This window comes from Lacimicrobium alkaliphilum (genome assembly GCF_002591895.1).
GTDB lineage: Bacteria > Pseudomonadota > Gammaproteobacteria > Enterobacterales > Alteromonadaceae > Lacimicrobium > Lacimicrobium alkaliphilum.
Window position 1 is genome coordinate 57,672 of record NZ_NISX01000010.1, and the last position, 112,585, is coordinate 170,256.

Below are 112,585 nucleotides of genomic sequence, written 5' to 3' on the forward strand. Positions count from 1 at the left end.
AATCGTCTAAATATATTGTTACCTGTCCCATATTTACCACCACCAAAAAGTATATGTGGGATTATATGTTTGCCAAGCTAATAAAACAACTCTCCTCAGCACAGAATATGTATCGAATTTAGGCTCAATGCTTTTTGTGAATTTTATACCTCTAAATGCTTATTCACCGGCAAATCGCGGATACGTTTGCCGCTGGCGCGGAATATGGCATTGGCCAGGCTGGCGGCTACCGGCGGTACGCCGGGCTCACCCACGCCGCCCGGAGGCGCATCGGATTCAACGATATACACGCTGATGGGTGGCGACTGATGCATGCGCAAAATCGGGTAATCATGGAAGTTGGACTGTTTTACTGCGCCCTCTTCTACGCTGATTTCTCCGAGCATGGCCAGTGACAGACCGAAGATCATCGAGCCTTCCATTTGCGATCGCACTCTATCGGGATTGACAATAGTGCCGGCGTCTATAGCGCAGTGCATTTCCAGTACCTTAAGTTTGCCCTCTTTGACCCTGACTTTGGTGGCCACGGCGGTATAGCTGACAAAACTGCGATGCACACTGATGCCCCAGGCTTCATTGGCGGCGGTTTGCTGTTCGACATTGGCCTTGTCTGCCACCAGATTCAGCACCTTTTTCAGCCGTGCGGTATCGATAGGGAACTTCTCTTTGGGATCGCCGTAATTACCGTACTTAAAGCCTTCGGGCTCGGGATCCACATGGCGGTCACTGCCCAGCAGCTCCAGCCACATCTGTCGGGGTTCACGGCCGAGTTTATCCGCCAGTTCATCCACAAAAGAGCCGATGGCAAAGCCGTGCTGAATGTTACTTACCGAACGCACCCAGCCGATACGAATATGGCCCTCTGCGGTCTGGGTTTCACAGGACAGGTTATCCAGCGCAAAAGGCAGATCGCCAAATCCCAGTGACAACTCACCATCAGAAGGCGCATCGGTTTTACCGTCGAAGGTCCAGCTGATGCTCGGAAACGCTGTACGTTGCAACCAGCTGGTAACTCTGCCGGTATCGTCCATTCCGGCCTCATAGTATTGAGCGCTGATGGCATGATAATAGCCATGCTGAATCTCATCTTCCCGGCTCCAGGTAACTTTTACCGGCTTGCCAGTCTGTTTTGCCAAAAGCGCCGCTTCCACTGAAAAGTCCGGCTTGGACTTACGTCCGAAGCCACCACCCAGCAGCGTGACATTGACTTTGACCTGATCCTTTTCCAGCTCCAGAATCTGCGCCACAGTACTCTGTGTACTCTGTGGTGTCTGGGTACAGGCCCAGATTTCCATCAGCCCGTCTTTAAATACCGCTGTAGCTGCGGGGGGCTCCATAGGCGCATGAATAAGGTAAGGCAGGCTATAAGAAGCCGAGTGGGTCTGCACGGCATTCATCATCCCGGTGTAGGCATCACCAATTGAGCGGATCACCTTGCCACGATTCTGCACCCGCTGTTTTAGCGTATCCAGATATTTCGCCGAGTCATGACTGGCGTGTTCGCTGTCTGTCCAGCTGATCTTGAGTTTTTTACGACCCTGCGTGGCTGCCCAGGTGTTACTTGCTAACACCGCAACGCCCGCCAGAGGTTTAAAGGCGGCGGGCAGGCTGAACTGTGGCATGGTGATTACATCCACCACGCCACTGACTTTTTTCGCCTGGGTATCATCTACCGAATCGATATTAGCACCCAATACTGGTGCCCGTTCGATACTGGCATACAACATATCCGGCATCTGAATATCAATACCAAATTCTGTATTGCCGCTAAGCATATCCTCAAGATCCACAATCGCCACATCTTTGCCGATATAGCTGAAGTCTGCCTTGGACTTATACACCAGTGCGTCTTTTTCCGGCGCGCTCAGGGTTGCGGCCTTTTCTGCCAGTTCGCCATAGCTTAGATGCCGATCAGAAGCCGTATGCCAAACCTGGTGATCTCTGGCCTGCACTTCATCCTGCGAGACCTTCCACTGCTGTGCAGCCGCCTGTTCGAGCATGGTTCTGGCCATGGCACCCATTTCCCGCATGGTCTGGTAGAAACGCCGTACAGAACGCGAACCATCAGTATTCTGGCTGCCGTAAGCTTCGTTCGCCAGGCCTTGTATCACATTGACTTTGTTCCAGTCTGCCATCAATTCATCGGCCACTACCTGTGGTAAACCGGTGCGTATACCCTGCCCCATTTCCGAGCGATGGCAGATAATATGTACCTGATCGTCGCTGCCGATGCTGACAAACAGATTCATTTCACTGAGCGACTCTGCCGTTTTTGATTCCGCCCAGGCTGGTGCCCAGCCTGGCATAACGGTACCTAATACCAGTGCGCCACTGCCGACACCAGCCAGTTTCAGAAACTCCCGGCGGGAGGCGTTCTTTATCGGATTCATGCTTTGCCCCCCATTTTGCCAGCTGCGGTTTTGATCGCCGCTTTGATCCTTGGGTAAGTACCACAGCGACACAGGTTTCCCTGCATAAACTCATCAATGGCGGCATCATCAGGCTCTGGGTTGCTATCTAATAAAGCCACCGCGCTCATGATCTGACCAGACTGGCAATAACCGCACTGGGGCACATTATGCTCACGCCAGGCTTGCTGAACAGGGTGCGACGTATCTTCAGACAAGCCCTCGATGGTACTGACCGATTTACCTGCTGCCGCCGAAACCGGTGTCGTACAGGAGCGAATTGCGTCGCCATCAAGATGCACCGTGCAGGCACCACACATGGCCATGCCGCAACCATATTTCGTTCCTGTCATGTGCAACACATCACGCAATACCCATAGCAGCGGCATATCGGCATCCGCTTCCACCTTCTGCACCTTGCCATTTAAGGTAAATTCAATCATTTCCTCTCCCCTGTCAGTTATCCTGATAAAATCTCTCTGGTCAGATCCTGTTGCCTGTCAATATCTTTTGCAGCCCTTGGCAGTTCGCACTTAACCACCCTGTCACCGCTGTTATACAACAGTGCCTTGGCACCTTTATCACCTGTCAGTTGCATCAGTGCATTAAAATCTGCTTTGCAAAAGATAGCAGGTACACCCAGAGTGTGCTGATAATATGCAGCCACTATGTTCTTTGGATACTGGTCCGAAAGCGCCATCAACCGGGCATAATCAGACTCTCTGATATCCACCTGATCGGCCAGACACACCAACACCCGCTCAATGTCAGGGGCAAGCTGACTGATTGCAAAATTAAGACTATACCCCATACCCTTTTGCCAGTGAGGAGCAATGATCCGCTTAATTTTCCCAAACTCACAGTGGCGTTGTACAACATCGGAGATTTGCTGCCAATGGGCGCCCAAAACCAGATAAACAGGATTCAAATCCGCAGGTAATTGCGCCAAAGCATGGCAAATCATTGGCTTATTACGGATTTCTGCCAATTGCTTAATCGCACCAAAGCGGCGACTTTGCCCTGCCGCTAACATGATCGCCGCGATACTCATCGCGGCTCTGCTGCACCAGGCTGCTCAGATTCAAGTTGCAATGAAATAGACCTTGCGTCCTTATTTTCCAGTACTGCGTGCATTTCGGAGATCATTGCCAATGCGATAGACTCAGGCAGTTCACCGCCCAGCCTTAGCCCAACCGGGCTGGCCAGAGGAACAGCCAAATCAGTAACTGACAGGCCTGCCTGTTTCAGCACTTTTTCAGTACGATGATCAGGGCCCAACAGACCGAGATAGCGGACCGGTGCATTGTGAAGCAATAACAGAGCTTCGGCATCCAGCGTCATATTATGATTCATCACTACTGCCCCGTCTAAAGTCTGCAACCAGGGCTGTTCAGCCAGGGTTGACAAAGGATCGCGCAGAATCTGCGCTCCTTCAAAAAACGCCTCGCGGGCATTGGCTGGCCGCGGATCCACCAACGTTATCCGCCACCCCAGTTGTCTGGCGATCGCAACCACCGGAATGGCATCCAACCCACCGCCAAAAACCGCAAGATGAGGGGCGGGGCGCATATGCTGCACCAGCACCCGATGCCCCTCCAGTTCCAGCTGAGCGACTTTGCAACCCGCGGGAAGCAATGCTGTGAGCTGCGCCATACTGAGCAGCTGGTTTTTGGGTGACGGTAATTCCAGGTATTGCAGATAGCCACAGGGCTGGTGTTGCTGTAAGGATATCAACAGCGTGTCCAGTTGCAGGTATTGATTCGCTTCGCTGACAGGCTGGAGCAGAATCTGCACCATCCCCCCGCACCCCAGACCCAGCTGCCATGCCAGATCCTCTTCTTCACGCATGTCATAACAGATAGTACGATTGCAGCCATCATCCCAGCAACGTCTTGCCTGGCGCATAATATCCGCTTCCAGGCAGCCGCCACTGAGTAGCCCCCGATATTGTCCCAGACTGTTAATCAACATCATCGCTCCGGCCTTGCGGTACGCGGAGCCTTCTGTGGCAATGATCGTGGCCAGCACCCACTGCAAATCGTCCTTACGTTGCTGCCAATGTGCCAGTAACTGATTGAGTTGGTTAGACATGTAAGGTTAACTGCGTCCCGAGTTCATCATAAGGTCACTACACCACCTGCACCGGCCTGTGGCTACCCGGAGCAGGACAGACTGTCATTAAACTGCGCTTATTGGCCACTTTCCACCAACGTTTTAAGATTCTCCAGACCGGTTTCAAAGTCTGGCCCGATCATTGAGTCCATCATCAACGCCATATAGTGCATAAACGGGTTTGGCCCTACATCGCCATAATCCTGCCATGTCACTTTGGTACCTCCATCCTGCTCAGTCAGGATGAATTCTCCCGTACTGCCCATCTCATACTCAGGAAAATACAAGCTGTATACCAGCCTTTTATTCGGCTCAGCGGCAATAATTTCCATCTGGCCACTGCCCTCAGCGTCACTTTGCCAGACAGAGCGCATACCTATACCACTGTCGGGCCCCTCATAACGTAACTGCATATCCGGATCGCGCTTAAACCATACCCCCCAATCCTGCCACTTACGCAGATCTTCGAGCCTGGCATATACCTGCTGCGGCGTCGCTTCTATCACGATATCCCGCTGTACTCTGAATTCAGAGGGCAGCACAAAACCGATACCCACCAAAATAAGCAACAGTAACAGCAACACCGTCAGGCTTTTTTTTAATATATTCACAGGATTATCCTTTTTATATCGCGCCCAATCGTCAACAGATATAACATACTATTAACATCTGACCGGGCCAAACTATTTTATGCTTATACCACTGCGCGCCGCCGGTTAATCGCCCAACTAACAGCACAATCTCTTCGTGGTTGGCCCATTGCGACTCAGCCCGGACAATGATTTCAGCAAGGCTTCCTGAATAACCTCGGGAGGAAAAGACGAAATACCAGATGCTGGTAACGAACTGAGCGAACTACGGGTCTTAACTGAAGATATTTATCCCATAGTTCGCATTTTTGTCGCATTCGTCTTGCACATTAATCACTTACAGGTTTAGCTAGCGTATCAGAGCGACAGCAACAACAGGAATAACAATGAAATATCGTCACCTGCTAGTACTTCTTATCCCGCTGCTATTTAATGCACCACTTTACGCCAAGCCCGGCGCCAGTGCACCAGACACCCCCAAAGGTGAGGCTCAGGGCCCGTGGAAACGCCTGATACTCCGGGGCGTCACACTGATAAATGGCGAAGGGGCACCGCCTCAGGGGCCATTGGATATCATCATTGAAAACAACCGTATTACCAATATCGTCAACGTCGGATACCCCGGAGTACCGATAAAAGAGGCGGGCAGACCTGAAATCAAGAGCACAGACAAAGTACTGGAACTTGAAGGCCATACTGTTATGCCCGGCTTTATTGACATGCACGGTCATATTGGTGGCTCGGCTGATGATATTCCTGCTGAGTATGTGTTTAAGCTGTGGCTGGCTCATGGCATTACTACGGTGCGGGAGCCCGGAAGTTTCAACGGGGCTGACTGGGTTATGGATCATGTGCGACGCAGCGCAAAGAATCAAATCACTGCCCCCCGGCTAGTCCCCTACTTTGGATTTGGTCTGGAGAGGGACGACCCTATCTATAGTGCTAAACAGGCGCGGGAATGGGTGCAATGGGCCAAACGCAACGGCGCTAAGGGACTTAAATTTTTTGGTGCAACGCCAAAAATCATGGAAGCCGCTCTTGATGAAGCCAGTCAGCAAGGACTCGGCAGTGCCATGCACCATGCACAACTTAATGTAATGAGCATGAATGTACTGGATTCAGCCCGCCTGGGCCTGACAACAATGGAGCATTGGTACGGTCTGCCTGAAGCGTTATTTGAAGACCGCCGTATTCAGCACTACCCAGCAGATTACAATTACAACAATGAACAGCACCGCTTTGCCGAAGCTGGGAAACTCTGGCAACAGGCTGCTGAACCCGGCAGTGAAAAATGGAATGCAGTACGCGATGAGTTGATTGAACTGGATTTCACCCTGAACCCTACAATGACGATTTACGAAGCCAGCCGTGATCTGATGCGCGAGCGGCGCGCTATCTGGCACGATGAATATACCCTGCCTACTTTATGGGATTTCTTCCAGCCAAACCGCTATGCCCATGGCAGTTACTGGTTCGACTGGACCACCAGCAATGAAATCGACTGGAAGGAAAACTTCAATCTGTGGATGCAGTTTATCAATGACTATAAAAATCATGGCGGGCGTGTCACTGCCGGTTCAGACTCCGGCTATATCTACAAAATCTATGGTTTTGGGTATGTTCGCGAGCTGGAAATGTTGCAGGAGGCAGGTTTTCATCCTCTGGAGGTGATACAGGCCGCCACGCTCAATGGCGCCGAAGCCCTGGGTCTGGAAGAGGATATAGGCTCTGTTCGCATTGGCAAACTTGCAGACCTGGTGATTATGGAGCATAACCCGCTGGCCAACCTGAAATTGTTATATGGTACCGGCCATTTTATGCTGGATGACAACAACCAGCCCACAAGAGTAGGCGGCGTTAAATACACTATCAAAGATGGCATTCTCTACGATGCCAGAGCGTTGCTCGAAGATGTCAGAGAAATGGTGGAAAAAGCCAAAGCAGAACAGCAGTAATACCTCAGGAAAATATTCGTTCTCACCGCGGAGACGCAGAGCGCGCAGAGATTAAAATCTCTGATATCCGCTACCTCCGCGCTCTTTGCGACTCAGCGGTGAAACGCTTTTAACCCTCTGTGTTCTCTGTGCCTCTGTGGTGAAATTCTCTTTTACCACCGATGGGATAAATTCGGTCAATGGCCTAGCGAAACCGCTCAACAATCTCAAACAGTCTGTTTGAGACTTCCAGTAACTCTTCACTTTCTTTTGCCCCCTCTCTGCTCATATTCAGGCTGTCGCCGGCAAGATCGGAGATATCCACTATCTGTTTATTCACCTGCTCTGACACTGTCGCCTGCTGCTCTACGGCAGACGCGATTTGCTGTGACATATCCGCAACCTTAGTCAATGCATCACCGATACCATTGAGTAATTCGGCAGTTTCCTCTACCTGAGCGACGCCCGTTTCGGCACTTTGTTGCCCGGTACCTGCTGTTTCAACGGCTTTTGTCGCGCTGGCGCCTAGTGACTGGATAATGCCGTGAATATCCCGGGTGGAATCGGTAGTGCGTTTGGCAAGTTGCCGGACTTCATCGGCAACCACCGCAAAGCCACGCCCCTGTTCTCCGGCACGGGCCGCTTCAATGGCGGCATTTAATGCTAACAGGTTAGTTTGCTCGGCAATCTGTTCGATGATCTGCGCTGCACTGGAGATATTCTTCGACTCCTGAGCCAGGGTATCCACGGCAGATGCAATATCTTCCACTGATTGTTTTAATCCACCGATAGAGGCAGCCGTACGTCTGGCAATAGCGCGCCCGGAGCTTGCTAATTCATCAGCCTTACCCGTTTCTTTTGAGGTATCCTGCACACGATGAGACACCTCATTAATCGTGGTTGTCATCTGGTTCATGGCCGTGGCAACCTGAGCTGCCTCCTGCTGTTGTTGCTCTAACTGACCAACAATACCAGAGGAAAAACTGACCGCATTTTTGGCTTTTTCCGACACCTGAATAGCGGCGTCTTCGATACGTGACAACACTGTGATTAAATGCGAACGCATACTGTGTATTGCCACCCTGAGCTTCCCTTCCTGCCCCACGTCATCGGTATAACTCATAATCGCCAGCGGATGATAAAAGGCACTGGGTATGATGGCCAGATACTGATTACATTTGTTGACCATGATAATGGCGGGCAATACAGCCAGAATAAGTGTAGACAGGCTCAGTATCACCATGGCTAATAGCGGGCTGAGCACATTCCATATAAGTACCGCCAGCAAAATAGCGGCCAATGCCAACAGCGGATATTTGACTTTTTGCAGTATCTCCCGCTTATCAACAGGCAGGCTGGTCTTGTCTTTTAATTTAGCGTATAGCTTATCTGCCCGCTGCACGTTGTCACGTGAGGGACAGGAGCGCACCGATTCATAACCCACCACTTTTCCCTGCTCGGTGATTGGCGTGACATAAGCATCAACCCAGTAATAGTCGCCATTTTTGCAACGATTTTTCACCAGCCCCATCCACGGCTTTCCGGCCTTGAGATGCTCCCACATCACCTTAAAAGCCAGAGGTGGCATATCCGGGTGACGAATAATGTTATGGGGCTGGCCAATCAGTTCTTCACGGGTAAACCCGCTGACCCGCTCAAACGCATCATTACAGTGCTGGATATTCCCCTGCGTATCAGTAGTGGAAATCAATCGTTCATTTTCACCAAACGTGCGCTCTTGTTGTGTAACAGGCTGATTATTTCGCATGGAGCATCCCTGTAAGCTGAAGGTTTAATTTTACTGCTATCGCGTTAATTATCTTTTTATTGAGCTAATAATAGACCAATATATAAAAATATAAGTAATCTCAATAGCTTAAACCTGTCAAAAACAGACTATAGAATGATATTTCTCTTCTGGGGGCTTTTCACATAAGCCTACTCAGGCTATGCTGTGGGCAGTTGCAGTAATAATACAAATGGTAAAGCGACAAGGACGCATTGATGGATCAAAACATGGTATCGACCCGACAGCAGCTGCTGAGCGCGCTGGCCCGACAGAGTGATGCTCTGGATGAGTATCTGAACATGCCTGAAGATGCGCAAATGGCCAGCAAGGTCATCGAGTGTAACCGCGAATTGCTGGCACTTTTGCATCAGATTATGGATAAAAAACCCGGTTCAGAGCCCCAGCGCTAAGCTGTTGACTCCTCAGTAGTGAGTCTGGTAGCTCGTTGCAGGCGGTTGTTTATGCCCCTCCATAGTGAAGTAACAGGCGGCTGTTCGATAATCAGAAGATCATTGTCTGAGTTTTCAAAATCATGCAGTCGTAAATACAGCTCTCTGGCATAAAAAGCCGGATCAACGGGCATCACTACCCAATCCACATGTTGCAAACCATAACGGTTAGGTGTCAGCGACCAGACCTGGATTTTACCCCCGGATTGTTGTTCGATTCTCGTTTTAAGTTCTTTTGGCGGACATAAGCTGGCTGGTTTTACCGGCGCATAATGGCGAAGATCGCTGCCTGACACCCTTGGTCCCTGACTTTCCCCATCTTGCCTGTAAGGGGCTACACCGGCCTTAACCAGTTCACCATCAAGCAGACCCGGGCGGAGAATTCGCGGCTCTTCAGTGCTTAAATCGACAATACTTGACTCAATTCCAACAGGGCATAGTCCGCCATCGACCACTGCCATAACATCATCCCCGAACTGGCCAAACACATGGGACGCGGCAGTGGGACTGATACGGCCATAACGGTTAGCCGAGGGCGCAGCCAGTGCACCACCAAATTCTTTTAATATAGCCAATGCAACCGGATGGCCCGGTATGCGCAGGGCAATGGTATCCTGCCCTCCTGTGATAATAGCCGGAGCCATGGGTGATTTTTTCAGGATCAGAGTCAAAGGACCCGGCCAGAATTGTTCTGCCAGTTGCCAGGCCAGAGCAGGTATATCTGTCGCCCATTCGCTCAGTTGACCCGGCTCCCCTACATGCACAATCAGTGGATGACTGAGTGGCCTGCGCTTGGCACTGAAGACTTTGCCAACAGCCTGTTCATTGCTGGCATCCGCTGCCAGGCCATAAACGGTTTCAGTTGGTATCGCCACCAGTTCACCTTCTCGTAAAAGGGCCACAGCCCTGGATATGTCCTGGCTGATTTCACCGTCCAGTTTTAACCTGTTCATAAACACCTCATGGATTACAAATGGAGCAATTAAAGGGATTGGAAAATTCATCACTGACAGGCTCAAAGTGTTGGGCCTGGCAGACTGCACAACGATAATACCTGCCCATAACCGTCCCGGTGGGCGTCTGGCACTGTTCACAAGGCAATCCAGCCAGTGATTTGAAAGGATGATATCCGGGGGCACGACACTGCGGGCAGAGTCGCAGCAGATGCCCTGCCAACTGTTCAGCGGCCTTTGCAATAGTCTGCATTCGGCAAGGGCAATACTGAGCTCTGAAATCCCATTCCGCGAACACCTGGTGAGTATCGAAGGTGTCATCCACCTTCAGCTCAATGCCCAGCGCCTGACGCAGGACAGGCGCTATTACCCGCTCTTTTTTATGCTTCGTCAGCAAACAAGCCGATGCCTGAAAATAGGGATGATGACGGTTCTTTGCACTGTTATGCATCAGCCCCCCTGTGACTTCCTGTTGTGCCCCCATATCCTCGGGCGTTACCCGCAAACGGCTCCGACCGGACAATAAAAATCGCCCGTTCTTTTAACCCTTGCAGATATGACATCCTGCCGGCCAGGCTCATTGGTTGTCTCCCTCAGCCGTAGGAAAAGGTATCCACTTGCCGTTCAGATAACGGCAAGTATCCTTAAGCCCGCTAAACAAATACAACCATTGATTATCCACAAGATGCTTAATCTGTGGGTGCCGGATAACAATATCGGCGATAGCCTGTTGCGGGGCGTCAATCACCACCGATAAACGCAATGGCTGGTGCACCCAACGCTGGCCATCATGGACTGACTGCATGGCTAAGCCGGTGCGCAGGTCGCCGCCGTTCCCTTCAAACACACCGATATTGCCGCCAACGACATTGTGCAGTACCTTATTGCCACTGCCATAATGGGGATTGTCAGTAACGGATGCATAGTACTGAAAGTTGATCCAATGGGTAACCAGCATCGGTGCAGTCATAATCTGTTCAAGTTGCTGAAACCCGTCATCCTTAGCCGAATCATAGTCGTGTAGAAAAGCACGCCCATTGAGGTCAACCCCTTTGGTTTTCCACCTTGGTGCAACGATAAAACTGGCATTGTTAGCCAGGCCCCATTCGGGACGAACCTGCGACCAGTCATAACTGCGGCGCAAAAATGCCTGGCGCAATAATTGCCCTGCCCCGGGCCTGTCTGATTCAGACATCAGCCCGCCAACCCTCTGCTGGCGGGCCAGCTCAGATGCCTGTTGCAACCATTGCTGAACCTGTTGCGTTTTTGTATCTTCAGCGGCGCTGAACAATTTCACCTCATCGGTGGTGGTATTGTGTAATGCGGCAACAAAGCGAGTGTTTAAGGGAATCTCAATCCCTCTATGCCGCAGTTCCTCACGCACTTCAATGTTATTCAGAATGGTGGCCAGGGCCTTGCTGTTTACCTCACCGGTTTGCCCGCCACAGGCACCGCAATCCAGGCCTGCCGCATGAGGATTGTTATGACTTTCACTGCCATGGCCGACAAGCAGGATTGTTTCTGCAAAACCATCGGTCAGCCCCATGCCGGTAAGAATTTTCGCCGCCAATCCGGTCTTTTCCACAACGTCCAGAACGTGCTCCGGGTCCTTACAAGACACCAGCTGTAATGGGGTATTGTTGCCATCCGATAACGCCGTTACCGGATGATTTGGCTGATGCCGGGGAGCAAAACTCTGGCGAAACAGCTTTAATCCATACGCGGGGCCGGAAGTCTCTACAAAGGTAAATGCGCTGGGGGCGGCGTGTTTAAAGCGCTGCCATGCCTGGCGAATCGATAATCGATGATAAACTGGCTCGTTGAGCCCGGACTCCACTAAACGGTAATCCGGAGACAGCAAACCGGGTAACTGTGGCCGGCGGTAGTAGCACCCCTGAGGTTGATATTCAGCCGCAAGGCCGAAAAAACCAGCAAAGCCTTTTGTCTGAATGTCGCTGCTGAGTGATTCGAGAGCCCGCCGGTACGGCTCTGAGCGAACATCAATACAGAACACGGCCTGTAATTTTGGTTGCGCAATATCACACTGCACTGGTGCATTTTTCAAAGCTGAGAAAAGACGTTGCTGGTACGCCAGTTCCAGTGCCTGTTGCCACAACCAGTCGTATTGCTGAATACTCAGATTGAACTGCTCGTAATCTGTGACCTGCTGCTGGCTGAGTTGCCATTGCCTGAGCAAGGTATTGGAATGATAATGGTGATAAAGCACACATTCCCATGCCGCGCGAATTGCCAGTAATTCTTGCAGAACCTCACTTTGCTGCCCCTGACGTTCAGATTCCTGTTGTTGATAGGCGCACCAGCTTGCCCAGCCATTGATACTTAAACTCAATGCATGCAAACAGGGATGCAGGGTATGTAGTTGCAGATCCAGCATGTCCGGAAGCTGTTGCCATAACTGCCGATAATCTTCAGGCAACCCGGCAAACTGGGTATGTATATCCGGCTCCCCCATCAACAACCCGATACCGCGATCATGGCGCACCGTATTCAACCAGCTGTTATATAATCCCGTGTCGGTGGTGACTTTCCATTTTGCCTGATGCTGATCAAAATAGGCCGCACAGAACTGGCTAATCTGATGGGTAATTTCATCAACCCAGGCGATATTGCGGGTTAAATCCCGCCCTGAATCAACCAGGTGAGACACCAGTCTGCACTCATGGGTATGACGCTCTGTGCTGATATGAGCCAATAGTTTTTCCGGCGACGCACCATGATATTCCTTAGCCACCTGCTGAAGGTGCGTATGTTTAATCTCACCGCGTTCATAACATTGTCGGTAAAAATGTCTGGGCATCAGTACCTGTGCACCACTGCGGCTGGCCAACTGTGCTGCAACTTCTGCGAGGCTTAAATGTGTCAGTTTCCACCACGGGTTAACCGCAATAAACTGATCCAGAGGCCAGACCGGCGTAACTGACTGGCAAACCTCCTCCACGACCTGATGTATCGGATTTTCTGATGAAGCCGAATCATACTGAGGCTGCATTAGTGCTCTCCTGTTTTAGCCAGTAATGAGGGTGAATCTGTGCGATTGCGGGTGAAATCATGCAATCTGACGGGCCAGATCCGCATGGTCTGCCGGGTAAACCATTCATCCAGATAAAGTCCGGCATAAAGTAGCGGATAGAGCCACTGAGATAAGCGGCCATAAGGGTAGACACGGATATTCACATACAACAGATAGAATAAACTGAATATCAGCATCACTGCCGCAGCCAGAGTGGACGAAACCACTGAAGGCGGCGTTATCGCCTCGGTAATATCAGCAAAAAACTGATGCCATAAGGCATAGAAAAGCGCCAGTGTCACAACGACCGGCACCACCATCAAACGGGCTAGGGCCAGTGGTTGTTTCAACCCTTCAATGAGGATCACACACAGCGCAATATTGATGATCCACAGCAGGCTGATGTAACCATAATTACCGGCATGCCAGGCATCGGTGAGCATCAGCAGGGCAGCAAAACCAGCAAACAGACTGACGGAAACCACGCTGGCCAGCGGCAGGTTGGGTTTGATTGGCGGCATTGCCATACGCGCGCGAATAAACTCATTCACCGTATTGCCGGCATTGAGAAAGCAGTAAGCCTTGTATAACGAATGCGCGAGAAGGTGCAGTAGTGCCAGGTCATAGGCACCCAGACCGCACTCAAGAAGCATAAACCCCATTTGTGCACAGGTAGACCAGGCCAGCATCACCTTGATACTGATACGGGTCATCATAATCAGACTGGCAATAATGGCAGTGCTGGTACCAACAATTACCAGTAGCGTATTGGCAAAGTCAGCCTGGGCCAGCAGAGGGCTGAAGCGAATAATCAGAAATCCACCGATATTGACAATACCGGCATGCAACAATGCCGACACCGGTGTAGGCGCCTCCATCACCTGCAACAACCATCCGTGAAAGGGCAATTGGGCACATTTAAGAATCGCCACGGTGGCAATCAGTATTGCGGCAACACTGGCGTAAGAGGAAGACAAATCATCCATTTTAAGCAGTGCAGAAATCGACAGGGTCTGAAATTCAGCAATCAACATCACAGTGGCCGCGAGCAGGCAAAGATCGGCGACCCGACTGAGAATAAATTTCTTGTGAGCCGCCAGTACCGCTTTGGGCCGTTCCGGATAGAACACCAGTAAGCGATGAAGAGTCAGGCTACAGGCAACCCAACTGATAAACAGGATGATCAGATTGTCGGTGATGACCAACATACTGACAGCCGCCAGTGTGGCCAGGAACCAGCGCTGGTAATAATGCTGTCGTTTTTCCCCGCTCAGATAGTTGCGTGAGAAACGCAGAATAATCAGCCCGATAAAGGTGACCATCACTAACATCAGTGCGCTAAGCACATCGAGTCTGACAGTCAGCAGGTTGTAGAATGAATCCGGTAGCCCCATCAACCCCAGAGCGCCGAATACAGACATCACAAACGCCATTGAAACTGTATTCAGGGTATAGCGCCAGCCCCCTTGCTTAGCTGGCAGAAACAACGCACCGAACAGCAGAACTATTGGCGTTGCTAAAAAAAGTAGTGCCGGAACAATCGCCACTCAATCCTCCTGATACTAAATGAATGTATTCGCAGGAAAGATTCTGGCGGGTGTTACAATTTAAGTAAAATATATATATATTTAGCTATCGTTCTTTATTTCTTAACTATAAAAATGCCCCGACTGAATTATCACCATTTGTTTTACTTCTGGCACGTTGCCAAAGGCCAGAGTCTGACCCAGGTAGCCAATGATCTGCATGTTTCACAGTCAGCGTTGTCGATGCAAATAAAACAACTCGAAGAACAAATGGGCCAGGCACTGTTTCGCCGGTCAGGACGCAAGTTGCATCTGACCGAGCCGGGCCGGATTGCACTGGAATATGCTGAAGAGATCTTTAACAAAGGTGAGGAACTGCGTGCTTTTATGCGCGATCACTCAGCCGGCCATATTCAACAACTCAGAGTCGGCGCCGTCGCCACTTTGTCACGTAATTTTCTTGAGGCTTTTATCCGACCGCTGTTGCCTCAGCAAAATATCAGACTCAGTCTGCGCTCGGCGAGCCTGGATGAGTTACTTGGTGAATTATCTGATCACAATCTCGATTTAGTGCTGTCTAATGTGCCAGTGATTGCCGATCGCAAAAACCCCTGGCGTAGTCAGCGTATTGCCCGTCAGGCGATCAGCGTAATCGGACACCCGGATAAACGGGCGCAATATTCGGATATCGCAGATCTGGTCCGACACAAGCTGTTGGTGCCAGGACCGCACAGTGAAATACGTATGGCGTTTGAACTCGTTTGTCAGCAATGGCAGATTCAACCTGAAATTATGGCGGAAGTAGACGATATGGCGATGCTCAGGCTGCTCGCGAGAGACACGGACTGCCTGGCGATTCTTCCCGGCGTAGTGGTTAAAGATGAAATTAACCAGGGGCAACTGATTGAGCTGGGCAAGCTGGCCGATGTAAATGAAAATTTCTATGCAGTGACGATTCGCCGACAGTTCCAGTTGCCCATAGTAACCGAATTGCTCAAACGCGGGCCGGAGGATATTCTGGCAAGTAACGCCCTGTGATAACACCTGACATGCCCGGCCAATGTCATTGCAGTAAAAAAGTTAAACCCAAAAGCTAATCAGACGCTATCAGAGCTGTGGCTGATCTGCCGCTGGCATTGCGCTATCGCGGTGTCACAGGACTATCTGGTCAAAGGCGATAAAACCCAGCGGCAATACAAAAAATACCCCAAGAATATAACCGGCAACATAGAGTTTATTGCGCTGTGCCATCAGCGCCAGAAACTCGGCCATATAAACAGGCAAAGAGCGTAAAAACGGCAGCCCAAAAATAACCAGAATAGCCAGAATATTGAAAAACAGATGAACCAGTGCAATTTGTAATGCCAATATCGCCGATGGGCCGCTGATGGCGGTTGCAGCCAGCAACGCGGTTACAGTGGTACCCACATTGGCCCCCAGGGTAAAGGCGTAGATCTGTCTCAGACTGAATACACCTGCACCGGCCAGTGGCACAATCAAAGCTGTAGTCGTGGATGACGACTGCACCAGTACGGTCATCACAGTTCCTGAGGCAATGCCGGTAATGGGTCCCTTGCCAATGGCCGCATGCATAATACGTTTGGCCCGCCCCACCAGTAAACTGCGTAACAATTTGCCGATGTTCGACACCACAAATAATATCAGTGCAATCCCCACCACAATCAGAGCGATACCGGCCAGACTGCCCGGTAGCCATGAGGTCAGTAGTTTAAGCAAATCTGATGCGGGCGACAGCAACGCACTGATAAGGTTAAATTCAGCGAGACTGAGACTGCCTGAAGAATAAATCAGTTCGGAAACAAAAACCGAAAAGCGCTCAAGCGGATGAAACAATAACTCCAGTGGCAGCAATAAAGCTACCGCCATCAGATTAAAACAATCATGCACCGTAGCCGCCGCAAAGGCTTTTCGAAACTCAGTCACCTGACGCACATGCCCCAGGCTAACCAGCGTACTGGTCAGCGAGGTACCGATATTGGCCCCCATCGCCATGGGAATGGCGATACTCATGGGTAAACCACCAGCAACCAGGCCAACAATAACCGACGTGGCAGTACTCGAGCTTTGCATCAATGCCGTGGCCACCAGCCCTACAACCAGAGCAATCACAGGGTTGGATGCAAAGGCGAACAACTCCCTGGCATTATCACCGGCCACCATTTTAAAACCATCACCGATGGCACCAACTGCCGCCAGCAACAGATAAACCAGTACCACCACTAACAACCAGGCATCCCAGCGACTACGGCCACTGGCTTGTTTGAGTGTCAATCCGGGTTGATAAACACCGGCTTGTGAATTGCCTGCCACAATCGCCCCTGTTATAGATAAAAGGCCATTGTTGGCTATGTCTGTGACGGAAATATGAACCGAATATGACAATTTTCTGTCCGCTCAACGGCGCAGGCTGGCAATACTGCGGGTATTCAGCGAATATCAGTTTGCTGCGCAGATGCTCCTGACCTGTTAGCTTTTTCCAGTTGCATAATTGTTTGGTTGTTTTGTAAAACTCTGACAAAGTGACAGGGCCGCAAAACTGAAAAACAAGGAAAATCCATGAAACCCATCTATCTCGCTCTGCCCCTGATACTCCTTCTCGGCTGCGACAGCAACGAAGTGGGCGATGTATCGCTTGGGCTGTTTACCACCAAAGACATCAAGCTGGATGCCTTTACCGATCCGGTAGTGACCGGGGTCACCTGCCATGTGTCGAGTATCGAGGCGAATCTGGATTTTTCTGACCCCTCCGACAGCGCCATTGCCTGCCGACAAACCGGGCCTATCAATGCACAAATGATCGCCACCATAGACAAAAGCGCCAGCGGCGACGTATTGTTCAGTAAATCGAAGAGTATCTTCTTTAAGTCGATGAAAATCAGACGCATCTTCGATGCCCAGCATCAGACCCTGATGTATGTGTCTTATTCCACCAAAGAAACCTCCGGCAGCTTTAAACACAGCCTGTCGACGGTGCCGCTGTGGGGCACCGAGGCTTACGGCAAAACTTCGGGCGACTGATATCAAAGCGGTATATCTATTCTGGTGCGGCGTTGTTTTTGGGACGCTTTACCGATGATCCCACTGGTATTTCATCCTGTTTACAGCCAGCTTGCGCTGCCGGTACGACACCGCTTTCCGATAGAAAAATATCAGGCCATTCGTGACAAGCTGGCTGAGTGTGCTGTACCTGATAACTGGTTTTATCAGCCTCAGCCGCTGGCTATTAATGATTTGAAAGAATACTTTTGCCCGGACTATCTGTCAGATCTGCTGGCCGGCACACTGGAGCCCAACGCCATGCGCCGGATTGGCTTTCCCTGGTCTGAACAACTGATTCGCCGCACGCTGACGGCGGTGGCGGGGACCTGTCTGACCGCCAGACAGGCACTGGAGCACGGTAAAGCACTGAACCTGACCGGCGGCTATCACCATGCCTTTGCAGATTTTGGCTCCGGCTTTTGTATGCTTAATGATCTCTATCTGGCCGCGCGAACGATGCTGGAAACAGCAGGGGTTGATAAGGTGCTGATCGTGGATTGTGATGTGCATCAGGGCGACGGCACCGCTAAACTGGCGGAACATAATCCGGATATTATTACCCTCTCACTGCATGGCGAGAAAAACTTTCCCCACCGCAAGCAGATATCAGATATGGATTTTCCCTTACCCAAAGGCACAGGCGATGATGACTATCTGGATACTCTGGACAGCGCCCTGAGCCTGGCATTGAGCCTGCACCGCCCGGATGCGGTGATCTACGACGCCGGAGTAGATGTGCATATCAATGATGATTTAGGCCACCTTAATATCAGCACAGCAGGCATATACCGGCGCGATAAACTGGTATTTGAGCGCTGTGAATTGGCCGGGCTGCCGGTAGCTGCAGTGATCGGTGGTGGTTATCAGCGGGATATTGCCGCCCTGACAGAAGTGCACCTGCAGCTTTTCCGGGCGGCAGGCGTCGTGAAACAGACGCTGCCAGCGCGGGATTAAGAAGACACCGGTTCAGCCTGCCTGCCATCGTTTTGCCACATGGCGATACCGGCAAAGCCGTAAAACACCGAGATGGCAAGCACCAGAAAGTGGTACCAGAGAAAAGGAAGATAACTGACCGTGGCCACGCCAAGGGTTGTGGCCATAAACACGCCACCATCTGTCCAGGGCACCATGGGAGTGGTAATAGTACCGCCCGCTTCGGTATTTCTGGATAATACCCGCCGGTCGATGCCCATCTGATCATAATTTTTACGGGTGATGGTGCTGGCGGTAATCAGCGACACATAAGCGGCGCCGCCGAGAAAATTGCCCAGAAAACCGGCAAATACCGTCGACACTCCCAGCTTGCCGGGCGAACTGGCCCAGCGCCGCAGACGTTCTGAGATCACCGTCAGTACCCCGGTCTGGTCCATCAGCCCCCCTAACCCCAGCGCGAACAGCACCAGTATGATCACTTCAAACATCGACGACATACCGCCGCGATTTAGCAGAATATTGAGAAAATCCAGATTCGATTCAATCTGGTTGCCGCTGTACAGGGTACGGATTGCCGCAACGATATCAACTCCCTGAAATAACGCAGCCCAGCATACGCCGAGCAAGGCACCGAAACAGATCACCGGCACCGCGGGCATATGCAGTACCAGCAGGCCGATAACAATGGCAGCCGGTAGCAGACTGAACCAGGCAATCACAAAGTGGCTGTCGAGCGCCGTCATCGCCTGCTGAGCCTGAGAAATATCGCCATCGGGCTGATAAAACAGCCCTGCCACCACAAACAGCACAAAGGTGATCAGAATGGCAGGGCCACTGACGGTAAACATGGATTTGATATGCTCCACCAGTTTGACTTCACACAGAGATGCGGTCATCACCGTGGTATCGGAAAGCGGTGACATCTTATCACCCACATAGGCGCCACAGATTGCGGCCCCGGCCACAATCGGCAGCGGCATGCCAAAGCCGGCGCCAATCCCCATCATGGCAATGCCCGCCGTGCCAATGGTACCGAAGGAGGTACCGGTAGCCAGAGAGGTAATGGCACAAATCACAAAAGCCGCAGGCAGAAACCATTCAGGGCTCATCGCCGCCAGGCCATAGTAAATGATGCCCGGCACGATGCCACCGGCCATCCAGCTGCCGATCAGCGCCCCCACCGCAATCAGTACCAACACCGCAACCATTCCCTTGTGAATGCCGGTGGTAATGGCCTTTTGCATGCTGGCGTAATCCTGGCCGAGCCATTTACCCAGACCAATCACCAGAAACCAGCTGACAAACAAAGCCAGATGAATAGGCAGCGCCATAGCCTGCACAAACAAAAAGATCACGCCGATGATGGCCACCGCCAGCAACAGCACCTGACGAAGACTGGGCAAAGCAGCCGGAGGATAGGTCATGCAGCTCTCCTGAATATTATTGTTATGGCCAGGATCTGGCAGTACTAACCTGCCTGGAGCAGATTAAAAAGCACACAACACCACGCTACCCTAAGCGACAACTATTCACAATAATATCAGGCAGATAGTCCCACACTGACAGCTCAGATGGGCTGTTAGCCGCCCATTTACTGTAGATACAAGGATTGCCCCTTTTTGCTGACCGGAACCAACAGCAAAAAATCACTAACAAGCTCAGAATGGCCTGAATCAGCAGTTAAACCCTGACAAGCATTCAGCAACGCCCGGCACTGCAACGACATGAAGCCGTAAAGGCAGGTTTATTGCGCTGTTTTAGGCTCCTATTTCAGCTGGTGATGTGATATTAATAGCCAGGTTATTGGGTAGAGCACCTTGCCCGAGGCAGGCAGAAATACCTGGTGCTTTATCACTAACCTGAAAAACCTGTTATACCCCCAACGGACCATTAAAACATAAAAACAGGAAGCTGAATGTTCGAACAGACCTTTAAGAATATCGACGACGTTCTCTGGAAAGAGGCCGGTTGTACCACCGAGCTGGATTACACCGAACAAACGTCGTGGATGCTGTTTCTCAAATACCTGGACGATCTGGAGCAGAACAAGGCCCTACAGGCTGAGCTTCAGGGTAAAAGCTATGAATTTATCATTGATGGCCGCCATCGCTGGGCCAGCTGGGCCGCGCCTAAAGACGAAAAAGGTAACTTTGATCACAATAACGCTCTAACCGGCGATGACCTGATTGATTACGTTAATCGTGAGCTGTTCCCTTATCTGCAGGGTTTTAAACAACGGGCCAGCGGCCCGGATACCATCGAATACAAAATCGGTGAGATCTTCGGTGAGATCAAAAACCGCTTCACCAGCGGCTACTCGCTGCGTGATGCGCTGGAATATATCGACGCCCTGCGCTTTCACTCACAAAAAGAAAAGCACGAGCTGTCGCATATTTACGAAGCCAAGATCAAGAACATGGGCAATGCCGGGCGCAACGGCGGTGAGTATTACACCCCGCGGCCGCTGATCCGCGCCATGATCCAGGTGATAAATCCCAGAATCGGCGAACGCATTTACGACGGTGCCTGTGGCTCGGCGGGCTTTCTCTGTGAAGCCTACGAATACCTGCGCCACGGCGGTTATAATCATGCAGCCAGTGGAGAAAATGGTAACAGCGGCAAAGGCGCAAATCTTACCACCAGTGAGCTCAACACCCTGCAAACCGCCACCTTTTACGGCAGAGAAAAGAAAAGCCTGGCTTATGTTATCGCCATTATGAATATGATCCTGCATGGCATCGAAGCGCCCAATATTATTCATATCAATACCCTTGCCAACCATAGCGATGATATTCAGGAAAAAGACCGCTACGATGTGATTCTGGCCAATCCTCCCTTTGGCGGCAAAGAGCGCAAAGAAGTGCAGCAGAACTTCCCGGTTAAAACCGGCGAAACCGCCTTTTTGTTTCTGCAGCACTTTATTAAAAACCTTAAAGCCGGGGGCCGTGCTGCGGTGGTGATTAAAAACACTTTTCTGTCCAATTCCGATAATGCCTCCAAAGCGCTTCGGCATGAACTGCTGCAAAGCTGCAACCTGCATACGATTCTGGACTGCCCCGGCGGCACCTTCCTCGGTGCGGGGGTAAAAACCGTGGTACTGTTTTTTGAAAAAGGCGCACCCACCCGTAATATCTGGTATTACCATCTCGACCCCGGCCGCAGCCTGGGCAAAACCAACCCCCTTAACGACAACGACCTGAAAGCGTTTGTACAGCTACAGCAAAGCTTTGCCGATTCCGATGCTTCCTGGAGTGTCAGTATCAATGATATTGACCCGGCCAGCTTTGATCTGTCGGTGAAAAACCCCAATAAGGCAGAACAAGAGCCGCTACGCGACCCGGAAGTGATTATCAACGAGATTGAAACCCTGGATGCGGAAAGCGTGGAAATTCTGGAAGGGATTCGGGGGATGTTATGAGAACAGTCTGGCAAACAAAAAAGCTAGCTGAAGTCTGCCAAATAAAGCCGCCTAAAAAAGAAGCTAAGGAATTACTCGAAGAATCTGACCTTGTATCGTTTGTGCCTATGAATGATCTTGGAGTCAGGCAAAAATGGCTGAACAATAAAGAGACGAAGGCTCTGAGGGAAGTGGTGGGTAGCTATACCTATTTTGGAGATAATGACGTTCTTCTTGCGAAAATAACTCCATGTTTTGAGAACGGAAAGCTTGGTATTGCTCAAGGGCTTAAAAACGGAATCGGTTTTGGGTCAAGTGAGTATATTGTTTTTCGTTCAAAAGGCGAAATAGATCCAGAATATCTATTTTACTTTCTGTCACAGGATTCATTTAGAGACGCTGGTGCAAAAGTAATGACTGGTGCTGTTGGTCATAAGCGTGTGCCGAAAGAGTTTATCGAAAACCATAAGATTCCTTTGCCAGAACCTGAAGAACAGAAACGCATCGTCGCCATTCTTGACGAAGCCTTTGCCGGTATCGATACCGCCATAGCCAATACCGAAAAAAACCTCACCAATGCCCGTGAGTTGTTTGAGTCGATTCAAGAAAGATTACTTACGAATGATGAGAGTTATGAGGTCATTTGTCTAGGTGAAGTTACCAAGGTGCTTACCGATTACCATGCAAATGGTGCATATTCAAAACTAAAGGAAAAAGTTGAGCTGAAAGATGCTGAGGATTTTGCATGGATGGTAAGAAGTACAGATTTTGAAAATAACTTCAAAAATGATATGCGTTACATTTCTAAAGATGCTTATGGTTTTTTAGAAAAAAGCAAGGTGTTTGGTGGCGAAATCATTATGAGCAAAATCGGTAATGCAGGAAAGGTATACCTTATGCCTGAGATAAGTAGGCCGTGCTCGTTAGCAATGAATTTGTTTTTGATTCGCCTAAACGAAACCAAGATAAGCAATGAGTTTGCCTTTAGGTACATGAAATCCAAAAACGGCGAGGCTCAGATTCTGTCTAAGCTTAAAGGAACAGCGACTCTCACTATTACGAAAGATAGTGTACGAAGCATAGAAATACCACTCTGGCCGAGAGAAAAACAAGATCATGTTGTGAGTAAATTGTATGAGATTGAGAAAGCTATAAGAGAACTTGAAAATGTACTTCTACAAAAGCTCAGTTCTTTCTATGAACTAAAACAATCACTTCTACAAAAAGCCTTCTCCGGCGAACTCACCGCAAAGGCTGACAAATCGATGGATAAGGCCGTGGCATGACGCAAGAGCACCAGAGCCCCATTGTTATTTACGAAGATGCTGATCAGTCCGTCGAGGTGCGGCTGGATACCCGGCAGGATACCGTGTGGCTGACGCAGGAACAGATGACCACCATATTCAATGTGCAGAAAGCAGCGATATCCAAACACCTGAAGAACATCTATCAGGATGGTGAGCTGGAGCGTGCGGTAACAGTTTCCATTCTGGAAACAGTTCGAACTGAGGGAAAACGACAGGTCACACGACAGATAGAACACTATAACCTCGATGCCATTATCTCCGTCGGCTACCGGGTCAATTCCCGCCGTGCTGTGCAGTTCCGAAAATGGGCCACCCGCATTCTGCGCGAGCATTTAACTCAGGGTTATACCCTCAACCGCCAGCGTTTTGAACAAAACGCCCGGGAACTGGAAGCGGCGCTGGAGCTGGTACGAAAAACGGCCCAGAGCCCGGAACTGCAGCTGGATAGTGGTCGCGGCCTGGTGGATATTGTTACCCGCTATGCGCACACCTTTTTGCTGTTGCAGCGTTACGATGAGGGTTTGCTGACCGAGCCAAGGGCTCAGGCCGGTGGTGTTTTACCTGGTGTCGATGAAGCCCGCACCGCCCTTGCAAACCTCAAGAAGGATTTAATCGCCCGGCCGAGGAATAACCCGTGAACCAAGCTGGCCTTAATGAAGCAGAGACGCGCGCCGAACTGATTGATCCCGCACTAAAAGCCGCTGGCTGGGGTGTGGTGGACGGCAGCCGGGTAAGGCGCGAGGTGATTACCCTGGGGCGTTTGCAGGGTGCGGGTAAACGGGGCAAACAGGATATTGCCGATTATGTGCTGTTTTACAAAGGCCAGAAACTGGGCGTTATCGAGGCAAAAAAGAAAAGCCTGGCGGATACCGAAGGTGTAGCCCAGGCCAAACGCTACGCCGAACGCCTGCAAACCCGCTTTACTTATTCCACCAATGGCGTTGGTATTTATCAGATTGATATGCACACCGGCAAGGAAGGCCATGTGGATCGCTACCCCACACCTGATGAGTTATGGGCGCTGACTTTCGTTAAGCAAAGCTCATGGCGTGAGCGTTTCGGTAAGGTGCCGTTTGAAGATAAAGGCGGTTTCTGGCAGCCCCGTTATTACCAGCACAATGCCATCAATAACGCCCTGGAAGCCATTGCCGGGGGCGAGCAGCGCATACTGCTGACACTGGCCACCGGCACAGGTAAAACTGCTATTGCCTTCCAACTGGCCTGGAAACTGTTCCACAGCCGCTGGAATTTAAGCCGCGAGCCTAACCGCCGGCCACGGATACTGTTTCTGGCCGATCGCAATATTCTGGCGGATCAGGCCTACAACAGTTTTTCCGCGTTTCCGGAAGACGCACTGGTACGCATTGACCCTGAAATCATTCGCAAGAAAGGCCAGGTACCGAAAAACGGCAGTATCTTTTTTACTATTTTTCAGACCTTTATGTCGGGCCAGGATGCTCAGGGCAACGCACAGCCCAGTTTTGGTGAATATCCGCCGGACTTTTTTGATTTGATTGTTATCGATGAATGTCACCGTGGCGGGGCCAATGACGAGAGTAACTGGCGCGGCATTCTGGAGTATTTCTCGCCTGCGGTGCAACTGGGTTTAACCGCCACACCGAAACGCAAACACAATGCCGATACCTATGCCTATTTTGGCGAGCCGGTGTATGTTTATTCGTTAAAAGAAGGGATTAACGACGGTTTTCTTACCCCGTTTCGGGTGCAGCAGATTGCCACCACCCTGGATGATTATGTATACACCTCAGATGACACCATCATTGAGGGTGAAATAGAAGAAGGCAGGCGCTATACCGAAGATGATTTTAACCGGGTAATTGAGATTAAAGAGCGTGAAGCCTACCGGGTTAAGCTGTTTATGAGCAAGATTGACCAGCGCCAGAAAACCCTGGTTTTCTGCGCCACTCAGGAACATGCCCTGGCAGTGCGCGATTTGATTAACCAGAACAAAACCAGCAGCGAGCCGAATTACTGTGTGCGCGTGACCGCCAATGACGGTGCCGAGGGCGAGCGGTTTCTGCGTCTGTTTCAGGATAATGAAAAAACCATCCCTACTATTCTTACCACCTCGCAGAAGCTCTCCACCGGGGTGGATGCCCGCAATATCCGTAATATTGTACTGATGCGCCCGGTGAACTCGATGATTGAGTTCAAACAGATTGTCGGCCGCGGCACCCGCCTGTTTGATGGTAAGGACTATTTCACCATCTACGACTTTGTAAAGGCCTATGAGCACTTTAATGACCCGGAATGGGACGGTGAGCCGCTGGAGCCGGAAGCCTGCAAACGCTGCGGCAATATTCCCTGTACCTGTGAAGTGACGCCGCCCGGGCCTTGCAAGGTTTGCGGTCAGACGCCCTGTGAGTGTGAACGACCCGATCCCGAACCCTGCCCTGACTGCGGTGAATACCCTTGTGAATGTGAGAAGCGCATTAAAACCGTTATCAGACTGGCCGATGGTAAAGCCCGCACGATCCAGCATATGAGCGCCACCAGTTTCTGGGGGCCGGATGGCAAACCCCTGTCAGCCGCACAATTTATCGAACGTCTGTTTGGCCAGTTGCCTGAGTTATTTAAAAATGAGGATGAGCTGCGCAAACTATGGGGCCAGCCAGACACCCGTAAAAAGCTGCTGGAAGGGCTGGAAGAGCGTGGTTTTGGGAGCGAGCAGCTGCGGGAGATCGGCAATATGATCAATGCCGAAAAAAGCGATCTCTATGATGTGCTGGCCTATATTGCCTTTAATCACTCGCCTTTGAGCCGCGCTGAGCGTGTCGAATCGCACCGCTCAGCCATCTTCAGCCATTACAACGATTACCGGCAACAGGAGTTTCTTCAGTTTGTACTCGGCCATTATGTAGAGCGCGGTGTTGAAGAACTCGATCTGGAAAAACTGCCAAAGTTGATTGAGCTGAAATACCACAGCCTTCACGATGCCGTGCGCGAACTCGGAGAAGTGAAAAATATCCGCGACGTGTTTGTAGGATTTCAGCAGGATTTATACTGAAGGCTGATTGGGTATAGGTAAAGACCTGGGTACTGGTCTAATGGCACCGAACAATCTAACCAGAGACAATAACCCGCAAAGATTGAGGGGGCCAGTGCCGATGAATTGGAAAGATAAGAGCGAGACTGAATGAAAACAGGACGTAATGATCCCTGCCCTTGTGGCAGTGGCAAAAAATATAAACGCTGCTGTATGGATGTCATCTCAAAGCAGCATGCTGAAGTGTTTGATGACATCGCACAAACAGTGGGAATGACCCCTGACCTGACCCTGGATGAGTTGAACCAGGTTGCTCAGCATAAAATGGCCGAACGCAATAATCGCCCTGTTGAGGATTTTTGTGGCCTGACACCCACGCAAATGGAAAACTGGCTCTATGCGCCGTTTAGCGAACTGGACGGAGTGAACATCAGTGTGCCCGGTGACTTATCAACCAGCCCGGTGATGAGTTATTTAGCTGTGATCATTGAGCAAGCCATTTTGCAGGGCGGCTGGATAAAAGCGACAACTAAAGGCAATCTGCCGGCGAAACTGGTGAAAAAAGCAGGCGAACTGTTACCCGGGTTTGCCGTTGCTCAGTTTGAAACTGAGCCCAGCATTAGCGAGTTTACCGGTAGTAATGAAGACAAATTTAACGCACTGCATTATGCCCGGGTGTTAGCTGAGCTGGCGGGGATCATCTATCTGAAGAGTGGGCGCTTTTATGTGAAAAAAGTCGCTCAGAAGCAGTATCAACTGTACGGGCTCGGCGCATTTTTTCTGCCCATGTTAGAATCAGCCGTTAAGCAGTATAACTGGGGCTATCTGGATAGCTGGCCAGATGATGTTGATCTTCGGCCATTCTGGCTGTTTATGCTCTGGCGCCTGCAAACACATGGCTCTGTGGATAAGCTCACTGACGAAGTGTGCAGAGCCTTCCCCACTTTGCTGAAGCAGGTACCAGAGGATGACTATTTTTCGCCGCAAGAGCGGCTGGATGCGTTGATAAGCTCACGTTTTGTGGTTCGGTTTTTACAGTTCTGGGGTTTTGTCACTATCGATCCGAAAAGGTACTCAGATGGGGTTCGGATACCGCGAAAGGTAATACTGCTGCCGTTATTCAAACATTGCTTCACTTTTGCAGGCTAGTGCTCACGACAACCCCGGCATACCATCCCTCCCTGGATATAAAAAAAGCACTGAGTAGTTAACTCAGTGCTTTTTATCAAAATAATTATGGATCAGGCTTTTCTGCGTATTCCTATCGCCAGCAAACCTAATGCCAGAGTGAACAGCGTGGCTGGCTCTGGTATTGGGTTGCTGACAGCAACATCACCACGCACCAGGAAAGTCTCAGCAAAACCACCCTGAGACAAAGAGACGCTCCCCGCAATTCCCACAGGCGCGCCCCATACATAGCCATCAGTTACATCTGTCGGGTCACAATGGTTGAACCCTGAACCAAAATAGGCTGACGCACATACCGCGCTGTTATAGTTATTCAAATCAAAGGCCGCGACCAGTTCAGACAAATCAGCAAAGCTTGTTGTCCAGTCAAGCTCAGAAGCAAATCTGAAGCCATCAATAAGGGTAACATCGCTTCCACAGCCACCAACGCCGGCACAAGGTGAAGCATAAACCCACTCTAATCCGCTATCATCTTCATAATAGGCATAGCTTCCGGCCTGAAAAATCAGACCCGCATTCGCATAGCCACCAACTACCATCAACGCGCCAAAAAGAGCCAACTTTAATACTTTCATAATACTTCCTGCTATATACAACCTAAACTTAAGTAACTAACACTAAGCAATTAGTGGGCCATGGTTTTTTATCTATATTTTACAAATAGTTAAGTGTTTTTGTGGACTACCCAAGAGATGGTCTGTAAAGAAAATAGACAGTGCTGATAATGGGGTAGAGCCAATTTTATGCGGTCATGCTCTGTCAAATCCACAGCAACTCTCAGCCAATGGCTGTTTAGTGTCTTTTTTTGAATTCTGAGTGACCGCTGGGCGCTCATGTCGAAGGTTCATTGGAACCTGAATGTTTTGAAGGTGTCGAGACAATCTTTGGAGAAGAGATAAATTGGTCGGCGTGAGAGTTTTACTCCGGGCATCCTGCCCTCCGCCCTGCGGGCCAGCTAAAGCTGTTCTAAAACGCTCCCGGCGTTTTAGTGAACTCCGACTGACCGCTGCGCGCTCATGTCGAAGGTTCCGATAGTTCTGTTTAATTTGAAAATACTGAGATAATCGCGGGGAAAAGAGAAATTGGTCGGCGTGAGAGGATTTGAACCTCCGACCCCTGACACCCCATGACAGTGCGCTACCAAGCTGCGCTACACGCCGACCGAAGAGGTTGCATAGTGTACTTATTTTACCGGGCTTTGCAATGCTGAGTTGGCATTTACCGGTTTGTTTGCCCATTCCTTAATCAACCGCACGGAATTTGTCGGTTAATTCATCATTCTGATGGGGTGTTCGCAAAAGAGCATGGGCTTTGAGAAAGCGGTCTGACCGGTGATTCAGGACTGCGGGGTACTGCGCAGTCCTGTCTCATCAAAAGTTTGGGTATTATTATAGGGTGGTTGTACTAAGGCTTTGGGCCAATGGGGGCTCACAACGCTCTGGCGGCGCTCTTCTTGCTGTCTGGGGATGTACTGCAGGGTGTTTTTTATCTGACTGCATTGTTTCAATGGATTCTCCGTTGAGGATAGGATGAAGAGGGTAACACTTCCCTGGTTACGACTATGTGCGTTACCGCACGAAAAAACAGATAAAGCACGGTAGCAGGCATTGGTATAAACACCCGTTACCGCGTATTGACTGGTGATTTGAATTTCGGGACTGAACAGGCGCTCTCAGTATTTTTGAGCTATCTCAGTTGCGTCTCTCATCGGAACTGATGCGGCTGGCAATGGCGCCATCCTGGCCTTTGTATTTGGCATCAATTCTGGCGTTATAGGGTTTCTCAGCAAAATCCGACAGCACCTCAAAGCTAAGCGCGCCTATTTTCATTTTTGGCCTCAGTGCCAGCGGCAGTTTTCCGCTGTTGAAAAACTCCAGCACAATATTGCCTGACCAGCCGGGATCGATCCGGTGCGCTGTCACATGCACCATCAGCCCCAGCCGCGCCAGAGAGCTGCGACCGTCCAGCCAGCCTACTACATTGCCGGGCAAGGTCACTGACTCCATAGTAACGGCCAGGGCCAGCTCACCGGGATGAAGGAAAAAGGCCTTACCGTCGGGCAGTTCTATTTCGTCACTCATTACCGAATTCATTGCCGCCTGCATTTCTTCCTTAGGGCCGGAAAGATCGATATAAGGCGCGGCATGATCCTCAAAGACACGGAATTTGTTACCCAGGCGGATATCCACGGTGACCCCGCTGATCATATCTTCCTCAGGAGAGGGGCTGATCTGAATCTTGCCGTCTTTAAGCCAGGTTTTGATATCTTTGTCACATAAACGCATGGATTGGTCCGGTTGCATTGCTTTAAGGAGAAGTCCGTAAAGGGTGCTCATTATTCACGCTCAGGCCTGAGTATTCAATATATACCGGCGTAAAGTTATCAGACGTCAGTTATTAGCGTGGTGAAAAGCATTGCACCGCGGAGACGCGAAGAACGCGGAGAAAACAGAGGTTCAAATCTCTGCGTCCTCTGCGACCTAGCGGTAAATATCTTTTCCGTGTGGTTCGTGGTTAAAGGCCTGTTGCCGATTAGTGCAAAATGCCAAAGGGGAGAAATCTCCTGCCCCCTCACATCTCCCCCTTGATCGCCACATCAATAGCCTGGGGTTGCACTAAAGTCGAAAGATAGAGCTGTTTTGCCAGAGCCCTTGCGGCGTGGCCGTAGGCACGGGAAATGGGGCTGTCACCCTGTTCGCTTAATAGTGACTTGCCCAGGTCGGTGTATTCACGAATATGAATATCCAGCGGAATCTCGCCAAGCAGGTCAACCTTATGCTGATGACTGATTCGCTGGCCACCGCCTTGTGCAAACAGATGTTCCTTATAGCCACACTGAGTGCACTGGTGATAACTCATATTTTCAATCACCCCCAGTACCGGAACCTGCACCTTATTAAACATGGCAATGGCTTTTTGTGCATCGGCCAGCGCAACATTCTGTGGTGTGGTCACCACAACAGCACCGGATACCGGCACCTGCTGGGCCAGCGTCAGCTGAATATCACCAGTGCCCGGCGGCATATCAATAAGCAGATAGTCCAGCTCCGGCCACAGGGTTTCATTCAGCAGTTGCTGCAACGCTTTACTGGCCATGGGCCCGCGCCAGATAGCTGCATCATCTGCAGGAACCAGATAGCCGATAGAGTTAGCCACCAGCCCGTGCGCCTCTAAAGGCTGCATATGTTTATTGTCTTCACTGCCCGGTTGTTTATCCGGATTTCCCAACATTATCGGTATCGACGGCCCATAAATATCGGCATCCAGAATGCCAACCCGGGCTCCTTCCTGCACAAGGGCCAGAGCCAGATTAATGGTGGTGGTAGATTTACCCACTCCTCCTTTGCCCGAAGCAACCGCCACCAGATTACGAATCTGGCGCAAACCGCGCCGGGCATCACCACTGAAGGCTGTTTTCTGGGTTAAAGTGAGTTTGATACCGGGCCGGACTTTTAGCAGCTGTTCGCGCAAGGGCTCAATCTGACTATCACAGGCAAAAGGCAGGTTAATAAGCACGCTGTCCTTTTGCGCGCTGATCCAGCGCTCAGTCTGCTCAGGTTTAAGTTTGAAAAATTCGGCCAGCACCGGGTTGATATCGGGATGAGCGGGTTTTGTTTTACGGGAACTAAAAAACACCTTGGATTCCTATTAGATATAGTGCATTCAGGGCCAGATTTGGGTACCATCTGCGCCTCTTAAATGATGATAACACTTAAGGCGGATATGGCAGACTCGCAACGCAAAATTCTGGTGACCAGCGCACTTCCCTATGCCAATGGCTCGATCCATCTTGGCCACTTGCTGGAACACATTCAGACGGATATCTGGACCCGTTTTCAACGGCTACGCGGCCACCAGTGCTACAGCGTGTGCGCAGATGATGCCCATGGTACCCCGGTCATGCTCAAAGCCAGTGAACTGGGGATAAGCCCCGAGCAGATGGTGGAGCAAACCCGCCAGGAACATCATCAGGATTTGTGCGACTTCCATGTCAATTACGACAATTACTACATTACCCATTCCCCTGAAAATCGCGAATTGTCTGAGCTGATATACCAGCGTCTGGATGATGCCGGCTACATCAGCAAACGCGTGATCAGTCAGTTGTATGATCCGCAAAAAGAAATGTTCCTGCCGGATCGTTTTATTAAAGGCACCTGCCCAAGTTGTGGCGCCGAAGACCAGAACGGCGACAGTTGTGATGTGTGCAGTGCCACCTACAGCCCCACTGAGGTGATTAATCCACGCTCGGTGGTCTCCGGGGCGACGCCGGTACTGAAAGATTCTGAACACTACTTCTTTGATCTGCCACAGTTTGAAGGCATGCTAAAAGGCTGGCTGCGAAGTGGCGCGATACAGGAAGAAATGGCCAATAAGTTACAGGAATGGTTTGCCGAAGGCCTGCAACAGTGGGATATCAGCCGCGACGCGCCCTACTTTGGTTTTGAAATACCCGGCGCGCCCGGCAAGTTCTTCTATGTGTGGGTAGATGCCCCAGTTGGCTATATGGCCAGCTTTAAAAACTACTGCGACAAGCACAGTCTGGACTTTGATGAATACTGGAAGGCCGACTCTGAGGCCGAGCTATACCATTTTATCGGCAAAGACATTACCTATTTCCATTGTCTGTTCTGGCCCGCCATGCTTGAAGGTGCGGGGTTCAGAAAGCCGACGGGCGTTAATGTACACGGTTTTGTGACCGTTAATGGTGCCAAGATGTCCAAGTCCAAGGGGACTTTTATCAAGGGCCGCACCTTCCTGGAGCATCTCAATCCTGAATACCTGCGCTACTACTTTGCCAGCAAGTTGTCAGATGGCGTAATGGACATTGATCTCAACTTCGATGACTTTATCTCCAAGGTTAATTCTGACCTGGTCGGAAAAGTGGTAAATATCGCCAGCCGATGCGCCGGTTTTATCAATAAAAAATTCGATGGCACACTGTCACTCAATGTGGCAGAGCCCAAACTGGTGACCGAATTTCAACAGGCTTCAGAGGGCATCGCCCAGGCATTTGAAAAACGCCAGTACAACAAAGCCATTCGTGAGATCATGACCCTGGCGGATAAAGCCAACCAGTACATCGATGCACAAGCGCCCTGGGTGACCATCAAAGATGAAAGCAAACAGCAGTTTACCCATGATGTCTGCTCCCTGGGTATCAATCTGTTCCGGATTCTGATGGTGTACTTAAAGCCGGTATTGCCGGAACTTGCAGAAAAATCAGAAGCGTTTCTCAACGATACGCTTGACTGGAACAGCAGCCAGCACCTGTTGACTAACCATAAAATCAGCACGTTTAAAGCGTTAATGCAACGTGTAGACAGCGACAAGGTCAATGCCATGATTGAAGCCTCTAAAGAGAATCTCCAGGCCACCAGCAACAACCCGCCAGTTGACAGCCAGGCGGCCGCCAGTAGCGAACTGGTGAAAGATCCGATCAGCGACACCATTAGTTTTGACGACTTTGCTAAAATCGATCTGCGCATCGCCCGTATTAGCAAAGCCGAGCATGTTGAAGGCGCAGACAAACTGCTGAAACTGCAACTGGATTTAGGCGGCGACAGCAAACAGGTATTTGCCGGTATCAAATCAGCTTACGACCCGGCAGATCTTGAAGGCAAGCTGACCGTTATGGTGGCCAATCTGGCACCGCGCAAAATGCGTTTTGGTGTGTCTGAAGGGATGGTACTGGCCGCCGGACCAGGCGGCAAAGACCTCTGGATTATGGAGCCTCATGAAGGTGCCCAGCCAGGCATGCGGGTTAAGTAGGTTGGACTTCAGTCCAACAAAGAAAAGCCCTGTTCACCACGAAAGACACTAAAAGCACGAACATGACCCCAAACCGGTTTTATTTTTCCTGTTGGTGACTTTCGTGTTTTTTGTGGTTGAGTGCTTTTTACCTCGAACCACACGACAGGCACAGAAAGCAAAGTTTGACCCAATTTATGCTTTTCTTTGCGATCTCTGCGTCTCTGCGAGATCCCAGCTTCTCTGTATTTGATCTCGCAGAGGCGCTGAGAATTGCAGAATCAGCCTCTGTGCCGCTGTGATTATTGTTGTCTTTCTCAAAGGTCACTGGACTTGTCCAGCACCTTTAATTCATTACAACGGTGGCGCGTTTGAATATTTAAAGGTCACTGGACTTGTCCAGCACCTTTAATTCAATACAACGGTGGCGCGTTTGAATATTTAAAGGCTGCTGGATGCCCGACAACGACATTCGGGCATGACCGACCGTCATTTCCGGATGTTTTTTGGCGGAAATCCAGTGCCTTTCGTGTCCTTCGTGGTAGAAGGTAGCTAATCATCCACCACTGAGAGATACAAGGGTCGAAAGCGAATACATGGATGTATTGTTTCGCGAACCTAAGGATGGAATTTATTCGACCAAAAAAAGGTGGCGTAATGCAATGGCCCAATAAATTGGGCCCTGCTAACCGGCGCTGTTGGCCAGCCTGTCGATTAGCATCATCACTTCTTCGCTGGCCTCTTCCATTTGCCGCAGCTTGTTTAAGGTTGTTTTGCTGACGCCGTTGCGGCCCTCATCCAGCGCGGCTTTACCCGATTCATGCACTTTGCGATGCACCGCGTCCAACGCTTTAAAATCACTGCTACTGCCAAACCGTTTTGCACCCTCGCCCTGATACCACTGGCCCAGATTGCAATGATGATGATCACCTAAATCAGTGGCATTAACCTGATTGCTGCCCAGCACCCCTTCATATACCTGGGTCTTGAATACCAGATGGTCTAGCTGGGTGGTCGACAGAAAGGCACGCTCTGAGGAGCTGTTGATTACTTCACGCATGGAGTGAGACATTTCCAGCACATTGCTGACTTTTTCACGCACCTGCCCGGTTTTCTCCACCAGATTTCTGGACTGTTGAGAAACATCGTTAATGTTGTCTTCGATAGTGCGGGTACCCTGCTCGATCTTTTCCACCAGATTATTGATTTCCTTGGTGGAGTCCGAGGCGCGCATGGCCAGGTTACGCACTTCTTCGGCAACAACAGCAAACCCCCGGCCACTTTCACCGGCCCGGGCCGCCTCAATGGCTGCGTTCAGTGCCAGCAAATTGGTTTGCTCGGCAATAGAATTAATCACCACAACAAAATTACTGATATTCCCCGCCAGACTGGACAACTCAGTGGCATGATTGACACCCCGTTCGGCGATATCGTCAATCTGATTAAGACCAGAAACCGTATCATCCAGAATTTCTGCCGAATCAGAGAACAGTTGCTCATGGCCAGCCAAACGCTCTTTTTCGTGGCCCAGCGCATCAGCTGTGGTATGCAGTGCATCGCGAATGCCCTGCACATGGCTTTGGCCTGCCAGCCAGATGTCACTAACCTGGCGGCTGTCAGCGTCATTATTGTTTTGTTCAGCAGCATCGTGGCTGGCCTGAGCCAGTTGTTGTTCTAACTCAGTAATGCGTTGTTGTAGGTGCTGGTTTTCCTGCCCCAGGGATTTTATTCTGTGTAAATCCTGTTCACGTGTTTTGTTGCCAAAAAGTCCAAACATCATCCCATACCATTACTGACATATTGATCAAGATTGCTATTTATCGGCGATTTTTGTCTTTTCGGCAATATTTTTATGCCACTGCCACCCATTCTCCGAAGATACCCGGCTGGTTGGCAGACCGGCACCGGCGGGACTGAAACGCGCTTTGGGTTTCCACTTCATCTTTAGCGGTGATAGCGGAATATCACGTTTTTTCGCCACCAGCACATAGACTGAGCCCAGGCACTCGCAATATTCCGACGCCCAACGCTGCCATCGGCTCTGAGGCTTCAGGCCGCGCTCAAATAACAATTCGCTGTGTGCCAGGCCGTGCTCCTGAATCACTTCAAACCCAAGCAAATGTAACCAGTCTTTAATGCGCATGGTGGAAAAGCAGCGGGCATCATGTAACAGGCTGTCCCGACGCAGGGGAATGTATTTGGCCAGGCCCGCCAGGCTGAAGGGGTTATAACCAATCAGCACCAGGTGTCCGTCTGGCATCATCACCCTGTGGGCTTCGCGCAGGATCTGATGGGGGTCCTGGGCAAAATCGAGCTCAAAACTCAGAATCATCGCATCGATGCTGCGTTTGAGCAGCGGCAATGCCCTGGAGTTAGCCATTACCAGGCTATCCTGTGCCTGTTTCAGAGTAATTCCAACCTGATGTTTTATCGGGCAATCAGGAAATTCCATTGCAGCACTCAGGGCTCCAAGTTTAACCAGATGGTAACCAAACCAATGACGACTGGCCTCAGACAAAAGCTGTTCAAGTTCTTTGCGAATAGCCGGCCCACAGGGAATAGCCTGCCAGTCGGCAGGGTAGCGCGGCTGTCGCGGAATTAGCGCCGGTCTCATAGTGCGTCTGACACCGAAGACGTATTTTTTATCATGGCTGAGGCTGTTGTCATCGTTGCTACTTTCTATACTATCAGAGGCTACAGCTTGCCGGTAATCGATTCAAAGTGCCAGTAGCTGTAATCGCCTATAACTAGTTGTCAGGAGAAAACCCTAATGGAAGTATTGCCTGTTTCAGCCTTTAAAGATAACTATATCTGGTGTCTGATTGAAGAAAATCGCTGTGTAGTGGTGGATCCGGGTGACGCTGATCCGGTTCTCAAGTTGCTTAACGAGCGCGGGCTGACACTCACGGATATTCTGATCACCCATCATCACTGGGATCATACCGATGGACTGGATAAGCTGATGGAGAACTACCCAGAGATCAACATATTCGGCCCGGTCTCTGACAAAATTGCACAAGTAACCGTGCCCCTTGGTGAAGGTGACCATTGCAAGCCGGCCGGCCTGAGCGAAACCTTTACCGTGCTCGAAATACCAGGCCATACCCTCGACCATATAGCTTTTTACAGCGAAAATATTGGCCTGTTCTGCGGGGATACTCTGTTTAGCGTCGGGTGCGGTCGCATATTTGAAGGCACACCTGAGCAGATGTACAAATCATTGCAAAAGCTTGCCCGACTGCCAGAGGATACCGCTGTTTATTGCGGCCACGAGTACACTCTGGCAAACCTGGATTTCGCCTGTGCTGTTGAACCCGACAACAAGGATCGCCAGCAATACCAGCAGTGGGCAAAGCAGCAACGACAGCAGAAACACCCCACTCTGCCGGGGAGTATCGGTCAGGAATTGCGTATCAATCCCTTCTTACGACCGCAAGCAAAGACCATCGTCAGTAGCGTGCAGCAGCACAGCGGCAAAACTCTCTCCAGCGCAGAACAGGTGTTTACGGAAATAAGACGCTGGAAAGACAACTTTTAGCCGATACAATAGAACCCGTGGGGTTAATCAGGCGATATCACAAAGATAATGATAAACTCAGAAAAACAGCACCTTTTAACACTGGACAATGGTCCTCAAGAAGTGCACAACCTATTAAAAATATAAAACGATAAAACAAAAACAGAGAAGCCGTGCGCATATGAAAAAACTGTTCTTATTACTCCCTGCTCTGGGCCTGTCGGCGTGCATATCAACGCAGGAAATGAGCACCACAGAAAAACAACTGGATAATGAACTGGAAGTTGCCGCTAATGTAATAAAAGGCTGCGATACACAGGAGCATGATGCCGATACCTGTGCTAACGCGCAGGAGGGCATTATTCCGATCACTCACCCGGTTGAAGATATCGCCACACCTATTGAGCCCAAACCGGAAATCAGCGAACAACCGGAAGAAGTGCAGGAAATCACCAATTTATGGATGCGCATCCGCCAGCAACTGAGCTTCGAAGTACCCGATGACCGGCGCGTTAAAGCGCAGCAAAACTGGTACCTCAAACACCCGGAGTATATGGACAGAGTCAGCAAACGGGCGGCCCCGTTTTTGTATCTGATTGTGGAAGAAATTGAAAAACAGAAAATGCCGATGGAACTGGTGTTACTGCCCATAGTAGAAAGCGCGTTTGACCCTTTCGCCTATTCTCATGGCCGCGCAGCGGGTATGTGGCAATTTATTCCGGAAACCGGTAAACGCTTTGGCTTGCGTCAAAACTGGTGGTATGACGGGCGTCGCGATGTGATGGCCTCAACCCGTTCAGCCATGGCGTATCTGCAATACCTGCACCGTTTTTTTGATGGTGACTGGTTGCATGCCCTGGCAGCCTATAACAGCGGCGAAGGCCGTGTACAGCGGGCAATTCGCAAGAACAAGCGGCAAAATAAGCCAACCGATTTCTGGTCACTGGATCTACCCAGAGAAACCCGTGCCTATGTGCCTAAACTGCTGGCGCTGGCGAATATTCTTAAAAACGCTGAACAGTTCAATGCAAAGTGGCTACCTATTGAAAACAAACCCGTTACCACACTGGTAAAGGTCGGTTCTCAAATTGATCTGGCGCTGGCGGCAGACCTGGCGGGACTGAGCCTGAAAGAGTTGCATGCACTGAACCCCGGCTACAATCGCTGGGCTACCGATCCCAAAGGGGAGCACGAACTGCTGTTGCCAACTCAAAAAGCAGATATCTTTGTAGCCGCATTAAGTGATATCGATGATTCCAAGCGACTGAACTGGGTCAGACATAAAGTCAGATCCGGTGACAGCCTGCTAAAACTGGCAAAGCAATACCACACCGAAGTAGACGTAATACGTCAGGTGAATGAAATCCGCGGCAATATGATCAGAGCTGGCGATCACCTGTTAGTGCCTGTAGCCCTCAAGTCTTTAGAAACTTACAGTTTGTCTGAAGGGCAGCGCCTGGCACAGACCCAGTCTCAGCCAAGGGCTTCTCATAAGCTGAGCCATACCGTGGTTTCCGGCGACAGCCTGTGGGAAATCAGCCGCCAGTACAAAGTGAATCTGCGTAGTCTGGCCAAATGGAACGCGATGGCGCCCACCGACCCGCTGATGCCCGGTCAGAAACTGGTGATTTGGGTGAACAAAGTCTCACCTGAGCAATCAGATTCTGCGGTAATGCGTTCATTGACTTATACCGTGCGTAACGGCGACTCTCTGGCCCGAATAGCCGGGAAATTTAATGTACTTATCAAGGATATCGAACGCTGGAACCAACTCAACCGCAGCAAATACCTGCAACCCGGTCAGAGACTGAAAATCTATGTGGATGTGACAAGAATATAATAGTGAGGGGAATATAAATTATGAGTGCTGAATTATGAGTGATGAATTACGCATCAATACGGGCTGCGGTCTTGATAATTCAGCATTTAGCATTCATCACTCATCATTTTTTCACCCCTGACGCCTCGCACCTCACCAATATATGCTTAACTTCAGCCTCAAACGTTTAAAAGAAAGCCATCAGGGCAGTTGGATTGCCCTGGACTTTTTTATGCTGGGGCTGCTTATCCTCAACCTTGCCCTGATCCTGTTTGATTCACTGTATGCCACAGACCTGATTCGCCAGAGTCTCAATCAGTTAACCCCTGCGTTACTGGAATGGTACAAGCCCATTCACGCTAACTTTATCCTTATCGATTTGGTGTTTGTGGCCATCTTTTTGACTGAATTCATCTTGCGCTGGTTTGTTGCAGTAAAAAACAAAGACTATCTGCGCTGGTACTTCTACCCCTTTATTCACTGGTATGACTTAGTCGGCTGTATACCGGTAGGCGGCGCACGTTTTCTGCGCTTCTTACGTGTGTTCTCCATTATCTACCGGCTGCAAAAATATAAAATTATCGATATCAGGCAAAGCGCTCCGTATCGCTTTATCGCCTTTTATTATGATGTGTTTGTGGAAGAACTCAGTGACCGGATCGTCGCCAAAGTACTCAGTGATGCTCAGGACGATCTCAGGCAAGGCTCACCACTGCTTGAAGAAATCACCACTGAGGTGCTGGCCGCCCGCAAACCCATTGTCTGCAATTGGGTGGCATCTCTGGCTGTGCATTCGGGCCATAGCATAGAAGATATGCAGGCAGGCAGTACCTTGCGGGAGCATGTCAGACAAAGCGTGGGCCGCGCCGTGCGCAATAATTCTCAGGTCTCCGCGCTGAAATTAGTGCCGGTAGTAGGCAGCGGCATTGAAAAAATGCTCGAAAACGCCGTCACCGATATTGTTATCCAGTCGGTAATCAACCTGCTGACAGATGTCACCCCAGAAAAGATAGACCGCCTGATCAGCCATAGTATTGCCAGCAGCAGTGAAGAAGATAAGCTGGATCAGGAAATGCTTAATGTAGTGGATGAATGTATCGAATTACTCAAAGGCCATGTTTCCCACCAGAGATGGAAAACCAGGCTTTAGTTTAATGATGAGTGATGAATTATGAATGCTGAATTACAGACCTGGTCTGGGTGCACTTCACAAACTCATCACTTATCACTCATCATTCGTCCCCTCCTCACCGGAAAAGCACTTTCTCGCGGTTAAACCAGAAAATACTAAAGGCGATAAAGGCACCGGCGATGGCCACCGTCGAGGCAAAGATTGCAATCAGGGCGTAGTAATCCATGGTGCCTTTGATCAGCTCTTTAATTGCCAGCGCCACATTGGTAATCGGCACCCAGGCCCAGCCCCCATCGAGATCCACACCGGGTAGTGTGGCCAGAATAATCGGCATGATCACCACAAACACCACCGCGCCCATATAGCTCTGCGCTTCTTTGAAGCTGCGCGCATACACCGAAAGGCTCAGCAGCAGCGAGGCAAAAATCGCGGCGATAGGGATCAGCATCAAAAACATTAACACAAAATCAATTGCGCCGATGGACGCCATAAAATCGCTGACAAAGGTAATCGCCATGCCCTGCCCCAGTACCAGCCCCCAGATTGCCATACTGGCAACGGTGATCAGCGCCGAGGTCACCCCCGCCAATGCAATGGTCAGAAACTTACCCAGTACCAGATGATGCCGTTCTATTGGCGAGATCAACAAGGTTTCCAGGGTACCGCGCTCTTTTTCTCCGGCGCCCATATCTGTGGCCGGATACATGGCCCCCTGCAGGCACAGAATAAATAAGATATAGGGTACCAGGCCGCCGACTTTCTCCCCCCAGTTCTCGCGCTTATCAGCCACATCCTGTTTGTCGATCACCACTGGTTCGAGCAGCGCACTTTGCTGGTCGTCCGACAATTCCAGCTCGGAGAAGGCCTGCTTGCGTTTACGTTCGATTTCCTCATCGATAATCTTTTTCAGCCGTTGCTGAATCATATTCAGCCCGGCATCATTCAGGGTTAACTGGATTTTCGCCTGCCCCCCTTCGAGCAGAGGCTGGGCGTAGTTAGCGGGGATATGCAGGGCAAAATCCAGGGTTTCCTCGCGGATGGCGGCAGCGAAATCATCACCACTAACGGATTCAACCAAATCGAATTCATCGCTTTGACGTAACGCATCTGTTATCTGTGGCGCGTACTGGGCCCCGACAATGCTGTATTTAAGGACTTTAGTTTGTGCTTCGTCCATGGCTTTACTGGTAAAGAAGCCCACTACGCCAATGATCAGTGGAAATAAGGCAATAGGCAGGGCTATCATAAAAAACAGGGTTTTACGATCCCGCAGTAATTCCATCAGTTCTTTTCTGAAAACTAACCACATATCAGTGTCCTCCTTGTTCTGTCAGGGTTGTCATAAAGGATTCGTGCATTGAACCACTCGACAAGCCCCTGAATTCATCAAGAGAACCATTGAAGCGGTTACGCCCTTTGTCTATAACGGTCACGCTGTCACAAAGCTCATCCACTTCATCCAGATGATGGGTAGAAAAAATGACCGGGATCCCCTTTTCTTTCAGGCCACGGATAAAATTCAGCACCGTTTGGGTCGCCATAATATCCAGCCCGGTTGTGGGTTCATCCAGAATCACCGCTTCGGGCTGATGGATAACCGCCCTGGCAATAGAGACCTTTTGCTTCATGCCAGTTGAGTATCCTTCGCAGCGCCGGTCGAGAAAACTGTGCATATCCAGCAGATCGGCCAAATCATCGATACGCTGGCGTATCTCCTGCTCACTGACACCATGTAACCGGCCGAAGTAAGTGATATTCTCGCGCCCGCTGAGACGACCGTAGAGCCCCGTTGAACCAGATAAAAAGCCCAGTTTGCGGCGTGCCTCAATTGGGTTGGCCAAAACATCAACACCTTTTATCATCAGGCTTCCGGCCGTGGGCTTAATCGCCGTAGACAGCATCCTTAAGGTGGTGGTTTTACCGGCACCGTTAGGTCCGAGCAAGCCCAGCACCTTCCCCGCATCACATTTAAAACTGACATCTTCCACAGAGTGAAAAAAGCGCCCTTTTAGTCTTGGGTCCTGCTTCTCCTGCTCGCTGAGTTTTTTTGGATTTGCCACGGCAAATTTCTTTGCCAGTCCGTGTATTTCTATCATTGTTATTGTTTCCCTTGGTTTCTCTCGCCCAAACTAACTTCTAAATGCGGGTTTTTTCAAACAAAATTTGTAACAATGTGCCAATTACATAAACAAGGAGTTTAAATGCGCGAGATTACTAACCCATTGCAGGCCTGCCTGGACGTATTGATACGTCCTAATCCGGTATTTGCCCGCCTGGCAACAGCCAATAACTGGTCCTGGGTCCCCTTTGCTCTGTTGGTAATTATCAGCACATTGCCCGCTTATGCGTATTTTTCCAGTGTGGATATCCAGTGGTATCAGGATCTGATCATCAACCAGACCATGGCCGATGTCAGCCCTGCTGAGCAGGACGTCGCACGAAGCGGTATGACCAGAGATAATATGATTACGCTGACGCTGATGTTTGCCGCCATTGGTATGATCATGGTCAATGCGCTGATGGCACTGTATCTGAATATGATGACAAAAATGGATCCTGAACAGGTACACAGCTACGGTGACTGGTATGGCATGACCTGGTGGGTAAACATGCCCAATATCATTGGTGCCATTCTGAGCCTGCTGGTGATCTCACTGAGCTCCACGGATCGGTTGCCACCCGAATCACTAAACGTCACTTCGCTGGCTTACTGGCTGAATTTACCGATGAGCTCTGACTGGTTCAGCCTGCTGCAAAGTGTTCGCCTGGAAAGCTTCTGGTCTATTTATCTGCTTGCGGCGGGTATCAGCCAGTGGACACAGATTAAATCCAATACCACCTGGTTAATCGCCGCTCTGCCCTATCTGCTGGTTTGGGGGATCTGGGCGGTTACAGCAGCAGTATAATTACCTCTTTGAAGGTAGTGGCATAAAATAGGCCGTATTCAGATAAAACTCCGGCTGCTGGTTTTGTTGCCACCAGCCGGGCACCCCCAGTAAGGGCAAAGGGTATAGTTTACCTTTTACTGCCAGGCAATCTTCTGTGAGTAATTTCTTGTGCAGCGCACAATCCAGTACCTGCAAACGTTGAGTTAAACAAGCCTGCGGATGAAAAAAATCCGCTGTCACCTCCACGCCCAGCCACTTACCCGTCAGACCGATATAGGGATGCAACAGCATTTCGTCGTTAGCATGGCCAAAAATAAAAGCCTGCACCGATTCCCCCCAGCTTTGCCGGTTCTCGTGCATAGCCTGTTGCCACTGGTGGCTTCTGAGTAATTCTGGAATACCGCTATCAGCAGTATAAGCCAGTACCACGCCACATTCGTCAAAGTGCGTGATCCTGTCCCGTTTTGGTGTGCGCTGTTTTGCCCCAACGCGGGAAATGTCCTGCATATGTAACTGGTTTAGTGCCGCTTTAGTGCGAGGAAACTGTCGCCAGATCAAAGCATTGAACAAATCATGCCAGTTTTGTGTGCGGGTGGGTATCTGACGGTAACGGTGAATAAACTCTTCATACCCCAGACCTGCCATATCCAGTTCCTTCTGCGCCACAAACTCATATTCCAGCCCGCTGTGCTGATTCAGCCAGTCACAATCCGGCCATTGGCTGAGTTCTGCGATTGAAAACAACTGGTGCAGTCTTGCCAATGGTTCCCGAATAAAAGCACTGCGTTTCCACTGCTGTGGCAGATTGACGCTGAAGCGCCGCGCGGCAGAACGGTGATTGGCCTTATTGTCTGGTTTATCTGACGGTTGCATAGCTCGGTGTGTCTGGTCTTTAGTACTTTACTTTCCTATACTGGCGGCGAGTTTATAACAATAAACCCCATATCAACAGGCGCAATTAATTGTCACAATGGATGCCAGTCAGCACCATCAGACAATCACCTTACAACGAGGAAAGAATATGAAAATAAAACTGCTCGGCGCAGCAATCATTCCGCTGGTGGCAGCATTGGGTTGCAGCAATACGACAGCCCCGCCTGACAACTTTCAGCAGGTCTATGATCAGATAAAAGCTAAAGAGCTGGCCCGGCACACCAAAGTGCTGTCTTCTGATGAATTTGAAGGTCGTCTGCCCACCACCGAAGGCGAACAGAAAACCCTTGATTATCTGGTGACGGAGTTTAAACGTCTGGGTCTTGAGCCGGGTAATGGCGACAGCTACTTCCAGCCTGTGAAATTGCTGGAGATCACCGCCGATCCCAATATGACCATGCAACTCGGTAGCCAGAGCCTGGATTATAAAGAAGGTATGGTCGCCGGTACCCGTCGTGAGCAGGAGCAGGTTGCCCTGAAAGACTCCGAACTGGTATTTGTAGGCTACGGTGTTAATGCACCGGAATATGACTGGAACGACTACGAAGGACTGGACGTCAAAGGCAAGACGGTAGTCATTCTGGTCAATGATCCAGGTTTTGAAAACCCCGACAGCGGCAAGTTTCAGGGTACCACAATGACCTACTATGGCCGCTGGTCATACAAATATGAAGAAGCCAGCCGTCAGGGTGCAAAAGGTGCGATCATTGTACATGAAACCGCGCCGGCCTCTTATGGCTGGTCAGTAGTGGCCAACAGCTGGAGCGGCCCGCAATATTCATTGGTAACCGACAACGGCAATGCGGATCGTGTTGCCGTTGAGGGCTGGATCACCTTAGATGCAGCACAAAAACTATTTGCCGAAGCGGGTAAAGATTTTGCACAGATGAAAGCCAAAGCCCTGCAGGGCCCCATGGCCGAGCCTCTGAATCTGAAGGTGTCTGTTGAAGTGAACAGCGCACTGGAACGTTCAGAGAGTCAGAATGTGATAGCGACTCTGCCCGGTAGCGAACGACCTGACGAGCATATTATTTACACCGCCCATTGGGATCACCTTGGCAAAGACGACAGTCTGGATGGCGATCATATTTACAATGGCGCACATGACAATGCCACCGGCACAGCTGCCTTGCTGACCATGGCCAAGGCGTTCGCCAACCTCAACCAGCGACCCGGGCGCTCTCTCACCTTCCTGGCGGTAACCGCAGAAGAACAGGGGTTACTGGGTTCAGCCTACTATGCCGAACACCCGGTTGTACCGCTGAATAAAACCGTTGCTAATCTGAATATGGATGCCATGAATATCCTTGGCCGTACTAAAGATGTAGCGGTAGTAGGCCAGGGTAAGTCAGAACTGGAAGACTATCTGCAAAAAGCCGTTCAGCGCCAGGGCCGTTACCTTGTGGGTGAAGACAGACCTGAAGCAGGCTATTACTATCGCTCCGATCATTTCAGTCTGGCCAAAAAAGGCGTACCCGCGCTTTATGCCAAAGGCGGCACAGAAGCCTGGGATGAAGATACGGCCCGTTACCGTAAGCGTTCACAGGTAATTACCCGTGGCTGTTACCATCAGGTGTGTGACCAGTTCCGTGAAAACTGGGATTTCCGTGGTGTGCAGCAGGATACCCGTATGTTCTTCGAAGTAGGCTACGACATCGCCAACAGCGACGACTGGCCAGACTGGTATGCCACCAGCGAGTTCCAGCGCTGATCTGTCAGTGAGGAGTAAGGGGTAAGGTGTAAGGAGCCTCACCACCTTTCTCCTCACTTTTCCTCCTCTCTCCTGTCCCCTCACTCCTCACTATCTTATTCCTTAATTGGTAACTTTATTACACAATCATCTTGCATTTTCTGACAGGGCTGGCAGAGTCTGGGTAGGAAGGAATGTTTCGTAAAATCGCCTTTCGAGGAATTATTTTGCTAAAGACCTGTTTTTTCACAATTTTGCAACTAATTCCCGGGTTTAATTAACCCACACCCAAAACAGATATCCTCCGATATCCGGCTGCACAAGCGCGCTTAGCAGCCAATATGACTATTTTAATCAGCCAGGAGAGACCCTTATTTATGTGCGGTATATTCGGTATTCTTGACATCAAAACGGATGTCACCGAGCTACGCTCCAAAGCCTTGGAGCTGTCCAAATTATTGCGCCATCGCGGCCCGGACTGGTCAGGCATCTGGAATAATAATAATACTATTCTATGCCATGAGCGTCTGGCCATCGTCGATTTGGACAATGGTGCGCAACCGCTGATAAGTAATGATAATAATCAAATCCTGGCCGTAAACGGTGAAATATACAATCACAAGCAACTTGAGCAGGGCCTGCAAACCCCTTATGAGTTCAAAACTCATTCTGACTGCGAAGTGATTCTGCCGTTATATCAGCAAAAAGGCGTAGATTTTATCGATGATCTTAAAGGGATGTTCGCCTTTGTGCTTTACGATCAGGCTGAAGATGCTTACCTGATTGCCCGTGACCATATAGGTATTATTCCTTTGTATACCGGCTATGACGAGCATGGCAATTTCTATGTATCGTCTGAACTCAAAGCCCTGTCGCCGGTATGTAAAACCATCAAAGAGTTCCCTCCAGGCCATTATTTATGGAGCAAGACCGGCGAGCTGAAGAAATATTATGAACGGGACTGGATGAGCTATGACGCCGTCAAAGACAACCCCACCAATCTCGACGACCTGAAAAACGCCTTTGAAAAAGCGGTGAAATCGCATCTGATGTCAGATGTGCCCTATGCGGTATTGCTCTCAGGTGGGCTGGATTCATCTCTGGTATCTGCCATTGCCGCCAAATACGCAGCCAAACGTGTAGAAGATGAAGATCAATCCGAGGCCTGGTGGCCAAGACTGCACTCGTTTGCCGTCGGCCTTGAAGGCGCACCGGACCTGCTCGCGGCCCGCAAGGTGGCAGACATGATCGGCACCGTACATCACGAGATCCACTTCACTATTCAGGAAGGGCTCGATGCCATCAAGGATGTGATCTATAACCTTGAAACTTATGATGTGACCACCATTCGTGCTGCCACCCCAATGTATCTGATGTCACGTAAAATCAAAGCCATGGGTATAAAAATGGTACTTTCCGGCGAAGGCTCTGACGAGATCTTCGGTGGTTATCTGTATTTCCACAAAGCCCCCAATGCCAAAGAGCTGCACGAGGAAACCGTGCGTAAACTCGATCGTTTACATATGTTCGACTGCCTGCGGGCGAATAAATCCACCTGTGCCTGGGGTGTGGAAGCCCGTGTACCTTTCCTCGATAAAGACTTTATGGATGTGGCCATGCGCCTGAATCCCGAAGACAAAATGTGCATCAATGGGCGAATGGAAAAGTGGGTACTGCGCAAAGCCTTTGATAATGGTGAGTATTTGCCTGGCGAAGTGTTGTGGCGCCAGAAAGAACAGTTTGGTGACGGTGTCGGCTACTCATGGATAGATTCCATTAAGGATTATGCCAATGAACAGGTCAGCGACCAGCAATTGCAGACCGCTGAATTTCGCTTTCCGGTGAATACGCCAGACACCAAAGAAGGCTACCTGTTCCGTACGCTGTTCGAACAACATTTCCCACAAGAAAGTGCGATTAACTGCGTACCCGGCGGCAAGTCTATTGCATGCAGTACAGTTGAAGCACTGGCCTGGGATGAAAGCTTTGCCAGCATGGCGGACCCATCAGGGCGTTCCATGAAAGGCGTGCACTCCAGCAGCGCCGAATAACCCCCCGAAGCCCCATCAGCCATAGCAGTGGTTATGGCTGATGTTTTTCTGCCTGCTTTTTTACCCACCAATACAAAACTTATCGTTTCAGGCAACGTGCCCGTTTTACCGCACTTGGTTTCGCTTGTGATCCCGATTAAGCTGATAGAAATTTCTGGAGTCTGACCTATGCAAAGCTCGTTTTTTGCGATTCATCTCAGTGTTTTTTCTCTGCTGGGGCTTACAGGGTTGCTATGGCCCTGGACGTGGTGGCTGTTGCTGCTGCCGGTTCTGACGCTGCTAGTGGGCCTGCATGACATGTATCAGCCCAGACATACCCTTTTGCGTAATTTCCCCTTAATTGGTCGCGGCCGATGGATCATGGAGTCACTGCGTCCTTTTGTGCGCCAGTATCTGGTTGAGTCTGATCTTGACGGTACGCCCATTAGCCGCATGTTTCGTTCTATCGTTTACCAGCGTGCCAAGGGCGTAATGGACTCCCTGCCCTATGGAACGCGACTGGATACCTACACAGAAGGGTATGAATGGATCAGTCACTCCATTGCTGCATTAAATATTGCCACACTCGACGCTAATCCACGCGTCGTCATTGGCTCTGCGCAATGTAAACGCCCCTACAGTTCAAGCATACTGAATATTTCTGCTATGAGCTTTGGTGCTCTTAGCAACAACGCTGTATTAGCCCTGAATAAGGGAGCAAAGCTGGGGGGATTCAGTCACAACACCGGAGAAGGGGCTATATCTGACTATCATCTGCAACATGGCGGTGATCTGGTCTGGCAAATTGGTACCGGATATTTCGGTTGCAGAAAAACTGACGGTAGTTTTGATCCCGACAGCTTTAAGAAAAAAGCCGGGGCAGAACAGGTGAAAATGATAGAAATTAAGCTTTCTCAGGGCGCAAAACCCGGCCATGGTGGTATCCTTCCGGCCGGGAAAAACACCGCAGAGATTGCCCGCATCCGTCTTGTTGAGCCGCATCAGGACGTAATATCACCCTCTGCCCACAGCGCGTTTTCCACACCGGTTGAACTGCTGGAGTTTGTCGAGCAACTGCGTGATCTTAGTGGCGGTAAACCTGTTGGTATAAAACTTTGTGTAGGCCGCCAGAGTGAATTCATTGCTATCTGCAAAGCGATGATAAAAACCGCTATCAAACCGGATTTTATCACTGTCGATGGCGGCGAAGGTGGTACCGGAGCAGCGCCACTGGAATATAGTAACTCTTTAGGTATGCCTTTGCGCGATGCCATCGCCTTTGTGGATGATTGCCTGACCGGTTTTGGAATTCGTCAGGAGATCCGCATTATTGCATCGGGTAAAATCTTTTCAGCCTTTCACATGATGCGCGCCATGGCCCTGGGTGCCGATCTTTGCAACAGTGGCCGGGGTATGATGCTGGCACTGGGCTGTGTGCAGTCCTTAGTCTGTAACACCAACCGCTGCCCCACTGGTGTCGCAACCCAGGATAAACGCCTGGTACGGGGTTTGGATGTCACAGACAAAGGCAATCGGGTTGCCCGTTATCACAAAGAGACCCTGCGCGCAGCGGTTGACATGGCGTCATCCTGTGGCCTGACGAATCCCGGTCTGATTACGCGCAGCCACGTATTTCGTCGCGTCGATCATCAGCATGCGCTGCGGTTTGACCAACTGTACCCCTCCCCTAAACCCGGCAGTTTATTAACCAAACCTTATCCGCAGCAGTTTGAGCGGTATCTGGAGGAAGCCAGTGAGGACAGTTTTATCCCCAGACAATTTCTCTGTGACAGTTGTTAAATCTGTACACTCAGGATGATTCCGGTAATCACCCAGGCTGGGCGCACCTTGTCTCATAGGGTATAATCTGCCGGTATGTGAAAGCCGCTGTTGTCGTGCACTAACCTGTTTTTCGGTTGAAATAAGACCGCTATACCCCCAATTAACCGTTGATATTGATTTGTATTGGAGTTGTTGATGGATACTCGTTTTGATGAGTTGCTGGATTTCCCCTGTTACCAGACATTTAAGGTGCTGGGTGTTGCCCATGAGCAGTTGCCTGAGCATGTGGTCTCCTGTCTGCAACAGCATGCACCGGACGATTACAACCCAAGCATCAGACCCAGCAGTAAAGGCAACTATCACTCGATATCCATCGATGTGAAAGTCACCAGCAAAGAGCATATGGAAACCATTTACATTGAGTTGGGCAAACTGGAACTGGTGCGGGTGGTACTTTAAGCCGTGTCGCAGCCTCTGACTATTCGCCAGCTTGGGCGCCAGGATTACCAGCCGATCTGGCAGGCCATGCAGGATTTCACCGACAACCGCACCGATGAGGCCGCCGACGAGCTGTGGCTGGTGGAGCACAATCCGGTATTTACCCAGGGTCAGGCCGGTAAAGAAGAACACTTACTGGCACCCGGCGATATCCCGGTAGTCAAAGTCGATCGGGGCGGCCAGGTGACCTATCACGGTCCCGGTCAGCAGATGCTATATGTAATGCTGAACCTGAAACGTCGTAAGCTCGGAGTGCGCAATCTGGTCACTGCGCTGGAACAAAGCATTATTGAAATGCTCCAACCCTTTGCCATTGATGCCTACCCCAAAGCTGATGCTCCAGGAGTCTACGTAGAGGGCAGAAAGATATGTTCGGTGGGGCTTCGCATCCGCAGAGGGTGCTCATTCCACGGACTGGCACTAAATGTAAATATGGATCTGGCCCCGTTTCAGCGTATAAATCCATGCGGCTATGCAGGGCTTGAAATGGTACACTCTGCGGCACTGGGCGGGCCGGACAATCTGGCGGAGGCAGGTGAGTTGCTTACAACGGCATTCTGCCGCCAGTTAAGCATTGAACACACAGATTATCGAGAAGGTTTTGATGACTAAAGCAAGGGTTGAGGCGGGGGTAAAACTTCGCGATGAAGACAAAGTAAAACACATTCCCATCACTATCGTACCCACTGAACGGGAAGAGATGCTGCGTAAACCTGAGTGGATCAAGATTAAACTGCCCCGCTCTACTGAACGCGTAGATCAGATCAAAAAAACCTTGCGAAAAAACGGGCTGTTTTCAGTGTGTGAAGAAGCCAGTTGCCCGAACCTGTCCGAGTGCTTTAACCACGGTACCGCCACCTTTATGATTCTTGGTGATATCTGTACCCGCCGCTGTCCCTTCTGTGATGTGGCCCATGGTAAGCCATTGCCGCCAAGCGCCGAAGAGCCGGAGAAACTGGCCAGAACCATCGCTGAAATGGAGCTGAAATATGTGGTAATCACCTCAGTAGATCGCGACGACCTTCGTGACGGCGGTGCCCAGCACTTTGTCGATTGCATTAATGCCATTCGCGAGCACAGCCCTACCACTAAAATTGAGGTACTGGTACCGGATTTTCGTGGTCGTATGGACAGAGCCCTGGAGATCTTTAAAAAAGGCGTTCCCGATGTGTTTAACCACAACCTGGAAACCATTCCACGGCTGTATCGTGAATGTCGCCCCGGCGCCAACTACAAATGGTCGCTGGAACTGTTGCAAAAATTCAAGCAGCAGCACCCGGATATCATGACCAAATCTGGCCTGATGATGGGTATGGGCGAAGATCAACAGGAAATGGAAGTCGTACTCAAAGACCTGCGCGATCATGATGTGGACATGCTCACGCTGGGCCAGTATCTGCAACCCAGCCGCCATCATTTTCCGGTGAAACGCTATGTGCATCCCAGCGAGTTTGATGCCCTGCGCGACCGTGCTTACGAATTAGGCTTTACCCACGCCGCCTGTGGCCCACTGGTTCGCTCCAGCTATCACGCCGACCGCCAGGCCGCCGGTGATGAAGTGAAATAAGCGACAGAACCAAAACAAAGAGCCCGGCCTTTGCCGGGCTTTTATCCTGCAAACCGAAACTGTGCTGAGCCGATAACCGAACATTTTTAAATAATGTTACTGCTTGCCCAAGCCATTTATCCTGATTTAATACCGCCAATAATCTGCTAAAACCACTTATCATAATTCCCTGCAACCAAGCGGCAATCAGATTAAACTGACAATGTTTTTATGGGAGATGCTTATGAAAATTCTTGTCCTGTTCGTAGTGTTATTGTTCAGTCAGTCCGCACAGTCAGATAATGATGTCAGTGGACAGTGGCGGGGTTTATTAGAGCTAACGCCTCAAAGCGCTATTGTTTTAGGCATTGGTATCAGGAGAACCGATAGCAATGTTACCGTTGTGGTGAACAGTCCGAATCAGGGGATGTCGGATAAGCCCGTTGACGAATTCACCCTTAAAAATAACCAACTGAGCTTTAAAGTTAAGGATCTTGACGCCTCATTTACCGGCACCTTCGAAGACAACACTCTGACGGGTACCTTTACGCAACGAAAAGCCTTTGATATTACCCTGCACCGTTTATCCCGGGAGCAGCAAGCCAGGCTGATTGATGAACGTCAGTGGTTCGGCGATTTGCAGGTGTCAAAGAATGCTGAACTCCCCCTGGTGCTGAATATTGCGGTTATCAGCGACGGCTACCACGTCACCCTGGATAGCCCGCAACAACAGAGCTTTGGGATACCGGTAGACGAGTTCTCACTGACTGACGAGCATCTGACCTTTGCCTCATCCATGATCAACGCAAGTTATAAAGGAAACTGGCAGGATGATAGCTGTCGTGGCACCTTTGTGCAGGGAATGGCTATGCCATTAACCTTTAAAAAAAAGCCTCCCCATTAGTCAGCCCTAATATTGCAGATTTAAGGCCATGGATGAAAAGGTATTTTAATCGCCATGGCGCTGCCATCGGCCTGATCAAAAATAACAACATCCGTTATCTGGTACATGGCTATGCCGACATTGCCAACAACATAAAGGTAAGCACAGAAACAACGTTTGAAATCGGTTCCATATCAAAGCCTTTGACTGCATTTCTGTTTGCCGGTGAGGCAGCCTCAGGCGCTCTGAGGCTGAATATGCCGGTATCGTCATTACTTCCCGACGTTGCCAATACTCTGAAACAGATAACACTGGCGGAGTTAATTACACATCAATCGGGTTTACCAAGGCTTCCGCCCAACCTTGCGCACATTGGCATCCTTAACCCCTATGCTGACTACGATAAAGAGCAGTTACTCCTGGCGGTCAACTCTGTCAAACCCGCTCAGAGGTCGTTTCAGTATTCCAACTTTGGCTACGCTATACTGGCCCTGGCAGCCGAATCCAGATATGCGGATAGCTATACAATGCTGATGAGAAAAGCTGTTTTCCCGTTTTTTAGTATGCAAAATGCGGATGTGGCTTCTGCAGACAAAACCTTCAGCCAGCTCGCCAACGGGCATTTAATCAGCGGAGATAAAACCATTAACTGGCAATTTGACAGCATGGCCGGTGCCGGTGGCGTGATTGCCAGTGTTAGTGACATGACGCAGATGATCGCAAGGATTTTTAAAGGTTATGAAGCATCTCAGGCCCTGAAAATCTGGCTGACACCACTGAGCGATGGCGAACAGAGCATGGCCATGGGATGGATGATTAGCGATGATGGCAGCTATTTTCATGGCGGCCAGACGCTGGGGTTTTCTGCTTACGTTGGCTTTACTCCGGAAACACAGGCGGGTGTTGTGATCCTGACAAATATCGCCAAAGATGTCAGTGTCCCGGGATTTCAGATACTCAGGCAACTCAATAAACAACAAGACTAATAAATGAAATTCGCTTCATACTGGCCACTACAATTGATCTCATGGACCGCAGTGTATCTGCTGTTTTGTGTGATGATTCTTGCGCGTCCACTACTGATTTACACTGAGTTCCTGTACGCCGCAATTCTGATTATCTTTACAGCAGCCGGCTCTCATCTACTGAGATGGGTTTATAAAAAGTATTTATTATTCAGCTCCGTCTGGGTACAGGGCTCGTCCTTAATCATGGGCAGCGTATTAGTCGCCTCCCTTGCCACACTGGTTCTGATTGCCAGCGTATTTATTGTTTCAGCAACAGATTTCGGTAATCCAATTCCGGCAAGTCAGAGAGCACTGGTCGTCAGCAGGGTGTTCTGGGGCAATGTCGTAAACATGTTGGCAGTGATGTTGCTGTGGAGCGCCATATATTTTGCCATTCAGAAAGTCAGACAACTGAAACAAACCCGGGAGCTGTTACAGCAGAGTCAGTTGGATGTACTTATAAACCAGCTCAAGCCTCACTTCTTATTTAACAGTATTAATAATATCCGCGCATTGATTCTGGAGGATCAGGAAAAAGCCCGTGATATGCTCAGTTCACTGGCAGACATGCTGCGCTATAGTCTGAGCAGCCAGTCAGACATAAAGGTACCAGTGTGTCAGGAAATGCAGTTTGTGCAGGACTATGTCGCGTTGTGTTCCATTCAGTTTGAACAGGCTTTACAATTTTCTGCAAAAATTGACGAAGGCTGTCAGCAAGCGCTGATACCAAGAATGTTACTGCAACTCTGTGTTGAGAATGCCGTCAAGCATGGTATCAGCCAGCGAGCCGATGGTGGCAAGATTGATCTTTTTATTGACCGAAACGGACAACAATTAGTGATCCGATTATTTAATGACGGAAAAATCCGGCGCAATAGCGACACTACCGGGATAGGACTGCGCAATATTCAGCAACGGCTGCAACTGCTGTATAAGAAACAGGCTGCTGTTGAGCTTTGCGTCATCGATAATCGGGTACTGACCCATATTCAGTTACCTTTGGAATACGTTCAGTGAGAGTCCTGATAGTTGATGACAGTCGCCTTGCTCGTTTAGAGCTAAAAGAACAATTGAACAAGATTGGCGGTATCGATCTTATTACTGAGGCGGCGAATACCCGCGATGCTCTGCAGATAATAACAGAACACCAGCCAGACGTACTGCTGCTGGATATCAATATGCCCGGCGGCGACGGGTTCTCTTTGTTGGAGCAACTCGACAGCCTGCCTTATGTGATTTTTGTTACCGCGTACGAAGAATATGCGCTGAAATCTTTTGATTTCAATGCCACGGATTACCTGTTAAAACCTGTCACAACTGAGCGCCTGTCTTGTGCACTGAACAAAATATCCGGCTATGAGAAAGAACAACAACTGAGCCTGCAATCCGACAGTCAGGTCTTTGTAAAAGACTCTGAGCGCTGCTTTCTGGTTCAGGTAGCAGACATTATTGCCTGTGAAGCGATAGGCAATTACTGCAAAGTAATTATCAACGGGCATGAAAAGCACCATGCACCGCTGATCTATAAAAACCTGTCTCAACTGGAGAAGCGGCTGCCTGCAAGGTACTTTTTTCGTGCCAATCGAAGCTGGATAGTCAACACCAGGTTTATAGCGAATATCGAACTTTCGCTCGGTAATGGCCTTATTTTTGACCTCTCTGGTCATTTATCTGTTGATGTCTCCAGACGGCAGTCGGTGCAGTTTAAGCAACGATGGGGGTTATGAAACGTTTTTGTTATCAACAGTTGGGAATGACTCTCTGTGCGTACTGGTGTCAGACACCAAAAATATAGCAATTTCGGTCAAGGTTTGAGTTTCAAAAATCTATAGGCTGTTAGTACATCACAAAAACAGGAAAAGCTGAGTGTCATCTTACCCCGCACGATTTTATAAGGTTATTGAATATATCGAGGATAACCTGCCTGATGAGCTGGATATTGAAACACTCTGTCAGCTTGCTAATCTGTCTCGCTACCATTTTCACCGGCAATGTTCTGCTTTTTTTGGATTGCCGGTGATGTCACTGGTTAAGTTATTGAAGCTTAAGCGGGCCGCTTTTCAACTCGCCTACAGAGAGCATAAGATAATAGATATCGCGTTATCCAACGGGTATGCGAGTCACGAAGGGTTTTCCCGGGCTTTCAGAAAACACTTCGGGCTTAATCCGGCCGAATTCAGGAAATCACCTGACTGGACACTCTGGCAATCACAGTATGACCCGCTACTTAAGCTAAGGAAAAAACTTATGCAGGATAGGTCTGACTTCAATGTGGAAATCGTTGATTTTCCTGAGATCCCCGTTGCCGTAGCTGAGCACCGGGGAGATCCGGGTCAACTCGGCAAAACCATTGCGAAATTTATTCAGTGGCGTAAAGAGAATAAGCTGCCCCCTACAAAAAGCCGGACATTTAATCTGGTATACGATGATCCTCAGACTACGCCACCACAGGATTACCGTTTTGATCTATGCTGCGCGATAACAAGCCCCATTACAGATAATGCGCATGGCATCGGCAACAGCGTTATTCCCGCTGGGAAGTGTGCGGTGATTCGTCATATCGGCAGTGACGATGCTATCAGTGAGGTGGTGAACTATCTCTATACACAATGGTTGTCAGATTCAGATTATGAAATCAGGGATTATCCCCTATTCTTCGAACGGGTCAGCTTTTTCCCGGAAGTGCAAGAAAGCGAAATGATAACGGACGTTTATTTACCACTAAGGTAGTCAGATGCTGTCATAAAAACATCACCTTAGCGTCATCCGGCAGTCATCGGCCTGCAACCTTTGCATACCTATTCTTGTGGGATCACAAAACACAAGGAAAACACGATGCAATTCAAACACTCAATAATCGCTTTAGGTTTAATCACTGCCCTTAGCGGCTGCGTGCTGGAAGGTGATGACGGCGAACAGGGCGCAGCTGGCCCCATCGGCCAACAGGGGCCGGCGGGAGAGCAAGGCATCTCTGGTGAAGACGGTAAGGGGCTACCCAGGGAGCTGAATATTGAAGTCGTGGGTCGTTTTGCCACAGGCGTTTACGGTAAATCCGCCGCAGAAATCGTCCAGTTTCATCAGACATCCGCCTCGGCCTTTGCCATTAATGCCGCTTCAAATCAGATTGAGGTGATCTCCCTGGCTGATATCCCCACGGTCTCTGTGGGCAGTCCACTGAGCGATGAAAGCCTGTCTTCTGTTGCCTTTACCTTCCCGCAAAGCGTCAATGTTGCCAATGATCAAGGCACTGAAACCGAACTTAGTCTCGGCGAGGCTAATTCCATCGCTATTTTTGAAGATATGCTGGCTATTGCCGTTGCAGGCAGTGAAAAAACCGCCATTGGCGCCGTGCTTTTTTACCAGCTTGATGCCCTGGGCGAAGGCACTTTTGTCAAAGCCGTGGCCGCAGGCGCTCTGCCCGACATGCTTACCTTTACTCCTGATGGAAGCAAGGTTCTGGTAGCCAACGAAGGCGAGCCGGATACCGACTACAATCTCGACCCGGAGGGAAGCATTTCGGTGGTCAGCATCACTGATAGCGTGCCGGCCGATCTTGCCATGACCATCAACATGACCTCAGATATGACCTTTAGCAGCGATTTACTCGATGCTGAGGATTTTGATACCGACAGCGAACGTCGTCAGTTGCTCAGCACCGCGGGCGTTAAGTTTGCCGGCCCTGTGGGTACCACTGTGGCCCAGGATCTGGAGCCGGAGTATATTGCCGTTGCTGCTGACAGCCAAAAAGCCTTTGTATCACTTCAGGACAATAACGCCATTGGCATTATCGATCTTGAGGATATGACCATCGAAGTCAAAGCGCTGGGCTTTAAAGACTGGGCCGATTACGACATTGATTTCACCAATAAAGATGAAGTGCCTGCATTTCGTCGTTTGCCCGGCGTATACGGCATGTATCAGCCCGATTCTATCGCCGCCTATGAATGGAATGGCGCCACCTTTATCGTTTCAGCCAACGAAGGTGATTCCCGCGACTGGGATGCGTTTACTGAAGAAGTTCGTGTAAAAGATATTATCGATCCGGATGAGCTGAATATGCAGCTTTCGGTGTCTTTGCAGTCCCTTTATGATGAAACCGGTGCTAATGATGGTCTGGGCCGTTTAAAAGTGACCTCAGTATTGGGCGACGCCGACAACGATGGCATCTATGAGGCGCTGTATGCTTATGGTGCCCGTTCGTTCAGCATCTGGGATCAGAATATTAATCTGGTGTATGACTCCGGGGATGAGTTTGAAAAAATTGCTGCGGCAGTGCTGGGGAACGATTTCAACAGTGCCCACACCGAGAACAAAGGCGACAATCGCTCTGACGATAAAGGCGGCGAGCCGGAAGCCATCGATGTAGGAGAGATTGAAGGCAGAACCTATGCCTTTATCGGCCAGGAACGCTCTGGTGATCTCTTTGTGTACGATGTCACAAACCCATTCCAGGCGACCTTTGTCAGCCATTACAACAACCGGGATTTCAGCCTCGATTTTGAACTGGATGACGACCTGGCCAATCCTTGCGATCCGGCCGAAGGCATGGATTGCGAACACATTGCTGACGCCGGAGATCTCGGGCCCGAAAGCATTAAATTTGTGGCCGCCGAAGACAGCCCGAATGGCAACCCATTGCTGCTAATAGGCAATGAGGTCAGTGGTACTGTGACTGTCTATCAGGTTACAGAAGCAGACTAACCTGTCCAATATCTGAGGCTGCACTGGCAGCCTCAGTCTCCTTTTTACTGTTAAAAATGCTATAGTCCGCGTTATCCTGATTCAGCCATCTGATGTCTCTGTTTTGACTGAACAAACCAATAACAGCTCTGCTGGTTTTGGCCAGCGCACTGCCAACTATCTGCTGCACCTCGCAGGCTGGCAGGTGTCCCCTTTTCCGGATCTGGAACAAGCCATAGTGGTTGGCGGCCCTCATACTTCCAACTGGGATGGGGTACTGGGCATATTAAGCGCTACAACCCTTGGCGTGCATAGCAGAATAATGATCAAGAACAACCTGTTTAAGTGGCCATTAGCGCCGGTGTTACGCAAGCTCGGTGGTATTCCCATTGATCGCAGCCGCAGTACCGGAGTGGTAGAACAAGCTGCCGCTCTGTTTACTCAATACCCGAAACTGGTACTGATCATGACCCCTGAGGGCACCAGAACCAGCGCACCCCGCTGGAAAACCGGTTTTTACCATATAGCCAGCAAGGCCTGTGTCCCCATAGTGCTGGCCACGGCCGACTATGTAAAAAAGCAGGTAACCTTCCCACTGGTTTTGCACCCGGGCGATAACCCTGAGGCCGACATGCACAGAATGTATCAGTGTTTTGCCGGCGTGACCCCTCGCCACCCCCACAAACTTTCAGCACCGGTCAAAAAGCTATGGGATAAACAACATCGTATCGACCATGACTGAACTCACCGACCACATCAGACAGCAGGCACACCAGTGCCTGCAGCAGTCCGTTGCCAAAGCCAGCGATATATTGCAAAGGGATATTGCGCTGCCTGAACTCAGTTTTAAGCAGCGTGGCCGTATTGCCGGTAGTGCCCGTTTGCAGGACTACGAAATCCGCCTTAACCCGGTCTTGCTGACGGAAAACCTGGATGAATTTATACGCGAGGTGATCCCCCACGAACTCTGTCACCTGTTGGTTTGGCAGCTTTACGGCAGAGGCAGCAAAAAGGGCCGGATAAAGCCCCATGGGCAAGAGTGGAAAGCCCTGATGTGGACCATTTTTGGCCTCAGAGGCAGTGCCTGCCATCAGATGGATATACAAAGTGTACAAGGCCGGCATTTCAGCTACCGCTGCAACTGCGGCCCTGTCAGTTTAAGCATTCGCCGCCATAACAAAGTCAGGCAGGGTGTGAAATATATCTGCCGCGCCTGCAGACAACAGCTGCAGGCAGCTTAAGCTCGATACGCTTCCCCCTGTCAGGACAGCCGGAAATAGCCCACCTGTTGTTGCAGACTCAACGCCAGTTTATCCAGAGCTTCAACAGACTCATTATTTTGTCGCAGCGCTTGTTGTGACTGACTGATCATATCAGTCAGTCCCTGCATCTGTTCCAGCAAATTCTTAACCTCTTCCACCTGCTGATTGGATACAGAAACCACATCAGCAACTCTGGATTTTGAATCTCTGGCTTGTTGTTCAATGGTCGACAGCAATTCACGAGATTTGTTACCTAACACCTGGCTGTGCTCAATCTGTGGCAAGGTATTTTCCATTGCCGAAACGGAACTGCTGGTCTGGCTGAGCACATCAGACAGCACAGCTTCAATCTCGCTGGTTGCCTCTCCAGTACGCTTCGCAAGCGTGCGCACCTCATCGGCTACCACCGCAAAACCGCGCCCCGACTCGCCGGCTCTGGCGGCCTCAATGGCCGCGTTCAATGCCAGTAAGTTGGTCTGCTCCGATATACCGTTAATCACATTGGTAATATTGGAAATAGATCCTGTCCGCTGATGTAACCTGCGAATTTGCTCTACTGCAGCACTGACCGCAGCGAAAATCTTTTCAATTTCACCGGCGGTTTCGTTGATAGTCTGGCGTCCGATCTGCGCAGAATTCAGAGTGGTCTGAGAGTTTTCCTCTGTCTGTTGTAACAGCTCAGACACGTTGTATATCTTCTCTCTTACCCGTTCCAGGCTTGCGGCCACCTGATTACTGCTCTGCCCCTGTTCACTGGAGAGTTTGAGCATTTGTCTGGAGTTTCCTGCCACTTGGTTTGTCTGCTGACCCACATCGGACGCTGATGCCATAATTCCCGATACAGTCTTACGCAGAATATCCTGCATGTTTGAGAGATAGCCTAAAACACTTTTTCTGTATCTGGTATCAATAGCACGACTCAGGTCTCCCTCAGCAACGCAGGAGAGACTCTCATTTGCTTTATCCGGCTCACCACCTAAAGAACGGTACAAGCCGCGGCTAAGGATGATGGCTACAAACAGCCCCATGATAACGGCCACAGCCAGCAGCCCAAGCATCAGCTTAGAGAAGCCGCTCGCCTCATTACGAACTTCTCTGGTCATTTGTTGGTTCTGCTGCTCCTGATAATCGATAAACTCGTTGATCACCGCCAACCATTCAACGAATAGCTCTCTGCCAGTATCCAGTAATAAAACAGTAGCCTGTTTATGCTGTTGAGCCTTCCTGAGCTCGATCAACTGCTCAATGACCGGCAAAGTGCTGGATTCTAACGACTTTATGGAGCTGAGAATGCGACGCTCCACATTATCACTGCCAGCATCCATTAGCTTATCGAGCAGGCCTGCAGAATCACGATAAAAGACTTCCAGGCGGCGAATATCCTGCTCAGCTTGCTGAGTCTCCCGCTGGTCCCGGGCCATAACCAAATCCCGGATGGCAATGGCTCTGTCATGCACACTGCCCCGGAAGTTAATTGCATGTCGCTGTTTGACGGCATTGACTTCCGTCATTTCAGTCAAAGTACGATCAATATAATTAACGTTATTAATACCGACCGCAGTCACAATAACCATTACTGCCAATACCAGAGCAAAGCCTAAAAACAACCTCGCTCGTACAGTTAAAGCCGACAAAAAGCTAAACATAGACTACACCTATCAGGACAATGTTTGAGCTGCGCACTATACCTGTATTGATGCTGCCGGCTAATCAATTAAACAGATGCCCCGCATCTGTTTAATGAGTTGATCCATTTCCTTAGTTATCACTACCACATGCGTTTAATGACATGTTCCTGTTCGCTGCGGGAGTGGCGGATGGTCATCAGAATATGGCCCGCGATCATGACAAATAACAGCCAGCCCAGCCAGCCATGCAACAAACTCCCGGGTGCCATCATCCATTCTATTTTCTGTCCTTCAAAACCGCTCATCAGCGGTAACCCGAAGGGCTCAAAGGCCCGACCAGAGCCATATTGACGCAACAGCGCCAGAAACGGCACCGCCGCCATTAACAAATACAAAGCGATATGCCCATATTTCGCCAGCACACTAATTGATGCCGGACGGCGACTCAGGCTTATCAACGCCCAAATTATTCTGAGCGCAATCAGCACCATCAGCAAAAAGCCCAAGGGTTTGTGGGTGGCCCATAAAAACTCATCCAGCGAGGAGTCTTCCAGCGCCACTCTGGTAATGACAGTGGCACATTGCCAGAGCAGAGCCAGCGCCATCAGCCAGTGGAACAAACGACTGACAACGCCATAGCCCTGTTGTGTATCCTGAATGAGCATAAAACCTCTTTTTCCAATAGTTAGATGATTAAAGCGGAGCATTAATACCAATCCACATAGATAATTGCCCTCTCAGAGCGAGCCAGAAGGGCTTAGATCAAGGCGGCGCTTCGAAGGCATAGTGGTTCTACGTCAAGACGCGCCAACACAGAGATAAGCCCTTCTGGGCGCTCCCTTTGGGCGAGGCTAAAATGCCCGCTGGCGGCGTTATGCTCCCTCAATTTAGGCCCACTAAACTTTCAGGACCATGCCTTGCCAGAGAACATTTTAGTCTCGCTGAGTGAGCAATTATCTATGCGGATTGGTATTACACAAGCGATTCTTGGCCTCAATCCACTGCGCCATATACTGAGTGCTTTTCATACTATGATGACGCAACATGGCACCATAGAAATTATCCAGACGATGCTGCTGCAGGGTTTCTGCAAGCCGTTCAATTCTCCGGATTAAATTAGCACTGTACTCATTAGCACTGAAGCGCTTTGCGATCAGTTCACTGGCGTTTTCGCTGAGTGGTTGCCACTGCTGTGAATGCTGATACAAATCAATAGCCTGGCGCACAAATTCCTCAGTGTTGTCGGCAATCAATAAGCCGGAATCCAGCTCTCCATAGATCCCTTCTGCGCCAATACTGCTGGTCACCGCCGGCGTAGCGGTCATAGCTGCATCAATGAGCTTGCCCTTTAAACCCGCGCCGAATCTCAGCGGAGCCAGCATAACGCGGCTCTGACTGACAACCTTCAGTGCATCTTCGGTCCAGCCTTTAACCATAAAGCCTTGTTTCGGATTATGCAGTTGCGTGGCCTTAGGCGGCGGATAGGCACCGTAGATATGCAGCTCAGCTTGCGGTAAAGCTTTGCGAATTTGTGGCCATATCTCAGATTTAAGATACAACACCGCATCCCAGTTAGGTTGATGACGAAAATTGCCAATACTGACGAAATGCCGGCGCAATTGAAAAGGCTCACCTGGTACTTGTCGCTCAGCATCGAGCATAAAGGGACAATAGTGCAGGATATTGTCAGGCAGCTGAAACCACTTCTTTAACCAGAGCATTTCATATTCAGAGATAATCAGACTGATATCGCAGCGCAAAATAGAAGCGATTTCTCGTATCGCCGACTCCGAGTAAATCTGCTTAGCTGTCACTTCGGTATTGTGTTTCAGTGCCTGATGCCGGGCATGGCGCAGGCTGTGCAGATCTTCGGTATCCAGTATTCTTATGGCTTCAGGACAGTACTTTTCTACCCGCCAGCCAAACTGCTCTTCCATCATAAAGCGATCGAACATCACCAGTTCAGGCTGCATCTGAGCAATCTGCGTATCAAAACTACTGCAATTAAGGTTCAGTGATATAGCCTGTACATCAATGCTGCTGAGGTCCACCGCATGAGGACTGTTTTGCGCTGGTGACCCATAGACTACCTGATAACCTGCATCCTGCAGGCTTTTGATTAGCTGCAACATACGACTGCCTGCGGCTGAGGAAGCCGGCTCTGGCCAGACATAACCGATAATAAGTGCTGTTTTCATGGCCGGGGATTATATGCCATAGGGAGTTTCCTGCCAAAATAGACTATCTTTGATTTTGCTAATGGGTAACACACCTGTTGAGGGGCGACTTGAAACATCCGGCCCTTTTGGCAGCATGTGCAGCCACAGGATTCAGATCACTGAATCCTCAATGCCCGATGATGAAGTACTCAGCTGGTTAAAGCAGGCCTATGCTCAGGCCGGTTAATCCGGTGCTGCCGCACTGCCGTTAAGGTTGCTGTCAACACTTAAGGGGAGCATGCCATAAAATGCATCCCGTTTTTTCCACCAGTATTTTGCCTGCTCAAATTTTCCCTGTTGCTCCAGCGCCTGGGCAATATTGATATGGGCCGGCAACAGGTAATGTTTGCGGTTTAATCGTTGCTTCCACAATGCCAGATAAACCGGGGGAATATAGGCCTGGTCGTGATACTCCATAAAGGTTAAACGGCTACTGGCCTTATACGCCTGCAACGGATGATTGTTGCAGGTACGGGACTTAGCCAGTTCCCAGTCAACATTAGCCTGGCGCCATTTGTCTACTTTTTGGGCGAGCTCTTCTTCAGACAGGGTATAAATCAGATTAGGTGGTTGCAGGTTTGGATGACACATCTGCCCGGCCAGCTCGCTGGATAAAGGATACTCATCCACGAAGCCTGCAAAATGAGCCAGTTCATGTACAAACACCGAATAGCTGTCGGTTAAATCCAGGTACATAATGCCATTATGCACATTGGCTTTACCTTGTGGGGCGAGCACCAGGATATGGCTCAACTCATCATCCAGCGGCAGTTCTGCTAACTTCGCAGCATCACAACCCAGGCGCCGGTTTCCCTGCCAGTTGGCATCACAATTAAGCTGATTATCTGACAACCAGATGGGTCTGAGCAGACACACCGGCAGGTCAGAGAGACGCTTGTCATCGTGAAATTCTTCTGCAAGGCTCATCAACTGGCGCATGTTTTCCAGCGATGTGACCACCGGTTGAATGTGCATAGCACATCGCCGCCCTGTGGTAATGACGGTTTCTGGCCCCCATCCGCTACCCTGCTCTGCGGGCCAGTAATTTTCAATCAGGGAAACATACTCTGTGGCCTCTGGGCTACCCAACCGGCTCGCCTGGTTAAAGCCTTGTCTGGCCTGGGTGTACTGGCCTTTCTGCCATTGTTGTCTGGCCAGGATAAGCGCACTGTCGGCGTCCTGTGATGCAGCCTGCTCAAGCCAGGGCAGTGCCTTTTCAACCTGCCCCTGATGCAGATACCATTGATACAGCGAAATCGTCGCCGGAAGATATTGCTGATGTGCGGCTCTGGTTAACAACTCAATCCGCTTCAGTGCAGAATCGGTTAATAAGGCCAGTTCATACTGCGCTTTAGCGTATCCCCCTGCAGCAGATTGATTTAATAATGCAATATGCCGGGCTTCATTCCCTTCATTTAACGCCAGAATATAATAAGCCCCGGCATCGCCGGCCTCTGCGACTATCTCAAGCCAGTAAGGATTTGCGGATTCGCGGGCATATCCGGACAAGGCTTCTAGCGCCGGCTCTGATCCGAGTAACACGCCAAGATAAAGGGCATGAGGTGAATCGGTTTGCTGAATTAACAGGGGCAGGTATCGCTGCCCGCTGGAAACCAGCAATACCATCGCGGCGCCTGCAATGATGAACAGGCGTAGTTTTTTAAATGACTTCACCTGCTGTTAACGCCGGCTGTCTGATAGTACATCTTCGCGGATAAGCTCCAACTCGAGTCTGGCATAGCGATGCTCCACAAATTCATAGACATTGGTGCTGAGTGACAGTTTAAAATAATTCGAAGCCACCGCCGTTTCACCACGTGCGCTATGGTACTTACCCAGATAGAAATAGGCCTCACACAGCCTGTTTGCGAGTTCTCGCTGATTCTTGATATTCACCAACAAGCCAGCCAATAACTGCCGCTCGTTGATTTTCCCCAGATACAAATCTACCAGCTGCGTGGCCCATTCCTGTTCACGCATTTGCTTACGACTGGCAGCAAGGTTTGCCTGCGCCTTTTTAGTATCGACTTCAGACTCCGCGATATAGGTCCACAGTGCCCGGTACGGATCCTGTTCATCTTTTTGGTAATAGCGATGTAAGTCATCTACCGCCAATTCAGGACGCCCCCCATAATACAGAGCGATACCACGATTTAAAAAAGCATAATCATGCTCCGGATCGATATCCAGGGTGGCATCAAACGACTCATAGGCCTGAAGAAATTCGCGATTCTGAGTATGATGAATGCCCATATAGTTGTAGGCTTCAGCCATATCTGGTTTGAGTTTCAGTGCCATGGAAAAATCAAACTGAGCCAGACCTGACAACCCTACGCTGTCATACAGCGTACCCCGCTGATAAAGCAGATCAGCCCGTTGGCTGTCGTCCAGTTCCACCTGCCCCAGAATCTGATTATAACGCGCCAGGGCCATCTGACTGCGCATGTTAGCTGGCAGCGGTTCCACAAGCACCAGATTGCCCATCTGACCATTGCCGTATTGGTTGTGATTAACCGAAGTACAGGCGGTTATTTGCAGCAGGAGTATGAGTGTGAAAACGGTTCGGAAACATTGCATAGTTAATCATTGTGCCTGTTCTGATGAAGAGATTATAGTTGCTTTAACTGGAGCAAACATAAAGACGATAAGTGTATCAAAATTCTAATCAATTAGCGTACAGACAAAAATGGCATCCATCGGATGCCATTTATTTACGTACAGATATCGCCGTGAAACGGCAGAGTATCTTAGTCGTCTGATTGCTGTTCCTGCTGTGCAGGTTTATCAAGCAGTTCTTTCATGCTCAGACGAATACGCCCCTGACGGTCAATTTCCATTACTTTGACGTCTACCATCTGGCCTTCCTGCAGATGCTCTGAGACATTATTAACGCGCTCATGGGCAATTTGCGAAATATGTACCAGGCCATCTTTGCCGGGCAATACTTCTACAAAGGCACCAAAATCAACAACACGTGCTACCTTGCCATGATAGGTTTTACCCACTTCCACATCGGCAGTGATGGCTTCGATCAGTTCGATGGCCAGCATAGCTTTAGCTCGCTCGGCAGCAAAAATCTTAATCGTGCCGTCATCTTCAATTTCAATGTTGGTGTCGGATTTTTCCGTGATGGAACGAATGTTCGCACCGCCTTTACCGATAACATCACGAATTTTATCCTGCTCTACCTTGATGGTGTATATACGCGGAGCAAATTCAGACATCTCTTCGCGAGGCTTATTAATGGCCTGGTCCATCACACCGAGAATATGCAGACGGGCTTCTTTAGCCTGTTTCAGTGCAACCTGCATGATTTCCTGCGTGATACCTTCAATCTTGATATCCATCTGCAAGGCAGTGATACCTTCTTCGGTTCCGGCCACTTTAAAGTCCATGTCACCCAGGTGGTCTTCATCACCGAGAATATCGGACAGCACGACGAACTTGTCATCAGACTTAACCAGCCCCATGGCAATACCCGCTACGGACGCTTTAATCGGAACACCTGCGTCCATCAGTGCCAGTGAGGTACCACACACGGAGGCCATGGATGATGAGCCATTAGATTCGGTAATTTCCGATACTACCCGGATCACGTACGGGAACTCTTCGGCATCAGGCATTACCGCCTGGATACCGCGCTTGGCCAGACGTCCGTGGCCGATTTCACGACGCTTAGGCGAGCCAATCATGCCGGTTTCACCGACACAATAAGGAGGGAAGTTGTAATGCAGCATAAAGCGGCTGTTGGTCATACCGCCCAGCTCATCTATCATTTGCGCATCACGTTCAGTACCTAAGGTTGCTGCAACCAGAGCCTGGGTTTCACCACGGGTGAACAACGCAGAACCATGGGTGCGGGGCAGGATGCCGGTACCCACATTCAGAGCGCGGATCATCTGCGGGTCACGGCCATCGATGCGTGGCTCACCGGCAAGAATGCGTGAACGTACAACGTCACTTTCCAGTTCATGCAACAGCTCTTTAACTTCTTTGCTGTCCTGTTCCTGATCCTGCTCCTCAATCTGCGCAACAACGTTATCGGTCAGTGCGGTGATCGCATCTTTACGAGCCATTTTATCGGAGATCTGGTAAGCCTCAGTCATCTGCTCTTCAGCCAGTTCTTTGATTCTGGCTTTCAGTGACGTATTTTCTGCAGGCGGTTGCCAGTCCCACTTCGGTGCATTCACTTCAGCGGCGAATTCATTAACGGCGCTGATAACCGTCTGTGACTGCTCATGGCCATAAACTACCGCGCCCAGCATGGTTTCTTCAGATAACATGTTGGCTTCGGATTCGACCATCAGTACTGCACTTTCAGTACCGGCTACAACCAGATCCAACTGGCTTTCCGGTTGCTCAGATACCAGCGTATTAAGCATATACTGACCATCTTTATAACCTACCCGGGCAGCACCAATAGGACCGCTGAAGGGGATGCCGGAGATTGCCAGTGCCGCAGAGGTACCGATCATTGAGATCACATCGGTGGGGATATCCGGGTTTGCAGATACCACAGTGATGACCACCTGAACTTCGTTCATAAAACCGTCCGGGAACAGAGGACGAATAGGACGGTCAATCAGTCGGGCAGTCAGTGTTTCATATTCGGAAGGGCGGCCTTCACGTTTGAAAAAACCACCGGGGATTTTACCCGCAGCATAGGTTTTTTCCTGATAATTTACCGTCAGAGGGAAGAAATTCTGATCCGGCTTAGCTTCTTTTTTGCCAACTACAGTAACCAATACAGATGTATCGTCCATGCTTGCCATTACAGCGGCAGTGGCCTGGCGGGCGATAACGCCGGTTTCAAGAGTTACGGTATGCTGACCATATTGAAAAGTCTTAGTAATAGGTGTCACTTTTTATATCCTTTCCGGGAGCCAACCGTTCAACAAAATCACTGCATTTATCCAAGCCCGGACTGTTACCGGCTTGTATTCACACAGCCCCTTGTCTTTTGCGGGGGCTCTTACATTGATAGTTTCTTTCGCTTTTTAATTGCGGCGCACAGTATAGCGGCTCGTGCGGGCTAAAAACAGAGAAAATTCTGTGACATAGGCATGGCAGATTTCAGTTGGCAGGCCTCAGCGTTCAGAAGAAAAAAACTTTTACCACTAACCACACAAAAAATCGCCTGGAGCGATTTTTAACGCCAGTAGTTTAATGGCGGCCACGGGCGCAGGACAGGGATAGTCCGGAGTAAAAAGCACGAAAAGAAATTTAACCACAGAGACGCAGAGGTCACAGAGATTTTAAGGCACAGGCCCTGCATTTCTCTGTGCCCTCTAAGACTCTGTGGTGAAAAGCGTTTTGTTCTGATAACTGAAAGCTGATAACTGCAAACTATTCCAGTTGTTCGCCATATTTAGCCATCAACCCCTGACGTCTGGCTTTGGGTAAGCCTTTTACCACCAGGGTATAAGAGAGATCGATCATCCGTTTAAGCTCACCTTGCGGTACAGAACCATCCAGTATCACAGTATTCCAGTGCTTCTTATTCATATGGTAGCCGGGGATCACGGCACTGAAAATTTCTCTGAGCATCAGTGCTTCAGTGGGATCACATTTGAGATTCATCCGCCCTTGTGGCTTGCCATCGGTATCTTTTTCGGTGCCCAGGGTCGCGAACATTTTGCCGAGAATCTTATACACCGCGACATCGGGGCCAAATGGATAGTCCTCAATCGTTTCCGGTTTCTGCAACAGATAGTCCCTGGCCTGCTGATAATCCACCGCGGTTACTCCGTTTTAATATCAAAACCCAAATGCAAAAAGGCACGCTGCGTGGCAATCCGGCCTCTCGGCGTACGCTGCAAAAAACCCTGCTGAATCAGGTAAGGCTCTATCACATCTTCAATGGTTTCTTTTTCCTCACCAATGGCGGCAGCGAGATTGTCCAGTCCAACAGGGCCGCCGCTGAATTTATCGATAATGGCATTCAGCAGTTTGCGATCCATATAGTCGAATCCCTGGGTATCCACATCGAGCATATCCAATGCTTTAGACGCCACATCGGCACTGATATGCCCCTCGGCTTTAATCTCGGCATAATCCCGCACCCGGCGTAACAACCGATTGGCAATCCTCGGTGTGCCACGGGCACGGCGGGCCACTTCAAGTGCTCCTTCTGGCTCCAGTTGCAGGTTCAGGTAGTCAGCAGAGCGGGTTACTATTGTGGTCAGGTCGCCAATATTATAAAACTCCAGACGCTGCACAATGCCAAACCGATCGCGCAGGGGTGATGTCAGCGAGCCCGCCCGGGTCGTCGCCCCAACCAGCGTAAAAGGTGGCAATTCGAGTTTTATGGAGCGCGCCGCTGGCCCTTCACCAATCATGATATCCAGCTGATAGTCTTCCATCGCCGGATAGAGAATTTCTTCTACCACCGGACTTAAACGGTGTATCTCGTCTATAAACAACACATCGTGTGCTTCGAGGTTTGTCAGCAAAGCGGCCAGATCACCGGCCTTTTCAAGAACCGGCCCGGAGGTGGTTTTAATACTCACCCCCATCTCATTAGCCACAATATTTGCCAGCGTGGTTTTACCTAATCCGGGTGGACCAAAAATCAACAAATGATCGAGCGCGTCTTTACGGTTACGGGCCGCCTGGATAAAGATTTCCATCTGCTCACAGACATGATCCTGACCCGTATAATCCGCCAGCAACCGCGGGCGAATGGCTCTGTCTATGACTTCATCTTCATTACTGGCTACAGGCTCAACCAGACGATCGGCTTCTATCATTTTATTTATTTCCTATGCAATAAGAAACGCTGATCTACAGCATTGACCGGAGTACTTCCCGAATCAGATCTTCACTTGTCATGCCCTGACGATGCAAATTATTCACTGTTTTACTGATCTGGGCTGGTTTATACCCCAGTGCCACCAGCGCACTGATGGCTTCTTCTTTGGGATCATCTGCTACCACAAAAGTATTTTCAACCGGGTTAGCCTGTGCCGCAAGCTGATTATCAGCGCTGTCCCCTATCAGACTACTGAGCCTGTCTTTGAGCTCGACCAACAGTCGCTCAGCGGTCTTTTTACCGACTCCGGGAAGTTTGACCAGCGCGTTCACATCCTGTTGCTGAACACAATTTACAAATTGTGCCGCCGACATACCCGATAAAATGGTCAGTGCCATTTTTGGTCCCACACCATTGGCTTTGATCAATTCACGAAACAGGGCCCGCTCCGACTGATTAGCAAAACCGAACAGCAACTGCGCGTCTTCGCGTACAACAAAATGCGTATATACGGTGACTTCTTCACCGGCATCAGGCAACTGGTAAAAACTGGTCATCGGCAGTTGGATCTCATACCCCACTCCGGCCGCTTCGATCAAAATCTGTGGCGGCTGCTTTTCAACCAGTATCCCGCGAATTCGGCCTATCATTTTACGTCTTCCTGTTTATAGTATTTTAACCACAGAGTCACAGAGGTTTAAGGATTGATGAGCTATTCCTCTGCGCCTTTGCGCCCCTGCGAGATCAGATAAATTAAAGCTGAAGATCACGCAGAGGCGCTGAGTTCGCAGAGTTTTTAGTACCGTTATCTTCCTCAGCTTTGCTCGTAAATTTGCGCTAATCCGCCTTTAAACTTCTGTGTTCTCTATGTCTCTGTGGCTTTTATTTCCTCAATCTGCCACGTACGGTTTTACTCGCCTGACCGGATAACTTAATCAGGCTCTGGCTTGTATGACCGTGACACAGAGCCACTGCAAGTGCATCAGCAGCATCGGCCTGAGGTCTGCCGGGTAATTTAAGCAAATAGCTGACCATATGCTGCACCTGTTCTTTGGCCGCTCCACCTTTACCCACCACCGCCTGTTTAATCTGACGGGCAGAATACTCAGCCAACAGCAGGCCGTTGTTGGTGCCCGCGACAATGGCGGCTCCCCTGGCCTGCCCCAGCTTCAGGGCAGAATCGGGATTGCGGGCCATAAACACCTGCTCTACTGCCATTTCCCCGGGCTGAAATTGCTGAATAATCTCACTGACGCCGTTATAAATCTGCTGCAGGCGCTCAGGTAAAGGCGCATCTGATAAACGGATGCAACCACTGCCTAAGTACTCAAACTTTTGCCCCTGCTGGCGGATCAGTCCATAGCCTGTGATCCTTGAACCGGGATCGATGCCCAGAATGATGCTCAACGATGGCCCTTATTCATCAAGGTTTTCCAGAATCTCATCACTGATATGAGCGTTTGTATAAACCTCCTGAACATCATCCAGATCTTCCAGGGCATCCACTAACTTAATCAGCGTTGGTGCGGTTTCTTCATCCAATTCAGCTTTAGTCGAAGGCACCAATGTAACCTCTGCATGAGAAGCCGACAGGTCTGCTCCATCCAGTGCATCTTTCACCTTACCGAACAGCTCAGGACTGGTATACACCTCAAAGCCCTCTTGCTGATTATTTTGTACATCTTCTGCTCCTGCATCGAGAGCCGTCAGCATCAATGTTTCTTCGTCGGTATCATCCGGATAACTGATAACGCCTTGCTTGGTAAAAAGATAGGCCACCGACCCATTGGTACCGAGGTTACCGCCGTGTCTGGAAAACGCATGGCGTACATCGCTGACGGTACGATTGATATTGTCTGTCATCGTTTCCACCAGCACCGCGGTTCCACCAGCGCCATAGCCTTCGTAGATTACGGTTTCCATATTGTCGCCATCGGCATTTCCGGCACCACGGGCCACCGCATTATCCACGGTGTCTTTCTTCATATTGTTCGATAGCGCTTTGTCGATAGCCGCCCGCAATCTCGGATTGGCATCAGGATCGGCTCCGCCTTCGCGGGCCGCCGTCACCAGCTCGCGAATCAGCTTGGTAAAAATCTTGCCGCGTTTGGCATCCTGAGCCGCCTTACGATGTTTAATATTGGCCCATTTACTGTGTCCTGCCATCCATCTCCTCCTGAAAAGCATTGTCAGATCGATGAAAATATGTTGCTGAGCATATCAACTCCGGACCCACTCTAAAATAGCCTGCCGATTGCTCTGTGACCAGACCTTCTCAGCCGCCTGCCCCATCTTCAGCCATTGGTACGCACTATGCTCGGTAAGCATAACGGACTGCCCGGGATCTACCTTCAGGCTAAACACATGTTCTTTGTTATGAGTGATATCCGGTGCATAACGGTAACGCCATGCTGATCGGATAGGGTAATGATTGATCTGCTGGTGATCCTCAAGCCGGTAGCCTTGCTGGATTATATCAATACCGGTTTCTTCCCATACTTCTCTGAGAGCCGTATCAAAGGGGGTTTCCTGCACTTCCATGGTGCCGGTAACCGACTGCCAGAATTCAGGATCATCCAGCCGCTGTAACAGAAGTACCTGCTGGTGGTGATCGTAAATCACCACCAGCACCGATTCCGGTCGTTTAAAACTCAAATTCAGTCCTGCTTTTCAGCCTTTTTCACTTCGATAGCCAGCTCCTGCAAAGCCTGGGGATTGGCCGCGGAAGGAGCATCGGTAAGCGGACAGGCAGCAGTGGTAGTCTTGGGAAAAGCCATCACATCACGAATAGAAGTCGCACCGGTCATCAGCATCACCATGCGATCCAATCCAAACGCCAGGCCCGCATGAGGAGGCGCACCATACTTCAGCGCCTCCAGTAAAAAGCCGAATTTGAGTTCCGCTTCTTCGTCAGAGATACCCAGGATACGGAACACTTCAGCCTGCATACTCTGATCATGAATACGTACCGATCCCCCACCCAGCTCAACCCCGTTTAACACCATATCGTAGGCATTCGACAAGGCATTGACCGGATCGGCAGCCAGTTGTTCGGCAGTGAGGTCTCGGGGCGCGGTAAAGGGGTGATGCAGCGCATAAAGCTCACCTTCAACTTCCTCGAACATGGGGAAGTCCACCACCCACAATGGTTTCCATTCACCTTGCAGCAGATCCATATCTTCACCGAGCTTCAGACGCAAAGCGCCCAGAGCTTCTGTCACTACGGTGGCTGAATCAGCTCCAAACAGCAGAATGTCGCCGCTCTGTGCCCCGGTGCGCTCCAACAACCCGCTGGCGACATTTTCGCCAAGGAATTTAAGGATAGGTGATTGCAATCCATCGATACCGGCATCTTTATCATTCACCTTCAGCCAGGCAAGCCCTTTGGCTCCATAAACACCGGCAAACTTGGCATAGTCATCGAGCTGCTTGCGCGACAGACCTGCACCACCCGGCACCCGGATCACGGCTACCCGGCCTTTGGCGTCATTTGCCGGACCGGAGAAGACCTTAAACTCAACATCTTTAACCAGGTCAGCCACATCAATCAGCTCCAGCGGATTCCGCAAATCCGGCTTGTCAGAGCCAAAGCGGCGCATCGCATCCGCATAGGTCATTTGCGGAAAGTCGCCTAACTCTACATCCAGTAACTCTTTAAAAATACTGCGTATCATCCCTTCGGTAATCGACATTACCCCATCAGCATCGAGGAATGAGGTTTCCAGATCGATCTGGGTAAATTCAGGCTGGCGATCGGCGCGCAGATCTTCATCACGGAAACATTTGACGATCTGATAATACTTGTCCATACCCGACATCATCAGCAGTTGCTTGAACAACTGTGGTGACTGCGGCAGAGCAAAAAATTCACCTTTATGAGTGCGGCTGGGTACCAGATAATCCCTGGCCCCCTCCGGCGTGGCTTTGGTCAGAATGGGGGTTTCAATATCCAGAAAACCTTCTCGCTCCAGATAGCGACGCACAGCACCGGTGACTTTGGCGCGGAACATCAGACGCTGTGTCATCAGCGGGCGGCGCAAGTCCAGATAACGGTATTTGAGGCGTTGCTCTTCGGAGTTTTCCTGATTGGAGTCCAGTGGCAGGGGGGCAGATTTGCTTAATATCGTCAGCTCTTTGCCGAGGATTTCAATCTCACCGGTAGACATGTCCTTGTTGACCTGCCCTTCAGGGCGGGCACGCACCAGACCTTTTATCTGTACGCAAAACTCATTGCGTACCTTGTTAGCCTGTTCAAAAACCTGGGCCAGGTCAGGGTCATACACAACCTGCACAATACCCTGGCGATCCCGCAGATCGAGAAAAATCACCCCACCGAGATCCCGGCGTCGGTTTACCCAGCCACAGAGTGTCACGTCCTGCCCGGTGTAAGATGCATTGATATTGCCGCAATAATCTGTGCGCATGAAACTACCTGTCTATGTTTAAAAACGGCCCGATAAGCACCAGTAACCCTGTGCCAGCGGGCATCGTTAGATTGCCTGCCCCCGGATTTCGCCAGACGTGACAACGTATCTCTGTGATTCGGGTCTGCACAATGAAAAACCCTGTGGCCACCTTGTTGGCTTTAACACAATTTTTCATCTAACCAGATCAATCATCAGGACGCGCTATCGACCGCGCAGCAACTACCGGATTCAGCGTAAAATAAAGGCCGCATAGTATACCCAAAATGAGCGATTATGCGAGTTCGAAGGCCGGCTAATTTGCCGAGTTATCATGCACAGTAGCCGAGTCAGAAACAAAGGTCATTACCTCTTTCCACCAGCGCTGTTGAGGGGAATAGGGCCAGCTGTTATGGGTGGCATCGTCAAAGCGCCAGAGTGATTTCTTTGCCGCCAGTGCATCATACAACGCCAGACTGTGTCTGTTGGGTATCACTTTGTCTTTTCCGGCCACCAGAATGACCACGGGCTTATCAAAGCCGGACAGGTTTTTGATGCTGTTGTACCTGTCTTTGATCAGCCAATGAACCGGCAGATACCAGTAATGATGCTGAGCCAGATTGGTCAATGAATCCCAGGGGGCCATAAGTATCACCCCAGCCACAGCTGATTCTTCGGGCAACCTGGCGACAATTGATGCCACAACTCCCGCGCCCAGTGATTCCCCCCACAGATACACCGGGCCGTCAAAGTGCTGTTGCACCTTGTTCAGTGTTTCCAGGCCGTCCTCGGTCAGAGTGTGCTGATCAGGCTTTCCGGGTCTGCCGCCATAACCGGGATATTCCACTAACAGCACCCTGTAACCCTGTCGCTTGAGAGCCTCGGCGTAATAGCTGCGGTGCCAGGCTGCCCCGGCATTACCGTGAAATACCAGCACCGTACCTTGTTGCTGCGCTGTTTCGCCAGTCAGATAACCTCTGAAATCCTGTTCAGGCCAGACCCGCAATGCCAGATCTTCAAGCTGACGCTCACTTGCTCTGGATTGGTCAGGGAAATAGAGTAATCGTTGCTGCAGCAGATAGACTGCTGCCAGCAACAACAAATAGGCAAACAATATGAATAAAAATAGTCGCAGTATCAGCAGATAAGCGAACAGGATAAAAGCCAATAGCCGCAACATCATTCGTCTTCGCCGGGCCTGGCGTATCCGCCCATAATCAGATCTTCCCGGTATTGTTCGAGCAGGCCTTTTTTCTTCAGTTTATCCAGCCCCCGATTAAAAAGATCTCGCCATCTCTCACTTCCGGCATTGCGTTTAGGAAACAACAGGTGACCGGTTTTTTCACTCAATGGGGGTTGTAATGTTTCTATCCGGTTTGCCTGTTCCGGGGCAAACAGCCCATGCACCAGGTTCCAGCCCACCAGTTCCTGAACGGGAAACAGATCAATACGCTCAAGCAACAGCATTTTAATATTCTGGGTGTCAGTATTCACCACAGATATTCTGTGTGGGTTGGCGTTAGCATATTCCCACAGCGCCTGCGTGTAGGTATAGCTGCGCGACAGCCCGATTCTCAGATCATCAAAATCCGCCAACTCATCCCAGTGCAGAGGCCGCCCGGATTTACGACGGAAAAATACCACCTTTTCTTTGGTCAGAGGAGTACTGAGCAAAAAATCTGCCTGATGTTTGGGGTCCTGATACCAGTACGACGTCGCCGCATAATCCCCCTTTTTCGCCCCTTCGTAACTTCTGGCCCAGGGTTGGTAAATAAAGCTCACCTGAATCCCCATTTCCCCAAATGCACTGCGCACCACATGATTGACATAACCGTCCTGGGGCAAAGACGCAGAGGTATATGGCGGCCATTCCCCGGTAGCTATATCAATACTCTCCTGCGCACCGGACAAGGGCATCCACAGGCTCAGTAAAACACAAGGAAGAGCGAATATTTTCAATCTCTTAACTCACTATTGTCAGATTGCATCTATTATTCAAACATAGCGTAAATCACGGCTTCAGCGAGCCACTTTTTAAGTCTCATAGCCTGTTGTTGCCCATGACTGTCAGAGCAGATGGCAAGCATACCCGGGATACTTTGAATGGAAATTCAGCACGTTCCCACTTAAAGCATTGCGTTGTGTCAACAAAGCACATAACTTATACGAGTGGTGAGCTTTATCCTCCAGCTCACCGAGTAATATCCGATACAGTAACATGGCAACAAACACAGGAATTATCGATTGCCTTTGCGGTTAGTGATCATTATCCCCTTTACGCTGCTGTTTACTCTGGCGACGGCAATCATCAGTGGTATATTGCTGTATAATAACCATGCAGCCTCCAGAGAGGCGGCGCAGCAGTCAATGGTGCAATACACTGACAGTATGGCAGATTATGTGTCTGGTCTGGTGGCGCCCCTGCACCAGATCGTCCGGGTTAATCGTGACGCACTGTCAAACGGCAGCCTCGATATTCACAGACCGGCGTCGCTGGCCGCCCCGCTACTCAGACAAATGCGCCTGTACAAACACCTGACCTTTATCTCGGTTGCCAGTACCGATGGACGCTATATTGCATCGGCCCGGGATCCGGACTCTCAGCAGCCTCCCCATCTGGCAGTTAATTTTATCAGTAGCAACGCTGAACTGGGCGCTCACCGGCCCACAGAACAGGATCTGATTGGTCAACGAATTACCCAATTACCCCCTTATGATCCCCGCCAGCGGCCCTTTTATATATCCGCAATACACGCCCATCCCGATATCAGCTGGGGTAATATCAGCCGCTATATTGGTTTTCCTGTTTTTGGCCTTGGCGTGTCAGCAACCATTACCAACGAAGAGGGCGAAATTCTCGGTGTCAGTGCCACCGGAATGGCATTAACACAAATCAGCGACTTTCTGGCCTCACTGGTGGCTGAAGATCGGGGCTATGCCTTTATCGCCGAGTCAGATGGCACGCTGGTTGCCACATCGGCTCCGGATATGCCCTTAACCAGTGCAGAAGATGACACACACCGGCTGAAGCTGAGCGCACATCCATCACCGTTACTGCAAACAATTGGCAAACTAACGCAACAACAACAGATTTCTGAGAGCATTGATATCAGCGGTGAGCTTTATCTGCTCAACCTGCAAAAGCTGGAGCTGGGGTTTGGCAATAGCTGGTGGCTCGGCGTGGTGATACCGGAGCAGACCTTTACCAGTGCCGTTATTCAAAGTACTTATCGTGCCGTGACTTTAATTGTTCTGATGCTGGTATTGATCACGCTGGTCGGCTTTTATCTGGCCCATAGTATTGCTAGCCCCATCAGTAAAATCGCCTCTCTGGCCCAGTCCGGATCACTTTCTGGTTTACAAAGTCTGCCCCAAAAAAATACCCTTATCCGCGAAGTGACATACCTTTCAGATACGGTACGTAGTCTGGCCAGCGAACTTCAAAAGGCAATCACAGAGCTGGAGTCCAGAGTAAAAAAACGTACCGCCGCCTTGCGTAAGGCCAACCTTAAACTGAAAAAACAATCCCGTCAGGATGGCCTCACCGGTATTGCTAACCGGCGTACTTTCGATGAAACAATCGACCAGGAGTGGAAACGGGCAGTGCGCCACCGCCACCCCCTTTCTATGATCATCGCAGATATTGATTACTTCAAATCATTCAATGATCATTATGGTCACCAAAAAGGCGATGATGCCCTCAAAGCCGTAGCAAAAGCGCTGGACCAGCAACCACAACGGCCCGGAGAGACTGTATGCAGATATGGTGGTGAAGAGTTTGCGGTGATCCTGCCTCAGACAGATGAACAAGGTGCCACAGAAATGGCAGAGAAAATGCGTCAGGCCATTATTGATCTGAACCTTGAACGGGACGATATCGACGAACATGATCGCGTCACTCTGAGTCTGGGTATTGCTACTATCATTCCGGATAACAATGACAAAGTCAGTACCCTGTTCAAGCAAGCCGATCGGCGGCTTTACCAAGCCAAAGAAGCCGGACGTAATCGCACAAAAACGGGCAAAAAAGACAGTTAAAAAAGACCAGGAACCTGCCCAAAAAACATAAAATTCAGTGTAATAACAACATAGCTGAAAAGCACTCGAACAGACTCGCTGCTTTTGCTATTCAGACATCAGCAGGAAATAACTGTTTGCCGTTATGTTTTACCCTATACGCAGCCTGAACAGTTTGAGGGTGCCCGATGTAGGTGATTTTTCCATCGGGTTGAGTGGTGGAGAGAATATTGGCGTGTTTTTGCAAGGGTTCTTCTATCTGTGTAACAGGTCCATTGTCCTTCATAAGGCCTCTCAGGGTAATTCTATTATTATTGGCACTCTATTTTTTATTTATAATTAAATATAAAAAATGAATAAAAATTCATTAACCATAGTTTACATAGGGTTATTAATCTTTGATCAGTTCATCTGTACAAATTGTAACCGCCCTTGATCCAGATCAATCGGCGATCATTTAATGATCAGATGTAAACTGGAATTTTCAGTTTTTTTTCTATCTCAATTGTTAATCAGTGAATCAGTCATGTCCGTGCCTTGTTCACTTTGGTAAGCTATTTTTACTGACCATCCATCGACAGATAGAAAATGAAAATAACGGATATTTATCAACTGATTGATGCGGAGCACGAAGGCCGTGCCTGCAAGGATCTGGATGAAAAAGCCTGTAATCAGGTACCGGGTAATTTTCTGCTTATCACTGCCTGTCTGGTGCTGACCAAATTAGGTGACTTACTCGCCTCACCCAAAATCGTCCTGACCTGGCTGTTGGGTAGTATCGGCGCACCTGCGGCAATAATCTCTATGTTGGTACCGATAAGGGAGTCCGGTTCTCTGATCCCGCAGCTGGCGATTGGTGCCTGGGTGCGCCGCCATCCAAAACGCAAGGCATTCTGGCTCACCGGGAGCCTGCTTCAGGGGGTATGTGTAATCTGCATGGCACTGGCCATCTGGACACTGAATGCGCTGCAGGCCGGCATGTCGGTACTGTTGTTACTGGTAATATTCAGTCTTGCCAGAGGCATGTGTTCTGTAACCATCAAAGATATTCAGGGTAAAACCATCCCTAAAAAACGCCGCGGCCGACTTTCTGGTATCGCCAGCACCATTTCCGGGGCAATCACGGTCATCATCAGCCTGGCTTTTTTCTCCGGCACTGAAGATCCTACGGTCACGTTTTACAACCTGTTATTAGTATTGGCTGGCCTGCTTTGGATCTTTGCCAGCATAATTTTTATGTTGGTGGACGAGCAACCCGGCGAAACCTCAGGAGGGAAAAACGCCATCCGGGAAGGCTGGAATAATCTGTCACTGATGAAAACAGACGCTGACTTTCGACACTTTGTCGTATCAAGAGCCTTGTTGATGGGCTCGGCGTTAGCCTCGCCATTTATTCTGCTACTGGCGCAACAAAAAGCCGGTACGCCAGCATTATTTGCATCGTTTTTGCTGGCATCCAGTCTGGGGGCCAGTCTGTCAGCCAGTATCTGGGGGGTGATGGCAGATACGTCCAGCCGCCAGGTCATGTTTCGTGGTGGACTCATCGCCGCATTGTGCTGTCTGGCGTTGTTTGTGGTGGAGGTATTAATGTCAGAGCAGAATGTGTATCTGTATGCGGTATTTTACTTTGTACTCAGTGTTGCTCACTCTGGTGTCAGAATTGGTCGTCAGACTTATCTGGTAGATATGGCGGGGGGTGTAAAACGCACCGACTATGTCTCAGTCAGCAACAGCCTGATCGGAGTACTATTGTTGCTGTTTGGCGCACTGACATCAGTGATTGCCAGTTATTCACTGCCTGCGGTAGTACTGATATTGGGTTTATCAGGCCTTTTTGGCGCCATCAGCACCTGGAAAATGAAGGAAGTGGAAGGTTAACCTTTTTCGTCGTTCGCCTGCTGAGCCCTGAGCTTGGCCTGAATAAACTGGCTGTGGGGTAAATACAACAGATCGGCGATACGGCGGATAATATGCTCTTCATGAGGGTCGAGATGATCATCGGCGTAGGCCAGTTGCCAGAGGTTTTCCAGAATAAGGTTTTTTTGCTCTGCCTCACAACGCGCATTCACCAAACGGGTAAAACTCACCAGATCAGCCGCATGTTTCGCTTCATCGCCCGAACTGTGAATCAACTCTTTGGCCTGGGACTCGCAGAGCTGAAACTGGCTCATCAGCATGGATTGCATTAACGCCTGCTCCTGCTCATCCAGATCGTGATCGGCCCGAATCACTTCACAGTAAAGTACCGCGGTAGCCAGATCCAGTTGCAGTTCATTCTCATCGTCAGGACGACTATTGAGGTTGTCCTCCAGCCAGCTCTTTAACTTAGTTATCATAAATATTCTTCATTACATCTTCCATGGTTGCCAGTTGCATAAATTGCGGTTTTGCCAGGAAATACCCCTGCATATAGCGGATCCCCTGCGCCTTGAGATAATTAAACTCTTCGCGTGTCTCAACGCCTTCAGCAAGCACCGTAATATCCAGCAGTTCTGACGTTAACACAATCCCCTTGATTATGGCCTGCTTAGCCTTGTCCTGATGAATATTACGAATCAGTTGCATGTCGAGTTTGATAATATCAGGCTGAAACTGCGCCAGCAGGTTAAGGCCGGCGAAACCCTCACCGAAATCATCTATCGCGGTCAGAAACCCCCTTGTCTGGTAAGTTCTGAATATTTCAACAATTTTTCCACTATCTACGCGCTCGTGCTCTGTCACTTCGAAGATGATTTTTTCCCTAGGGAAATCATATTTCTTTGCAGCTTTGAGGGTGAATTGCAGACAAGCTTCAGGTTCATATACCGCATTGGGTAAGAAATTAATACTCAGTCGCTGTTTGCAGCCCAGTTCAGCGGCAAATCTTATCGCCGTTGTACGGCAGGTTTGATCGAAGCTGTATCGGTTTTCATCAGTCACCCTGGAGAGAATTTCCCAGGCACCTTCGCCATTTTCACCACGCACAAGGGCTTCATGAGCAAAAATGGACTCCTCTACCACATCAACAATGGGCTGATAGGCCATGGCGATGGAAAAATCTAACGGCACATCACAATCACAACTGTCGCAAGGTCGCATAGAATATTCCTGACTTGTGATAAATTACTGAAATATAGAATATCAGAGAATTTGTGCTAATTGCGAATGGAGCCGCTGGACTGCTTTAATCGCAGCAGGGATTGAACCACCTATACACCAGTCGCCTGCAGCTGCCAATCTCTTTGCGGGATCCAGCAAAATACCGGGACGTTGACCCTGATGGGATAAGCGCGCGTAACGCCAAACATGCTGATAACGGTGGCGCATCATTAAGCTCGTTTGCCCGAAAATTGCGGCGACCTGCGCACAGGCACCTTCAGCCCAGTCACTTTCATCAGTACAGAGATTTTCAGTGGACGGAATGTGATTTGAATGGGCAACCCAAATCGGCCATGTTGCCTTTTCCCGACCTGGCTTTGCGCTGTCACAAACCAAAAGTTGTAACGACGAGTTATGTAAGTAAATCAAATCTGAAGGTGGGGTTATCATGTTATCAAACTGCATGGCGAGAGTGCGACAGGACAACCACTGCGCTTCAGACTGAGGTGGCAAACCCTCAAAATGCTCCGCTAATAACGGATGCACCTGAGGCCAGGGCAGCGTAGTTATTACCCAGTCAAAAACGCCATATTCACCTTGTTGGTCAGACAACTTCCATCCTGAACCGTTCTGTTGGATGCGAGTTATCCTGGCCGATGTAATCAGTTCACAGTACTGCTGCCAGTATTGGCAGGCAGCGTTCATACCGGGCGTAAAAACATAAAACCTTTCATCGGTATGCTGCGCCTGAACATCCGTAGTCATCTGGCTATTGAACGTATAATCAACGGGGGATACAGACCAGCGCCGGGCTACTTCTGCGCCTTCCAGTTGGCTAAGCAGGTTGATTGTCTTTTCATCATGTGTCCGGATAAAGGGGGCGCCAATATCAAACCTGCCCCACTCAGTGCGTTTGCTGGTGCAACGGCCTCCTCTGCCCCGGGATTTTTCCAGTATGGACACGGCATGCCCATCTAAAGACAATTTATACGCCAGCAGACTACCGGAAACACCGGCACCAATAATTGCTATTTTTGCCATATCAATGATATTAACTTAAACAGACACTTACGCTGGCCTTCAGCGCAGGATCAATCGGATAACTGGTTATTCAGTAAATATGCCAGACGCGCCGCTGCCAGTGCCAGCCGTTCCAGCGCTTGTTTTTGGTCCTGCTGAAAAGCTGCCGGCGATATGCTGTGCGGCTTACGGGAATAAATACGCCGGGTTATAGCATAGGACTCATTCAGCCACTGGGATACTGACGCCACCTGTTGGCGCTTTATCTGCGCCAGCCCCTGGCGGGAAACAAGATATCCCGCCAACTGGCGGGCACTGCCAGCGTTTCTGAGGACATACACATCCCAGTAATAATGCAGGCTGAATCTTTCCTTGCCCACCTTTACAGGATAGTCATTGCCGCCACGATCGTGGCCATAACTAACATGCAGCGGCTGATGCAAATCGGCAACCAGGTGGACGATAAAAGCCAGCGCCTCGGCGCGCTTTTGCTGGTCTGCATGTTTCAGTTGTTTCTGCATCTGCTCCAGCGCGATGACAGCACAGCTTTTCGGACAATCTCTGGAACGATTAAAGGAGGTTGCGGACTGCGCCAGATTAACATAGTGCCAGGGGCCGGTGTGACTGTATTGAGGCAGTTTCGCATCCCGTACCAGGTCCGGCCACACTGCGGCATCTGCCAGCGAACCAAAGTCTTTGGCAGCCAACAATGTATCTGCTGCCTGCTTAGCCTGTGGCCTGAGTTTCGCATAGGCGGCCTGAGCCACCGCACGGTGACCTTTCTCTCCCCACGCATCAGCGTTATTGCCCCAGAGCATAATGATGAGGCCGATAAAAACAACAGAAACCTCCAACACCTGATGACGCATTATGCCAACATCCCTTCTGACTCTGCTGGAAACAACACCGCCTGATTCAGATTCAACTCGATTCCCACCCATTGCCCCTGGGGAAAATCCTCTTCTATCGCCGCAGCACAAAAAAGTTGCTCACCATTTTCCAGCTCAAGCTGATAGAGGAAATCAGCGCCCCTGAAGACCTTGTCGCATATCTTTGCTTTCACATCACTTTGCTCAGTAAAACAAAGCTGATGCGGACGAATCATTAATTCTACTGATGTATTGCAGGGTGCCTGCAGAGAATAGCCACAATCCAGCACTCCCAGCGCCGACTCCACGGTTCGGTCACCGGTTACTGTGGCCGATAAAAACGTACATTTTCCGATAAAGTCAGCCACCAGTTTGTTGTCCGGAAGATGGTAGAGCTGAGCCGGTGTGCCCCACTGCAACATGCGTCCATCAGACATGACACCAATTTTATCGGCCATCGCAAAGGCCTCAGTGCGGTCATGAGTGACCATCAGCGCGGTAATGTTTTCATGCTTCAGAATATTTCTGACCTGACTGGCGAGACTTTCTCTGAGCTCTGAATCGAGACTGGAAAAAGGCTCATCCAACAGCAGGACATCGGGTTTTGGGGCCATAGCACGGGCCAGAGCAACCCGCTGCTGCTGCCCGCCAGATAGGGCATGGCTATATCGGTGCGCATAATCACTCAACTCCACGAGCCCGAGCAACTCAGCCACTCTTTGTTTACGCTGTGCAGATGGCCACGTGCCAAGTCCAAAGGCGACATTTTGTTCCACTGTCAGGTGCGGAAACAATGCAAAATCTTGAAACACCATACCGACTTTTCGTTTTTCCGGTGCAAGGCTCTGATTTACCTTGCTGACAATGCGCTGATGTAAAAGAATCTCCCCTGCCCTGACCGGCTCAAATCCGGCGATAGCTCTGAGCACCGAAGTCTTGCCACAGCCAGAGGCGCCCAACAGACAACCAATCTCTCCGCTGTCGAGCTCAAGATCAAATGCGTTTACAACCTGTTGTTGCTGGTAGGCAATTACGATCTTTTGCAGCTTTAACATCAACGACTCTCCCGATTCATGGCACGGGCCAGAATAATAACAGGCAGAATACCCACCACAAGAATGGAAAGAGCAGGCAGTGCGGCGTCGCTGAGCCTTTCGTCAGACGCCAGTTCATAAGTGCGTACCGCCAGCGTATTAAAATTAAAGGGTCGCAGGATCAAGGTTGCGGGCAACTCTTTGAGTACATCCACAAAAACCAGCAAAACAGCGCTGAGCAGACTGGCTTTCATGATTGGCAGATGGATACGTTGAAGTGATTTCAGCGGCCCGAAACCGAGGCTCTGAGCAGCCTGGTCCATACTCGGTTTAATACGCTCCAGTCCAGCTTCAACCTGATTCAGAGAAACCGCCAGAAAACGCACCGCATAAGCCAGCAACAACGCAAACAGGGTGCCGGAAAACATCAGCCCGGTACTGATACCAAACCAGGCCTGCATCAGCGCATCCAGACTCTTGTCAAACCAGGCCAGCGGCAACATCACACCTACAGCAATCACCGTACCCGGCACGGCATAGCCCATTGATGCCAGCGTAACCGGCATCCTGATCAGCGGGTCGTCGCGTAATCTGCGCCCATAGGCAAACAGCAGTGCCAGCACCAGCACTAAAAATGCCGCCACTAACGCCAGCGAGAAGCTGTTCCACATCAGGCTAAGGAACTGCCCGTTAAACTGCGCCAGACCCGTCCCCCATACCCAGTTAATCAACATCAAAAGCGGAATCAGAAACCCCGCGGCCAGTACCAGCAGGCAGCAACACAGCAATACCACTGACACCAGCGCAGAAGGACGCTGGGGATTCTGTGAGTGATGTTTATGCCCCTGATAGTAATATTTAATTTTACTGCGTGAGCCACGCTCAAGCAGCAGTAACAACAGCACGAAAGTGGTCAGCAGGGCCGAGAGCTGGGCAGCTGCCTGAGCATTTCCTAAACCAAACCAGGTGCGGAATATCCCGGTTGTAAACGTGTTGACACCAAAATATTCCACTGTGCCAAAATCAGCAAAAGCCTCCATCATAGCTAGCGCCACACCGGTAAGGATCGCTGGACGAGCCATCGGCACGGCCACTTTAATAAAATACCCGGTTGGGCTCAGCCCGGCTGCACGGCTTACTTCCAAAAGACTTTGGGCCTGATCCCGAAAAGCGTTTCGGGCCAGCATGAATACGTAGGGATAAAGCACAAGGGTCAGCATCAGGATCGCGCCGCCCAGGGACCTTACTTCCGGAAAGTAGTAATCACCGTAGGCCCACCCCGTTTGTTCACGCACAGCGGTTTGAACCGGACCGGCAAAATCCAGCAATCCGGTGTAGCAATAGGCGATAATATAGGCTGGCATGGCCATTGGCAGCAGTAACAACCATTCGAAAGCGCTGCGCCCCGGAAACTCATAGTGGTGGCAGATCCATGCCAGCGATGTACCCAGTATCAGGGTGCCCAATCCAACTCCAAAGGCCAGCAGCAGGCTGTTACTGATATAGTCCCACAATACTGTCTGTGCAAGATGTTGCCAGACCTGCCATTGCGGTTGCAGCACACTGAGCATCACCACAACAACAGGCAAGGCCAGCATCAGAGCTGGCCCCAGGGATGCCAGACGCCATATTCTGGCCGGGCCGGCAGTTACATGTGATGCTGACAACAAAAGTAATCCTGTTTAAAAGGTTTCGGGCGCTGCTATTTCCAGCCGGCGTTATCCATCAACACCAACGCCGCACTGTTTAACTCACCAACACGCTGCAGTGGAATACTTTCCGCCTTAAAGTCACCGAACCGTTTCAGTACGGCACTCTTTTCAACCCCTTCTCTAACCGGATACTCACCATTATGTTTTGCATACCAGGCCTGAGCCTTTTCGGTAAGCATAAATTCCAGCAAGGTTTTAGCCGCTTCTTTGTTTGCAGCAAATCGGGCGATACCCGCACCAGAAATATTTACATGCACGCCGCGGTCCCCCTGATTGGGCCAGAAAACACTCACTTTTTGTGCAGCTTGCACCTGGGTATCGTCACTGTCGGTCAGCATCCCGGCCAGATAATAGGTGTTGGCAATCGCAATATCACACTGTCCTGCGGCCACGGCTTTGATTTGATCTCTGTCGCCTCCTTTCGGAGGGCGGGCAAAATTTGATACCAGGCCTTTCGCCCATTCAAGCGTTTGCTGTTCACCTAGCTGTTCAATCAACGCCGCAACCATAGACTGATTGTAAATATTGCCGGAAGAGCGCACACAGATACGCCCTTTCCATTTATCTTCACTCAACCCTTCAATGCTACTGAGCTCATCGGCGCTGACTCTTTCTTTAGCGTACATAATAGTACGGGCTCGTTTGGTCAGCGCAAACCATTGGTTATCGGAGTCTCTTAGTCTGGCTGGCACCCAATTTGTCAACATATCGGACTCAACAGGCTGCAGAAGTCCTTTCGATTTGGCACGTTGCAAGCGCCCCACATCGGTGGTGATCAATACATCTGCAGGACTGAACTTTCCTTCCGAAGCGATGCGGGAAATCAACGCATCGGCATTACCGGTGATCAGATTAACCCTGATGCCAGTCTTCGTACTGAATGAATCCAGAACCGGTTTAATCAACGCTTCTTTTCGTGCCGAGTAAACATTGACCTCTGCACTTTTTGCAGGAATAGCGAGAAAAATAAATGAGAAAACGATGACACTGACGACTTTGTACATAATATTCCTTACCGACAATACACTCTGGTGAAACCCGACCTGAAGCGTTTCAGGACGACAATGCTAACCCACCTGAGAACGATTCTCTATAACAACTGAGGGGTAGGTTACCCAAAAAAACAGTTTCTCTATGGGAGGACCTGCCTTAATCCTTGCTCTGGTACATATAATACTGACATTCCTGCATCCCGAGGTTCTTGTAGGTCTGCTGCGCCACTTCATTATCTTTTTCTACGTACAGGCGGAATCCACATACATTGCCCTGTTCTTTTGCCAAAAGCTGAACACGGTTATACAGACCGGCATAAATACCCTGACGGCGCGCCGATGGGCTCACATACACACTCTGAATCCACCAGAATAGCGCATTGCGCCAATCGCTCCATTCGAACGTAACCGCAAGACTGCCCCGTATTTCCCCTTCCTGTTCGGCCACCAGATAAAATCCATACTCAGGATGGGTTAGCAACCCGTTCACGCCCTGACGAAGGGTGGTCGGATCCAACCTTTTGCCCTCAGTCTCCTGAGCCATAGCCTGGTTAAATGAAACCAGTGCATCCAAATCCTCTGCTTTTGCCTGACGCAATGTCACTTCTTTCATATTACTTTCCTTCCAGCCCGGGAGCTCTGCCCCCAAGGACACATCAAAGGCTGGATTCTATCCCATTGAAAGGCTATAAAAAACTGTCACCGTCGTTTAATATAGAGGTAGAAAAAGAGGCTGAAAAACGACACGAGCAGAGGCTATTGCAATGAAAGACGCCAATCTGGTGTACTCCACTGACAAAGGCAGAATCAATACACCGCAGCACAAGCCGCCTGTCCCCCAAGGCGATGGTATCGTTCGCCTGCGCAGAGAAACCAAGGGACGCAAAGGTAAAGGGGTCACCACCATCAGCGGAATGCTGATGGATGAGCAGCAGATAAAAAAATTGTGCAGTGAACTGAAGAAGCTTTGTGGAACAGGCGGCACTGTCAAGGACCAGTTAATCGAGATACAGGGTGACAATCGGGATAAAATAAAGGCCGCTCTGGAAAAAAAGGGGCTCCAGGTCAAACTCGCCGGTGGTTAAAGGGCGTGTTGTTCTTTGGTGTATGATTTCGCAAGCGCATTTAGACAAGGCAGAGGGAATGTGGTGTAGTTCTCTGTATGAATGAACGATAACGCAGCATCCATGGGCTACAGACGCAGCCCTGAGGGTTCAACCCAAAGCCTTCTGCTGTTTGTTGCCGGATTTTGACTGAGTCCGCCAGGCCTGCAGAGCGGCGTCGCGATCAGAAGATTTTAGTGTTGAACACAATTTATACACCAAAGAACAGCACGCCTTCATACCAATTACAATTTCAGGAGTTCCAATGGAACATATTTCCCGTTCAGAGCTGAACATCTTGCTGGTAGAGCCATCAGATACCCAGCGTAAAATTATCAGTGCCATGCTGGCTAAAGAAGATATTGGCCAGGTAGAGACGGCGGGAACCGTCTCTGCAGCATTAAAAGCCATCAATGCTCACGGAGCTGATCTGGTAGTCAGTGCCATGTATTTTGAAGACGGTACGGGGTTGGAGCTACTGACCCAGCTTAAAAACAATACCAGTACCCAGGCTATTCCTTTTATGCTGGTTTCCAGTGAGTTTCGCCCCGCCAAACTTGAAGAGTTTAAACAAGCCGGCGTGGTGGCCATTTTACCCAAACCCTTCGAGCCCATCCATTTGTCACGGGCACTAAATGCCAGCCTGGATATTATTAATACCGAAGAGCTTGAACTGGATTTGTTCGACGTTCACGAGGTGCGGGTGCTGCTGGTAGATGACAGTCGCATGGCAAGAAACCATATCCGACGGGTACTCGAAGGTATGGGCCTGAAAAAAATAACCGAAGCAGAAAATGGCGCAATGGCCCTGACCCTACTTAAGGATCAAGCCTTTGATCTGCTGGTTACGGATTACAATATGCCTGAAATGGACGGCCGGGAGTTATCTGAGTTTGTGCGTTTTAACCCGGATACGGCCCATATACCTATTATTATGGTGACCTCGGAAGCGAACAATGCACACATGAGCAATATCCAGCAAACGGGCGTAAATGCTTTGTGTGATAAACCCTTTGAATCAGCCGAAGTGCGCAAAATGCTGATGTCATTATTGGGGCAATAGTAAGGGCCTGTAACGGCTACACCCGTCACGGCTTTGCGATAATTTGATTAGCAAGCCCCCTACAGGAAATAACCTATGTCCCGTTTCCGGACTCTGCCCGCTATTAAACTCGTTATTGCTGCGCTGTTTGCGCTGGCCGTAATTCTATCCATAAGCGCCTTTGTGTTGCTCAGGGCCAGTTTACCTCAGCTTGAAGGACAGCTCTCTCTCAAAGGCCTGGGTCAGTCTGTCAGTCTTAACAGAGACCGCAATGGTATGGCGGTCATCGATGCTGATAATCGCCGTGACCTGGCCATGGCCACCGGCTTTGTGCACGCCCAGGAACGTTTTTTTCAGATGGATTTATTAAGGCGCAATGCTGCAGGAGAGCTTTCTTTCCTGTTTGGCCGGGCCGCCCTTGAGCGAGACCGGGAAATTGGTCTGCACCGGTTCAGACAGAGGGCCCGGGAACGTTTGAATACTATGCCGGCAAAGGACAAAGCGTTGCTTGATGCTTACGCTGACGGTGTGAATCAGGGTATCAGGGCGCTTTCAGCCAAACCGTTTGAGTACTATTTGATTCAGGCCGAATTACAGCCCTGGCAAGCACAGGATACACTGCTGGTACTGTTCAGCATGTACCTGGATCTGCAGTATCATGATGGCCGTCGCGATCTGAGCCTGGATTTAATCAAACGCTATCTCCCCGCCCCGTTGTATAACTTTCTGCATCCTGCGGGCAGCCACTGGGATGCTCCCGTTGATAACAGTGTCAGAGCCGCCTCAAAGATTCCGCCAACCTCCTGGCCAAAGGTAGCTGCCACAGCAAATGTCCTCACCGATGGTGAATCAGAGGACTTATTGCCCGGTAGCAATAACTGGGCTGTTGGTGGTCAGTTGACCCCCTATGGCTCGGCTATGCTGGCCAATGATATGCATCTCGGCATTCGTGTTCCTAACATCTGGTATCGCTTACAACTCAATTGGCAGGATCACAGTTCGACGCATCAGGTTACGGGTCTGTCGCTGCCTGGTACACCACTGGTTGTGGTGGGTACCAATACCAGACTGGCCTGGGGCTTTACCAACAGCTATGGAGACTGGAGTGATCTGATTCGTCTGAAACTGGATGAAACCGGTGAGCGATATCTGACCCCGCAAGGCTACACATCGTTTAGCTACCCGACCCGGAATATTGAAATAAAAGGTGAACAACCCGAAAAACAGCGGATAAAAGAGACCATCTGGGGGCCGGTGATTGGTGAAGATGAAAATGGCAGGCCACTGGTTTACCGCTGGGTTGCTCATGACCCGCAGGGAGCCAACCTGAACTTGCTTGCCATGGAGGCGGCAACGGATGTTGAGCAAGGTGTTGCCATCGCTGCCTCAGTGGGCATACCGGCACAGAATATTATGCTGGCCGATGCGCAGGGCAATATAGGCTGGACGATCGCCGGACCAATGCCAATTCGTTTTGGCTTTGACGGCCGTTATATCAGTGACTGGAGTGATGGTTCAATGGGTTGGGCCGGCTATCGCCAGGGCGCGGATTACCCGACAATGATCAACCCACAAAATCAACGTTTGTGGACGGCTAATTCCAGAGTCATTGGGGGCAAGGACTACGACAAGATTGGTGACGGTGGCTATGCACTGGGAGCCCGGGCGCAACAAATCAGAGACCAGCTGCTGGCAAAAACGACATTTACCGAAGATGATTTTTTAGCAATACAAATGGACAACAGAGCCTTATTCCTGAGCCCATGGCGGGACCTGATGCTGACACAAATACTGCCGGAGAGTTCGCATCCTCAGGCTTCAGTCATTAGCCAACTGCTAAATAACTGGTCAGCAAGAGCAGATAGCGAAAGTCTTGCCTATCTTCTGGTGCGCCAGTTCAGGCTTACCTTAAGAGATACTGTCTATCAGGACTTGCTCAGACTGATGCAGGAAAAACACCCTGATTTCAGTTATCGAGCAATCCGTAATCAACTAGAGATCCCGCTTTGGCAGCTTGTTACTGAACAACCCACTCACCTCTTACCTGAAGGGTTTGATAGCTGGGCGTCATTATTTGAATTAACACTGAAAAAAATGCTGCAGAATCTGACCAAAGAATACGGCAACTGGCAGGAGCTGAGTTGGGGCAAGGTAAACCAGGTTCAGATAAAGCACCCCTTAAGTGATTTTGTGCCACTTCTGGGAATACTGACGGATATGCCACAGCGGCCACTGGCCGGTGACAGTTTTATGCCCAATGTTTCTCGTCACGACTTTGGGGCCTCGCAGCGACTTGTCGTCTCTCCGGGTCAGGAGCAACATGCCATACTGAATATGCCATCCAGTCAGAGTGGCCACCCTTTAACCCCCTATTTTAATCACGGACATGAAGCCTGGCGAACTGGTGAACCAACGCCACTATTACCTGGCAGAATTGACTACAGACTAAAATTAACCCCGGATAATGATTGACAAAAACCGGTACAAACCATAAATTCACTGATATGAAAATGTTTATCCTACTTTTTGCGCACTTTTTTAGCTCGTCCACCTCGGGAGGCTGACTTTTGCGTGAAAGGCAAACAAAACCTCCCAATCGGGAGGTTTTTTTATGTCCGGGGATGGGCGCGACTAAAACTGTCAATACGCTCTCCCTGGTATTGGTAATGCCGGAACTGCCAGTAAGGTTTTTCCGACCATATACGGGGCAAAATACGGATTTCTGACACACAGGAATCATAACAACAGCAAAAACGCGAGATCACGCAGGCCATGACTGACTATCAACACAAACTGGAACAAATACGACGGGACATCAGCGCCCTGGATGCCGAACTCCTTGAATTGCTGGCCAAACGACAGCAATTTACCAATCAGGTGGCACGAACCAAAATTGACGCCCATATGCAGGTCAGAGATACCAGCCGTGAAGAGCAGCTGCTGATAAAACTGATTAAACAAGGTCAGAAAATTGGACTGACGCCCCAGTATGTCACCCAGCTTTTTCATGTCATTATCGAAGATTCAGTGCTGAATCAGCAAATGTTGCTGGCACAAAAAGCCAATCCGGACAATGCCCTGCCTCTCAACAGAGTCGCGTTTTTAGGTGACAAAGGTTCCTATAGCTATCTGGCAACACAGAAGTATTTCTCCCGGCGTCCGGGCGATCTGGCAGAGATGGGTTGTCAGAGCTTTGATGAAATAATACAGGCTGTGGAAACCAATGAAGCCGATTATGGCGTGCTCCCCATTGAGAACACTTCATCCGGCAGTATTAATGAGGTTTATGATCTGCTCCAACATACGCATCTTTCAATTATAGGCGAGCTTACTCACCCGGTTGAACATGCCATGCTGGTAGCAACAGATACCGAAATAAGCCAGCTAAAAACCCTTTACGCTCATCCGCAGGTATTTTCCCAGTGCAGTCACTTTCTTGCCGAATTGGGTAATATTGAAGTAAAACCTACAGATAGCACCTCTGCGGCCATGCTCCGGGTCAGTGAACTGGCAGACCCACAAGTTGCTGCCATAGGCAGTGCAGCAGGTGGCGCCCTGTATGGCCTGAGCCCAATTAAGTCCAATCTTGCTAACCAGAAAGAAAACCATAGCCGCTTCATCGTAATCGCCAGAAAAGCCGTCAGAGTTCCCCTGCAGATCCCCGCCAAAACGACTCTGGTCATGAGTACAGTGCAAAAGCCCGGTGCTCTGGTGGAAGCTCTGACAGTGCTCAGAGACAACAACATCAATATGACAAAGCTCGAATCCCGGCCCATTAACGGTAACCCGTGGGAGGAAATGTTTTATATTGATGTGGAAGGAAATCTACAGGACGGACCCATGCAAAAAGCGATGGATGCGCTGCGCGGCATGACGCGTTACCTTAAGGTATTGGGGTGTTACCCTACTGAAGAAGTCAGCCCAACCAGAGTGGCGGCTGCCAGTGCTCTAAGAGAAGGATAAAGGCTCATTCCCTGAGCCACTTGAGATAGCTTATTCTGCGCCGGGCTGTTCGGTTTTAGGCTGATGCTTTGCAGCCGCTTCTTTCACCAGGGGCTGCAACTCACCTTGCTGGAACATTTCGAGAATAATATCGCAGCCACCAACAAGCTCGCCTTCTACCCAAAGTTGCGGGAAAGTAGGCCAGTCGGCATAAACCGGCAGTTCGGCACGAATATCGGGGTTTTGCAGAATGTCCACATAGGCAAACTGTTCACCACAAGACATCAGGGCCTGAGTTGCCTGGGCTGAAAAACCGCAGCTGGGCAGCTTGGGTGACCCTTTCATGTAAATAAGGATGGGGTTTTCAGCAATTTGCTGTTTGATCTTTTCCAATGTTTCCATGGTAAGTGCCTCTTGTTAGTCAAAAATGATATCTGGTACCGATTGTACCTGTTTTCAACAACTGACCCCAGAGGAATCATGTTATCTGAACAATGACGCGTCAAACTGAATAGACTAAAACGGATAGTTATATTAAGTGGTGTACGCAAGCGGTTGATTTTAGTCCATTCACTCCCATATAAGGGTGACAGGTAAGAACTGTTAAACTAGTATCTACAACAATCTGACAACGACACCGGTATCCACCCTGTTCATTGGATAAGAAAACAAAGGGGTGATATCACTTTTTTTATCGTAAACATGGAGAATCAATATGGCTTTTGAATTACCCCCACTTCCCTATGAAAAGAATGCCCTTGAGCCGCATATTTCTGCCGAAACCCTTGAGTACCACCATGGTAAACACCATGCAACTTACGTTACAAAACTCAATGGCCTGATTGAAGGCAAAGATCTGGAAAACAAAAGCCTTGAAGAGATCATAAAATCTTCAGATGGCGGTGTTTTCAATAATGCGGCGCAAATCTGGAATCATACTTTCTATTGGCACAGCCTGAGCCCCAACGGTGGTGGCGAGCCCAGTGGTGCACTGGCAGATGCCATCAATGCCAAGTGGGGTTCTTTTGCCGCGTTCAAAGAGGCGTTTAATGACAAAGCGGTTAACAACTTTGGTTCAAGCTGGACCTGGCTGGTGAAAAAAGCTGACGGCAGCCTGGATATTGTCAATACCAGTAATGCCGGCACGCCGATCACAGAGGAAGGGGTTACCCCATTGTTAACCGTCGACTTGTGGGAACACGCTTACTACATCGACTATCGTAACCTGCGTCCGAAGTACCTGGAAGGTTTCTGGGCATTGGCAAACTGGGAGTTTGCCGCTAAAAACTTCAGCTGATAGTTAACCTTTAGTACTCGTAATAAAAAAAAGCGCCTCCGGGCGCTTTTTTTTGGCTAAACCTTAGCTGTGGTTGATACACAGAACAAAGGGCCTGTCACAACCTCTAATGGTTTTGATCAGGTTGTGTTTTATGGGTTTACCAGATTTACCTGGATTCGCCATAAATGGCTCTTAGTCCACCAGCCCGGTGGGCATATCCCCGCGAATTTCATTCCAGATTTCACCGCTGTCCATACCGTATTTTCGAATCAGCATGGGTACTTTCTCATGCTCGCCCTGACGGGCTAATTGCAGCAGTTGGGTATAATGATCTCTGGCCAGCTGGCGGGATTTCGGATTAGAGAAATAATAGCTGCCGATCCGGGCATACAGCCCACGAAAACCATTCATCATCAATACAAAGACACGATTACCCGAGGCCATCGCCAGATCGTGGTTAATTTTGTAATCAAAATCTGCAAACGCCTGGCCGTCTTCAGGCAAATCCACAAAGCCTTCGAGGAGCTTTGCCGACTCTTCAGGGGCATTTTTAAAGGCACGGCGAATAAACACGGCGCTCACACTGGTGCGTGCGGCAAGCAGGTGATCAACCAGTTCGGGTATGCCTTCCTCGTCCAGTCGGGCAAGGGTTTCGAGAATATTCAGACCGCAGGTTTCCCAGAAATTATTAACTTTGGTGGGTTTGCCGTGCTGTATGGTCAACCAGCCATCACGGGCCAGCCGCTGCAAGACTTCCCGCAATGTGGTGCGGGTAACGCCTATCAGCTCTGACAGTTCACGCTCAGCGGGAAGTATGGTGCCAGGAGGAAACCTGCCACTCCATATGGATTCGACAATATACTCTTCCGCAAAGCCGGCGGGACTCTGAGCCTTATAGATCATGCAAAAACTCACTTAAGGTTATTATTGTTATGGTCACTGATGCGAAGTCAGCCTCTGTTAACTGATTGTACCAGATGTTGTCACCAATTAAAGTTACTCTTTTATCGTCAGGACGTGGCAGAATTAACCTTAAAACGGAGAATCAACACGAATGAAAAGCTTTTCCTATCTGAAACAGATTTCCCGCTCGCGCAGCGCCTGGGCGTTACTATTGTTATCAGCTTTATTGCTCGAAGCTATTGCATTGTATTTTCAGTATGGAATGGGTCTGGAACCCTGCATCATGTGTATCTATCAACGAAATGCAGTTTTCGGTATTGCCCTGGCTGCAATGATAGGTTTGAGTATGCCGGATAAGATACTCATCAGGTGGATAGCCATTATTGGCTGGGGCATTTCCTCCATCTGGGGCTTACTGATCGCCATCGAGCACGTAGAGATTCAGACAGCGGCCAATCCCTTTTTTGCATCCTGTGAAATTGTACCGAACTTTCCGGGTTGGTTACCCCTACATGAGTGGATGCCGGCGATCTTTGCCGCAACCGGAGATTGCGGAAATATAGACTGGTCATTTTTTGGCATGAGTATGCCACAGTGGATGATTATTACGTTCGCTGTTTACAGCCTGATTTGGCTATCAGTGCTGCTTTCCCAGTTTAAAAAGACGCGATAAGGTTACTGTTTTTCCTGCTCCTCCGGCGGAAGCTGCATACGGGCGGTTGTCACATGCCGCTGATTACGGGTCCGCTTCATCATTGTCACTTCATGATGAAGCGCCACTTTGGCCAGAATATGGGCGGTTACAGGTGCGGTTATCACCAGAAACAACGTGATCAGCAATTCATGAATGGTCAGGTGACCGTATTGGTGAGACATATACACCATCGACCCCACGAGTATACCGCCAAGCCCCAGCGTAGTGGCTTTGGTCGGCGCGTGCAGCCGTACATAGAGATCTTTAAGCCGGATTAGCCCAATCGATCCGACTAAAACAAACAGCCCGCCCAGTAACAGCAAACTGGAAATTAATAACTCCACCCAGAAATTCATATCAACTCCTACTCTATAATATCGCCACGCAGCAAATACTTACCAAATGCCACACTACTGACAAAGCCCAGCATCGCGATCAACAGCGCCGCTTCAAAGTAAAGTTGTGTGCCACTGTACATACCGTAAAGCAGTATCAAAGCGATACTATTGATATACATGGTATCCAGCGCCAGTATCCTGTCCACCACATGGGGACCGATCAGCAAACGCCAAAGATTCAAAACCAGCGCGACGCAAAGCATTACGCCCACTGCGATCATGCTCCACTCTAACATGCGAATATCTCCTTAATCGCGGCTTCATAGCGCTGTTTAATAAGATTAATGATCTGTTGCTCATCCTCAGGCATGTCAAGTACATGCACATACAACCACTTTCTGTCTTTGGTCACCTCTGCGCTGACGGTACCGGGCGTCATCGTTACCGTACTGGCCAACACTGTAATAGGCAGGGTGGTGTCCAAATCCAGCGGAACTGCTACAAAGCCGGGTTTGATGCGGCGCATAGGCCCAACCACCAACAATGCCACCTGAATATTAGCCACCACAATATCACCGAGCACCATCAGCACATACCGAAAGGCCCTGAACGGGCGAACAATCCTGGGTTGTGGTACCTGAAGAGGAGCGCAGATCAGTGGAATACAAATAGCCAGCACAGAGCCCAGAATAATATGTCCCAGACTCACGGAGCCATTTAACATTAACCACACTACCAACAGCAGCAAGCTGTGAAACGGCATAGGCAACCAGCGTGATCTGAGATTCATTTGGTCGCCTCCTGTAAATTCATCACCTCAAACAACCCTTGTAACTGATGTAATTCAGTAGCAGCAGCGGTGGTGTAATCTGTCACCACAGCGCCAAAGATCACCATCAGCGGCGATCCCAGCAACAATAAAATGACTGCGGATACCTGCCAGCGCGACACTCTCTGCACCTGAGATCTATCGCCTTCACCGGTGTACCTCCAGAACATAGTGGTTCCGGCCCGTGATAGTGCAATAATAGTAATTAAACCAGCGATCAGAATAATCGGCCATATCCACAGTATTTCTGCGGCACTATGTGCCGATTGAAGTACCACCAGTTTGCCGATAAATCCGGAAAACGGAGGCAAGCCGGCTACTGTCATTGCCCCGACAAAAAACAGGATCCCTAAAAGTGCCGGCTGGCTTACTTTACGTGCCATCACAAACCAATCCAGGGCTTTGCCGCGCTGTTGACCAACCATGTCAGCAATCAGAAACAATGCACCGGTAACCAATGTACTGTGCACCAGGTAGAACAAACCGGCTGCCGTCGCTTGTGGTGTACGCAGTGCAAAGGCAATGAGCAGTGTGCCCACGGAAATCACCACCAGATTAGCCGACAGGTGACGTAAGTTGGGGCTGGCCAGAGCGCCGATAGAACCCACAATAATGGTCAGAAACGCCAGCGGCCAAATCCACGGCTGAACCATATTGGCCAACTCTCCCGCCTGTTCACCAAAAATAACCGTGTAGACGCGGAAAATACCGTAAATTCCAACTTTAGTCATAATCGCAAACAATGCCGCCACCGGAGCGCTGGCAGCGGCGTAGGTTCTGGGCAACCAAAAGTGTAATGGCAACATGGCTGCCTTGAGGCCAAATACGATCAACAACAATAAGCCACCCGCCTTGGCGATCACCTGCTCACCGGCAGATAACTGCGCAATGCGCAGCGCCATATCGGCAATATTGAGGGTGCCGGTGGTTCCATATAAGGTCCCTAAGGCAAACAGGAACAGACTCGACCCAATCAGGTTGAGAATCACATAATGCACATTAGCGAGCGTCTTCTGCTTGCCTCCACCGTGAATAAGCAAAGCGTAAGAGGCAATCAACAGCACCTCGAAAAATACGAACAGATTAAACAAGTCTCCGGTCAGAAATGCCCCATTGATACCCATTAACTGGAATTGCAGCAACGGATGAAAGTATTTGCCTTCTCTGTCAACGCCGGCAAACGCATAGAGCGTTGCGCCAAGCCCCAGTATACCGTTGAGCACCACCAGCAACATTGACAGTCTGTCTGCAAATAGCACGATACCAAAAGGCGCCTGCCAGTTTCCCAGCGCATAAAACGTCGGCCCCTGTTGCATAACCTGGAGCATTAAGCCCACAGAGCAACTAATCTGCAATACCATCAACAGCAGTGCTGCAAATCTCCGGCGCTGGTAGTTTTCCGGCCCGGAAAAAGGCGGCAACAGCATAAACAAGCCCCCAAATAACGGGAGCAGGATGGGCAAAACAGCCAAATGCATGCTCATACTTTACCCCGCGTTGGTTTGATGGCCTGATCGGCGTCCGGAGGCTCTCGTCCATCGACAAAATCATTGCCCAAATCAGCCCGGGCCCGCATCGCCAGAATTACAACAAATGCAATCATCGCAAAGCCGATCACAATCGCTGTTAACACCAGAGCTTGCGGCAAAGGATCCGTATAGGAGTCAGATATACCCAGAATTGCAGCACCGTCGAGCTGCAGACGACCGCTGGAAAACAAAAACAGATTTACCGCATAAGAGAGCAGTGTTAAGCCCAGTACGACCGGAAAAGTTCGTCCGCGCAAGCAAAGAAAAATACCGCAAAAGGTCAGCATGCCGACACAAAATACATACAATGCTTCCATTATTCCTCCACCGTTGGACGATAACGGGTAGTCAGCTTACCCAGGTTTGCAAGAATCAGCAGGGTTGCGCCTACTACCGTGAGATACACACCCAAATCAAACAGGATGGCACTTGCCAGCTCGATTTCACCTATCCAGGGAATGTCGAAGTAATCAAACCAGGACGTTAAGAAAGGTTTGCCGAATAGCCAACTCCCCGCCCCGGTCAGTGCCGCAATTAACACACCACTGGCGATCAGCCATTGATAGTCCACCTTAATACGTGGCTTAATCCAGTCGACGCCGTGGGCGATATACTGCTGGATCAGAGCGACTGAGGTAATCAACCCGGCGATAAACCCTCCACCCGGCATATTGTGTCCACGCAGGAAAATATAAGCGGAAACCAGCAACGCCAGTGGCAACAGACTTTGTGAAATCATCGCCAGAATCAGCGGATGACGATCTTCCGACCATGGCCTGCCTTTTTCATCGGCAGAGGGCATGGCCAGACGCATTCTGGCGATCAGTTTGAAAATGCCCAATGCAGCGATCCCCAGCACGGTGATCTCTCCGAGCGTATCAAAGCCCCTGAAGTCCACCAGAATTACATTAACCACATTGGTTCCTCCCCCACCGGTTTTGCTATTGGCGAGGAAGAACTCTGAAATACTCTCAAAAGGACGGGTGATAATGGCGTAATTGATGGTGGCAATCACGCCACCACAAGCCGCAGCGATCCCCAGATCTCTTACTACACGTCTTGGAGATGATTCATTTTTGGTTTTCTGCGGCAGAAAAAACAGCGCCAACATCAACAAAATAACGGTTACCACCTCCACAGCTAATTGTGTCAGTGCCAAGTCCGGAGCCGAGAAACGCGCAAATGTAATCGAAACGATCAACCCCACCACGGACAAGGTAATCAGCGCCACCATACGCTGGCGATGCAATATCACTGTGGCCAGTGCGCTGATGCAAAGTAAAATCGCCGCAGTGATTTCAATACCATTTACGTCCTGAAGGGGTAAATGCCCGGCGGCGCTGTTCAGCTCCATCAATGGACTGGCAGTCATAATCAGTGTCAGAACCAAAAGCAGAGCAACATAACGCTGCAAAGAGCCATTCGCCATCCACTCATGTAAGGCTGTAGCCTGACGCACCAGGGCCTGTACCGCACCTTCGAAGATTAATTTGGCGTCGGTTTCCCTGAACTGAGACTGAAAGCGGTACAATCGACTGCGATACGCATAAACCAGTAAGCCCCCCGTCATCGCGATAAAGCTCATCAGCAAAGGTAAATTAAAACCATGCCAGATAGACAAACTATACTCAGGTAACTGCCCATCGAGCACTGAGGATGATGCAGCCTGCAATAAACTTCCAATCATAAAACTGGGAAATATCCCCACCAACAAACACAGTGTCACCAGAATCTCAACCGGGATCTTCATATAACGAGGTGGCTCATGAGGCGTTTTGGGAATATCTATCGGCTCGCCGTTAAAAAACACATCGTGGATAAAACGCAGCGAATAAGCGACAGAAAAAATGCCCCCGAGTGTTGCCAGCACCGGAATCATCCAGGATAAAGAGCCAAGCGCAACCTGATGTAAGGTCTCGGCAAAAAACATTTCTTTGGATAAAAATCCATTCAGTAATGGTATTCCTGCCATAGACGCCGCCGCCACCATCGCCAGAGTCGCAGTGTAAGGCATGTAACGCCATAAGCCGTTAAGCTTACGCATATCCCGTGAACCGGATTCATGATCGATAATCCCGGCAGCCATAAACAGTGAGGCTTTAAATATGGCATGGTTCATTATATGAAACACGGCAGCCACAGCGGCCAGCTTGGTATCCATCCCCAACAACAGGGTAATCAACCCCAGATGGCTGATAGTGGAATATGCCAGCAACCCTTTAAGATCGTGTTTAAACAGCGCCACATAGGCACCAAGTAACAGGGTCGCGAGGCCGGTGAGACTGACGGTTAAAAACCACAGTTCAGTACCCGCCAACACGGGATACATGCGCGCCAGCAAGAAAATACCGGCTTTCACCATAGTGGCAGAATGTAGATAGGCACTGACCGGTGTGGGTGCGGCCATGGCATGAGGAAGCCAGAAATGAAACGGAAACTGAGCCGATTTGGTGAAAGCTCCCAACAATACAAGAATCAGCGCTACCGGATACATAGCGTGTTCGCGAATCATGTTTCCACTGGCCAGTACAGTACCTAAATCGTAGCTGCCGACAATATCAGCGATAATAAGCAAACCTGCAAGCAACGCCAGACCACCAGCCCCGGTTACTGTAAGCGCCATTCTGGCGCCTTTGCGTGATTCTGACTTTGATGACCAGAATCCGATTAATAAAAATGAGCTGATACTGGTTACTTCCCAGGCCATCCAGAGCTGCAACAGGTTATTTGACAGCACTATGGACAGCATCGCTGTCATAAACAGAATCAGGTAAGCGTAAAATCGCCCCATCGCATCTTTGTCAGACAGATAGTAACGGGCATAGAGAATGATCAACAGGCCAATGCCCAGAATCAACATGGCAAACATTATCGCCAGGCCGTCCAGACGCAGTGACAGAGTCAATCCCACGGCAGGGATCCAGGCCAGACTCTCAGTAATCGTCTGACCCGAGAGTACCTCTGGCAACAGCGTAGCAATCTGAGTCAACGCCAGTGCGGGTGCCAGCATCGTAAAAAATGCACAGGCTGTGCGCCCAAACCGCTCTGTTATCAGCGGCACAAACACCCCAATCAATAATAAAACGGGTATCCAGAATAAACTCATTATGTCGCCGTGCTCCATTTTGTTATTGTCTGAACAGCGCAGCTAAGGTAATTGTGATTCACTACAGACAGAGCAGGATCCGTCGACGTGCAAATCATGGCACTCTATCTGGTTCAATGTGGAAAGTTATATTAACTCTCAAACCAACAGCTTAGCTTTACCAAGGCTAATCGAAGCGCCTGACGTGGGCAAGAAAAACCGCGTTAAACACGCAAAGGAGTGAGCTGAACGAATGGCAACTGAGCAAATTTCCGCCAACCGCTAGCCGGATGGGTTGATTTTATACGTAAATATCCAGGTGACCTTCTTCATCAGGCCCCTCATTTTCTTCAGAATTTTTCTGTTTAGCTTTTTTACCGCCCGGCTTTTTTTTCTGCTTTTGTTGCTGCCGGGCTTCACGCTCTTCGGCAGTCATATTTTTTTCGTCTTCTTCCAGCGCACGAAGACGGGCTTCCTTGTCGACTTGCTCGACACGGTGCTTGTCTTCCAGAGGATTAACCTTGCCTTCCTTGGGCAAGATAGGGAAAAGCAGATCACTTACCATAGTTCAGCCTGTTTTTTAACCAGATGTTTATCATACTCATATCGGGCGAATTATTCGACTCTTTAGGTTATGACCATGTTTTTAACCGGCTTACTCACTTTAGCCCTTTGTTATTCCATTACGTTTTAATCAATGACGATTATATCAATAATCCTGCTTGCACTTATGACCACTTATCAGTACCTTAAGCGCTGTGCTTCGAGCACTCGCATTTTCATTTTAGTCAGAGTATCCAGATACCGAATTATGATTAACCAGAACCTGAAGACGATTCATCACCATCATCACCCGGCATAACCTTTCAGGTTCGTGCTGGAAGGTTGTGTAAATCGCCTTCCAGTGGAATCCCAGATTAAGAGACCCCCGGAAGGCAACTTCCGGGGGTTTTTCGTTTTCAGACACAATTTTAAGGTAGTAGCATGACAGACAACAACAGACTGAGAATCGCAGTACAAAAGTCGGGCAGACTTTGTGAAGGCAGCATGGAACTGCTCAAAGCTATCGGGGTGAAACTTTCTATCCGGGATCGTCTGCTGATTGCTCATTCCACTAATCTTCCTATCGATTTACTGCGGGTAAGGGATGACGATATTCCGGGCCTGGTGATGGACGGCGTGGTTGATTTGGGATTTATCGGCGAGAACGAGCTTGAAGAAAAAATGCTTGAGCGTCGGGCGGCCGATAAACAACATCAATACGATGTGCTCGAACGCCTGGATTTCGGTGGCTGCCGTCTCTCCATTGCGGTTCCTAATGAGATGCCGTATCAGGGAATCGCGTCCCTTGCAGGAACAAAGATCGCCACCACTTACCCCTATCTGCTGGAGCGCTATTTCCGCGAACAGAAAATCGACGCCAAAGCAGTAATGCTCAATGGCTCCGTTGAAGTGGCCCCCCGTGCCGGGTTGGCCGATGCCATCTGCGATCTGGTCAGCACCGGAGCAACGCTGGAAGCCAACGGTCTGGAAGAAAAAGAAGTGATTTTTCGCTCTAAAGCGGTATTGATTCAGCGCCGCGGCGAGTTGCCACAAACTAAGCAGCAACTCATCGATAAGCTGCTCACCCGTATTAATGGCGTTATGCAGGCCAAAGAGAGCAAGTACATTATGCTGCACGCGCCAAAAGACAAACTCGATGAGGTAAAAGCACTACTACCCGGAGCCGAAAACCCGACTCTTTTGCCACTGGCGGGCAATGATAGCAGCGTCGCGGTGCATGTAGTGAGTACCGAAACCATGTTCTGGGAAACGATGGAAAAGCTCAAAGGCCTTGGCTGTCGGAGTATTCTGGTGCTGCCGATTGAGAAAATGTTGGGGTAACTATGCAAAGCTGGAATCAACTGCAAAACAACGATCGCCAGGCATTGCTGCAACGCCCCGCCATGCGTGACAACGAGAGTTTGTCAGATATCGTTGAAGGTATAATCCATGGGATCGACGAGGGCGGAGATCAGACTCTGTTACAGATGACAGAAAAGTACGATGGTGTCGCTCTGGCCAGTCTCAGGCTTGATGATGAAGAGATTGAACGGGCCATCTCTGTGCTGAGCCAGGAATCAAAATCAGCCCTGGATCTGGCCTACGCGAATATCAAAAGCTTCCATCAGGCGCAGTGGCCACAAGACATTCGGGTACAGACCAGTCCGGGAGTTATCTGTGAGCTGAAGCATCAGCCAATTGCCTCAGTGGGCTTATATATTCCCGGTGGTACTGCCCCACTCCCTTCGACCGTTCTGATGCTTGGTGTAACCGCGCAGGTCGCCGGATGCCCCAGGAAAGTATTAGTCAGTCCGCCAAACAAACAAGGATCACTGGCCCCGGAGATCCTTTATGCGGCCAAACGTTGTGATATTGATGAAATCTACCTCTGTGGCGGTGCACAGGCCATTGCCGCTTTGGCTCTGGGAACCGAAAGCATTGCCAGAGTCGACAAAATCTTCGGCCCGGGGAACAGCTATGTTACTGAGGCTAAGCAACAGGTTAGTCGTATACCTGGTGGCCCGGCTATCGACATGCCGGCTGGCCCCTCTGAGGTATTGGTTATCGCTGACAAAGACGCCAACCCGGTGTTTGTTGCATCCGATTTACTTTCTCAGGCAGAGCATGGTGCCGATTCTCAAGCTGTGCTGGTCAGCGACAGTACAGCGCTAATTAATGCCGTTAAAGAACAAATCAATCAGCAACTTGAATCGCTCAGTCGTAAAGATATCGCCACCCGGAGTATTGCTCATAGCCGCTATATTCTGGCCGACTCCATAAATCAGGCCATTGAGATCAGCAACGCCTATGGCCCCGAGCATCTGATTCTGCAAATCAACAATCCTCGTCAGTGGATGAACCAGATTAGCAATGCAGGTTCCATTTTTATCGGCCCCTGGTCACCCGAATCTGCAGGTGACTATGCCAGTGGAACCAATCATGTATTACCGACTTATGGCTATGCCCGTAATACCTCAAGTCTGGGGCTTATGGATTTTTTACGACGCTATACGGTGCAGGAATTGAGCGCACAAGGATTACAGGAAATCGGTCCGGCAATCATGCAGTTAGCCGATGCAGAAGGGCTGGATGCACATCGCCAGGCGGTAAAGCTAAGGCTTGATGCACTGAAAAAGGAGGCATCAGTATGAGTACCGCATTAGAACTGGCCGAAAACTTACAATGTGCGCATCTTAAAGCATTGCAGCCCTACCAGTCAGCGCGACGTCTTTTTTCCGGTGGTCAGGATTGGTTAAATGCCAATGAATCGCCGTTTAGCAATGACTTTACGGTCAATTGTGACACGCTGAACCGCTATCCGGATTGCCAGCCGAAAGCGGTTATTTCAGCCTATGCCGGTTATGCAAACGTTGGCACAGAACAGGTATTGGTCAGCCGCGGTGCCGATGAGGGGATTGAATTATTGATCCGCGCTTTTTGTCAGCCGGGACAGGACCGTATTCTTATCTGCCCGCCCACGTACGGCATGTATGCCATTAGTGCAGAAACCTTTCAGATTGGAGTAGAAACCGCTCCGCTTCAGACTGATTTCAGCCTTAACTTAAACCATGTACTGGATTACGTGGGCAAAGTAAAACTGGTGTTTATCTGTTCTCCAAATAATCCCACCGGCACCGAGATCAACGAGCAACAGCTTAAAACGGTGCTGGATGCCTACAAAGACAGTGCATTAGTGGTCGTAGATGAAGCCTATATAGAATTTGCTCAGAGTTCTGGCTGTGCCGACTGGCTTGCAGAGTACCCAAACCTGGTAGTTTTGCGCACCCTATCCAAAGCCTTTGCACTGGCAGGAATTCGTTGCGGCTTCACGTTGGCGGCCCCTGAAATTATTCAGGTGTTGTATAAGGTCATCGCACCTTATCCATTACCTGAGCCCGTTGCACAGATAGCAGCACAAGCACTCTGTGCAGAGGGACTCAAAAGGGTTGAAAATCAGATCAGTCAACTCAGACAATGGCGTCAGGCACTGCTTAAATCACTTGAGAATATTTCTCAACTGACACCTGTTGGCGATACCCAGGCCAATTTTGTGTTAGTGCGCGCCGACAAAAAACAGGCGCTGATGGACCACCTTGTGTCGCAAGGTATCCTGATTCGTGATCAGTCAAAACAACTTCATCTGGATCATTGCCTGCGTATCAGTATCGGCAATGAGGAACAAAATCAGCGGCTCATCGCCGCTATTACGGCCTTTTATCAGCAGGAGGGGCAATGAGCCAACAGGCGATTTTATTTATTGACAGAGACGGCACTCTGGTTGAGGAGCCGCCAACAGACAAACAACTGGACAGCCTCGAAAAGCTGGTGTTTGAACCTATGGTAGTTCCTGTACTCACCCGGCTGCAGCAGGCCGGGTTTAAACTGGTGATCATTTCCAATCAGGATGGCCTGGGCACCGACAGTTTTCCACAAGCCGAATTCGATGTCCCCCATAACAAGATGATGGCGTTGTTCAGCTCTCAGGGGGTGACCTTTGAAGAGGTACTGATTTGTCCGCACTTTGAATCTGATGAATGCAGTTGCCGCAAGCCCAAACTGGGCCTGGTGAAAGAATACCTGCAACAAGGCAAAGTCGATTTCAGTCGTTCCTATGTTATAGGTGACCGCCAGACTGATATGCAACTGGCGGAGAATATGGGGATCCGCGGTCTGTGCTATGACAGAGATAAGAATGGCTGGCTCGACATCGAGCAGGCACTGCGCCCCAAAGGACGGCAGGCCGAAGTCATACGGACCACATCGGAAACTGATATTCGGATTAATGTCGATCTCGATACACAGCGTAAATCGGCCATCAGTACCGGCATGGGCTTTTTTGATCATATGCTGGATCAGATTGCCACCCATGGCGGTATAACCCTGGATGTGAACGTCAAAGGCGACCTGCATATTGATGATCACCATTCAGTAGAAGATACAGCCCTGGCGATCGGTGAAGCGCTGCGCAAAGCTCTGGGTGATAAACGCGGCATTGGACGCTTTGGTTTTGCCCTGCCCATGGATGAATGCAAGGCCGAATGTGTGCTGGATATCTCCGCCCGCCCCTACCTTAAATTTGATGCCAGTTTCAGCCAGGACAATGTCGGCGAGATGTCGACCCAGATGGTATCGCACTTTTTTCGTTCATTAAGCGACAGCATGGGCATCTCATTGCATCTTTCCACTACAGAAGGAAACGCCCATCATCAGGTAGAAAGCCTGTTTAAAGTTTTTGGACGGGCCCTGCGCCAGGCAGTGACCAAGCAAGGTGATGTGTTGCCCAGTAGTAAAGGAGCGCTTTAGTGAAACTGGTGATCATAGATACCGGCTGCGCCAATATCTCTTCGGTACGCTTTGCCATCGAACGTCTTGGCTATGCAGTAGAGGTATCGGATAGTCCTGAGCGCATTCGCGCTGCGGATAAAGTCTTTTTACCCGGTGTTGGTGCTGCAGCAGCGGCGATGGAACAGATTCGCGATAAAGGTCTGGCAGAGCTGCTGCCCCAACTTAGCCAGCCTGTGTTGGGGATCTGTCTGGGAATGCAGTTAATGACCCGTTTTTCTGAGGAAGGTCAGGCTCAGTGCCTCGCCATGATAGACACCGATGTCAGGCGCATGCAGGTGGGCGAGCTACGCTTACCACATATGGGCTGGAACCAGATTCAAGCAGAACAGAACTCGAAGCTCTTCAGGGGAATTGAAGATGGTAGTTATTTTTACTTTGTGCACAGTTACGCAGTCACTGTTGGTAATCACACTTTAAGCAGCTGTGAGTATGGTGGGCGCTTCTCTGCCAGTATTGGTCAGAATAATTTTTATGGTGTGCAATTCCATCCTGAACGCTCGGGCCCTGTGGGTGCCAGATTATTAGACAACTTTATCCAACTATGCGATTAAGGACTATGTCCAGCTTATGATAATTCCAGCAATTGATTTAATCGACGGGCAGGTAGTGCGGCTCTATCAGGGCGACTATCAGCAACAAACGCACTACGCCCTGTCTCCTGTAGATGTGGTTCATCGCTATGCCGACGCCGGTGCCACCTGGCTGCATATCGTTGATCTCAGCGGTGCTAAGGATCCAGAAAAGCGCCAGCTAAAGCTGATATCTGAAATGGTTGCTACCGGGCGGATGCAGTTTCAGGCCGGGGGCGGAATCCGCAGTGAAGAAGATCTGGCCCAGCTGCTCGAGGCGGGCGTCAGCCGTGTTGTTATTGGCTCACTGGCCGTAAAACAACCTGAGCTGGTGAAAAGCTGGCTTAAACAATACGGCGCAGAGAAGATTGTATTAGCGCTGGATGTGAACATTGATGAACATGGCCGAAAATGTATCGCCACACATGGCTGGCAACAAAATAGTGGCGTCGAACTTGGTCCATTGTTGGATCAGATGATTGCAGCCGGGGCAAAACACGTGTTGTGCACCGACATCGCCTGTGATGGCACTTTGCAGGGCCCCAATACATCGCTCTATCAGCAGATGAAACGGGAATTTCCTGAGATTGTCTGCCAGGCGTCCGGGGGCATTGGCAATCTAGAGCACATTCATGCCCTCAAACCAAGCGGTGTTGATAGCGTCATCCTCGGCAGATCGCTACTCGAAGGAAAATTTGAGCTGGCTGAAGCTATTCAACTTTGGGAGAAAAAGTGATGTTGGCAAGACGCATCATTCCGTGCCTGGACGTGAAAGAGGGTAAGGTCGTCAAAGGCGTACAGTTTCGCAACCATGAAATTGTCGGAGATATCGAGCCATTGGCCGAATCCTATGCCCGCTCCGGTGCTGACGAACTGGTGTTTTACGATATTACCGCCTCCAGCGACGCCAGAGTGGTAGACAAAAGCTGGGTTAGCCGTGTAGCGAAAGTCATTGATATCCCTTTTTGTGTAGCCGGTGGTATCAAATCCGTAGCTGACGCAGGCCGGATACTGGAAATGGGTGCCGATAAGATCTCGGTTAACTCCCCGGCCCTGGCCAACCCTGAACTGATAACCCAGTTACATGACCGCTTTGGTCAGCAATGTGTGGTCATCGGTATCGACAGCTTTTATGACCAGCAAAGCGGCCTTTATCAGGTCAAACAGTTTACCGGCGATGAAAAACGCACTCAGACCACAGCCTGGCAAACGGCGGATTGGGTCAATGAAGTTCAGGCAAGAGGAGCCGGTGAAATTGTACTGAACTGCATGAATCAGGACGGTGTGCGCCAGGGCTATGATATTGCACAGCTTAAAAGCATCCGTCAGCACTGCAACGTGCCCTTGATTGCGTCAGGCGGCGCAGGTGACATGCAGCACTTCAGTGACGTCTTCACCGAGGCTGACGTAGATGGAGCACTGGCTGCATCGGTTTTTCATAAGGGATTGATCGCCATCCCTGAACTGAAAGCTTTTTTACGTGGACAGGGCGTTGCCATCAGAAACTAGGACAGAGAATACTCAATGATCATTAATCAGACTAATATCAATGCGCTTGCATGGGAAAAGATGGACAACCTGATTCCCGTCGTTGTTCAGCATGCTGTTTCGGGCAAAATCCTGATGCAGGGCTATATGAATCCAGAGGCCGTTGAACAGACACTGCAAAGTGCCAGAGTGACTTTTTACAGTCGTTCAAAACAGCGCCTGTGGACCAAAGGTGAAAGCTCCGGTCATACCCTGCATTTGACAGAGCTATCAACCGACTGTGATCAGGATGCGTTGATCGCACTGGCTTATCCAAATGGCCCGACCTGTCATCTGGGCACACCCAGTTGTTGGCATCAGGGCGCCACACCGGATATGACCTTTATCGCCGAACTCGAACAGATACTGGCACAACGAAAACAGGCCAGCCCGGACAGCAGCTATACGGCCAGCCTGTATGCAAAAGGCATTAAGCGTATTGCCCAGAAAGTCGGAGAAGAAGGCGTAGAGACAGCACTTGCCGCCACGGTTGGAGATCTGGATGAACTTAAAAATGAGAGTGCGGATCTGCTCTATCATCTTATTGTGTTACTGCAGGCCAGTGAATTACAGTTAGCTGATGTAATAGAAGTGCTTAAACAACGTCATCAGAGTCCAACCTGACACGGTGCCTGGAAAGTGTTATTCACCGCAGAGACACAGAGACTTTAATTATATCCACATTAGATCGGTGTACTCTGCGTACCCAGGATATCCTTTCACCGTTATAAATGGTGCTCACCACTGGTGAACATTCTATAAAATAGAACCTTTAAACGGATTTTTCGCCATTTATTTTTCCGTTATTGCCCTATATGCTGTTATTTATCATCAGTCAGCGGCAATAAGGGCCACTAATGAAAGCAAACACCGATAGCTGGGGAGCGTCCCTTATTATTGTTCATTGGCTCAGTGCACTTGCCGTATTTGGTTTATTTGCTCTGGGTTGGTGGATGGTGGATCTTACTTATTACAGTGACTGGTACAGAACTGCCCCTCATACTCATAAAAGCGTCGGTATTTTACTGGCCCTGCTTACCCTGTTCAGATTGTTTTGGCGCGCAACCCATAAGCGTCCAGCTCCCCTTGGCAACAAAGTTGAGCGGAGGACATCCGGGCTGGCCCATAAATTGATCTATATGCTGCTCATATTGCTATTTACCAGTGGTTACCTGATATCCACTGCTGATGGCCGCGGAATTGAAGTATTCGACTGGTTTACCGTGCCCGGTTTTGGGTCTGTTATTGAAAACCAGGAAGATTTGGCGGGTGATATTCACGAATGGCTGGCGTATACCTTAATTGCTCTGGCAGTGTTACATGCTCTTGCCGCCTTAAAACACCATCTTATCAATAAAGATAAGACCCTGACTCGAATGATTAAATTCTAAACCTGAATCAATGGAGATAAACAAAATGAAAAAGACAATGCTAACTCTGGCCGCAATGGCTTTTACCAGTACCCCGGCTTTAGCCGCTGATTACATTATTGATAATAAAGGCGCTCATGCCTCGATTAACTTTAAAATTCAGCATTTGGGCTATTCCTGGTTAACCGGCCGTTTTAATAACTTTGATGGTGAGTTCAGCTATGATGCAGATGAACCTCTGAAATCCACTATCACAGTAAATATTGATCCTGCCAGCATCGACTCGAACCACGCTGAGCGTGATAAGCATTTGCGCAGTGATGACTTTTTGCATGTTGATAAATTCAAAACGGCGAAATTTGTCAGCACAAAAATTTCCGATCCAAAAGATGGCGGTGGCTTTGATTTGCACGGTAACCTGACACTTCATGGCGTGACAAAGCCTGTCATTATCGATGTAGACAAAGTCGGTGAAGGCAAAGATCCATGGGGCGGTTATCGTGTCGGTTTTGCCGGCGACACAAAGATAGCACTTAAAGATTTCGGCATCGATTACGACCTTGGACCGGCCTCAACTCATGTTGAACTTGAACTGCATATTGAAGGCGTGCGTCAATAGCCCATAATAATATTCATCACAGAGGTTATAAGAGTTCTGATTCTCTGCGCCTAGGCGAGATCCCTAAAGTCAACAGCAGTTTTCTTCGTGCGCTTCGTGGTCCAAAAACATTCAACCACGAAGGACGCGAAGAGCACGAAGACGGCAACGGAGTGACTCTTTAAAACCTCTGTCCTATTCGTGTCTCTGCGGTTAAATGCTTTTTGACACCGGTTAATCGCCAGAAGTGATNACGGAGTGACTCTTTAAAACCTCTGTCCTATTCGTGTCTCTGCGGTTAAATGCTTTTTGACACCGGTTAATCGCCAGAAGTGATTTTATCCTGAGTTTTATGGATAAAATCGCTGGCGTCGTGGCGTTCATGAAGCTGCTCTGACGCTTCACCCCATGAGCGGTTTACCATACGGCCACGTTTTACTGCGGGTCTTTGCGCTACGTTTTCAGCCCACTTCACAACATGAGTATAAGTATGGGTCTGAAGAAATTCAGCCGCCTCATAGACCTCATTTCTTACCAATGCACCATACCAAGGCCAGATCGCCATATCTGCAATACTATACTCTTCTCCGGCAATATAAGAGTGCTCGGCGAGCTGTCGGTTAAGTACATCGAGCTGCCGTTTAACCTCCATAGCATAACGGTCGATGGGGTACTTTAATTTTTCCGGCGCATATGAATAGAAGTGTCCGAACCCGCCGCCTAACATGGGCGCACTGCCCATCTGCCAGAACAGCCAGTTCAGACACTCTGTTCTTTGTAATCCGTTTTTCGGTAAGAACCGGGAAAATTTTTCTGCCAGATATAGCAGAATAGACCCTGACTCAAATATCCTGACAGGTTCCTTTTCACTGTAATCCATCAAAGCCGGGATCTTAGAATTCGGATTAACACCGACAAACCCCGAACTAAACTGATCACCTTCCATGATGTCTATCTTCCAGGCATCGTACTCTGCTTCTGTGATACCTTTTTCCAGCAACTCTTCCAGTAAAATAGTAACTTTGACACCATTGGGCGTCGCCAGAGAATAAAGTTGTAGCGAATGTTCACCTTTCGGTAAGGCTTTATCATGGGTGGCACCGGCAACCGGGCGGTTAATACCGGAGAACTTACCACCGCCTTGTTGATCCCATTTCCATACCTCAGGTGGTTCATAATTTTGACAGGACATTAGCCCTCCTTATTATGTTAGGGTGTCATCACTCTGACCGTGACATAGTTTTTATACTTTCAAATCTAGATAGCAGACCATTTAATGGCAAAACCGAGAAAAAAACCACCTCTTAGAACCGTACAGATCTACTGTTCAGGCTGCAGGGCATTATTGTTTAAATATCGAAAAGGTGGTAAAGGAAGTTTAATCAAATGCTTCATTGAACGGATCACCGAAGACCATACCAACAAAACCGGCACCTGTCCCGGTTGTGGACAGGTTTTCGCCCGCGAAACCATGATCAGAGGCACGCCAGCGTACAAAATAATCGGCGGTAAAGTGCAGGTGAAGTAGCCTGAAAGTACCCCATGCCGGGCATGTCCAGCACCT

104 protein-coding genes, 1 tRNA gene and 1 other annotated feature (1 of these 106 running past the window's edge) are annotated in these 112,585 nt (G+C 49.8%); of the genes, 49 read left to right on the forward strand and 56 right to left on the reverse strand.

The window, feature by feature from the left end; all coding sequences use genetic code 11:
• From CDA54_RS10995 to CDA54_RS11020, 6 genes are all read right to left on the reverse strand, one after another.
• Positions 1-31 carry the start of a CopG family transcriptional regulator gene (locus CDA54_RS10995; RefSeq protein WP_099035067.1) on the reverse strand. It extends 200 nt beyond the left edge of the window, so the window shows 31 of its 231 coding nt (coding positions 1-31); the start codon lies at positions 29-31; the stop codon falls past the left edge of the window.
• A gap of 112 nt (positions 32-143) precedes the next feature.
• Positions 144-2,390, reverse strand: a complete 2,247-nt coding sequence (locus tag CDA54_RS11000) for a xanthine dehydrogenase family protein molybdopterin-binding subunit (protein WP_099035068.1) — start codon at positions 2,388-2,390, stop codon at positions 144-146.
• A complete protein-coding gene (locus tag CDA54_RS11005; protein ID WP_099035069.1) occupies positions 2,387-2,851 on the reverse strand; it encodes a (2Fe-2S)-binding protein in 465 nt (154 codons plus the stop codon). Before CDA54_RS11005 ends, CDA54_RS11000 begins: the two co-directional genes overlap by 4 nt.
• Positions 2,852-2,868: 17 nt before the next feature.
• Positions 2,869-3,459 carry a nucleotidyltransferase family protein gene (locus CDA54_RS11010; protein ID WP_099035070.1) on the reverse strand — a complete coding sequence of 197 codons (591 nt, stop codon included), beginning with the start codon at positions 3,457-3,459 and terminating at the stop codon, positions 2,869-2,871.
• The gene (locus CDA54_RS11015; protein WP_099035071.1) at positions 3,456-4,499 is read right to left on the reverse strand and encodes an XdhC family protein; all 1,044 of its coding nucleotides are present in this window, start codon (positions 4,497-4,499) and stop codon (positions 3,456-3,458) included. Before CDA54_RS11015 ends, CDA54_RS11010 begins: the two co-directional genes overlap by 4 nt.
• 98 nt (positions 4,500-4,597) lie before the next feature.
• Positions 4,598-5,131: an SRPBCC family protein gene (locus tag CDA54_RS11020; protein WP_099035072.1), complete on the reverse strand. Its 534-nt coding sequence runs from the start codon at positions 5,129-5,131 to the stop codon at positions 4,598-4,600.
• Positions 5,132-5,496: 365 nt separating this feature from the next.
• Between CDA54_RS11020 and CDA54_RS11025 the strand changes: the two genes are divergently transcribed.
• Entirely contained in the window at positions 5,497-7,065 is a 1,569-nt protein-coding gene (locus CDA54_RS11025; protein ID WP_099035073.1) for an amidohydrolase family protein, read from the forward strand.
• Between the two features lie 184 nt (positions 7,066-7,249).
• Here CDA54_RS11025 and CDA54_RS11030 read toward each other — a convergent pair whose 3' ends face one another.
• Entirely contained in the window at positions 7,250-8,812 is a 1,563-nt protein-coding gene (locus CDA54_RS11030) for a methyl-accepting chemotaxis protein (protein WP_099035074.1), read from the reverse strand.
• Positions 8,813-9,048: 236 nt separating this feature from the next.
• Here CDA54_RS11030 and CDA54_RS11035 point away from each other — a divergent pair, with 236 nt between their 5' ends.
• Positions 9,049-9,243 carry a hypothetical protein gene (locus tag CDA54_RS11035; protein WP_099035075.1) on the forward strand — a complete coding sequence of 65 codons (195 nt, stop codon included), beginning with the start codon at positions 9,049-9,051 and terminating at the stop codon, positions 9,241-9,243.
• Here the strand turns inward: CDA54_RS11035 and CDA54_RS11040 are convergent.
• The 4 genes from CDA54_RS11040 to CDA54_RS11055 form a co-directional block, all read right to left on the reverse strand.
• Positions 9,240-10,235 (reverse strand): L-threonylcarbamoyladenylate synthase, encoded by a 996-nt coding sequence (locus CDA54_RS11040; RefSeq protein ID WP_099035076.1) that lies wholly within the window; start codon positions 10,233-10,235, stop codon positions 9,240-9,242. The two genes, CDA54_RS11035 and CDA54_RS11040, sit on opposite strands and share 4 nt — an antisense overlap.
• 7 nt (positions 10,236-10,242) lie before the next feature.
• A complete protein-coding gene (locus CDA54_RS11045; RefSeq protein WP_099035077.1) occupies positions 10,243-10,686 on the reverse strand; it encodes a DUF6671 family protein in 444 nt (147 codons plus the stop codon).
• Between the two features lie 126 nt (positions 10,687-10,812).
• Complete coding sequence (locus CDA54_RS11050; RefSeq protein ID WP_099035078.1) at positions 10,813-13,245, reverse strand: YbcC family protein; 2,433 nt, start codon at positions 13,243-13,245, stop codon at positions 10,813-10,815.
• Positions 13,245-14,813, reverse strand: a complete 1,569-nt coding sequence (locus tag CDA54_RS11055) for an NADH-quinone oxidoreductase subunit L (protein ID WP_099035079.1) — start codon at positions 14,811-14,813, stop codon at positions 13,245-13,247. Before CDA54_RS11055 ends, CDA54_RS11050 begins: the two co-directional genes overlap by 1 nt.
• Before the next feature lie 114 nt (positions 14,814-14,927).
• On the opposite strand from CDA54_RS11055, the gene CDA54_RS11060 reads away from it, so the two are divergent.
• Positions 14,928-15,830: a LysR family transcriptional regulator gene (locus CDA54_RS11060; RefSeq protein ID WP_099035080.1), complete on the forward strand. Its 903-nt coding sequence runs from the start codon at positions 14,928-14,930 to the stop codon at positions 15,828-15,830.
• A gap of 114 nt (positions 15,831-15,944) precedes the next feature.
• Here the strand turns inward: CDA54_RS11060 and CDA54_RS11065 are convergent, their stop codons facing one another.
• Complete coding sequence (locus CDA54_RS11065) at positions 15,945-17,084, reverse strand: Na/Pi symporter (RefSeq protein ID WP_373286092.1); 1,140 nt, start codon at positions 17,082-17,084, stop codon at positions 15,945-15,947.
• Positions 17,085-17,369: 285 nt separating this feature from the next.
• Between CDA54_RS11065 and CDA54_RS11070 the strand changes: the two genes are divergently transcribed.
• Both CDA54_RS11070 and CDA54_RS11075 read left to right on the forward strand, forming a co-directional pair.
• Complete coding sequence (locus CDA54_RS11070; protein ID WP_099035081.1) at positions 17,370-17,831, forward strand: CreA family protein; 462 nt, start codon at positions 17,370-17,372, stop codon at positions 17,829-17,831.
• Positions 17,832-17,885: 54 nt separating this feature from the next.
• A complete protein-coding gene (locus tag CDA54_RS11075) occupies positions 17,886-18,806 on the forward strand; it encodes a histone deacetylase family protein (RefSeq protein ID WP_099035082.1) in 921 nt (306 codons plus the stop codon).
• On the opposite strand, the gene nhaC is transcribed toward CDA54_RS11075, so the two are convergent.
• Positions 18,803-20,209 carry a Na+/H+ antiporter NhaC gene (gene nhaC, locus CDA54_RS11080; protein ID WP_099035083.1) on the reverse strand — a complete coding sequence of 469 codons (1,407 nt, stop codon included), beginning with the start codon at positions 20,207-20,209 and terminating at the stop codon, positions 18,803-18,805. The genes CDA54_RS11075 and nhaC overlap by 4 nt on opposite strands.
• Positions 20,210-20,700: 491 nt before the next feature.
• On the opposite strand from nhaC, the gene CDA54_RS11085 reads away from it, so the two are divergent.
• The 5 genes from CDA54_RS11085 (at position 20,701) to CDA54_RS11105 (ending at position 27,645) form a co-directional block, all read left to right on the forward strand.
• Positions 20,701-22,203, forward strand: a complete 1,503-nt coding sequence (locus CDA54_RS11085) for a class I SAM-dependent DNA methyltransferase (protein WP_099035084.1) — start codon at positions 20,701-20,703, stop codon at positions 22,201-22,203.
• A complete protein-coding gene (locus tag CDA54_RS11090) occupies positions 22,200-23,468 on the forward strand; it encodes a restriction endonuclease subunit S (RefSeq protein WP_099035085.1) in 1,269 nt (422 codons plus the stop codon). Before CDA54_RS11085 ends, CDA54_RS11090 begins: the two co-directional genes overlap by 4 nt.
• Positions 23,465-24,127 carry a virulence RhuM family protein gene (locus tag CDA54_RS11095; RefSeq protein ID WP_218962398.1) on the forward strand — a complete coding sequence of 221 codons (663 nt, stop codon included), beginning with the start codon at positions 23,465-23,467 and terminating at the stop codon, positions 24,125-24,127. The genes CDA54_RS11090 and CDA54_RS11095 overlap by 4 nt, the downstream gene beginning before the upstream one ends.
• Positions 24,124-26,517, forward strand: a complete 2,394-nt coding sequence (gene hsdR, locus CDA54_RS11100; RefSeq protein ID WP_099035086.1) for an EcoAI/FtnUII family type I restriction enzme subunit R — start codon at positions 24,124-24,126, stop codon at positions 26,515-26,517. The genes CDA54_RS11095 and hsdR overlap by 4 nt, the downstream gene beginning before the upstream one ends.
• Positions 26,518-26,646: 129 nt before the next feature.
• Complete coding sequence (locus CDA54_RS11105; protein WP_099035087.1) at positions 26,647-27,645, forward strand: YecA family protein; 999 nt, start codon at positions 26,647-26,649, stop codon at positions 27,643-27,645.
• Between the two features lie 92 nt (positions 27,646-27,737).
• Here the strand turns inward: CDA54_RS11105 and CDA54_RS11110 are convergent, their stop codons facing one another.
• The 4 genes from CDA54_RS11110 to apbC all read right to left on the reverse strand — a co-directional run bounded on the left by CDA54_RS11110 (position 27,738) and on the right by apbC (position 31,320).
• The gene (locus tag CDA54_RS11110) at positions 27,738-28,259 is read right to left on the reverse strand and encodes a PEP-CTERM sorting domain-containing protein (protein ID WP_099035088.1); all 522 of its coding nucleotides are present in this window, start codon (positions 28,257-28,259) and stop codon (positions 27,738-27,740) included.
• A gap of 508 nt (positions 28,260-28,767) precedes the next feature.
• Positions 28,768-28,844 (reverse strand) — tRNA-Pro (locus tag CDA54_RS11115).
• A gap of 531 nt (positions 28,845-29,375) precedes the next feature.
• A complete protein-coding gene (gene dcd / locus CDA54_RS11120) occupies positions 29,376-29,969 on the reverse strand; it encodes a dCTP deaminase (protein ID WP_099035089.1) in 594 nt (197 codons plus the stop codon).
• Between the two features lie 286 nt (positions 29,970-30,255).
• Positions 30,256-31,320, reverse strand: a complete 1,065-nt coding sequence (apbC, locus tag CDA54_RS11125) for an iron-sulfur cluster carrier protein ApbC (protein WP_099035090.1) — start codon at positions 31,318-31,320, stop codon at positions 30,256-30,258.
• 87 nt (positions 31,321-31,407) lie between these two features.
• Here apbC and metG point away from each other — a divergent pair, with 87 nt between their 5' ends.
• Complete coding sequence (metG, locus tag CDA54_RS11130) at positions 31,408-33,456, forward strand: methionine--tRNA ligase (protein ID WP_099035166.1); 2,049 nt, start codon at positions 31,408-31,410, stop codon at positions 33,454-33,456.
• A 664-nt stretch (positions 33,457-34,120) separates the two neighbouring features.
• Here the strand turns inward: metG and CDA54_RS19955 are convergent.
• Positions 34,121-35,212 carry a methyl-accepting chemotaxis protein gene (locus CDA54_RS19955; protein ID WP_280523529.1) on the reverse strand — a complete coding sequence of 364 codons (1,092 nt, stop codon included), beginning with the start codon at positions 35,210-35,212 and terminating at the stop codon, positions 34,121-34,123.
• A gap of 36 nt (positions 35,213-35,248) precedes the next feature.
• Positions 35,249-36,049 carry a class I SAM-dependent methyltransferase gene (locus tag CDA54_RS11140; RefSeq protein ID WP_099035092.1) on the reverse strand — a complete coding sequence of 267 codons (801 nt, stop codon included), beginning with the start codon at positions 36,047-36,049 and terminating at the stop codon, positions 35,249-35,251.
• Positions 36,050-36,205: 156 nt separating this feature from the next.
• On the opposite strand from CDA54_RS11140, the gene gloB reads away from it, so the two are divergent.
• The 3 genes from gloB to CDA54_RS11155 all read left to right on the forward strand — a co-directional run bounded on the left by gloB (position 36,206) and on the right by CDA54_RS11155 (position 39,921).
• Positions 36,206-36,973: a hydroxyacylglutathione hydrolase gene (gene gloB / locus CDA54_RS11145; protein WP_099035093.1), complete on the forward strand. Its 768-nt coding sequence runs from the start codon at positions 36,206-36,208 to the stop codon at positions 36,971-36,973.
• Positions 36,974-37,133: 160 nt separating this feature from the next.
• Positions 37,134-38,792: a lytic transglycosylase gene (locus CDA54_RS11150; protein WP_099035094.1), complete on the forward strand. Its 1,659-nt coding sequence runs from the start codon at positions 37,134-37,136 to the stop codon at positions 38,790-38,792.
• 142 nt (positions 38,793-38,934) lie between these two features.
• Positions 38,935-39,921, forward strand: a complete 987-nt coding sequence (locus tag CDA54_RS11155) for an ion transporter (RefSeq protein WP_099035095.1) — start codon at positions 38,935-38,937, stop codon at positions 39,919-39,921.
• 97 nt (positions 39,922-40,018) lie between these two features.
• Here CDA54_RS11155 and CDA54_RS11160 read toward each other — a convergent pair whose 3' ends face one another.
• A complete protein-coding gene (locus tag CDA54_RS11160) occupies positions 40,019-41,212 on the reverse strand; it encodes an ABC transporter permease (protein ID WP_099035096.1) in 1,194 nt (397 codons plus the stop codon).
• 1 nt (position 41,213) lies between these two features.
• Positions 41,214-41,999, reverse strand: a complete 786-nt coding sequence (locus CDA54_RS11165; protein ID WP_099035097.1) for an ATP-binding cassette domain-containing protein — start codon at positions 41,997-41,999, stop codon at positions 41,214-41,216.
• A 105-nt stretch (positions 42,000-42,104) separates the two neighbouring features.
• On the opposite strand from CDA54_RS11165, the gene CDA54_RS11170 reads away from it, so the two are divergent.
• The gene (locus tag CDA54_RS11170) at positions 42,105-42,809 is read left to right on the forward strand and encodes a YIP1 family protein (protein WP_099035098.1); all 705 of its coding nucleotides are present in this window, start codon (positions 42,105-42,107) and stop codon (positions 42,807-42,809) included.
• On the opposite strand, the gene CDA54_RS11175 is transcribed toward CDA54_RS11170, so the two are convergent.
• A complete protein-coding gene (locus CDA54_RS11175; protein ID WP_099035099.1) occupies positions 42,810-43,664 on the reverse strand; it encodes a DUF3025 domain-containing protein in 855 nt (284 codons plus the stop codon).
• A 148-nt stretch (positions 43,665-43,812) separates the two neighbouring features.
• Here CDA54_RS11175 and CDA54_RS11180 point away from each other — a divergent pair, with 148 nt between their 5' ends.
• The 14 genes from CDA54_RS11180 (at position 43,813) to CDA54_RS11245 (ending at position 59,081) form a co-directional block, all read left to right on the forward strand.
• Positions 43,813-45,435 (forward strand): M28 family metallopeptidase, encoded by a 1,623-nt coding sequence (locus CDA54_RS11180; protein WP_099035167.1) that lies wholly within the window; start codon positions 43,813-43,815, stop codon positions 45,433-45,435.
• Between the two features lie 356 nt (positions 45,436-45,791).
• Positions 45,792-47,465 carry an asparagine synthase B gene (gene asnB / locus CDA54_RS11185; RefSeq protein WP_099035100.1) on the forward strand — a complete coding sequence of 558 codons (1,674 nt, stop codon included), beginning with the start codon at positions 45,792-45,794 and terminating at the stop codon, positions 47,463-47,465.
• A gap of 168 nt (positions 47,466-47,633) precedes the next feature.
• Positions 47,634-49,244: an FMN-binding glutamate synthase family protein gene (locus CDA54_RS11190; RefSeq protein ID WP_099035101.1), complete on the forward strand. Its 1,611-nt coding sequence runs from the start codon at positions 47,634-47,636 to the stop codon at positions 49,242-49,244.
• Between the two features lie 174 nt (positions 49,245-49,418).
• Complete coding sequence (gene ybeD / locus CDA54_RS11195) at positions 49,419-49,685, forward strand: DUF493 family protein YbeD (RefSeq protein ID WP_218962399.1); 267 nt, start codon at positions 49,419-49,421, stop codon at positions 49,683-49,685.
• Between the two features lie 66 nt (positions 49,686-49,751).
• Positions 49,752-50,336 carry a lipoyl(octanoyl) transferase LipB gene (gene lipB / locus CDA54_RS11200; protein WP_229748139.1) on the forward strand — a complete coding sequence of 195 codons (585 nt, stop codon included), beginning with the start codon at positions 49,752-49,754 and terminating at the stop codon, positions 50,334-50,336.
• The gene (lipA, locus tag CDA54_RS11205) at positions 50,329-51,291 is read left to right on the forward strand and encodes a lipoyl synthase (RefSeq protein WP_099035104.1); all 963 of its coding nucleotides are present in this window, start codon (positions 50,329-50,331) and stop codon (positions 51,289-51,291) included. Before lipB ends, lipA begins: the two co-directional genes overlap by 8 nt.
• Before the next feature lie 223 nt (positions 51,292-51,514).
• Positions 51,515-52,174, forward strand: coding sequence for a hypothetical protein (locus CDA54_RS11210; protein WP_099035105.1), 660 nt, complete (start codon positions 51,515-51,517; stop codon positions 52,172-52,174).
• Positions 52,175-52,206: 32 nt separating this feature from the next.
• Positions 52,207-53,139: a serine hydrolase domain-containing protein gene (locus tag CDA54_RS11215; RefSeq protein WP_099035106.1), complete on the forward strand. Its 933-nt coding sequence runs from the start codon at positions 52,207-52,209 to the stop codon at positions 53,137-53,139.
• Between the two features lie 3 nt (positions 53,140-53,142).
• The gene (locus CDA54_RS11220; protein WP_099035107.1) at positions 53,143-54,177 is read left to right on the forward strand and encodes a sensor histidine kinase; all 1,035 of its coding nucleotides are present in this window, start codon (positions 53,143-53,145) and stop codon (positions 54,175-54,177) included.
• Complete coding sequence (locus tag CDA54_RS11225) at positions 54,174-54,887, forward strand: LytR/AlgR family response regulator transcription factor (RefSeq protein ID WP_099035108.1); 714 nt, start codon at positions 54,174-54,176, stop codon at positions 54,885-54,887. The genes CDA54_RS11220 and CDA54_RS11225 overlap by 4 nt, the downstream gene beginning before the upstream one ends.
• Positions 54,888-55,026: 139 nt before the next feature.
• A complete protein-coding gene (locus tag CDA54_RS11230; protein WP_099035109.1) occupies positions 55,027-55,890 on the forward strand; it encodes an AraC family transcriptional regulator in 864 nt (287 codons plus the stop codon).
• A 105-nt stretch (positions 55,891-55,995) separates the two neighbouring features.
• Positions 55,996-57,861, forward strand: coding sequence for a choice-of-anchor I family protein (locus CDA54_RS11235; RefSeq protein ID WP_099035110.1), 1,866 nt, complete (start codon positions 55,996-55,998; stop codon positions 57,859-57,861).
• A gap of 103 nt (positions 57,862-57,964) precedes the next feature.
• The gene (locus tag CDA54_RS11240) at positions 57,965-58,582 is read left to right on the forward strand and encodes a 1-acyl-sn-glycerol-3-phosphate acyltransferase (protein ID WP_099035111.1); all 618 of its coding nucleotides are present in this window, start codon (positions 57,965-57,967) and stop codon (positions 58,580-58,582) included.
• Positions 58,575-59,081, forward strand: coding sequence for a SprT family zinc-dependent metalloprotease (locus CDA54_RS11245; protein WP_099035112.1), 507 nt, complete (start codon positions 58,575-58,577; stop codon positions 59,079-59,081). The genes CDA54_RS11240 and CDA54_RS11245 overlap by 8 nt, the downstream gene beginning before the upstream one ends.
• 20 nt (positions 59,082-59,101) lie before the next feature.
• On the opposite strand, the gene CDA54_RS11250 is transcribed toward CDA54_RS11245, so the two are convergent.
• From CDA54_RS11250 to CDA54_RS11260, 3 genes are all read right to left on the reverse strand, one after another.
• Complete coding sequence (locus CDA54_RS11250) at positions 59,102-60,748, reverse strand: methyl-accepting chemotaxis protein (RefSeq protein ID WP_099035113.1); 1,647 nt, start codon at positions 60,746-60,748, stop codon at positions 59,102-59,104.
• 122 nt (positions 60,749-60,870) lie between these two features.
• The gene (locus CDA54_RS11255) at positions 60,871-61,395 is read right to left on the reverse strand and encodes a cytochrome b (RefSeq protein ID WP_099035114.1); all 525 of its coding nucleotides are present in this window, start codon (positions 61,393-61,395) and stop codon (positions 60,871-60,873) included.
• A 288-nt stretch (positions 61,396-61,683) separates the two neighbouring features.
• Positions 61,684-62,928, reverse strand: coding sequence for a glycosyltransferase (locus tag CDA54_RS11260; protein WP_099035115.1), 1,245 nt, complete (start codon positions 62,926-62,928; stop codon positions 61,684-61,686).
• Positions 62,929-62,977: 49 nt separating this feature from the next.
• Here CDA54_RS11260 and CDA54_RS19590 point away from each other — a divergent pair, with 49 nt between their 5' ends.
• A complete protein-coding gene (locus CDA54_RS19590; protein ID WP_268235323.1) occupies positions 62,978-63,136 on the forward strand; it encodes a DUF5655 domain-containing protein in 159 nt (52 codons plus the stop codon).
• Here CDA54_RS19590 and CDA54_RS11265 read toward each other — a convergent pair.
• The 12 genes from CDA54_RS11265 to CDA54_RS11320 all read right to left on the reverse strand — a co-directional run bounded on the left by CDA54_RS11265 (position 63,133) and on the right by CDA54_RS11320 (position 76,062).
• Positions 63,133-64,623, reverse strand: coding sequence for an SEL1-like repeat protein (locus CDA54_RS11265; RefSeq protein ID WP_143452283.1), 1,491 nt, complete (start codon positions 64,621-64,623; stop codon positions 63,133-63,135). The genes CDA54_RS19590 and CDA54_RS11265 overlap by 4 nt on opposite strands.
• Positions 64,624-64,629: 6 nt before the next feature.
• On the reverse strand, positions 64,630-65,526 hold the full coding sequence (nlpI, locus tag CDA54_RS11270) for a lipoprotein NlpI (protein ID WP_099035117.1): 897 nt from the start codon (positions 65,524-65,526) through the stop codon (positions 64,630-64,632).
• Between the two features lie 170 nt (positions 65,527-65,696).
• Complete coding sequence (pnp, locus tag CDA54_RS11275) at positions 65,697-67,811, reverse strand: polyribonucleotide nucleotidyltransferase (protein WP_099035118.1); 2,115 nt, start codon at positions 67,809-67,811, stop codon at positions 65,697-65,699.
• Positions 67,812-68,295: 484 nt separating this feature from the next.
• A complete protein-coding gene (locus CDA54_RS11280; RefSeq protein ID WP_099035119.1) occupies positions 68,296-68,685 on the reverse strand; it encodes an MmcQ/YjbR family DNA-binding protein in 390 nt (129 codons plus the stop codon).
• 5 nt (positions 68,686-68,690) lie between these two features.
• Positions 68,691-69,698, reverse strand: a complete 1,008-nt coding sequence (gene ruvB / locus CDA54_RS11285) for a Holliday junction branch migration DNA helicase RuvB (RefSeq protein ID WP_099035120.1) — start codon at positions 69,696-69,698, stop codon at positions 68,691-68,693.
• 34 nt (positions 69,699-69,732) lie between these two features.
• Positions 69,733-70,350, reverse strand: coding sequence for a Holliday junction branch migration protein RuvA (gene ruvA / locus CDA54_RS11290; protein ID WP_099035121.1), 618 nt, complete (start codon positions 70,348-70,350; stop codon positions 69,733-69,735).
• 232 nt (positions 70,351-70,582) lie between these two features.
• On the reverse strand, positions 70,583-71,107 hold the full coding sequence (gene ruvC / locus CDA54_RS11295; RefSeq protein WP_099035122.1) for a crossover junction endodeoxyribonuclease RuvC: 525 nt from the start codon (positions 71,105-71,107) through the stop codon (positions 70,583-70,585).
• 9 nt (positions 71,108-71,116) lie between these two features.
• A complete protein-coding gene (locus tag CDA54_RS11300) occupies positions 71,117-71,866 on the reverse strand; it encodes a YebC/PmpR family DNA-binding transcriptional regulator (RefSeq protein WP_099035123.1) in 750 nt (249 codons plus the stop codon).
• A 54-nt stretch (positions 71,867-71,920) separates the two neighbouring features.
• A complete protein-coding gene (gene nudB / locus CDA54_RS11305; RefSeq protein WP_099035124.1) occupies positions 71,921-72,355 on the reverse strand; it encodes a dihydroneopterin triphosphate diphosphatase in 435 nt (144 codons plus the stop codon).
• A gap of 2 nt (positions 72,356-72,357) precedes the next feature.
• Entirely contained in the window at positions 72,358-74,124 is a 1,767-nt protein-coding gene (aspS, locus tag CDA54_RS11310; RefSeq protein WP_099035125.1) for an aspartate--tRNA ligase, read from the reverse strand.
• A gap of 295 nt (positions 74,125-74,419) precedes the next feature.
• Positions 74,420-75,286, reverse strand: coding sequence for an alpha/beta hydrolase (locus CDA54_RS11315; protein ID WP_099035126.1), 867 nt, complete (start codon positions 75,284-75,286; stop codon positions 74,420-74,422).
• Positions 75,283-76,062 (reverse strand): substrate-binding periplasmic protein, encoded by a 780-nt coding sequence (locus tag CDA54_RS11320; RefSeq protein ID WP_143452284.1) that lies wholly within the window; start codon positions 76,060-76,062, stop codon positions 75,283-75,285. The genes CDA54_RS11315 and CDA54_RS11320 overlap by 4 nt, the downstream gene beginning before the upstream one ends.
• 285 nt (positions 76,063-76,347) lie before the next feature.
• Here CDA54_RS11320 and CDA54_RS11325 point away from each other — a divergent pair, with 285 nt between their 5' ends.
• Entirely contained in the window at positions 76,348-78,141 is a 1,794-nt protein-coding gene (locus tag CDA54_RS11325) for a sensor domain-containing diguanylate cyclase (RefSeq protein WP_099035128.1), read from the forward strand.
• A gap of 91 nt (positions 78,142-78,232) precedes the next feature.
• Here the strand turns inward: CDA54_RS11325 and CDA54_RS19595 are convergent, their stop codons facing one another.
• Entirely contained in the window at positions 78,233-78,406 is a 174-nt protein-coding gene (locus tag CDA54_RS19595) for a hypothetical protein (RefSeq protein WP_180237190.1), read from the reverse strand.
• 302 nt (positions 78,407-78,708) lie between these two features.
• Here CDA54_RS19595 and CDA54_RS11335 point away from each other — a divergent pair, with 302 nt between their 5' ends.
• The gene (locus CDA54_RS11335; RefSeq protein WP_099035130.1) at positions 78,709-79,998 is read left to right on the forward strand and encodes an MFS transporter; all 1,290 of its coding nucleotides are present in this window, start codon (positions 78,709-78,711) and stop codon (positions 79,996-79,998) included.
• Here the strand turns inward: CDA54_RS11335 and CDA54_RS11340 are convergent.
• The 8 genes from CDA54_RS11340 to CDA54_RS11375 all read right to left on the reverse strand — a co-directional run bounded on the left by CDA54_RS11340 (position 79,995) and on the right by CDA54_RS11375 (position 87,429).
• Complete coding sequence (locus CDA54_RS11340; RefSeq protein WP_099035131.1) at positions 79,995-80,456, reverse strand: tellurite resistance TerB family protein; 462 nt, start codon at positions 80,454-80,456, stop codon at positions 79,995-79,997. The genes CDA54_RS11335 and CDA54_RS11340 overlap by 4 nt on opposite strands.
• Complete coding sequence (locus tag CDA54_RS11345; RefSeq protein WP_099035132.1) at positions 80,446-81,198, reverse strand: EAL domain-containing protein; 753 nt, start codon at positions 81,196-81,198, stop codon at positions 80,446-80,448. Before CDA54_RS11345 ends, CDA54_RS11340 begins: the two co-directional genes overlap by 11 nt.
• Before the next feature lie 42 nt (positions 81,199-81,240).
• On the reverse strand, positions 81,241-82,239 hold the full coding sequence (locus tag CDA54_RS11350; protein WP_099035133.1) for an NAD(P)/FAD-dependent oxidoreductase: 999 nt from the start codon (positions 82,237-82,239) through the stop codon (positions 81,241-81,243).
• Between the two features lie 50 nt (positions 82,240-82,289).
• Positions 82,290-83,087: a S1/P1 nuclease gene (locus CDA54_RS11355; RefSeq protein WP_180237191.1), complete on the reverse strand. Its 798-nt coding sequence runs from the start codon at positions 83,085-83,087 to the stop codon at positions 82,290-82,292.
• Positions 83,087-84,142 (reverse strand): ABC transporter ATP-binding protein, encoded by a 1,056-nt coding sequence (locus CDA54_RS11360; RefSeq protein ID WP_099035135.1) that lies wholly within the window; start codon positions 84,140-84,142, stop codon positions 83,087-83,089. The genes CDA54_RS11355 and CDA54_RS11360 overlap by 1 nt, the downstream gene beginning before the upstream one ends.
• Entirely contained in the window at positions 84,142-85,719 is a 1,578-nt protein-coding gene (locus CDA54_RS11365; RefSeq protein WP_099035168.1) for an ABC transporter permease, read from the reverse strand. Before CDA54_RS11365 ends, CDA54_RS11360 begins: the two co-directional genes overlap by 1 nt.
• Before the next feature lie 104 nt (positions 85,720-85,823).
• Positions 85,824-86,837 carry a Fe(3+) ABC transporter substrate-binding protein gene (locus tag CDA54_RS11370; RefSeq protein ID WP_099035136.1) on the reverse strand — a complete coding sequence of 338 codons (1,014 nt, stop codon included), beginning with the start codon at positions 86,835-86,837 and terminating at the stop codon, positions 85,824-85,826.
• Positions 86,838-86,982: 145 nt separating this feature from the next.
• The gene (locus CDA54_RS11375) at positions 86,983-87,429 is read right to left on the reverse strand and encodes a GNAT family N-acetyltransferase (protein ID WP_099035169.1); all 447 of its coding nucleotides are present in this window, start codon (positions 87,427-87,429) and stop codon (positions 86,983-86,985) included.
• Positions 87,430-87,589: 160 nt separating this feature from the next.
• On the opposite strand from CDA54_RS11375, the gene yciH reads away from it, so the two are divergent.
• The 4 genes from yciH (at position 87,590) to pheA (ending at position 92,933) form a co-directional block, all read left to right on the forward strand.
• A complete protein-coding gene (gene yciH, locus CDA54_RS11380; protein ID WP_099035137.1) occupies positions 87,590-87,910 on the forward strand; it encodes a stress response translation initiation inhibitor YciH in 321 nt (106 codons plus the stop codon).
• A gap of 283 nt (positions 87,911-88,193) precedes the next feature.
• Positions 88,194-88,991 carry a response regulator gene (locus CDA54_RS11385; RefSeq protein ID WP_099035138.1) on the forward strand — a complete coding sequence of 266 codons (798 nt, stop codon included), beginning with the start codon at positions 88,194-88,196 and terminating at the stop codon, positions 88,989-88,991.
• A gap of 75 nt (positions 88,992-89,066) precedes the next feature.
• Positions 89,067-91,442 carry a penicillin acylase family protein gene (locus CDA54_RS11390; RefSeq protein ID WP_099035139.1) on the forward strand — a complete coding sequence of 792 codons (2,376 nt, stop codon included), beginning with the start codon at positions 89,067-89,069 and terminating at the stop codon, positions 91,440-91,442.
• A 300-nt stretch (positions 91,443-91,742) separates the two neighbouring features.
• Positions 91,743-92,933, forward strand: a complete 1,191-nt coding sequence (gene pheA / locus CDA54_RS11395) for a prephenate dehydratase (RefSeq protein ID WP_099035140.1) — start codon at positions 91,743-91,745, stop codon at positions 92,931-92,933.
• 30 nt (positions 92,934-92,963) lie between these two features.
• On the opposite strand, the gene CDA54_RS11400 is transcribed toward pheA, so the two are convergent.
• Complete coding sequence (locus CDA54_RS11400) at positions 92,964-93,314, reverse strand: Grx4 family monothiol glutaredoxin (protein ID WP_099035141.1); 351 nt, start codon at positions 93,312-93,314, stop codon at positions 92,964-92,966.
• A 313-nt stretch (positions 93,315-93,627) separates the two neighbouring features.
• Between CDA54_RS11400 and CDA54_RS11405 the strand changes: the two genes are divergently transcribed.
• Positions 93,628-94,209: a superoxide dismutase gene (locus CDA54_RS11405; protein ID WP_099035142.1), complete on the forward strand. Its 582-nt coding sequence runs from the start codon at positions 93,628-93,630 to the stop codon at positions 94,207-94,209.
• A gap of 174 nt (positions 94,210-94,383) precedes the next feature.
• Here the strand turns inward: CDA54_RS11405 and fadR are convergent, their stop codons facing one another.
• Positions 94,384-95,094: a fatty acid metabolism transcriptional regulator FadR gene (gene fadR, locus CDA54_RS11410; protein WP_099035143.1), complete on the reverse strand. Its 711-nt coding sequence runs from the start codon at positions 95,092-95,094 to the stop codon at positions 94,384-94,386.
• Positions 95,095-95,245: 151 nt separating this feature from the next.
• On the opposite strand from fadR, the gene dsbB reads away from it, so the two are divergent.
• Positions 95,246-95,767 carry a disulfide bond formation protein DsbB gene (gene dsbB, locus CDA54_RS11415; RefSeq protein WP_099035144.1) on the forward strand — a complete coding sequence of 174 codons (522 nt, stop codon included), beginning with the start codon at positions 95,246-95,248 and terminating at the stop codon, positions 95,765-95,767.
• A 2-nt stretch (positions 95,768-95,769) separates the two neighbouring features.
• Here the strand turns inward: dsbB and CDA54_RS11420 are convergent, their stop codons facing one another.
• The 7 genes from CDA54_RS11420 to CDA54_RS11450 form a co-directional block, all read right to left on the reverse strand.
• Positions 95,770-96,144, reverse strand: a complete 375-nt coding sequence (locus tag CDA54_RS11420; protein ID WP_099035145.1) for a Na+/H+ antiporter subunit G — start codon at positions 96,142-96,144, stop codon at positions 95,770-95,772.
• Between the two features lie 8 nt (positions 96,145-96,152).
• Complete coding sequence (locus CDA54_RS11425) at positions 96,153-96,422, reverse strand: K+/H+ antiporter subunit F (protein ID WP_099035146.1); 270 nt, start codon at positions 96,420-96,422, stop codon at positions 96,153-96,155.
• Positions 96,416-96,916: a Na+/H+ antiporter subunit E gene (locus tag CDA54_RS11430; RefSeq protein WP_099035147.1), complete on the reverse strand. Its 501-nt coding sequence runs from the start codon at positions 96,914-96,916 to the stop codon at positions 96,416-96,418. The genes CDA54_RS11425 and CDA54_RS11430 overlap by 7 nt, the downstream gene beginning before the upstream one ends.
• On the reverse strand, positions 96,913-98,439 hold the full coding sequence (locus tag CDA54_RS11435; protein ID WP_099035148.1) for a monovalent cation/H+ antiporter subunit D: 1,527 nt from the start codon (positions 98,437-98,439) through the stop codon (positions 96,913-96,915). The genes CDA54_RS11430 and CDA54_RS11435 overlap by 4 nt, the downstream gene beginning before the upstream one ends.
• The gene (locus CDA54_RS11440) at positions 98,436-98,801 is read right to left on the reverse strand and encodes a Na+/H+ antiporter subunit C (protein ID WP_099035149.1); all 366 of its coding nucleotides are present in this window, start codon (positions 98,799-98,801) and stop codon (positions 98,436-98,438) included. The genes CDA54_RS11435 and CDA54_RS11440 overlap by 4 nt, the downstream gene beginning before the upstream one ends.
• Positions 98,801-101,590, reverse strand: coding sequence for a monovalent cation/H+ antiporter subunit A (locus CDA54_RS11445; RefSeq protein WP_180237192.1), 2,790 nt, complete (start codon positions 101,588-101,590; stop codon positions 98,801-98,803). The genes CDA54_RS11440 and CDA54_RS11445 overlap by 1 nt, the downstream gene beginning before the upstream one ends.
• Positions 101,591-101,870: 280 nt before the next feature.
• A complete protein-coding gene (locus CDA54_RS11450; protein ID WP_099035150.1) occupies positions 101,871-102,134 on the reverse strand; it encodes a hypothetical protein in 264 nt (87 codons plus the stop codon).
• 272 nt (positions 102,135-102,406) lie between these two features.
• Positions 102,407-102,527, forward strand: a sequence feature (His leader region).
• Positions 102,528-102,553: 26 nt separating this feature from the next.
• On the opposite strand from CDA54_RS11450, the gene hisG reads away from it, so the two are divergent.
• The 10 genes from hisG (at position 102,554) to CDA54_RS11500 (ending at position 111,042) form a co-directional block, all read left to right on the forward strand.
• Positions 102,554-103,453: an ATP phosphoribosyltransferase gene (gene hisG / locus CDA54_RS11455; RefSeq protein WP_099035151.1), complete on the forward strand. Its 900-nt coding sequence runs from the start codon at positions 102,554-102,556 to the stop codon at positions 103,451-103,453.
• A 2-nt stretch (positions 103,454-103,455) separates the two neighbouring features.
• Positions 103,456-104,763: a histidinol dehydrogenase gene (gene hisD / locus CDA54_RS11460; RefSeq protein WP_099035152.1), complete on the forward strand. Its 1,308-nt coding sequence runs from the start codon at positions 103,456-103,458 to the stop codon at positions 104,761-104,763.
• A complete protein-coding gene (gene hisC / locus CDA54_RS11465; protein ID WP_099035153.1) occupies positions 104,760-105,848 on the forward strand; it encodes a histidinol-phosphate transaminase in 1,089 nt (362 codons plus the stop codon). The genes hisD and hisC overlap by 4 nt, the downstream gene beginning before the upstream one ends.
• Positions 105,845-106,915 (forward strand): bifunctional histidinol-phosphatase/imidazoleglycerol-phosphate dehydratase HisB, encoded by a 1,071-nt coding sequence (gene hisB, locus CDA54_RS11470; RefSeq protein ID WP_099035154.1) that lies wholly within the window; start codon positions 105,845-105,847, stop codon positions 106,913-106,915. The genes hisC and hisB overlap by 4 nt, the downstream gene beginning before the upstream one ends.
• Positions 106,915-107,508 carry an imidazole glycerol phosphate synthase subunit HisH gene (gene hisH, locus CDA54_RS11475; RefSeq protein WP_099035155.1) on the forward strand — a complete coding sequence of 198 codons (594 nt, stop codon included), beginning with the start codon at positions 106,915-106,917 and terminating at the stop codon, positions 107,506-107,508. The genes hisB and hisH overlap by 1 nt, the downstream gene beginning before the upstream one ends.
• Positions 107,509-107,524: 16 nt before the next feature.
• On the forward strand, positions 107,525-108,262 hold the full coding sequence (hisA, locus tag CDA54_RS11480; RefSeq protein ID WP_099035156.1) for a 1-(5-phosphoribosyl)-5-[(5-phosphoribosylamino)methylideneamino]imidazole-4-carboxamide isomerase: 738 nt from the start codon (positions 107,525-107,527) through the stop codon (positions 108,260-108,262).
• Positions 108,262-109,035, forward strand: a complete 774-nt coding sequence (gene hisF, locus CDA54_RS11485) for an imidazole glycerol phosphate synthase subunit HisF (RefSeq protein ID WP_099035157.1) — start codon at positions 108,262-108,264, stop codon at positions 109,033-109,035. The genes hisA and hisF overlap by 1 nt, the downstream gene beginning before the upstream one ends.
• Before the next feature lie 15 nt (positions 109,036-109,050).
• Positions 109,051-109,677: a bifunctional phosphoribosyl-AMP cyclohydrolase/phosphoribosyl-ATP diphosphatase HisIE gene (gene hisIE, locus CDA54_RS11490; protein WP_099035158.1), complete on the forward strand. Its 627-nt coding sequence runs from the start codon at positions 109,051-109,053 to the stop codon at positions 109,675-109,677.
• Positions 109,678-109,910: 233 nt separating this feature from the next.
• Positions 109,911-110,444 (forward strand): cytochrome b, encoded by a 534-nt coding sequence (locus CDA54_RS11495; RefSeq protein ID WP_099035159.1) that lies wholly within the window; start codon positions 109,911-109,913, stop codon positions 110,442-110,444.
• A 25-nt stretch (positions 110,445-110,469) separates the two neighbouring features.
• The gene (locus CDA54_RS11500; protein ID WP_099035160.1) at positions 110,470-111,042 is read left to right on the forward strand and encodes a YceI family protein; all 573 of its coding nucleotides are present in this window, start codon (positions 110,470-110,472) and stop codon (positions 111,040-111,042) included.
• 298 nt (positions 111,043-111,340) lie between these two features.
• Here CDA54_RS11500 and yghU read toward each other — a convergent pair whose 3' ends face one another.
• Positions 111,341-112,213 (reverse strand): glutathione-dependent disulfide-bond oxidoreductase, encoded by an 873-nt coding sequence (gene yghU, locus CDA54_RS11505; RefSeq protein WP_099035161.1) that lies wholly within the window; start codon positions 112,211-112,213, stop codon positions 111,341-111,343.
• Positions 112,214-112,297: 84 nt separating this feature from the next.
• On the opposite strand from yghU, the gene CDA54_RS19870 reads away from it, so the two are divergent.
• Positions 112,298-112,549, forward strand: a complete 252-nt coding sequence (locus tag CDA54_RS19870) for a hypothetical protein (protein ID WP_099035162.1) — start codon at positions 112,298-112,300, stop codon at positions 112,547-112,549.
• Positions 112,550-112,585: the final 36 nt, after the last annotated feature.

What these genes read in the sequence shown, in the direction of transcription:
- CDA54_RS11000 (WP_099035068.1), bottom strand. Translation starts at nt 2,390, where the DNA reads ATGAATCCGATAAAGAACGCCTCCCGCCGGGAGTTTCTGAAACTGGCT.
- CDA54_RS11005 (WP_099035069.1), bottom strand. Translation starts at nt 2,851, where the DNA reads ATGATTGAATTTACCTTAAATGGCAAGGTGCAGAAGGTGGAAGCGGAT.
- CDA54_RS11010 (WP_099035070.1), bottom strand. Translation starts at nt 3,459, where the DNA reads ATGAGTATCGCGGCGATCATGTTAGCGGCAGGGCAAAGTCGCCGCTTT.
- CDA54_RS11015 (WP_099035071.1), bottom strand. Translation starts at nt 4,499, where the DNA reads ATGTCTAACCAACTCAATCAGTTACTGGCACATTGGCAGCAACGTAAG.
- CDA54_RS11025 (WP_099035073.1), top strand. Translation starts at nt 5,497, where the DNA reads ATGAAATATCGTCACCTGCTAGTACTTCTTATCCCGCTGCTATTTAAT.
- CDA54_RS11030 (WP_099035074.1), bottom strand. Translation starts at nt 8,812, where the DNA reads ATGCGAAATAATCAGCCTGTTACACAACAAGAGCGCACGTTTGGTGAA.
- CDA54_RS11035 (WP_099035075.1), top strand. Translation starts at nt 9,049, where the DNA reads ATGGATCAAAACATGGTATCGACCCGACAGCAGCTGCTGAGCGCGCTG.
- CDA54_RS11040 (WP_099035076.1), bottom strand. Translation starts at nt 10,235, where the DNA reads ATGAACAGGTTAAAACTGGACGGTGAAATCAGCCAGGACATATCCAGG.
- CDA54_RS11045 (WP_099035077.1), bottom strand. Translation starts at nt 10,686, where the DNA reads ATGCATAACAGTGCAAAGAACCGTCATCATCCCTATTTTCAGGCATCG.
- CDA54_RS11050 (WP_099035078.1), bottom strand. Translation starts at nt 13,245, where the DNA reads ATGCAGCCTCAGTATGATTCGGCTTCATCAGAAAATCCGATACATCAG.
- CDA54_RS11060 (WP_099035080.1), top strand. Translation starts at nt 14,928, where the DNA reads ATGCCCCGACTGAATTATCACCATTTGTTTTACTTCTGGCACGTTGCC.
- CDA54_RS11070 (WP_099035081.1), top strand. Translation starts at nt 17,370, where the DNA reads ATGAAACCCATCTATCTCGCTCTGCCCCTGATACTCCTTCTCGGCTGC.
- CDA54_RS11075 (WP_099035082.1), top strand. Translation starts at nt 17,886, where the DNA reads ATGATCCCACTGGTATTTCATCCTGTTTACAGCCAGCTTGCGCTGCCG.
- nhaC (WP_099035083.1), bottom strand. Translation starts at nt 20,209, where the DNA reads ATGACCTATCCTCCGGCTGCTTTGCCCAGTCTTCGTCAGGTGCTGTTG.
- CDA54_RS11085 (WP_099035084.1), top strand. Translation starts at nt 20,701, where the DNA reads ATGTTCGAACAGACCTTTAAGAATATCGACGACGTTCTCTGGAAAGAG.
- CDA54_RS11090 (WP_099035085.1), top strand. Translation starts at nt 22,200, where the DNA reads ATGAGAACAGTCTGGCAAACAAAAAAGCTAGCTGAAGTCTGCCAAATA.
- CDA54_RS11095 (WP_218962398.1), top strand. Translation starts at nt 23,465, where the DNA reads ATGACGCAAGAGCACCAGAGCCCCATTGTTATTTACGAAGATGCTGAT.
- CDA54_RS11105 (WP_099035087.1), top strand. Translation starts at nt 26,647, where the DNA reads ATGAAAACAGGACGTAATGATCCCTGCCCTTGTGGCAGTGGCAAAAAA.
- CDA54_RS11110 (WP_099035088.1), bottom strand. Translation starts at nt 28,259, where the DNA reads ATGAAAGTATTAAAGTTGGCTCTTTTTGGCGCGTTGATGGTAGTTGGT.
- dcd (WP_099035089.1), bottom strand. Translation starts at nt 29,969, where the DNA reads ATGCGTTTATGTGACAAAGATATCAAAACCTGGCTTAAAGACGGCAAG.
- metG (WP_099035166.1), top strand. Translation starts at nt 31,408, where the DNA reads ATGGCAGACTCGCAACGCAAAATTCTGGTGACCAGCGCACTTCCCTAT.
- CDA54_RS19955 (WP_280523529.1), bottom strand. Translation starts at nt 35,212, where the DNA reads ATGTTTGGACTTTTTGGCAACAAAACACGTGAACAGGATTTACACAGA.
- CDA54_RS11140 (WP_099035092.1), bottom strand. Translation starts at nt 36,049, where the DNA reads ATGAGACCGGCGCTAATTCCGCGACAGCCGCGCTACCCTGCCGACTGG.
- gloB (WP_099035093.1), top strand. Translation starts at nt 36,206, where the DNA reads ATGGAAGTATTGCCTGTTTCAGCCTTTAAAGATAACTATATCTGGTGT.
- CDA54_RS11150 (WP_099035094.1), top strand. Translation starts at nt 37,134, where the DNA reads ATGAAAAAACTGTTCTTATTACTCCCTGCTCTGGGCCTGTCGGCGTGC.
- CDA54_RS11155 (WP_099035095.1), top strand. Translation starts at nt 38,935, where the DNA reads ATGCTTAACTTCAGCCTCAAACGTTTAAAAGAAAGCCATCAGGGCAGT.
- CDA54_RS11160 (WP_099035096.1), bottom strand. Translation starts at nt 41,212, where the DNA reads ATGTGGTTAGTTTTCAGAAAAGAACTGATGGAATTACTGCGGGATCGT.
- CDA54_RS11165 (WP_099035097.1), bottom strand. Translation starts at nt 41,999, where the DNA reads ATGATAGAAATACACGGACTGGCAAAGAAATTTGCCGTGGCAAATCCA.
- CDA54_RS11170 (WP_099035098.1), top strand. Translation starts at nt 42,105, where the DNA reads ATGCGCGAGATTACTAACCCATTGCAGGCCTGCCTGGACGTATTGATA.
- CDA54_RS11175 (WP_099035099.1), bottom strand. Translation starts at nt 43,664, where the DNA reads ATGCAACCGTCAGATAAACCAGACAATAAGGCCAATCACCGTTCTGCC.
- CDA54_RS11180 (WP_099035167.1), top strand. Translation starts at nt 43,813, where the DNA reads ATGAAAATAAAACTGCTCGGCGCAGCAATCATTCCGCTGGTGGCAGCA.
- asnB (WP_099035100.1), top strand. Translation starts at nt 45,792, where the DNA reads ATGTGCGGTATATTCGGTATTCTTGACATCAAAACGGATGTCACCGAG.
- CDA54_RS11190 (WP_099035101.1), top strand. Translation starts at nt 47,634, where the DNA reads ATGCAAAGCTCGTTTTTTGCGATTCATCTCAGTGTTTTTTCTCTGCTG.
- lipB (WP_229748139.1), top strand. Translation starts at nt 49,752, where the DNA reads ATGCAGGATTTCACCGACAACCGCACCGATGAGGCCGCCGACGAGCTG.
- lipA (WP_099035104.1), top strand. Translation starts at nt 50,329, where the DNA reads ATGACTAAAGCAAGGGTTGAGGCGGGGGTAAAACTTCGCGATGAAGAC.
- CDA54_RS11210 (WP_099035105.1), top strand. Translation starts at nt 51,515, where the DNA reads ATGAAAATTCTTGTCCTGTTCGTAGTGTTATTGTTCAGTCAGTCCGCA.
- CDA54_RS11215 (WP_099035106.1), top strand. Translation starts at nt 52,207, where the DNA reads ATGAAAAGGTATTTTAATCGCCATGGCGCTGCCATCGGCCTGATCAAA.
- CDA54_RS11220 (WP_099035107.1), top strand. Translation starts at nt 53,143, where the DNA reads ATGAAATTCGCTTCATACTGGCCACTACAATTGATCTCATGGACCGCA.
- CDA54_RS11235 (WP_099035110.1), top strand. Translation starts at nt 55,996, where the DNA reads ATGCAATTCAAACACTCAATAATCGCTTTAGGTTTAATCACTGCCCTT.
- CDA54_RS11245 (WP_099035112.1), top strand. Translation starts at nt 58,575, where the DNA reads ATGACTGAACTCACCGACCACATCAGACAGCAGGCACACCAGTGCCTG.
- CDA54_RS11250 (WP_099035113.1), bottom strand. Translation starts at nt 60,748, where the DNA reads ATGTTTAGCTTTTTGTCGGCTTTAACTGTACGAGCGAGGTTGTTTTTA.
- CDA54_RS11255 (WP_099035114.1), bottom strand. Translation starts at nt 61,395, where the DNA reads ATGCTCATTCAGGATACACAACAGGGCTATGGCGTTGTCAGTCGTTTG.
- CDA54_RS11260 (WP_099035115.1), bottom strand. Translation starts at nt 62,928, where the DNA reads ATGAAAACAGCACTTATTATCGGTTATGTCTGGCCAGAGCCGGCTTCC.
- nlpI (WP_099035117.1), bottom strand. Translation starts at nt 65,526, where the DNA reads ATGCAATGTTTCCGAACCGTTTTCACACTCATACTCCTGCTGCAAATA.
- ruvB (WP_099035120.1), bottom strand. Translation starts at nt 69,698, where the DNA reads ATGATAGAAGCCGATCGTCTGGTTGAGCCTGTAGCCAGTAATGAAGAT.
- ruvA (WP_099035121.1), bottom strand. Translation starts at nt 70,350, where the DNA reads ATGATAGGCCGAATTCGCGGGATACTGGTTGAAAAGCAGCCGCCACAG.
- CDA54_RS11300 (WP_099035123.1), bottom strand. Translation starts at nt 71,866, where the DNA reads ATGGCAGGACACAGTAAATGGGCCAATATTAAACATCGTAAGGCGGCT.
- aspS (WP_099035125.1), bottom strand. Translation starts at nt 74,124, where the DNA reads ATGCGCACAGATTATTGCGGCAATATCAATGCATCTTACACCGGGCAG.
- CDA54_RS11315 (WP_099035126.1), bottom strand. Translation starts at nt 75,286, where the DNA reads ATGATGTTGCGGCTATTGGCTTTTATCCTGTTCGCTTATCTGCTGATA.
- CDA54_RS19595 (WP_180237190.1), bottom strand. Translation starts at nt 78,406, where the DNA reads ATGAAGGACAATGGACCTGTTACACAGATAGAAGAACCCTTGCAAAAA.
- CDA54_RS11335 (WP_099035130.1), top strand. Translation starts at nt 78,709, where the DNA reads ATGAAAATAACGGATATTTATCAACTGATTGATGCGGAGCACGAAGGC.
- CDA54_RS11340 (WP_099035131.1), bottom strand. Translation starts at nt 80,456, where the DNA reads ATGATAACTAAGTTAAAGAGCTGGCTGGAGGACAACCTCAATAGTCGT.
- CDA54_RS11345 (WP_099035132.1), bottom strand. Translation starts at nt 81,198, where the DNA reads ATGCGACCTTGCGACAGTTGTGATTGTGATGTGCCGTTAGATTTTTCC.
- CDA54_RS11350 (WP_099035133.1), bottom strand. Translation starts at nt 82,239, where the DNA reads ATGGCAAAAATAGCAATTATTGGTGCCGGTGTTTCCGGTAGTCTGCTG.
- CDA54_RS11355 (WP_180237191.1), bottom strand. Translation starts at nt 83,087, where the DNA reads ATGCGTCATCAGGTGTTGGAGGTTTCTGTTGTTTTTATCGGCCTCATC.
- CDA54_RS11360 (WP_099035135.1), bottom strand. Translation starts at nt 84,142, where the DNA reads ATGTTAAAGCTGCAAAAGATCGTAATTGCCTACCAGCAACAACAGGTT.
- CDA54_RS11365 (WP_099035168.1), bottom strand. Translation starts at nt 85,719, where the DNA reads ATGCTGGCCTTGCCTGTTGTTGTGGTGATGCTCAGTGTGCTGCAACCG.
- CDA54_RS11370 (WP_099035136.1), bottom strand. Translation starts at nt 86,837, where the DNA reads ATGTACAAAGTCGTCAGTGTCATCGTTTTCTCATTTATTTTTCTCGCT.
- yciH (WP_099035137.1), top strand. Translation starts at nt 87,590, where the DNA reads ATGAAAGACGCCAATCTGGTGTACTCCACTGACAAAGGCAGAATCAAT.
- CDA54_RS11385 (WP_099035138.1), top strand. Translation starts at nt 88,194, where the DNA reads ATGGAACATATTTCCCGTTCAGAGCTGAACATCTTGCTGGTAGAGCCA.
- CDA54_RS11390 (WP_099035139.1), top strand. Translation starts at nt 89,067, where the DNA reads ATGTCCCGTTTCCGGACTCTGCCCGCTATTAAACTCGTTATTGCTGCG.
- pheA (WP_099035140.1), top strand. Translation starts at nt 91,743, where the DNA reads ATGACTGACTATCAACACAAACTGGAACAAATACGACGGGACATCAGC.
- CDA54_RS11400 (WP_099035141.1), bottom strand. Translation starts at nt 93,314, where the DNA reads ATGGAAACATTGGAAAAGATCAAACAGCAAATTGCTGAAAACCCCATC.
- CDA54_RS11405 (WP_099035142.1), top strand. Translation starts at nt 93,628, where the DNA reads ATGGCTTTTGAATTACCCCCACTTCCCTATGAAAAGAATGCCCTTGAG.
- fadR (WP_099035143.1), bottom strand. Translation starts at nt 95,094, where the DNA reads ATGATCTATAAGGCTCAGAGTCCCGCCGGCTTTGCGGAAGAGTATATT.
- dsbB (WP_099035144.1), top strand. Translation starts at nt 95,246, where the DNA reads ATGAAAAGCTTTTCCTATCTGAAACAGATTTCCCGCTCGCGCAGCGCC.
- CDA54_RS11420 (WP_099035145.1), bottom strand. Translation starts at nt 96,144, where the DNA reads ATGAATTTCTGGGTGGAGTTATTAATTTCCAGTTTGCTGTTACTGGGC.
- CDA54_RS11425 (WP_099035146.1), bottom strand. Translation starts at nt 96,422, where the DNA reads ATGTTAGAGTGGAGCATGATCGCAGTGGGCGTAATGCTTTGCGTCGCG.
- CDA54_RS11430 (WP_099035147.1), bottom strand. Translation starts at nt 96,916, where the DNA reads ATGAATCTCAGATCACGCTGGTTGCCTATGCCGTTTCACAGCTTGCTG.
- CDA54_RS11435 (WP_099035148.1), bottom strand. Translation starts at nt 98,439, where the DNA reads ATGAGCATGCATTTGGCTGTTTTGCCCATCCTGCTCCCGTTATTTGGG.
- CDA54_RS11440 (WP_099035149.1), bottom strand. Translation starts at nt 98,801, where the DNA reads ATGGAAGCATTGTATGTATTTTGTGTCGGCATGCTGACCTTTTGCGGT.
- CDA54_RS11445 (WP_180237192.1), bottom strand. Translation starts at nt 101,590, where the DNA reads ATGAGTTTATTCTGGATACCCGTTTTATTATTGATTGGGGTGTTTGTG.
- CDA54_RS11450 (WP_099035150.1), bottom strand. Translation starts at nt 102,134, where the DNA reads ATGGTAAGTGATCTGCTTTTCCCTATCTTGCCCAAGGAAGGCAAGGTT.
- hisG (WP_099035151.1), top strand. Translation starts at nt 102,554, where the DNA reads ATGACAGACAACAACAGACTGAGAATCGCAGTACAAAAGTCGGGCAGA.
- hisD (WP_099035152.1), top strand. Translation starts at nt 103,456, where the DNA reads ATGCAAAGCTGGAATCAACTGCAAAACAACGATCGCCAGGCATTGCTG.
- hisC (WP_099035153.1), top strand. Translation starts at nt 104,760, where the DNA reads ATGAGTACCGCATTAGAACTGGCCGAAAACTTACAATGTGCGCATCTT.
- hisB (WP_099035154.1), top strand. Translation starts at nt 105,845, where the DNA reads ATGAGCCAACAGGCGATTTTATTTATTGACAGAGACGGCACTCTGGTT.
- hisA (WP_099035156.1), top strand. Translation starts at nt 107,525, where the DNA reads ATGATAATTCCAGCAATTGATTTAATCGACGGGCAGGTAGTGCGGCTC.
- hisF (WP_099035157.1), top strand. Translation starts at nt 108,262, where the DNA reads ATGTTGGCAAGACGCATCATTCCGTGCCTGGACGTGAAAGAGGGTAAG.
- hisIE (WP_099035158.1), top strand. Translation starts at nt 109,051, where the DNA reads ATGATCATTAATCAGACTAATATCAATGCGCTTGCATGGGAAAAGATG.
- CDA54_RS11495 (WP_099035159.1), top strand. Translation starts at nt 109,911, where the DNA reads ATGAAAGCAAACACCGATAGCTGGGGAGCGTCCCTTATTATTGTTCAT.
- CDA54_RS11500 (WP_099035160.1), top strand. Translation starts at nt 110,470, where the DNA reads ATGAAAAAGACAATGCTAACTCTGGCCGCAATGGCTTTTACCAGTACC.
- yghU (WP_099035161.1), bottom strand. Translation starts at nt 112,213, where the DNA reads ATGTCCTGTCAAAATTATGAACCACCTGAGGTATGGAAATGGGATCAA.
- CDA54_RS19870 (WP_099035162.1), top strand. Translation starts at nt 112,298, where the DNA reads ATGGCAAAACCGAGAAAAAAACCACCTCTTAGAACCGTACAGATCTAC.